Source organism: Pseudomonas sp. A014 (assembly GCF_052378495.1).
GTDB classification, from domain to species: domain Bacteria; phylum Pseudomonadota; class Gammaproteobacteria; order Pseudomonadales; family Pseudomonadaceae; genus Aquipseudomonas; species Aquipseudomonas machongensis.
The window spans coordinates 1-111206 of the sequence record NZ_CP199001.1 but is presented as its reverse complement, the minus strand read 5'-3'; the positions used below and the strand labels follow the sequence as shown (position 1 = coordinate 111206).

110 protein-coding genes (1 of these 110 running past the window's edge) are annotated in these 111206 nt (G+C 63.4%); 53 read left to right on the top strand and 57 right to left on the bottom strand.

Annotated features, from left to right (window positions below):
* The 3 genes in view from ACTYOL_RS00550 to ACTYOL_RS00540 are tightly spaced (at most 39 nt apart) and all read left to right on the top strand, a layout consistent with a single transcriptional unit that may run on beyond the window.
* On the top strand, positions 1-437 hold the 3' portion of the coding sequence (locus ACTYOL_RS00550; RefSeq protein ID WP_054926178.1) for a CsgG/HfaB family protein. Its footprint begins 244 nt before the window's first position; only the last 437 of its 681 coding nucleotides appear in the window; its start codon lies beyond the left edge, outside the window; it ends in the stop codon at positions 435-437.
* 39 nt (positions 438-476) lie between these two features.
* Positions 477-845 carry a DUF4810 domain-containing protein gene (locus ACTYOL_RS00545; protein ID WP_153772895.1) on the top strand — a complete coding sequence of 123 codons (369 nt, stop codon included), beginning with the start codon at positions 477-479 and terminating at the stop codon, positions 843-845.
* A 17-nt stretch (positions 846-862) separates the two neighbouring features.
* Positions 863-1501 (top strand): DUF799 domain-containing protein, encoded by a 639-nt coding sequence (locus ACTYOL_RS00540; protein WP_232233654.1) that lies wholly within the window; start codon positions 863-865, stop codon positions 1499-1501.
* A 123-nt stretch (positions 1502-1624) separates the two neighbouring features.
* On the opposite strand, the gene pyrE is transcribed toward ACTYOL_RS00540, so the two are convergent.
* Positions 1625-2266: an orotate phosphoribosyltransferase gene (gene pyrE, locus ACTYOL_RS00535; RefSeq protein WP_153772896.1), complete on the bottom strand. Its 642-nt coding sequence runs from the start codon at positions 2264-2266 to the stop codon at positions 1625-1627.
* A gap of 80 nt (positions 2267-2346) precedes the next feature.
* Between pyrE and ACTYOL_RS00530 the strand changes: the two genes are divergently transcribed.
* Positions 2347-3126, top strand: a complete 780-nt coding sequence (locus ACTYOL_RS00530; RefSeq protein WP_054893329.1) for an exodeoxyribonuclease III — start codon at positions 2347-2349, stop codon at positions 3124-3126.
* A gap of 38 nt (positions 3127-3164) precedes the next feature.
* On the opposite strand, the gene ACTYOL_RS00525 is transcribed toward ACTYOL_RS00530, so the two are convergent.
* Entirely contained in the window at positions 3165-3566 is a 402-nt protein-coding gene (locus ACTYOL_RS00525; RefSeq protein WP_153772897.1) for a GFA family protein, read from the bottom strand.
* A gap of 268 nt (positions 3567-3834) precedes the next feature.
* On the opposite strand from ACTYOL_RS00525, the gene ACTYOL_RS00520 reads away from it, so the two are divergent.
* The 9 genes from ACTYOL_RS00520 to ACTYOL_RS00480 all read left to right on the top strand — a co-directional run bounded on the left by ACTYOL_RS00520 (position 3835) and on the right by ACTYOL_RS00480 (position 14103).
* Positions 3835-5142 (top strand): CitMHS family transporter, encoded by a 1308-nt coding sequence (locus ACTYOL_RS00520; RefSeq protein ID WP_054893331.1) that lies wholly within the window; start codon positions 3835-3837, stop codon positions 5140-5142.
* Positions 5143-5215: 73 nt separating this feature from the next.
* A complete protein-coding gene (locus tag ACTYOL_RS00515) occupies positions 5216-5986 on the top strand; it encodes a TerC family protein (protein WP_054893332.1) in 771 nt (256 codons plus the stop codon).
* A 243-nt stretch (positions 5987-6229) separates the two neighbouring features.
* Positions 6230-7888: a Na/Pi cotransporter family protein gene (locus ACTYOL_RS00510; protein WP_054893333.1), complete on the top strand. Its 1659-nt coding sequence runs from the start codon at positions 6230-6232 to the stop codon at positions 7886-7888.
* Positions 7889-7925: 37 nt separating this feature from the next.
* Positions 7926-9332, top strand: coding sequence for a M16 family metallopeptidase (locus ACTYOL_RS00505; RefSeq protein ID WP_444757402.1), 1407 nt, complete (start codon positions 7926-7928; stop codon positions 9330-9332).
* A 159-nt stretch (positions 9333-9491) separates the two neighbouring features.
* Entirely contained in the window at positions 9492-10514 is a 1023-nt protein-coding gene (locus tag ACTYOL_RS00500; RefSeq protein WP_065864710.1) for a DUF5924 family protein, read from the top strand.
* 112 nt (positions 10515-10626) lie between these two features.
* Entirely contained in the window at positions 10627-11748 is a 1122-nt protein-coding gene (locus ACTYOL_RS00495) for an ABC transporter permease (protein ID WP_444757401.1), read from the top strand.
* The gene (locus ACTYOL_RS00490; RefSeq protein WP_197893393.1) at positions 11745-12539 is read left to right on the top strand and encodes an ABC transporter ATP-binding protein; all 795 of its coding nucleotides are present in this window, start codon (positions 11745-11747) and stop codon (positions 12537-12539) included. Before ACTYOL_RS00495 ends, ACTYOL_RS00490 begins: the two co-directional genes overlap by 4 nt.
* 2 nt (positions 12540-12541) lie before the next feature.
* Entirely contained in the window at positions 12542-13480 is a 939-nt protein-coding gene (locus ACTYOL_RS00485) for an MlaD family protein (protein WP_444757400.1), read from the top strand.
* A complete protein-coding gene (locus ACTYOL_RS00480; RefSeq protein ID WP_444757399.1) occupies positions 13477-14103 on the top strand; it encodes an ABC-type transport auxiliary lipoprotein family protein in 627 nt (208 codons plus the stop codon). The genes ACTYOL_RS00485 and ACTYOL_RS00480 overlap by 4 nt, the downstream gene beginning before the upstream one ends.
* Here the strand turns inward: ACTYOL_RS00480 and ACTYOL_RS00475 are convergent.
* The 6 genes from ACTYOL_RS00475 to ACTYOL_RS00450 all read right to left on the bottom strand — a co-directional run bounded on the left by ACTYOL_RS00475 (position 14085) and on the right by ACTYOL_RS00450 (position 19493).
* Entirely contained in the window at positions 14085-15314 is a 1230-nt protein-coding gene (locus ACTYOL_RS00475) for a nucleoside recognition domain-containing protein (RefSeq protein ID WP_054893339.1), read from the bottom strand. The two genes, ACTYOL_RS00480 and ACTYOL_RS00475, sit on opposite strands and share 19 nt — an antisense overlap.
* Before the next feature lie 145 nt (positions 15315-15459).
* Positions 15460-16797 carry a glutamate/aspartate:proton symporter GltP gene (gene gltP / locus ACTYOL_RS00470; protein ID WP_054893340.1) on the bottom strand — a complete coding sequence of 446 codons (1338 nt, stop codon included), beginning with the start codon at positions 16795-16797 and terminating at the stop codon, positions 15460-15462.
* 738 nt (positions 16798-17535) lie between these two features.
* Positions 17536-18006 (bottom strand): inhibitor of vertebrate lysozyme family protein, encoded by a 471-nt coding sequence (locus ACTYOL_RS00465; RefSeq protein ID WP_063542020.1) that lies wholly within the window; start codon positions 18004-18006, stop codon positions 17536-17538.
* Complete coding sequence (locus ACTYOL_RS00460) at positions 18003-18170, bottom strand: DUF1328 domain-containing protein (RefSeq protein WP_028695791.1); 168 nt, start codon at positions 18168-18170, stop codon at positions 18003-18005. The genes ACTYOL_RS00465 and ACTYOL_RS00460 overlap by 4 nt, the downstream gene beginning before the upstream one ends.
* Positions 18171-18210: 40 nt before the next feature.
* Positions 18211-18495 carry a hypothetical protein gene (locus ACTYOL_RS00455; RefSeq protein ID WP_063542018.1) on the bottom strand — a complete coding sequence of 95 codons (285 nt, stop codon included), beginning with the start codon at positions 18493-18495 and terminating at the stop codon, positions 18211-18213.
* Positions 18496-18671: 176 nt separating this feature from the next.
* Positions 18672-19493: a BON domain-containing protein gene (locus tag ACTYOL_RS00450; RefSeq protein WP_323453326.1), complete on the bottom strand. Its 822-nt coding sequence runs from the start codon at positions 19491-19493 to the stop codon at positions 18672-18674.
* 210 nt (positions 19494-19703) lie between these two features.
* On the opposite strand from ACTYOL_RS00450, the gene algB reads away from it, so the two are divergent.
* Both algB and ACTYOL_RS00440 read left to right on the top strand, forming a co-directional pair.
* Positions 19704-21050 carry a sigma-54-dependent response regulator transcription factor AlgB gene (gene algB / locus ACTYOL_RS00445; RefSeq protein ID WP_054893344.1) on the top strand — a complete coding sequence of 449 codons (1347 nt, stop codon included), beginning with the start codon at positions 19704-19706 and terminating at the stop codon, positions 21048-21050.
* 8 nt (positions 21051-21058) lie between these two features.
* Positions 21059-22825: a KinB sensor domain-containing domain gene (locus ACTYOL_RS00440; RefSeq protein ID WP_197893391.1), complete on the top strand. Its 1767-nt coding sequence runs from the start codon at positions 21059-21061 to the stop codon at positions 22823-22825.
* Between the two features lie 9 nt (positions 22826-22834).
* Here ACTYOL_RS00440 and ACTYOL_RS00435 read toward each other — a convergent pair whose 3' ends face one another.
* The 8 genes from ACTYOL_RS00435 to ACTYOL_RS00400 all read right to left on the bottom strand — a co-directional run bounded on the left by ACTYOL_RS00435 (position 22835) and on the right by ACTYOL_RS00400 (position 30628).
* Positions 22835-24454: an EAL domain-containing protein gene (locus tag ACTYOL_RS00435; protein WP_197893390.1), complete on the bottom strand. Its 1620-nt coding sequence runs from the start codon at positions 24452-24454 to the stop codon at positions 22835-22837.
* Between the two features lie 75 nt (positions 24455-24529).
* A complete protein-coding gene (locus tag ACTYOL_RS00430) occupies positions 24530-25306 on the bottom strand; it encodes an N-acetylmuramoyl-L-alanine amidase (RefSeq protein ID WP_444757398.1) in 777 nt (258 codons plus the stop codon).
* A gap of 83 nt (positions 25307-25389) precedes the next feature.
* The gene (locus ACTYOL_RS00425; RefSeq protein ID WP_444757397.1) at positions 25390-25755 is read right to left on the bottom strand and encodes a hypothetical protein; all 366 of its coding nucleotides are present in this window, start codon (positions 25753-25755) and stop codon (positions 25390-25392) included.
* A 119-nt stretch (positions 25756-25874) separates the two neighbouring features.
* Positions 25875-27932: a diguanylate cyclase gene (locus ACTYOL_RS00420; protein ID WP_444757396.1), complete on the bottom strand. Its 2058-nt coding sequence runs from the start codon at positions 27930-27932 to the stop codon at positions 25875-25877.
* Between the two features lie 79 nt (positions 27933-28011).
* The gene (locus ACTYOL_RS00415; protein ID WP_063542008.1) at positions 28012-28866 is read right to left on the bottom strand and encodes an endonuclease/exonuclease/phosphatase family protein; all 855 of its coding nucleotides are present in this window, start codon (positions 28864-28866) and stop codon (positions 28012-28014) included.
* Between the two features lie 11 nt (positions 28867-28877).
* The gene (gene dsbA, locus ACTYOL_RS00410; protein ID WP_054893350.1) at positions 28878-29510 is read right to left on the bottom strand and encodes a thiol:disulfide interchange protein DsbA; all 633 of its coding nucleotides are present in this window, start codon (positions 29508-29510) and stop codon (positions 28878-28880) included.
* A gap of 166 nt (positions 29511-29676) precedes the next feature.
* Entirely contained in the window at positions 29677-30294 is a 618-nt protein-coding gene (locus ACTYOL_RS00405; protein ID WP_054893351.1) for a c-type cytochrome, read from the bottom strand.
* Between the two features lie 31 nt (positions 30295-30325).
* Positions 30326-30628 (bottom strand): c-type cytochrome, encoded by a 303-nt coding sequence (locus ACTYOL_RS00400; protein ID WP_054893352.1) that lies wholly within the window; start codon positions 30626-30628, stop codon positions 30326-30328.
* Positions 30629-30809: 181 nt separating this feature from the next.
* On the opposite strand from ACTYOL_RS00400, the gene yihA reads away from it, so the two are divergent.
* Positions 30810-31442: a ribosome biogenesis GTP-binding protein YihA/YsxC gene (gene yihA / locus ACTYOL_RS00395; RefSeq protein WP_153775016.1), complete on the top strand. Its 633-nt coding sequence runs from the start codon at positions 30810-30812 to the stop codon at positions 31440-31442.
* Positions 31443-31801: 359 nt separating this feature from the next.
* Here the strand turns inward: yihA and polA are convergent, their stop codons facing one another.
* Entirely contained in the window at positions 31802-34549 is a 2748-nt protein-coding gene (gene polA / locus ACTYOL_RS00390; RefSeq protein ID WP_444757395.1) for a DNA polymerase I, read from the bottom strand.
* Positions 34550-34624: 75 nt separating this feature from the next.
* On the opposite strand from polA, the gene ACTYOL_RS00385 reads away from it, so the two are divergent.
* Positions 34625-34912 (top strand): DUF2782 domain-containing protein, encoded by a 288-nt coding sequence (locus ACTYOL_RS00385; RefSeq protein WP_063542000.1) that lies wholly within the window; start codon positions 34625-34627, stop codon positions 34910-34912.
* Between the two features lie 72 nt (positions 34913-34984).
* Positions 34985-35935, top strand: a complete 951-nt coding sequence (locus ACTYOL_RS00380; protein WP_153775018.1) for a homoserine kinase — start codon at positions 34985-34987, stop codon at positions 35933-35935.
* Between the two features lie 143 nt (positions 35936-36078).
* On the opposite strand, the gene ACTYOL_RS00375 is transcribed toward ACTYOL_RS00380, so the two are convergent.
* Positions 36079-37032 carry a zinc ABC transporter substrate-binding protein gene (locus ACTYOL_RS00375; protein WP_232233486.1) on the bottom strand — a complete coding sequence of 318 codons (954 nt, stop codon included), beginning with the start codon at positions 37030-37032 and terminating at the stop codon, positions 36079-36081.
* Between the two features lie 18 nt (positions 37033-37050).
* Between ACTYOL_RS00375 and zur the strand changes: the two genes are divergently transcribed.
* From zur to ACTYOL_RS00355, 4 genes are all read left to right on the top strand, one after another.
* On the top strand, positions 37051-37536 hold the full coding sequence (gene zur, locus ACTYOL_RS00370) for a zinc uptake transcriptional repressor Zur (protein ID WP_444757394.1): 486 nt from the start codon (positions 37051-37053) through the stop codon (positions 37534-37536).
* Positions 37533-38306, top strand: coding sequence for a zinc ABC transporter ATP-binding protein ZnuC (gene znuC, locus ACTYOL_RS00365; protein ID WP_054893359.1), 774 nt, complete (start codon positions 37533-37535; stop codon positions 38304-38306). Before zur ends, znuC begins: the two co-directional genes overlap by 4 nt.
* Entirely contained in the window at positions 38299-39081 is a 783-nt protein-coding gene (gene znuB / locus ACTYOL_RS00360; protein WP_063541998.1) for a zinc ABC transporter permease subunit ZnuB, read from the top strand. Before znuC ends, znuB begins: the two co-directional genes overlap by 8 nt.
* Before the next feature lie 128 nt (positions 39082-39209).
* A complete protein-coding gene (locus ACTYOL_RS00355; RefSeq protein ID WP_153774339.1) occupies positions 39210-39917 on the top strand; it encodes a PA5502 family lipoprotein in 708 nt (235 codons plus the stop codon).
* A 92-nt stretch (positions 39918-40009) separates the two neighbouring features.
* Here the strand turns inward: ACTYOL_RS00355 and katE are convergent, their stop codons facing one another.
* Positions 40010-42154: a catalase HPII gene (gene katE, locus ACTYOL_RS00350; RefSeq protein ID WP_444757393.1), complete on the bottom strand. Its 2145-nt coding sequence runs from the start codon at positions 42152-42154 to the stop codon at positions 40010-40012.
* A gap of 224 nt (positions 42155-42378) precedes the next feature.
* Between katE and ACTYOL_RS00345 the strand changes: the two genes are divergently transcribed.
* The 3 genes from ACTYOL_RS00345 (at position 42379) to ACTYOL_RS00335 (ending at position 44895) form a co-directional block, all read left to right on the top strand.
* A complete protein-coding gene (locus ACTYOL_RS00345) occupies positions 42379-43386 on the top strand; it encodes a methionine ABC transporter ATP-binding protein (protein WP_054893363.1) in 1008 nt (335 codons plus the stop codon).
* Positions 43386-44057 carry a methionine ABC transporter permease gene (locus ACTYOL_RS00340; RefSeq protein WP_054893364.1) on the top strand — a complete coding sequence of 224 codons (672 nt, stop codon included), beginning with the start codon at positions 43386-43388 and terminating at the stop codon, positions 44055-44057. Before ACTYOL_RS00345 ends, ACTYOL_RS00340 begins: the two co-directional genes overlap by 1 nt.
* Before the next feature lie 64 nt (positions 44058-44121).
* On the top strand, positions 44122-44895 hold the full coding sequence (locus ACTYOL_RS00335) for a MetQ/NlpA family ABC transporter substrate-binding protein (RefSeq protein ID WP_444757392.1): 774 nt from the start codon (positions 44122-44124) through the stop codon (positions 44893-44895).
* Positions 44896-44968: 73 nt separating this feature from the next.
* Here the strand turns inward: ACTYOL_RS00335 and ACTYOL_RS00330 are convergent, their stop codons facing one another.
* The 5 genes from ACTYOL_RS00330 to ACTYOL_RS00310 are packed head-to-tail and all read right to left on the bottom strand — an operon-like array spanning position 44969 to position 48858.
* Entirely contained in the window at positions 44969-45601 is a 633-nt protein-coding gene (locus ACTYOL_RS00330; RefSeq protein ID WP_197891801.1) for an SCO family protein, read from the bottom strand.
* Positions 45598-46497, bottom strand: a complete 900-nt coding sequence (cyoE, locus tag ACTYOL_RS00325; protein ID WP_200603477.1) for a heme o synthase — start codon at positions 46495-46497, stop codon at positions 45598-45600. Before cyoE ends, ACTYOL_RS00330 begins: the two co-directional genes overlap by 4 nt.
* Positions 46482-47555 carry a COX15/CtaA family protein gene (locus ACTYOL_RS00320; RefSeq protein ID WP_125931061.1) on the bottom strand — a complete coding sequence of 358 codons (1074 nt, stop codon included), beginning with the start codon at positions 47553-47555 and terminating at the stop codon, positions 46482-46484. The genes cyoE and ACTYOL_RS00320 overlap by 16 nt, the downstream gene beginning before the upstream one ends.
* A gap of 9 nt (positions 47556-47564) precedes the next feature.
* On the bottom strand, positions 47565-48149 hold the full coding sequence (locus tag ACTYOL_RS00315) for a hypothetical protein (protein ID WP_197891798.1): 585 nt from the start codon (positions 48147-48149) through the stop codon (positions 47565-47567).
* Positions 48115-48858: an SURF1 family protein gene (locus ACTYOL_RS00310; RefSeq protein ID WP_444758183.1), complete on the bottom strand. Its 744-nt coding sequence runs from the start codon at positions 48856-48858 to the stop codon at positions 48115-48117. Before ACTYOL_RS00310 ends, ACTYOL_RS00315 begins: the two co-directional genes overlap by 35 nt.
* Before the next feature lie 63 nt (positions 48859-48921).
* On the opposite strand from ACTYOL_RS00310, the gene ACTYOL_RS00305 reads away from it, so the two are divergent.
* Complete coding sequence (locus ACTYOL_RS00305; RefSeq protein ID WP_054893370.1) at positions 48922-49125, top strand: twin transmembrane helix small protein; 204 nt, start codon at positions 48922-48924, stop codon at positions 49123-49125.
* Positions 49126-49155: 30 nt separating this feature from the next.
* Here ACTYOL_RS00305 and ACTYOL_RS00300 read toward each other — a convergent pair whose 3' ends face one another.
* From ACTYOL_RS00300 to coxB, 4 genes are read right to left on the bottom strand one after another with little or no spacing between them, the layout of a single operon-like run.
* The gene (locus ACTYOL_RS00300; RefSeq protein ID WP_054893371.1) at positions 49156-50043 is read right to left on the bottom strand and encodes a cytochrome c oxidase subunit 3; all 888 of its coding nucleotides are present in this window, start codon (positions 50041-50043) and stop codon (positions 49156-49158) included.
* A gap of 16 nt (positions 50044-50059) precedes the next feature.
* A complete protein-coding gene (locus tag ACTYOL_RS00295; RefSeq protein ID WP_054893372.1) occupies positions 50060-50626 on the bottom strand; it encodes a cytochrome c oxidase assembly protein in 567 nt (188 codons plus the stop codon).
* A 12-nt stretch (positions 50627-50638) separates the two neighbouring features.
* Complete coding sequence (gene ctaD / locus ACTYOL_RS00290) at positions 50639-52222, bottom strand: cytochrome c oxidase subunit I (protein ID WP_065864686.1); 1584 nt, start codon at positions 52220-52222, stop codon at positions 50639-50641.
* A gap of 43 nt (positions 52223-52265) precedes the next feature.
* The gene (coxB, locus tag ACTYOL_RS00285) at positions 52266-53393 is read right to left on the bottom strand and encodes a cytochrome c oxidase subunit II (RefSeq protein WP_054893374.1); all 1128 of its coding nucleotides are present in this window, start codon (positions 53391-53393) and stop codon (positions 52266-52268) included.
* Positions 53394-53775: 382 nt separating this feature from the next.
* Here coxB and ACTYOL_RS00280 point away from each other — a divergent pair, with 382 nt between their 5' ends.
* From ACTYOL_RS00280 to ACTYOL_RS00265, 4 genes are all read left to right on the top strand, one after another.
* The gene (locus ACTYOL_RS00280) at positions 53776-54411 is read left to right on the top strand and encodes a hypothetical protein (protein ID WP_054893375.1); all 636 of its coding nucleotides are present in this window, start codon (positions 53776-53778) and stop codon (positions 54409-54411) included.
* A 111-nt stretch (positions 54412-54522) separates the two neighbouring features.
* A complete protein-coding gene (locus tag ACTYOL_RS00275; protein ID WP_200603476.1) occupies positions 54523-55863 on the top strand; it encodes a CHASE2 domain-containing protein in 1341 nt (446 codons plus the stop codon).
* Positions 55864-55896: 33 nt separating this feature from the next.
* The gene (locus ACTYOL_RS00270; protein WP_054893377.1) at positions 55897-56262 is read left to right on the top strand and encodes a hypothetical protein; all 366 of its coding nucleotides are present in this window, start codon (positions 55897-55899) and stop codon (positions 56260-56262) included.
* On the top strand, positions 56259-57836 hold the full coding sequence (locus ACTYOL_RS00265) for a M48 family metallopeptidase (RefSeq protein WP_153774347.1): 1578 nt from the start codon (positions 56259-56261) through the stop codon (positions 57834-57836). The genes ACTYOL_RS00270 and ACTYOL_RS00265 overlap by 4 nt, the downstream gene beginning before the upstream one ends.
* A gap of 19 nt (positions 57837-57855) precedes the next feature.
* Here ACTYOL_RS00265 and ACTYOL_RS00260 read toward each other — a convergent pair whose 3' ends face one another.
* The 5 genes from ACTYOL_RS00260 to prlC form a co-directional block, all read right to left on the bottom strand.
* The gene (locus ACTYOL_RS00260; protein ID WP_200603475.1) at positions 57856-59385 is read right to left on the bottom strand and encodes a SulP family inorganic anion transporter; all 1530 of its coding nucleotides are present in this window, start codon (positions 59383-59385) and stop codon (positions 57856-57858) included.
* Between the two features lie 187 nt (positions 59386-59572).
* Entirely contained in the window at positions 59573-60292 is a 720-nt protein-coding gene (locus tag ACTYOL_RS00255) for a carbonic anhydrase (RefSeq protein ID WP_054893379.1), read from the bottom strand.
* 337 nt (positions 60293-60629) lie between these two features.
* Entirely contained in the window at positions 60630-61685 is a 1056-nt protein-coding gene (locus ACTYOL_RS00250; protein ID WP_444757391.1) for a PA0069 family radical SAM protein, read from the bottom strand.
* 79 nt (positions 61686-61764) lie between these two features.
* Entirely contained in the window at positions 61765-62043 is a 279-nt protein-coding gene (locus tag ACTYOL_RS00245) for a YheV family putative zinc ribbon protein (RefSeq protein ID WP_112897047.1), read from the bottom strand.
* Positions 62040-64127, bottom strand: a complete 2088-nt coding sequence (gene prlC / locus ACTYOL_RS00240; RefSeq protein ID WP_054893382.1) for an oligopeptidase A — start codon at positions 64125-64127, stop codon at positions 62040-62042. Before prlC ends, ACTYOL_RS00245 begins: the two co-directional genes overlap by 4 nt.
* A 66-nt stretch (positions 64128-64193) precedes the next feature.
* Here prlC and ACTYOL_RS00235 point away from each other — a divergent pair, with 66 nt between their 5' ends.
* Positions 64194-64742, top strand: a complete 549-nt coding sequence (locus ACTYOL_RS00235) for a gamma carbonic anhydrase family protein (protein WP_444757390.1) — start codon at positions 64194-64196, stop codon at positions 64740-64742.
* A gap of 103 nt (positions 64743-64845) precedes the next feature.
* Positions 64846-65496, top strand: coding sequence for an HAD family hydrolase (locus ACTYOL_RS00230; RefSeq protein WP_444757389.1), 651 nt, complete (start codon positions 64846-64848; stop codon positions 65494-65496).
* Positions 65497-65527: 31 nt separating this feature from the next.
* On the opposite strand, the gene ACTYOL_RS00225 is transcribed toward ACTYOL_RS00230, so the two are convergent.
* A complete protein-coding gene (locus ACTYOL_RS00225; RefSeq protein ID WP_444757388.1) occupies positions 65528-66619 on the bottom strand; it encodes an aminopeptidase in 1092 nt (363 codons plus the stop codon).
* Positions 66620-66685: 66 nt separating this feature from the next.
* Here ACTYOL_RS00225 and ACTYOL_RS00220 point away from each other — a divergent pair, with 66 nt between their 5' ends.
* Both ACTYOL_RS00220 and ACTYOL_RS00215 read left to right on the top strand, forming a co-directional pair.
* Positions 66686-67099 carry a PA0061/PA0062 family lipoprotein gene (locus tag ACTYOL_RS00220; protein WP_063541966.1) on the top strand — a complete coding sequence of 138 codons (414 nt, stop codon included), beginning with the start codon at positions 66686-66688 and terminating at the stop codon, positions 67097-67099.
* 45 nt (positions 67100-67144) lie between these two features.
* A complete protein-coding gene (locus ACTYOL_RS00215) occupies positions 67145-67558 on the top strand; it encodes a PA0061/PA0062 family lipoprotein (RefSeq protein WP_054893387.1) in 414 nt (137 codons plus the stop codon).
* Positions 67559-67595: 37 nt separating this feature from the next.
* Here ACTYOL_RS00215 and ACTYOL_RS00210 read toward each other — a convergent pair whose 3' ends face one another.
* Both ACTYOL_RS00210 and ACTYOL_RS00205 read right to left on the bottom strand, forming a co-directional pair.
* Positions 67596-67829 carry a DUF1161 domain-containing protein gene (locus ACTYOL_RS00210; RefSeq protein WP_063541964.1) on the bottom strand — a complete coding sequence of 78 codons (234 nt, stop codon included), beginning with the start codon at positions 67827-67829 and terminating at the stop codon, positions 67596-67598.
* Positions 67830-67894: 65 nt separating this feature from the next.
* Positions 67895-68320 carry an OsmC family protein gene (locus ACTYOL_RS00205; RefSeq protein WP_054893389.1) on the bottom strand — a complete coding sequence of 142 codons (426 nt, stop codon included), beginning with the start codon at positions 68318-68320 and terminating at the stop codon, positions 67895-67897.
* Between the two features lie 157 nt (positions 68321-68477).
* Between ACTYOL_RS00205 and ACTYOL_RS00200 the strand changes: the two genes are divergently transcribed.
* On the top strand, positions 68478-69482 hold the full coding sequence (locus ACTYOL_RS00200; RefSeq protein WP_054893390.1) for an LLM class flavin-dependent oxidoreductase: 1005 nt from the start codon (positions 68478-68480) through the stop codon (positions 69480-69482).
* 124 nt (positions 69483-69606) lie between these two features.
* On the opposite strand, the gene ACTYOL_RS00195 is transcribed toward ACTYOL_RS00200, so the two are convergent.
* Both ACTYOL_RS00195 and ACTYOL_RS00190 read right to left on the bottom strand, forming a co-directional pair.
* On the bottom strand, positions 69607-69828 hold the full coding sequence (locus ACTYOL_RS00195; RefSeq protein ID WP_054893391.1) for a DUF1161 domain-containing protein: 222 nt from the start codon (positions 69826-69828) through the stop codon (positions 69607-69609).
* Positions 69829-69938: 110 nt separating this feature from the next.
* The gene (locus ACTYOL_RS00190; protein WP_153774353.1) at positions 69939-70154 is read right to left on the bottom strand and encodes a dodecin; all 216 of its coding nucleotides are present in this window, start codon (positions 70152-70154) and stop codon (positions 69939-69941) included.
* Positions 70155-70305: 151 nt separating this feature from the next.
* Between ACTYOL_RS00190 and ACTYOL_RS00185 the strand changes: the two genes are divergently transcribed.
* Positions 70306-70629, top strand: coding sequence for a DUF883 family protein (locus ACTYOL_RS00185; protein ID WP_054893393.1), 324 nt, complete (start codon positions 70306-70308; stop codon positions 70627-70629).
* Here the strand turns inward: ACTYOL_RS00185 and ACTYOL_RS00180 are convergent.
* Complete coding sequence (locus ACTYOL_RS00180) at positions 70626-71519, bottom strand: LysR family transcriptional regulator (protein WP_153774354.1); 894 nt, start codon at positions 71517-71519, stop codon at positions 70626-70628. The genes ACTYOL_RS00185 and ACTYOL_RS00180 overlap by 4 nt on opposite strands.
* Before the next feature lie 221 nt (positions 71520-71740).
* On the opposite strand from ACTYOL_RS00180, the gene trpB reads away from it, so the two are divergent.
* Both trpB and trpA read left to right on the top strand, forming a co-directional pair.
* On the top strand, positions 71741-72958 hold the full coding sequence (trpB, locus tag ACTYOL_RS00175) for a tryptophan synthase subunit beta (RefSeq protein WP_054893395.1): 1218 nt from the start codon (positions 71741-71743) through the stop codon (positions 72956-72958).
* On the top strand, positions 72955-73764 hold the full coding sequence (gene trpA, locus ACTYOL_RS00170) for a tryptophan synthase subunit alpha (RefSeq protein ID WP_200603472.1): 810 nt from the start codon (positions 72955-72957) through the stop codon (positions 73762-73764). The genes trpB and trpA overlap by 4 nt, the downstream gene beginning before the upstream one ends.
* A gap of 90 nt (positions 73765-73854) precedes the next feature.
* Here trpA and ACTYOL_RS00165 read toward each other — a convergent pair whose 3' ends face one another.
* Together ACTYOL_RS00165 and ACTYOL_RS00160 are read right to left on the bottom strand one after the other, a co-directional pair.
* A complete protein-coding gene (locus ACTYOL_RS00165; RefSeq protein WP_054893397.1) occupies positions 73855-74187 on the bottom strand; it encodes a DOPA 4,5-dioxygenase family protein in 333 nt (110 codons plus the stop codon).
* 79 nt (positions 74188-74266) lie between these two features.
* Positions 74267-75169: a choline sulfate utilization transcriptional regulator gene (locus ACTYOL_RS00160; protein WP_153774292.1), complete on the bottom strand. Its 903-nt coding sequence runs from the start codon at positions 75167-75169 to the stop codon at positions 74267-74269.
* A 111-nt stretch (positions 75170-75280) separates the two neighbouring features.
* On the opposite strand from ACTYOL_RS00160, the gene betC reads away from it, so the two are divergent.
* The 3 genes from betC (at position 75281) to ACTYOL_RS00145 (ending at position 79376) form a co-directional block, all read left to right on the top strand.
* On the top strand, positions 75281-76798 hold the full coding sequence (gene betC / locus ACTYOL_RS00155) for a choline-sulfatase (RefSeq protein ID WP_200603471.1): 1518 nt from the start codon (positions 75281-75283) through the stop codon (positions 76796-76798).
* 14 nt (positions 76799-76812) lie between these two features.
* Positions 76813-77742 (top strand): choline ABC transporter substrate-binding protein, encoded by a 930-nt coding sequence (choX, locus tag ACTYOL_RS00150; RefSeq protein WP_153774294.1) that lies wholly within the window; start codon positions 76813-76815, stop codon positions 77740-77742.
* A 68-nt stretch (positions 77743-77810) separates the two neighbouring features.
* A complete protein-coding gene (locus ACTYOL_RS00145; RefSeq protein WP_444757387.1) occupies positions 77811-79376 on the top strand; it encodes a SulP family inorganic anion transporter in 1566 nt (521 codons plus the stop codon).
* A gap of 3 nt (positions 79377-79379) precedes the next feature.
* Here ACTYOL_RS00145 and aroE read toward each other — a convergent pair whose 3' ends face one another.
* Positions 79380-80204: a shikimate dehydrogenase gene (gene aroE / locus ACTYOL_RS00140; protein ID WP_063541950.1), complete on the bottom strand. Its 825-nt coding sequence runs from the start codon at positions 80202-80204 to the stop codon at positions 79380-79382.
* Between the two features lie 25 nt (positions 80205-80229).
* Complete coding sequence (gene hemF / locus ACTYOL_RS00135; RefSeq protein ID WP_444757386.1) at positions 80230-81141, bottom strand: oxygen-dependent coproporphyrinogen oxidase; 912 nt, start codon at positions 81139-81141, stop codon at positions 80230-80232.
* Between the two features lie 133 nt (positions 81142-81274).
* Here hemF and ACTYOL_RS00130 point away from each other — a divergent pair, with 133 nt between their 5' ends.
* Entirely contained in the window at positions 81275-82252 is a 978-nt protein-coding gene (locus ACTYOL_RS00130) for an NADPH:quinone reductase (RefSeq protein ID WP_054893404.1), read from the top strand.
* 151 nt (positions 82253-82403) lie between these two features.
* Here the strand turns inward: ACTYOL_RS00130 and ACTYOL_RS00125 are convergent, their stop codons facing one another.
* The 3 genes from ACTYOL_RS00125 to dprA all read right to left on the bottom strand — a co-directional run bounded on the left by ACTYOL_RS00125 (position 82404) and on the right by dprA (position 84868).
* Entirely contained in the window at positions 82404-82703 is a 300-nt protein-coding gene (locus tag ACTYOL_RS00125; RefSeq protein ID WP_197891773.1) for a DUF6124 family protein, read from the bottom strand.
* 472 nt (positions 82704-83175) lie between these two features.
* Complete coding sequence (locus ACTYOL_RS00120) at positions 83176-83733, bottom strand: L-threonylcarbamoyladenylate synthase (RefSeq protein WP_197891771.1); 558 nt, start codon at positions 83731-83733, stop codon at positions 83176-83178.
* Positions 83734-83770: 37 nt separating this feature from the next.
* The gene (gene dprA / locus ACTYOL_RS00115) at positions 83771-84868 is read right to left on the bottom strand and encodes a DNA-processing protein DprA (protein ID WP_151925884.1); all 1098 of its coding nucleotides are present in this window, start codon (positions 84866-84868) and stop codon (positions 83771-83773) included.
* 208 nt (positions 84869-85076) lie between these two features.
* Here dprA and def point away from each other — a divergent pair, with 208 nt between their 5' ends.
* Genes def through ACTYOL_RS00090 form a run of 5 tightly spaced genes read left to right on the top strand, consistent with a single transcriptional unit; the run spans position 85077 to position 89600 of the window.
* Positions 85077-85583, top strand: a complete 507-nt coding sequence (gene def / locus ACTYOL_RS00110; RefSeq protein WP_054893037.1) for a peptide deformylase — start codon at positions 85077-85079, stop codon at positions 85581-85583.
* 60 nt (positions 85584-85643) lie between these two features.
* Complete coding sequence (fmt, locus tag ACTYOL_RS00105; RefSeq protein WP_063541940.1) at positions 85644-86576, top strand: methionyl-tRNA formyltransferase; 933 nt, start codon at positions 85644-85646, stop codon at positions 86574-86576.
* Positions 86573-87883, top strand: a complete 1311-nt coding sequence (gene rsmB, locus ACTYOL_RS00100) for a 16S rRNA (cytosine(967)-C(5))-methyltransferase RsmB (RefSeq protein WP_125931082.1) — start codon at positions 86573-86575, stop codon at positions 87881-87883. Before fmt ends, rsmB begins: the two co-directional genes overlap by 4 nt.
* Before the next feature lie 23 nt (positions 87884-87906).
* Complete coding sequence (gene trkA, locus ACTYOL_RS00095; RefSeq protein WP_444757385.1) at positions 87907-89280, top strand: Trk system potassium transporter TrkA; 1374 nt, start codon at positions 87907-87909, stop codon at positions 89278-89280.
* Between the two features lie 11 nt (positions 89281-89291).
* Positions 89292-89600, top strand: coding sequence for a tetratricopeptide repeat protein (locus ACTYOL_RS00090; RefSeq protein WP_153774303.1), 309 nt, complete (start codon positions 89292-89294; stop codon positions 89598-89600).
* A 177-nt stretch (positions 89601-89777) separates the two neighbouring features.
* Here the strand turns inward: ACTYOL_RS00090 and ACTYOL_RS00085 are convergent, their stop codons facing one another.
* Both ACTYOL_RS00085 and ACTYOL_RS00080 read right to left on the bottom strand, forming a co-directional pair.
* Positions 89778-90665, bottom strand: coding sequence for a lysophospholipid acyltransferase (locus ACTYOL_RS00085; protein ID WP_054893032.1), 888 nt, complete (start codon positions 90663-90665; stop codon positions 89778-89780).
* A 41-nt stretch (positions 90666-90706) separates the two neighbouring features.
* On the bottom strand, positions 90707-91258 hold the full coding sequence (locus ACTYOL_RS00080) for a DNA-3-methyladenine glycosylase I (RefSeq protein ID WP_054893031.1): 552 nt from the start codon (positions 91256-91258) through the stop codon (positions 90707-90709).
* Between the two features lie 84 nt (positions 91259-91342).
* On the opposite strand from ACTYOL_RS00080, the gene glyQ reads away from it, so the two are divergent.
* From glyQ to ACTYOL_RS00060, 4 genes are all read left to right on the top strand, one after another.
* Complete coding sequence (gene glyQ / locus ACTYOL_RS00075) at positions 91343-92290, top strand: glycine--tRNA ligase subunit alpha (protein WP_025337182.1); 948 nt, start codon at positions 91343-91345, stop codon at positions 92288-92290.
* Positions 92287-94341 (top strand): glycine--tRNA ligase subunit beta, encoded by a 2055-nt coding sequence (gene glyS / locus ACTYOL_RS00070; protein WP_416766160.1) that lies wholly within the window; start codon positions 92287-92289, stop codon positions 94339-94341. Before glyQ ends, glyS begins: the two co-directional genes overlap by 4 nt.
* A 3-nt stretch (positions 94342-94344) precedes the next feature.
* The gene (gene gmhB / locus ACTYOL_RS00065; protein ID WP_054893029.1) at positions 94345-94872 is read left to right on the top strand and encodes a D-glycero-beta-D-manno-heptose 1,7-bisphosphate 7-phosphatase; all 528 of its coding nucleotides are present in this window, start codon (positions 94345-94347) and stop codon (positions 94870-94872) included.
* Positions 94873-94933: 61 nt separating this feature from the next.
* Positions 94934-95704: a lysophospholipid acyltransferase family protein gene (locus tag ACTYOL_RS00060; RefSeq protein ID WP_197891766.1), complete on the top strand. Its 771-nt coding sequence runs from the start codon at positions 94934-94936 to the stop codon at positions 95702-95704.
* Between the two features lie 203 nt (positions 95705-95907).
* On the opposite strand, the gene ACTYOL_RS00055 is transcribed toward ACTYOL_RS00060, so the two are convergent.
* Positions 95908-97527, bottom strand: coding sequence for an MFS transporter (locus ACTYOL_RS00055; protein WP_063541928.1), 1620 nt, complete (start codon positions 97525-97527; stop codon positions 95908-95910).
* 96 nt (positions 97528-97623) lie between these two features.
* Positions 97624-99273 (bottom strand): GMC family oxidoreductase, encoded by a 1650-nt coding sequence (locus tag ACTYOL_RS00050; protein WP_444757384.1) that lies wholly within the window; start codon positions 99271-99273, stop codon positions 97624-97626.
* A gap of 182 nt (positions 99274-99455) precedes the next feature.
* Between ACTYOL_RS00050 and ACTYOL_RS00045 the strand changes: the two genes are divergently transcribed.
* Positions 99456-100343 carry a LysR family transcriptional regulator gene (locus tag ACTYOL_RS00045; protein WP_444757383.1) on the top strand — a complete coding sequence of 296 codons (888 nt, stop codon included), beginning with the start codon at positions 99456-99458 and terminating at the stop codon, positions 100341-100343.
* Here the strand turns inward: ACTYOL_RS00045 and ACTYOL_RS00040 are convergent.
* The 3 genes from ACTYOL_RS00040 to ACTYOL_RS00030 are packed head-to-tail and all read right to left on the bottom strand — an operon-like array spanning position 100332 to position 103350.
* Entirely contained in the window at positions 100332-101150 is an 819-nt protein-coding gene (locus ACTYOL_RS00040) for a sulfite exporter TauE/SafE family protein (protein ID WP_054893024.1), read from the bottom strand. The genes ACTYOL_RS00045 and ACTYOL_RS00040 overlap by 12 nt on opposite strands.
* Complete coding sequence (locus ACTYOL_RS00035) at positions 101147-102427, bottom strand: NAD(P)/FAD-dependent oxidoreductase (protein ID WP_444757382.1); 1281 nt, start codon at positions 102425-102427, stop codon at positions 101147-101149. Before ACTYOL_RS00035 ends, ACTYOL_RS00040 begins: the two co-directional genes overlap by 4 nt.
* Before the next feature lie 38 nt (positions 102428-102465).
* Positions 102466-103350 carry an MBL fold metallo-hydrolase gene (locus ACTYOL_RS00030; RefSeq protein WP_197891761.1) on the bottom strand — a complete coding sequence of 295 codons (885 nt, stop codon included), beginning with the start codon at positions 103348-103350 and terminating at the stop codon, positions 102466-102468.
* A gap of 226 nt (positions 103351-103576) precedes the next feature.
* Between ACTYOL_RS00030 and ACTYOL_RS00025 the strand changes: the two genes are divergently transcribed.
* Positions 103577-104881, top strand: coding sequence for a sigma-54 interaction domain-containing protein (locus ACTYOL_RS00025; RefSeq protein WP_444757381.1), 1305 nt, complete (start codon positions 103577-103579; stop codon positions 104879-104881).
* A gap of 104 nt (positions 104882-104985) precedes the next feature.
* On the opposite strand, the gene gyrB is transcribed toward ACTYOL_RS00025, so the two are convergent.
* Genes gyrB through dnaA form a run of 4 tightly spaced genes read right to left on the bottom strand, consistent with a single transcriptional unit; the run spans position 104986 to position 111206 of the window.
* Entirely contained in the window at positions 104986-107406 is a 2421-nt protein-coding gene (gene gyrB, locus ACTYOL_RS00020; RefSeq protein ID WP_444757380.1) for a DNA topoisomerase (ATP-hydrolyzing) subunit B, read from the bottom strand.
* A gap of 4 nt (positions 107407-107410) precedes the next feature.
* Positions 107411-108514, bottom strand: coding sequence for a DNA replication/repair protein RecF (recF, locus tag ACTYOL_RS00015; protein WP_054893019.1), 1104 nt, complete (start codon positions 108512-108514; stop codon positions 107411-107413).
* A 15-nt stretch (positions 108515-108529) separates the two neighbouring features.
* Positions 108530-109633: a DNA polymerase III subunit beta gene (gene dnaN / locus ACTYOL_RS00010; protein ID WP_054893018.1), complete on the bottom strand. Its 1104-nt coding sequence runs from the start codon at positions 109631-109633 to the stop codon at positions 108530-108532.
* Between the two features lie 40 nt (positions 109634-109673).
* A complete protein-coding gene (gene dnaA, locus ACTYOL_RS00005; RefSeq protein WP_444757379.1) occupies positions 109674-111206 on the bottom strand; it encodes a chromosomal replication initiator protein DnaA in 1533 nt (510 codons plus the stop codon).

The following is a 111206-nucleotide window of genomic DNA, read 5'->3' as shown; positions in this document are numbered from 1 at the left end:
CCCACCTGCAGCAGACCGGCCGTTTCAACGTGCTGGACCGCGACAACATGGGTGAGATCCAGCAGGAAGCCGCAATCAAAGGCCAGGTCCAGCGCCTGAAGGGCGCCGATTTCGTGGTGACGGGCGACGTTACCGAATTCGGCCGCAAGGAAGTCGGTGACCACCAGCTGTTCGGCATCCTCGGTCGCGGCAAGACCCAGATCGCCTACGCCAAGGTCGCGCTGAACATCGTCAACATCAGCACCTCCGAAGTGGTCTATTCGAGCCAGGGCGCCGGCGAATACGCCCTGTCCAACCGTGAAGTCATCGGCTTCGGCGGTACCGCCAGCTACGACTCGACCCTCAACGGCAAGGTTCTCGACCTGGCCATGCGCGAAGCGGTGAACAAGCTGGTCGGCGCTGTCGAAAGCGGCCAGTGGAAGCCGCAAGCACAGTAAGACCCTGCAGCAAGACGACAACGACAAGGAAGCACGTAGATGAGCATCACCCGCTCGGCCTGGCGCACTGGCGCCGGGCTCATGCTGGCCAGCGCCCTGCTGGTCGGTTGCAACTCGCAGAAGCCGCTGTACCAGTGGGAAAGCTACCAGCCGCAAGTGCGCGAATACTTCAACGACCAGTCCAAGGAAGAACAGGTCATCGCCCTGGAACGCGACCTGGAGAAGATCAAGGCCAAGAACGGCGCCGTCCCTCCTGGGTATCACGCGCAACTGGGCCTGCTCTACTCGAGCCTGGGCAAGGACGACCAGATGATCCAACAGTTCCGCACCGAGAAGGCGCTGTTCCCTGAGTCGGCGGCGTACATGGACTTCCTGATGAAGAACGCCACGCAAGGAGCGAAGCAGTGATCAAGCGCCTTACCCAACTGATCGTCGGCGCCTGCGTGCTGGCCCTGTTCGCCGGCTGTGCCGAGCGCAAGACCACCGACTACGCGGCCTTCAAGCAGAGCCGTCCGAAGTCGATCCTGATCGTGCCGCCGCTGAACAACTCACCGGACGTCAAGGCCAGCTACAGCATGCTCGCGCAGGTCACCTACCCCCTGGCCGAAGCCGGTTACTACGTGATGCCGGTGGCGCTGGTCGCCGAGACCTTCCGCCAGAACGGCATGACCACCCCGGCTGACATCCATGAGCTGCCGATGGCCAAGCTGCACGAGATCTTCGGCGCCGATGCGGCGCTGTACGTGACCGTCAGCGACTACGGCACCCGCTACATGGTGCTGAGCAGCGCAACCATCGTGACCGCCAGTGCCAAGCTGGTCGACCTGAAGTCCGGCACCACGCTGTGGACCGGTACTGCATCCGCCTCCAGCGAAGAAGGCCGGCAGAACCAGGGCGGCCTGATCGGCATGCTGATCACTGCGGCAGTGAACCAGGTCATCAGCAGCGTGCAGGAAGACGCCGGTTATCCGATCGCGGGTATCACCAGCGCGCGCCTGCTGTCGCCGAACCCGAACGGCGGGATCCTGTACGGGCCGCGTTCGCCGAAGTACGGCACGGACTAAGCGGCGACTGCTTCGCGGGCAAGCCCGCTCCCACTGGGGGCGGGCTTGCCCGCGAAAAACCCACCGCCGATCCAATGAAAAAGGCGACCCACATGGGTCGCCTTTTTCATTACCGATCCGAGATCAGATCCCGTACTGAGCCCGATAGGCTTCGACCGCCGGCAAGTGCTGCTTGAGCTGAGGGTCGTCAGCCAGGAACTCGAGCACCTGGGTCAGCGAAACGATACTGACCACCGGAATGCCGAAATCACGTTCCACTTCCTGGATCGCCGAGAGCTCGCCATTGCCGCGCTCTTCGCGGTTCAATGCGATCAGCACGCCTGCGGCGTTGGCCTGCTGGCCCTTGATGATCTGCATGACTTCACGGATGGCGGTACCGGCAGTGATCACGTCGTCGATGATCAGCACGTCACCGGCCAGCGGGGAGCCGACCAGGCTGCCGCCCTCGCCGTGGTCCTTGGCTTCCTTGCGGTTGAAGCACCATGGCACGTCGAGCTGATGCTGCTCGGCCAGGGACACCGCCGTGGCCGCTGCCAGCGGGATGCCCTTGTACGCGGGGCCGAACAGCACGTCGAAGGGGATCTTGCTGTCGACGATCGCGGCTGCATAGCAGCGCCCCAGCTGGGCCAGGGCCGATCCGCTGTTGAACAGCCCGGCGTTGAAGAAGTACGGGCTGGTACGCCCCGATTTCAGGGTGAATTCACCGAAGCGCAGAACGCCGCGATCGATGGCAAAACGAATGAAGTCGCGCTGATACGGCTGCATGAAAAGTCCCGGACACCACGGATTTAGCTAAATGAGTTGAGCTCGGGTATCATACACGCACGAGATTTTTGGGGCCATTTATGCGGATCATCAGTGTGAACGTGAATGGCATTCAGGCTGCGGCCGAGCGTGGACTGCTCAGCTGGCTGCAAGCCCAGAATGCCGACGTCATCTGCCTTCAGGATACCCGCGCCTCGGCCTTTGAACTCGACGACCCAGCTTTCCAGCTCGATGGCTATTTCCTTTATGCCTGCGAAGCGGAGGTGCCTGCCCAAGGTGGCGTGGCGCTCTACTCGCGGATGCAGCCCAAGGCAGTCATCACCGGCCTGGGCTTCGAGACGGCCGACCGTTACGGGCGCTACCTGCAAGCAGATTTCGACAAGGTAAGCATCGCCAGCCTGCTGCTGCCTTCGGGAATGAACGGCGACGAAGACTTGAACCAGAAATTCAAGTTGATGGACGACTTCGCCAAGTACCTGGACAAGCAGCGTCGCAAGCGTCGCGAATACATCTATTGCGGCTCGTTCTACGTGGCGCAGCAGAAGCTCGACATCAAGAACTGGCGCGACAGCCAGCAGTCGCCGGGCTTCCTGCCGCCCGAACGCGCCTGGATGGACGCGATCATCGGCGAGATGGGCTATGTCGACGCCCTGCGCGAAGTCAGCCGCGAAGGCGACCAGTACAGCTGGTGGCCGGACAACGAACAGGCCGAGATGCTCAACCTGGGCTATCGCTTCGACTATCAGATCCTCACCCAAGGTCTGCGCCGCTTCGTGCGCAGTGCTCGCCTGCCGCGCCAGCCACGCTTCTCGCAGCACGCGCCGCTGATCGTCGACTACGACTGGACGCTGACCATCTGAAGACCTGCGGGGGCCTTTGATCAGGCCCCCGCATTTCGTTACGGACTCTCCTCCACCTCGCCAGGCAGCTCCTCATCCAGGTGCAGCCAGGGTAGCCGGCTGCCCGTCCAGATATGCCGACTGGCCCTCACCTGTTCTGGCCGGTCCAGCGTCCCCACCGTCACATCGATGCTCAGCGGGCTATGCGTCGTCTCCAGCGCCACATGCGCGCCGCAGTCGCCGCAGAAGAACCGGGTACAACTGGCCGGCGCCACATAGCGCTTCGGCTCGCCCGCCATCCACTGGAAACCCTTGCGCGGCAGGGTAAGCCAGGTCACCACCAGCCCGCCGCTGGCCCGTCGACAGATCGAGCAGTGGCAGTGGGCGACATCCGTCAGATCACCCTCCAGCCGGTAGCGCAAGGCACCGCAATGGCACCCGCCTTCCTGTACGTCATTCATGAAACGACCTCCTGTCGCCTTCATCGAGGCGAAAGCTGGCTGAAAGCTTACCCACCTAGGATAGCGCCACCACCGGCGACAGACCGGCCAGCCAGGGTGTCGGCATTACGTACGAACCCGGCCCAATCAACAACAACAATGGTGATACCGATGTTTTCCTGTGCCCGCCTTCCTGCAGTACCCCTCCCGCTATTCCATGCACAGCGCCTGACGCGCTGATCCGCCCGAATCGTCCGTCCTTTCGCCGCGCCACGCCTGGAGTACCGCCATGCTGACCTTCCTTGGCTTTGCCATGGTCATCACCTTCATGTACCTGATCATGACCAAGCGCCTGTCGGCCTTGATCGCCCTGATCCTGGTACCGATCATTTTCGCCCTGTTCGGCGGCTTCTCCGCCAAGATCGGCCCCATGATGCTCGAAGGCATCAGCAAGCTCGCGCCCACCGGCGTGATGCTGATGTTCGCCATCCTCTACTTCGCCCTGATGATCGACTCCGGCCTGTTCGACCCGGCCGTGCGCAAGATCCTCAAGCTGGTCAAGGGCGACCCGCTGAAAGTCTCGGTCGGCACTGCCGTGCTGGCTTTGGTGGTCTCGCTCGACGGTGACGGCGCCACCACCTACATGATCTGCTGCGCCGCCATGCTGCCGCTGTACAGCCGCCTGGGCATGAGCCCGCGAATCATGGCCGGTTTGATCATCCTCGCCGGTGGCGTGATGAACATGACCCCCTGGGGTGGTCCGACCGCTCGCGCCGCCAGCGCGCTGCATGTAGACCCGTCGGACATCTTCGTGCCGATGATCCCGGCCATGGCCTTCGGTGTGCTGGCGATCCTCGCCATCGCCTACATGTATGGCAAGCGCGAGCGTGCCCGCCTGGGTGAGCTGCACCTGCCGACCGACGACATCGATCACAGCGAAATCAGCGTGTCGCAGTTCCCCGAAGCGCGCCGCCCCAAGCTGATCTGGTTCAACGGCGCCCTGACCGCTGCCCTGATGGTCGCGCTGATCTCCGGCGTGCTGCCGCTGCCGGTGCTGTTCATGATCGCCTTCAGTATCGCCATGATCGTCAACTACCCCTGCCTGCAGCAGCAGAAGGACCGCATCGCAGCCCACGCCGGTAGCGTGCTGGCCGTGACCGGGCTGATCTTCGCCGCCGGTATCTTCACCGGCATTCTGTCCGGCACCGGCATGGTCGAGGCCATGTCCAAGAGCTTGCTGGCGGTGATCCCGGATGCGCTCGGCCCGTACCTGGCGGCCATCACCGCGATCGTCAGCATGCCGTTCACCTTCTTCATGTCCAATGACGCCTTCTACTACGGCGTGCTGCCGGTACTGGCCGAAGCCGCCAGCCACTACGGCATCACCCCGGTGGAAATGGCCCGTGCGTCGATCGTCGGACAACCGGTACACCTGCTCAGCCCACTGGTACCCTCCACCTACCTGCTGGTAGCCCTGGCGGGGATCGAATTCGGCGATCACCAGCGCTTCACCCTCAAGTGGGCAGTTCTGGTGTGCCTGTGCATAATGCTCGCCGCCTTGCTCATGGGAGTTTTCCCACTGATCAGTAGTCTGTAAGACAAGAGCACCACCCCACCGCGACGCGCCCGCTCTCCCGGGCGCGTCGCCTTCATCGTTCGAAGGAATACACATGGAATGGCTGACCAGCCCGGAAATCTGGGTTGCCTTTTTCACCCTGACCGCACTCGAGATCGTGCTCGGGATCGACAACATCATCATGATCTCGATCCTGGTCAGCCGCATGCCCAAGCACATGCAGCCACGCACGCGGATCTTCGGCCTGGCGCTGGCGATGGTCACCCGGATCATGCTGCTGCTCTCGATCACCTGGGTAATGCGCCTGACCGACGACCTGTTCGTGGTGTTTGGCGAGGGCATTTCGGGCCGCGACCTGATCCTGTTCTTCGGTGGCCTGTTCCTGCTGTGGAAAAGCTCCCAGGAGATCTACCACGGCCTCGAGGGTGAGGAGGAAAGCAGCGACGAACCCAAAGGCGCTGGCGGCAAGTTCTTCTACACCATCATCCAGATCGCCATCATCGACATCGTGTTCTCGCTGGACTCGGTGATCACCGCGGTGGGCATGGTCTCGCACGTGCCGGTGATGATCGCCGCGATCATCGTCGCCGTGCTGGTGATGATGCTTTGCGCCGGCACCATCAGCGACTTCATCGACAAGCACCCGTCGCTGAAGATGCTCGCGCTGTCGTTCCTGATCGTGGTCGGTACCGTGCTGATTGCCGAGTCCTTCGACGTGCACGTGCCGAAGGGCTATGTGTACTTCGCCATGGCGTTCTCGCTGGCGGTGGAAGCGATCAACATCCGCATGCGTACTGCAATGGCGCGCAAGGAAGGCAAGGAGCATGATCCGGTGAAACTGCGCAAGGACATTCCGGGTCAGTAAGTACCGGACGTCACTGAAAAGGCCCTCCGGGGCCTTTTTCGTTTGTCTGTACTGGCATTGAAACACCCAACATGCTTGTGACAGAAATGTTTCAAATAAATGCACGCCATGCCAAGCTGGCGACAACCGCGCAAAACAACTAAAGCTTCAGTGAGCACTGAATACAACGCCCACCCCCGGGCCAGGCTCACGGCTTCACCCATTGGCCCCGCACTGGGGCGTCGGTAAAAGGGGGCCTCGAACATGCTCACCCTGCTCAACCTGCTTTCCGCCGTGGCGCTGCTCGTCTGGGGCACGCACATCGTGCGCACCGGCATTCTTCGGGTTTACGGCTCGAACCTGCGCCGCGTGCTCAGCCAGAACATGGACCGTCGCGCGCTGGCCTTCATTGCCGGCATCGTCGTCACCGCCGTGGTGCAGAGCAGCAACGCCACCGCCATGCTGGTCACTTCCTTCGTCGGCCAAGGCCTGATGGCCATGACCCCTGCCCTGGCGATCATGCTCGGTGCCGACGTGGGTACTGCGCTGATGGCGCGGGTGCTGACCTTCGACCTGTCGTGGCTGTCGCCGTTGCTGGTGTTCGTCGGGGTGATCTTCTTCCTGTCGCGCAAGCAGACGCGCCTCGGCCAGATGGGCCGGGTGGCCATTGGCTTGGGCCTGATCATCCTGGCACTTGAACTGATCGTGCAGGCTGCTGCGCCGATCACCCATGCACAGGGTGTGAAAGTGCTGTTCGCCTCGCTGACCGGCGATATCCTGCTCGACGCCCTGGTCGGCGCCCTGTTCGCCATGATCACCTACTCCAGCCTCGCTGCCGTGCTGCTCACCGCGACCCTGGCCGGTGCCGAGGTGATCAGCCTGCCGGTGGCCATCGGCCTGGTGGTCGGCGCCAACATCGGCAGTGGAATGCTGGCCTTCATCAGCGCCCGCATGCAGAACGCTGCCGGGCGTCGCGTGGCCCTGGGTAGCCTCCTGTACAAGCTGATCGGCCTGCTGCTGATCATTCCGGTGCTGCACCCGCTGGTGGACTGGATGGACTCGCTGAGTTTCAGCCCGCAAGAGCTGGTGATCGGCTTCCATTTGCTTTACAACACCCTGCGTTGCCTGGTCATGCTGCCCACGGTCAAACCGATGGGGCGCCTGTGCACCACCCTGCTACCCGAACGCGAAGTCGCCAACGGCCAGGTCAAGCCCCGGCACCTCGACGCCTCGGCGCTGGAAACCCCCAGCCTGGCATTGGCCAACGCAGCCCGCGAGACCCTGCGCCTGGGCGACATCGTCGACAGCCTGCTCGAGGCCATGCTCGGCGCCCTGCGCGGCAGCCAGACCGCGCTGCCACAACAGACCCGCGCCCTGGGCGAGGACGCCGAGGCCCTGTACAGCGCCATCAAGCTGTACCTGGCGCAGATGTCACGCGAGGACCTGAGCGAGCAGGACAACCGGCGCTGGGCCGAGATCATCGAACTGTCGATCAATCTCAAGCTGGCCAGCGACCTGATCGAGCGCATGCTGCGCAAGGTGCAGCAGCAGAAGACCTCACAACGCCGGGAGTTCTCCCAGGTCGGCCTGGAAGAACTGACGGGCCTTCAGGAGCAACTGCTGGCCAACCTGCGCCTTGGCCTGTCGGTGTTCCTCAGCGCCGATCCTGAGAGCGCACGTCTGCTGCTGCGCGAGAAACGCCGCTTCCGCGCCCAGGAACGGCGCCTGGCCCACGCCCATGTCAGCCGCCTGCAACGCAAGGTGGTGCAGAGTATCGAGACCAGTTCGCTACACTTGGAGCTGATCGCCGACATGAAGCGGTTGAACTCTTTGTTCTGCAGCAGTGCCTATGTGGTACTGGGCGGCGCGGACACCGGCGGGCTTTTGCTCGACAGCGTGCCGGACGACGCCCGCCTGTCCTGAACCCCGCACACCTGGAGACCGGCCCGGAAGCCCGCCCATGCGTTGCCTGACCTTCGTTTGCCTGATCCTCTGCAGCCTGCCCTCGTTCGCCCTCGACCGCTCGCGGGTCGAAGGCTATCTGTTGCCCAACGGCCTGCAGGTGATTCTCAAGTCGGGGTACGAACGCGACCATGTGTCGATCCGCCTGGTGGTCGGCGTGGGCCTCGACGACTTCGAGTGCAACCAGCGCGAATTGCCGCACCTGCTCGAACACCTGCTGTTCAGCGGCATCGACGAGACCGGCGAAGGCGGCCTGGAAGAGCGCCTGCAGGCGCTGGGCGGGGAGTGGAACGCCTTCACCAGCGCCGCCGATACCACCTTCGTCATCGAGGCGCCGGCACGCAACCAGCGCAAGGTGCTCGACCTGCTGCTGGCGGCGGTGCGGGACACGAAGATCGATGCCAAGGCCCTGGCCACCGCCAAGAAAATCATCGAGCGCGAGGACGGCGGCCATTACGGCCACCTGCAGCGCTGGCTGGACCGCCAGGACATCGGCCACCCGGCCAGCGACCAACTTGCCGTGGAGCTGGGGCTCAAATGCCCGGAGCGCTCGGATATCGACGGCATGACCCTCAAACAGGTGCAGGCCATGCGCGAGCATTGGTACGCCGCCAACAACATGAGCCTGATCGTCGTCGGTGGCCTCGACCGCCTGCTGCCGGCCTATCTGGAGCGTACCTACGGCGAGCTGCCAGCCACCGAGCCAGGCGAGCGGCGCAACCTCGACAGCATCAGCCAGCAGGCCGAGCAACGCCGCGACCTGACCCGTGGCTGGCTGGGCGACACTGCCAGGCTGCACTGGCTGTTCATCGAGCCGGTACTCGACAGCAATCACGACCAGACCCTCGAACTGCTCTCGCGCTACCTCGACTGGGCTGCGTACGATCAACTGCGATTGCGCCACGGCCTGGCCTACGGGCCCTCGGTGCGGCGTGAAAGTTTTGGCGACAGTGGCATGCTCAGCTTCAACGCCGATCTCGAGCGCCAAGACATCGACGAAGCGGTTAAGGTGCTGCAGGACTTGTTCGAGCACCTGCGCAAGCACGGCCTGGATGCAGACACCTTTGCCCGCCTCAAGGAGGCTGCGATTGCCCGCGAAAGCTGGACCACCCAGGGCAACAGCGCACTGGCCGACTATTACTGGGGCGCGCTGAACGACTACGATGACGGCCGTTTCACAGACCCGATCGGCAAACTGCGCAAGGTCAGCCTGAAGGAGGCCAACGAGGCGCTGCGGTCGTTGCTCAAGGAGCCTGGCTACCTGCGCATCGAGAAGCCACTGCTGGGCTATGACGAGCTGTACGGGTTGGTGGCGCTGGGGTTGGGGCTGATACTCGCCATCGGGCTGATCCGCAAAAGGCGCCAGCCGGCGGATCGCCCCAGCGGCGCTACACGCGACAGCTGATTCGGCGGTATCCTGTGTCGGCCTCTTCGCGGGCAAGTCGCAACGGCGAACCGCCGCTCCCACAGGCATCCCGCAGGCTTCAGCATCACCGGCTACTTGTGGGAGCGGGCTTGCCCGCGAAGAGGCCAGAACAGTCACCCCTTATCGCTGCCCATCCCCATGCCTCCCATACCCCACATCGTCCAACGCATCATCGAACTGCTCAAACGCTACCCCGGGGTCATCGCCCTTGGCGGCTTCCTGTCCGGCATTGGCAGTTTCATCCTGGTCGACCGCCAGGCCGGCCTCGCCAGTTGGATCGCCGTGCTGATGCTGATCAGCTGGGTCTGGCTGATGCTCGAGAACACCCTGACTGGACTGTTCGCACGCACGTTCAAGCGCGAAATCCCGCAGCCACTTTTGCGTTACGCCACACAGATGATCCACCAGGAAAGTCTGTTCTTCGTCCTGCCGTTCTTCTTCATCACCACCACCTGGAACAGCGGCCAGCTGGTGTTCACCGGCTTGCTCGGCGCAGCCGGGCTGATCTCCATCGTCGATCCGCTGTACTACAAATGGCTGGCGCCGCGGCGCTGGCTGTTCATGGCGCTGCACACCCTGACCCTGTTCGCCGCGTTGCTTACGGCGCTGCCGATCATCCTGCACCTGACCACCGCACAGAGCTTCAAGCTGGCGCTGATCGCGGCCATGGCGCTGTCATTCCCGAGCCTGGCCAGCAGTTTCCCGATCAACAACTGGCGCCGCGCCGTCGCGCTGGTACTGGTGACCCTGACCGTGGGCGGCGGCGGTTGGCTGCTGCGCTCATGGGTGCCCCCGGCGACCCTGTGGATGACCGAAGTGGCAGTGACCACCGAGCTGCAGGACCGCCAGCCCGGCGAGTCGCTGGACGAGATCGCCGCCAGCCGCATTCGCAGCGCAGGGCTGTACGCCTATACCGCAATCAACGCCCCGCGCGGGCTGAACGAGCGGATCTATCACGTGTGGCAGCAGGACGGTAAAGAGGTCGACCGCATCGCCCTGGACATCCACGGTGGGCGCAAGGAAGGCTACCGGGCCTGGACCCACAAGCAGAACTTCCCGCCCAACCCGGTGGGCAAGTGGCAGGTGCGGGTGCTGACCGAGGATGGCCAGGTGATCGGCGTGCTGCGCTTCAAGGTGGTCGAGGATGTACCGGCGGGGTGAAGCTTCATCATCGCGTCGCCTTCATCGCCGTTGCGACTTGCCCCGCGATTGAAGCCACCGCCGCTGCAACAGGCTATGATCTGACCCACCGCCGTCGTGCAGAGTCAGAAGCATGGAGCCCAGCGCCACCCTCGACACCCGCCAGCACCCCGCGCGCCTGCTGATCGCCGGCGACTGGACCCTGGCCCACTACACCAGCCTCAAGCGCGACAGCGAGCGCCTGCGCGACCAGTACGGTGCCGACACGATCGCCGACCTCAGCCAGCTTGGGCGCCTGGACACCGCCGGTGCCTCGCTGCTGGCCGAGTTACTGGGCGCCGAGCGCCTGTCGCACTGCACCGACGAGCTCCCCGAGGCCAGCCGAGCCTTGCTCAGGACGGTGTATGGCTCGGTGCAGGACTACTGCATCCCGATCAAGGAAGCCGAACAACCGGTCCTGCTGCAATTGCTCGCACGCATCGGCTGCGCCGTCGACACGCTCTGGCAGGACACCCGGCAACTACTCGGTTTCGTCGGCCTGATCCTCGCCACCCTCGCCACTCGGCTCCTGCAACCACACAAGTGGCGGGTCACCCCGGTGGTCGCGCACATCGAGCAGACAGGCCTGGACGCCGCGCCCATCGTCGCCTTGCTGACCTTCCTGGTCGGCGCCGTAGTGGCCTTTCTCGGGGCCACGGTGCTGGCCGATTTCGGTGCGACGGTCTTTACCGTCGACCTGGTGGCCTTCTCGTTCCTGCGCGAATTCGCCGTGCTGCTCACCGCGATCCTGATGGCCGGGCGCACAGCCAGCGCCTTCACCGCGCAGCTCGGCTCGATGAAGGCCAACGAGGAGATCGACGCCATCCGCACCCTGGGCCTGAACCCCATCGAACTGCTGGTGGTGCCGCGGGTCCTGGCGCTGCTGATCGCCTTGCCGCTGCTGACCTTCGTCGCCATGGTCTGCGGCATCGTCGGCGGCGCGGTGGTCTGTGCGCTGTCGCTGGACATCCCGCCGGCCATGTTCCTCTCGCTGCTGCAGAGCGACATCGGCGTGCAGCACTTCCTGGTCGGCCTGCTCAAGGCGCCGTTCTTCGCCTTCCTGATCGCCGCCATCGGCTGCCTGGAAGGTTTCAAGGTCAGTGGCAGCGCCGAGTCGGTCGGGACCCACACTACCTCGGCGGTGGTGCAGTCGATCTTCGTGGTCATCGTGCTGGATGCGGTAGCTGCGCTGTTCTTCATGGAGATGGGCTGGTGAGTGGCACACGTGAAGCGGTGATCGAAGCCCGTGGCCTGTGCAACCGTTTCGGTAGTCAGAGCGTGCACGAGCAGCTCGACCTGGACCTGTACCGCGGCGAGATCCTCGCCGTGGTCGGCGGTTCGGGGAGCGGCAAGTCGGTGCTGCTGCGCAGCATCGTGGGCCTGCGTCGGCCCAACGAGGGCAGGGTGAAGGTGTTCGGCCAGGACTTGGCCACGCTGAACGACGACCAACGCTCGCAGGTGGAACGGCGCTTCGGTGTGCTGTTCCAGAAGGGCGCGTTGTTCTCGTCACTGACCGTCACCGAGAACGTCGCGCTGCCGTTGATCGAGCATGCCGGGCTGTCACGCGCCGACGCCGAACACCTGGCCGGGGTCAAGCTGGCGCTGGCGGGGCTGCCGATCAGCGCCGCCGACAAGTACCCGGCCTCGCTGTCCGGCGGCATGATCAAGCGCGCGGCCCTGGCCCGCGCTCTGGCACTGGACCCGGACATCCTGTTCCTCGACGAACCCACCGCAGGCCTGGACCCGATCGGCGCAGCGGCATTCGACCAACTGATCCTGACCCTGCGCGACGCCCTCGGGCTTTCGGTGTTCCTCATCACCCACGACCTGGACACCCTCTACACCATCACCGACCGGGTGGCGGTGCTGTCGCAGAAGAGGGTACTGGTCGCAGGCCCGCTGGCCGAGGTCGAACGCACCGACGATCCCTGGATTCACGAATACTTTCACGGCCCGCGCGGACGTGCAGCCGAACAGGCAGCCGCAAGCGCGGGACAGGAGCACTGACGATGGAAACCCGAGCTCATCACGTCCTCATCGGACTGGTCACCGTGCTGGTCGTGGCCGGCGCCATGCTGTTCGGCCTGTGGCTGACCAAATCCAGCGTCGACGATGCCTTCAAAGATTATGAAGTGGTGTTCAACGAGGCCGTTTCGGGCCTGTCCCGGGGAAGCGCGGTGCAGTACAACGGCATCAAGGTCGGCGATGTCAGCACCTTGCGCCTCGACCCGCAGGACCCGCGCCGGGTACTGGCGCGCATCCGCCTGAGCGCCGACACACCGGTCAAGGAAGACACCCAGGCCAAGCTCACGCTCGCCGGGGTGACCGGCAACTCGTTCATCCAGCTCAGCGGCGGCACGCCGCAGAGCCCGTCGCTCAAGGGCAAGGACGGACAGTTGCCGGTGATCGTCGCCTCGCCGTCGCCCATCTCACGCCTGCTCAACGACAGCAGCGACCTGGTGACCAACATCAATCTGCTGCTGCACAACGCCAACCAGATGTTCTCGGAAAACAACATCGAGCGCCTGAGCAACACCCTGGCCAACCTCGAACAGACCACCGGTGCCTTCGCCAGCCAGAAGGGCGGCATCGCCCAGGCCATCGAGCAACTCGGTCAGGTCGGCAAACAGGCCAGCGCCACCCTGGCCGAGACACAGGCGCTGATGCGCAACGCCAATGGTCTGCTCGGCAGCGAGGGCAAGCAAGCCTTCGGCAGCGCGGAGCAGGCCATGCAGTCGCTGGCTCAGAGCACCGCGACCATCAATGACCTGCTCAAGAACAACCGCGAGGCGCTCGACGACGGCGCCCAAGGCCTGAATCAGCTGGCCCCGGCAATCCGCGAGCTGCGCGAAACCCTCAATGCCCTCAAGGGCATCTCCCGGCGCCTGGAGGCCGACCCCAGCGGCTACCTGCTGGGCCGCGACCCAAACAAGGAGCTCCAGCCATGAGGCCGTCCCTTCGCCTGCTCGCCGCAGGCAGCCTGCTGAGCCTGGCCAGCGCCTGCTCGATCCTGCCACAGGCCGAGCCCACCGATATCTATCGCCTGCCGGTGAACCAGCAGAGCCGCCCGGCGACACCCGTGGATTGGTCGCTGCGCCTGAACAAGCCGCTGGCCAGCGAGGTCCTGGCCGGGCCGCGCATCGCCGTGATTGCGCAGGGCGACGTGATCAGCAGCTACAAGGGCGCGCGCTGGAGCGATCCGGTGCCACTGCTGGTGCGCAATCGCCTGCTCGATGCCTTCCAGCGTGACGGCCGGGTGCAGCGCCTGAGCGCCGATGACAGCAACCTGCAGGCCGACTACGAGCTGGCGGGTGAGCTGCAAGCGTTCCAGAGCGAATACCGCGAAGACGGGGTACAGGTGCTGATCCGTTACGACGCGCGGCTGGTGCAGGGGCGCAGCCAGCGCATCCTTGCCAGCCAACGCTTCGAGGTGCTCCAGCCGCTGGCCGACAAGCAGGTGCCGGCAGTGGTCAGCGGCTTTGGCGCTGCCAGTGACCAGCTCGCGCGCCAGGTGGTGGACTGGACAGTCGCCCAGGCCTCACGGATGCAGGCTCAGGCGAAGAACCAGTAGCAGACGAAGATCGCCGCGATCACCCCGGAAAGCTCGGCCAGCAGCGCGCAGCCCACTGCGTGGCGCACGCGCTGGATGCCCACGGCGCCGAAGTACACCGCCAGCACGTAGAAGGTGGTTTCGGTACTGCCCTGAATGGTCGCGGCCACGAGCGCCGGGAAGCTGTCGACGCCGTGGGTCTGCATGGTCTCGATCAGCATCGCCCGCGCCGCGCTGCCAGAGAACGGCTTGACCAGTGCCGTGGGCAGGCCTTCCACGAAGCGGCTGTCCACGCCCATCCACTCGACCGCATGGCGGATGCCGCCCAGCGCCAGCTCCAGCGCCCCGGAGGCACGCAGCACACCCACTGCGACCAGCATCGCGACCAGATAGGGCAACAGGCTCTTGGCGACGTCGAAGCCTTCTTTGGCGCCCTCGACGAAGGCCTCGTAGACCTTCACCTTGCGCAGCGCACCGATCACCAGAAACAGCATGATCACGCCGAACAGCGTCAGGTTGCCAAGGATCGACGACAGGCTCGCCAACGCAGCCGCCGACAACGTGCCGAGAAACGCCATGAAGCCACCGAGCAGCAGGGCGCCGGGGATGAAGTAGGCCAGCACCACCGGATCCCACAGGCGCAGGCGCTGCATCACGGCAACCGACAGCAGGCCGACCAGGGTCGAGACGCTGGTCGCCAGCAGGATGGGCAGGAACACCAGCGTCGGGTCGGGGGCGCCTTGCTGGGCGCGGTACATGAAGATGGTGACCGGCAGCAGGGTCAGCGACGAGGCGTTGAGCACCAGGAACAGGATCTGCGCGTTGCTCGCCGTGGTGCTGCTGGGGTTGAGCTCCTGCAACGCACGCATGGCCTTCAGGCCGATGGGCGTGGCGGCGTTGTCCAGGCCCAGGCCGTTGGCAGCGAAGTTCATGGTGATCAGGCCCAGGGCAGGGTGGCCAGGCGGCACCTCCGGCATCAGACGCGCGAACAGCGGGCCGAGGACCTTGGCCAGCCACTCGACGATACCGGCCTTTTCGGCAATCTTGAGAAAGCCCAGCCACAGGGTGAGGGTGCCGAACAGCAGGACCATGACCTCGACCGACAGCTTGGCCATGGCGAAGATGCTCTCGACCATCGCGGCGAAGATTCCCGCGTTGCCACCGACCAGCCACTGGGCCAGGGCGGAGATGGCCGCTACCACGAAAAAGCCGAGCCAGAGGCCGTTGAGCATCTGCAATCCCCCTGAAAAATGCCCGAATGATAGCGCATAAGGCGCCCTGAATCCGATCCCTGCAAGAGCGGCCGACAGGGGTGGTGTCGGACGCCACAATGCAAAAAGCCCCGACGGGTCGGGGCTCTTGCTTGCAACCAGAGGCTTACTGGTTGACGGTCTTGCCCGCCACCACAGCTTCTTTTTTCTTGCCGTTGGCCTGGAACAGCGAGTTGTAGTACGCCTCGCCCTTGGCGCTGTCGTACATGCCTTGCCACTTGGCGATCACCACGGCGGCCAGGGCGTTGCCCACCACGTTCAGTGCGGTACGGGCCATGTCCATGATGCGGTCGACACCGGCGATGAAGGCCAGGCCTTCCAGCGGAATGCCCACGCTGCCCAGGGTCGCCAGCAGCACCACGAAGGAGACGCCCGGCACACCGGCAATACCCTTGGAGGTGACCATCAGGGTCAGCACCAGCAGCAGCTGTTGGCTGATCGACAGGTCGATGCCGTACAGCTGGGCGATGAAGATCGCCGCGATGCTCTGGTACAGGGTCGAACCGTCGAGGTTGAACGAGTAGCCGGTCGGTACCACGAAGGAGCAGATCGACTTCGGCGCACCGTACTTCTCCATCTTCTCGATCACGCGCGGCAGCACGGTCTCGGAGCTGGAGGTGGAGTAGGCGAGGATCAGCTCGTCCTTCATGATGCGCATGATCTTGATGATCGAGAAGCCGAACACGCGTGCCACCAGGCCCAGCACCATGAAGGCGAAGAAGGCGATGGCGAAGTACACCAGCAGCACCAGCTTGGCCAGCGGCAGCAGCGAGGCGAAGCCGAAGTTGGCGACGGTCGCGGCGATCAGGGCGAATACGCCGATCGGGGCGTAGTTCATGATCATGTGGGTGACCTTGAACATGGTCTCCGACACACCCTGGAAGGTACGCACCAGCGGCTCGCGCAGGTCGGCATTGAGGCTCGAGAGGCCCATGCCGAACATGACCGAGAAGAAGATGATCGGCAGCATCTCGCCACGCATCAGCGCTGCGAAGATATTCGATGGGATCAGGTTGAGCAGGGTCTCGATGAACGCATGCTCATGCTGTACCTCGGCCGCCGTGGCCTGGTACTTGGAGATGTCGACGGTGCCCAGGGTGCTCATGTCGATGCCGGCACCTGGGTGGAACACATTGGCCAGTACCAGACCGACGACGATGGCGATGGTGGTCACCACTTCGAAGTAGAGAATGGTCTTCAGGCCGATGCTGCCCAGTTTCTTCGCGTCGCCAACCCCGGCGATGCCCACGATCAGCGACGAAATCACGATCGGGACGACGATCATCTTGATCAGGCGAATGAAGATGTCGCCGGCGGGCTGGAGGACGTTGCTGATCCACCATGCCTTTTCTGCACTGAAATGATTCAGTAGCGCGCCGACTGCAACGCCCAGGACGAGACCGATCACGATCTGCCAGGCGAGGCTCAGTTTTGCCTTCTTCATGTCGTTACCTTTGTTGTAGTGGTCATGGCCAGCAGATCGGAAAAGCGCGTCCCAGAGCCTTTGGCAACGTCACGGGCAGCGATTGGCTTCCGTCTGGCGACCCTGTTCTCAGGTCAACGCCAGCGAGCGAACGAGCGCTCGGGCCAGCTAAAAAGGCGGCAACTATTGCGACGTGGACAGGGCCAGTCTAATGCCGGAAACGACTACCCCATGCCGAATCGGCATAGTAAAAGACAGCAAATCGGCCAATTCAGCGGCCAAAAAATCCAGGCGTTCGGTTTTCCGAACAAGACCAAACCGCCATTTTTAGGCAGAAACGACTGGATCGGTTCGAGGGTGGTGGAGGGTTGTTCGACAATCCGAATGGGAGAAAACACACCCTGCGCACAGCGCAATCGAGGGGAAAAAAATTCGATATACGGTTACGACAAAATGTGTCTTGAGAGAAAAATCGTACAAGTACGTTCTGGAAGGGAAATTTCTGTAAGGACGCTTCGGAAGCCAGGTCGAGTGTTAGTGCCTTTTCCGACACCACTGACCTGGATCTTCCGATGCTGTCTCTCCTGACCCGGCCCTCGTCGGAGGTACTCCCTGTACCCCTAGGCCACTCCGATCCTGACGCGATCAGAACAGCCCGGCCCCCTGGTCATGTGCTGCCTCTCCTCGAGGCGGCGCATCATGGACGACGCAACGGTAAATACGTTCAACGTCCATCCGATTACGGTGCGCGACCCTAGGTCAGTACCAGTTCGGATCGCGCTTGAGCTGCTCCTGCAGCAGCTTCTTCATGCCGTCATCCGGCTCGCCCAGCCAGCGATAATCCGCATGGCGGGTCGGCGACTTGTCTGAGGGCAGACCTTCGGGAACCTCCACGAGCATCCCGTAGGCTTCATCCTTGTCCCAGCTGAACGCAACGATCAGGCGCTTGTACGTGCAGTTGTCGTCCGACTCGCAGAGAGGGCCGACCAGATACTTGTCGCCGTCCTCGGTCACCGCAGACATCTGCTGCGCAGAGCTGCCGCTGAGGTTGATCACCCACTCGGGCAGGCGTTCTTCATTCTTTATGGTCTTCTGCCAGGTCTGGCGGTATTCCGGGTCCGACCCCAGCAACTGGTTAGCCCGCACCTGACCGTCATTGGCTGCCATCGCCGCCGAGCCACCGCCCACGAGCAGGGCGGTGACCAGGGCATTAAAGAGCATCCTGCTCATGGGCGTCCTCTACCGCGTCCGAAGAAGAAGGAAGCGACGAACAGGACCAGGAAGACAATGAACAGGATCTTCGCGATACCAGTTGCGGCGCCGGCGATACCACCGAAGCCCAGCACTGCGGCGACAATGGCGATGATCAGGAATGTGATAGCCCAGCTCAGCATGGTGTTTCTCCTTTCTTTTCGGGATCGGGTCGGTGTGGCACTAGAACACCCAGCGTTCCTGAGGAACGATGTTTTCCAGGGTGGCCGGCGAAGCATTGGCCGAAGGCAGCGGCTGTGCCGCCTTGACCAGGGTGGTGGCGTGATTCGTCTTCAATTGCGTCAACAACGCAGTCTGAGCAGCTACCTGGTCGGCCAGGCGAGCGGTCTGCCAGCTGTGATAGAACAGGCCGCCGGCAAGGGTCAGTACCAGTGCCATCGCCAGGTACAGAAACTGATGCACGGGCAGCGCTGCGTCCTGCGAACGGTTGACTGATTGGCGATTCATGCCGGCTCCTCCTGCTGTATTTGTTATCCAAACCTTGAGGAAGTTATTGCAGCCTGCATGCCAGCTTTTTCATCTCGAAAAAATCTTTATAAATCAGCTAGTTATGCACAAATAGAAAATACAGCAAGAACGTATCCTGCACGATGCCTTGTTGCAGGCCGTGCGTTTTGCACGATTCAACCTTCCACTTTGCTCGCCACCTTCAGCAGGTCGGCATCCACGCCCCGTACTCCGAGGATCTGCCCCGCAATCTGCACAGCGATGGTCTTCTGCTCCTGGCTGACCACCTCGCCAGACAGCCGCACCAGGCCTTCCTGGCTCGCGACCTTGATGTTCGGCCCGTCGAGATTACGGCTGTAGCGCAAGCTGCTTTGCACCTTGTCGATGATCCAGGCATCGCTGGGCTGCGGCCCTGCCGGAACAGTCGGCGGATTTTCACGGGCCTGGGCCATGGCTGCGGAATCCAGGCTGATCAGGTTGTTCACCAGGTACACGCCCTCGCTGGTACGGGCGATGACCCCGGCCAGCTCCTTGGCCTCGACGTTGTCGACGCGACCGCGCATGGTCACCACGCCCTCGCGGCTCTCGACCTCGATTGGCGCCTTTTCCGTCACCCGGCTCCAGAGCAGGCGCGCGCGGATGATCGCGGTCAAGGTGGCGTCCTCAAGGCGTTGGGCGTAGGCACGCCGCTCAAGCGGCTGCTCCGCCAGCTCGGCATTGACCTGCAGGCGGTTATCCACACGCTCGATACCGCGGGTGGCCAAGGCGACACGCTCGGCCAGGTCGCGCTCGACAGGATTTTCCACCTCACCGCTGAGGCGGGCCTGCTGCCCCTCCACCTGCACCTCTATGCGGAACGGATTGAGTACCTTGTTGAGAGAAACCGCAGTCTGCACGGCCCCCTCCAGCCGTGCATCCTGCAACGGGTCGGCGACAACGGGACCGACTGCCAGCAGCAGGCCGGCAGCCAGGGCGCAATGACGTGGGAATAAAGGCATGGCACTTCTCCTTTTCGTAACAAATCCAACCAACCTCGCAACCTGCATGCCAGCGTCACGAATGCTGGAAAATCTATTTATTTCAATCTGTTAGCCAATAAACAGAGCAACAGCTAGCATGCACAGGACGGAATCCTTCAGAATCGACCATGCAACTTGCCCGATTTTTCCGACACTAACTGAGATCAATCCCATAGGAGCGCAGGAAAAATGGAACCAGCCCAGGACAAGCAAGGCCGCATTCTGCTGGTGGACGACGAGTCCGCGATCCTGCGCACCTTCCGTTACTGCCTCGAAGACGAGGGCTACAGCGTCGCCACGGCCAACAGTGCCGTTCAGGCAGAGACCCTGTTGCAACGCCAGGTGTTCGATCTGTGCTTCCTCGACCTGCGCCTGGGAGAGGACAACGGCCTAGACGTGCTGGCCCAGATGCGCATCCAGGCGCCCTGGATGCGCGTGGTGATCGTCACTGCACACTCGGCGATCGATACCGCAGTGGATGCCATCCAGGCCGGCGCTGCCGACTATCTGGTCAAACCCTGCAGCCCCGACCAGTTGCGCCTGGCCACCGCCAAGCAACTGGAGGTGCGCCAACTGTCGGCGCGCCTGGAAGCGCTCGAAGGTGAAGTGCGCAAGCCCAAGGACGGTCTCGACTCCCACAGCCCGCAAATGATGGCGGTGCTGGAAACCGCGCGGCAGGTGGCGACCACCGATGCCAATATCCTCATCCTGGGCGAGTCCGGCACCGGCAAGGGCGAACTGGCACGCGCCATTCACGGCTGGAGCAAGCGCGCACGCAAGGCCTGCGTGACCATCAACTGCCCCTCGCTGAACGCCGAGCTGATGGAAAGCGAACTGTTTGGTCATACCCGCGGCGCCTTCACCGGCGCCAGCGAGAGCACGCTCGGGCGGGTCAGCCAGGCGGACGGCGGCACGCTGTTCCTCGACGAAATCGGTGATTTCCCACTGACCCTGCAGCCAAAACTGCTGCGTTTCATCCAGGACAAGGAATACGAAAGGGTCGGCGATCCGGTCACCCGTCGGGCCGACGTTCGCATCCTCGCCGCAACCAACCTCAACCTTGAGGAGATGGTGCGCGAGAGCCGCTTCCGTGAAGACCTGCTGTACCGCCTCAACGTCATCACCCTGCACCTGCCGCCACTGCGCGAGCGCAGCGAGGACATCCTCACGCTCGCCGATCGCTTCCTCGCCCGTTTCGTGAAGGAGTATTCGCGCCCGGCGCGGGGATTCAGCGACGAGGCCCGTGCGGCACTGCTCAACTACCGCTGGCCGGGCAACATCCGCGAACTGCGCAACGTGGTGGAGCGCGCCAGCATCATCTGCCCGCAGGAGCGCGTGGAAATCAGCCACCTGGGGATGGGCGAGCAGCCCACCGGCAACGCTCCGAAGGTTGGCGCAGCGTTGAGTCTCGATGAGCTGGAGCGCGCCCACATCGGTGCCGTGCTGGCAGCCAGCGATACCCTCGACCAGGCCGCCAAGACCCTCGGTATCGATGCCTCCACCCTGTACCGCAAGCGCAAGCAGTACAACCTGTGAAGTGGCCCATGAAGCTGCGTACGCGGCTGTTCCTGAGCATCTCGGCACTGGTGACGGTAGCGTTGCTGGGGTTGCTGCTGGGGCTGATCAGCGTGCTGCAGATGGCAGCGGTGCAGCAAAAGCTGGTGCGTGACACCACCCATACCCTGGAAGTCGGGCTCAAGCTGCGGCAGAACCTGGGCGAGCAGTTGAACCTGATACTCGATCCAGATACAGATCCGAAAAGCCTGGCAAGCCTGCAGGAAAACTTCCAGGCGCTATTGGTGGCAGGCCTCGAACAGGGCGGTGAACGCACCGGATTCAGCAAGGCCAGCAGCAACTACCAGACCTTCCTCCAGGCCTATCGCGACAGCACCTCACCGTCGCGCAGCATGGGCGTCGACGACCCTTTGGGCGCCGCGTTCAACCAGGTCCGTACCGACCTGATCGACTCGCACAAGCAGGCGCTGGAGCACATTTCCCGCAGCGAAGAGCATGCTCGCGACCATGCCCTGCTGGTCAGCGGTGCATTGGGCCTGATGGGTCTGGCGGTAGTGGTGCTGGGCTTCATCACCGCGCATAACATCGCGCGTCGCTTCGGCCAGCCGATCGAGGCCCTGGTCAAGGCAGCCGACCAGGTTGGCCAAGGCAACTTCGACGTTACCCTACCTGTGACCCAAGCCACCGAACTCAACCAATTGACCCGCCGTTTCGGCCTGATGGCCGACGCCCTGCGCAAGCACCAGGCCACCAATGTCGATGAGCTGCTGGCCGGCCAACAGCGCCTGCAGGCCGTGCTCGACAGCATCGACGATGGCCTGCTGATCATCGATCGCCAAGGTCGCCTGGAACACCTCAACCCCGTGGCCCAACGGCAGTTGGGCTGGGATGCCTCGCGGCTCGGCAGCAGTCTGGCCGAAGCCCTGAGCCGCCCGGAGCTCGAGCAACAGATGCGCCAGGTGCTACGCGGCGGCAGCCTGGACCGGCCACCGGATGACCTGAGCATCGAGGTGGACGAAGAGACCCGTCTGCTGACCTTCAGCCTGACACCCGTCAGCCACCCGCAAGGGCCGATTCTCGGCGCGGTGATGGTGTTGCATGACGTGACCGAACAGCGTGCATTCGAGCGCGTACGCAGCGAGTTCGTCCTGCGTGCCTCCCATGAGCTGCGCACCCCGGTCACCGGCATGCATATGGCTTTCGGCCTGCTGCGCGAACGGATCTCGTTCCCGCCCGAAGCGCGGGAAAACGATCTGCTCGACACCATCGGCGAAGAAATGCAGCGTCTGACCCAACTGATCAACGACCTGCTCAATTTCTCTCGCTACCAGAGCGGGCTGCAGAAACTGGAACTGGCGCCCTGCACACTCGATGACCTGCTGGAACGGGCCCGGGCACGCTTCGCCGAGTCGGCGGCGCACAAGCAGATCGAACTGGTCAGCGAGCTGGAGCCTCCCTTGCCGCACATCCAGGTCGACCTTGCGCAGATCGACCGGGTGCTGGACAACCTGCTGCACAACGCCATCCGCCACACCGCCAGTGGCGGGCACATTCGCCTGCACGCACGGCGGCATGCCGAGCGGGTGATCATCAGCGTCGAGGACGACGGCGAAGGCATTGCCTATGGCCAGCAGGGGCGAATCTTCGAGCCGTTCGTGCAGGTGGGGCGCAAGAAGGGTGGCGCGGGGCTGGGTCTGGCCCTGTGCAAGGAAATCGTGCAACTGCATGGCGGGCGCATGGGCGTGTTCTCTCGGCCGGGGCAGGGGACGCAGTTCTACATGGCCCTGCCGGTCTGAGGCGCCTGTTCAAGGCTCATCATCGATTCGCCGCCCGCCCATCCGCCGTCCGCGCGTGATCAGCTCGGCGAACTGTCGGGCGTTGAGCGGATGGGCGAACAGCCAACCCTGCCCATAGTTGACCCCTTCGCTGTTGAGCAACACGGCCTGGTCCTCGCACTCGATCCCCTCGGCGATCACCCGCAGGTGCAGGTCATGGGCCATGCGGATGATATGCGGGGCGACGCCGCTGCTGGCGGCGTCGTGGCCCAGGGCGTCGATGAACGCCTTGTCGATCTTCAGGCAATCGACCGGCAGGGTCTGCAGGTAGGCCAGGCTGCAGTAGCCAGTGCCGAAATCATCGATCAGTACCTGATGCCCGACCGATCGCAGCGCCTGCAGGTTGTCGCGGGCCACCACCACATCGATCAGGCCGCGCTCGGTCACTTCGAATGCGATCTGCGTTGCGGACACCCGATGCTGGGCCAGCAGCCGCGCTGCGACCCGGCCGATACGCGGCACCATCACATCGCACGCTGCCAGGTTCACCGAGATGTACAAGTGCCGATTGGCCCGCAACAACTGGCCCAGTTGCTCCAGTACCCGCTGCAGGACGAAGTCGGTGATCGGGCGGATCTGCCCGGTGTTCTCGGCAAGCGGGATGAACAGCTCCGGGCTGGTCAGGCTGCCATCCGGTCGACGCCAGCGCACCAGTGCTTCGGCGCCGACACAACGGCGGCTGTCCAGTTCGAAGATCGGTTGGTAGAGCACCTGCAGCTCGCCACGGCGCAGCGCCTGCTGCAACTCCGAGCTCATCGAGCGCCGCTGCAGGATCAGTTGCAGCACCAGCCAGCCGATGCAGCAGGCGAGCAGCAGGCTACCGGGGAACAACAACCAGAGCATGCCGTTGAGCTTCAGCGGCAGGCTTGCACGGGGGGCGATGAGGACGAGTTGGTAGTCCGGTGACTTGGTCGGCATCCGGTAGACGAGGCGGTCGCTGAGCTCGATCAGCGCCTTGCGTGACGGTGGCGGCCAGTCCGGCGCGGGTGGCCAGGCCTGGGGAGGGCCCAGCACCGGGATCGCCCGGCTGCCGCGGTCGAGCACTACCAACAGGCTGCCACCGGGCGGGAGATCGACCACGTCGGTCAGGTGGCCGCGTGAGGTGGACACCAGGAAATGGCCACGTCCCAGCATCAACGCCGCGAGATTTTCGTTCGGCTCGGTGGTGGTGTTCAGCCAGTAACTGTAGGTCGGCCCCTGGATGTCGGGTGCGCGCATGGGCCGCATGACCTGCTCCCCACCGCGGCTGGAGCAGGCGATGTCTCCGTCGACATAGACCGCCTCGTAGACAAAGCGGTAGCTCAGGCCCACCTGACGCAGTGCAGACAGCATCGCTGCATCACAGCCGCGCATCGGCAGCGTCTGCAGTTGGTCGACCCCCTCGCGCAACTGGCCGAACACTTGCTCGAGGCGCTCGAGAAAACGCTCGCCGCGGGCATTCATCTGCGCGCTTTCGCTCTGTTTCATCTGCTGCAGGGTGACACCGACACTGGCGGCCAGCAGCAGCGCAGCACTGGCCAACGCGACCAGAGAGGCCAACAGCCAGGGGCGGTAGAAAATTTGGCGCACAGAGGCGATCAGCGAAGACATGCGCGGCATCCAGTTGAATACCAAAGGTATAGCAACTGGATGAACAGTTGGCGCGGTGCGATAGGCGGTCCTGATTTACCGCATGCTGTTGAGCACCTGCAGTATTGCCGCGGTCTGCGCATCGGGCATGCCGTCGAAGCGCTGCGCGCGGAAATGCATCTGGAAAGCGGCGATCACATGGCGGGTCGAGACATCCAGCTCGCCAGTCTGCTCGATGGCATAGCCGAAGCGGGCCAATTGTTGCTGGTACCAGAGCGGGCTCGGTGGATTGACCTCGAAATACACCTGCTGGCGCGCCACGGAGGCAGCGTTCGGCCAGATCCCCAGGCCTGCGTCAGCCAGGCGCTTCCAGGGGAACAGCGGCCCCGGGTCGAGCTTGCGCAAAGGTGCGATGTCGCTATGGCCAATGATGTTGCGCGGCTGGATGTTGTAGCGCTGGACGATATCCTTGACCAAGGCGATCACTGCCTCGATCTGCGCTTCGCTGTAGGGGTGCCAGACACGTCCGCTGGGGGTATCGGTATAGCCGGGATTGACGATCTCGATACCGATCGAGCTCGAGTTGAGCCAGGTGCGGCCCTGCCACTGACTGTCGCCGGCATGCCAGGAGCGGCGGCTTTCATCCACCAGCTGGTATACCGTGGCATTGCCGTCGCCAACCAGGTAATGGCTGCTGACCTCGCCATGGGTCAGCAGCGCCAGCGAGCGCTCCAGCGACGCGTTGGTGTAGTGCAGGACGACGAACTGGATGCGACTATCCTGGTTCGCCGAAGTATGGCTGCGGTCGACACGCAGACCGCTGGAGCAACCGGCGAGCAGGATGAGGAGAAGGGCAGTAGCGAACGTTTTCATCGGATAGAGGCACGTCATGTGTCGGTATAAGCGCTACAGTATAACGTGCTATCGCTGATTACCCATTCCCCAACGATGCCCGCTCAGCGGACGCACATCACCTGGAATGCCAATGAGTTGTTACCGCTCGGCCCAGTCAGGTCCACCAGCTGTGTCATGACATTCACATGCTCGGCGACAGGTTTTCCGATGACCTTGGCCTGACCATGCAGCTGTCGGTCGAAGCTGCTTGCATCGATCACCGACACTGAACAGAAACCAGGGTCCCGCTGAATGATGCGTGGATTGAGCACCAGCTTGTACTGCACGTAATAATTATCCAACGCCGTTTTCTCGATCTCCAAGATCCATTCGGACGACTGGCGCAATACCTTGCCGTCAGCGCCGACATCGGCAGTATGCATCACATCCTTGGCCATGGCGCCTGCCTGCAAGGTCAGGCCCGCCACCAGCGCTACGCTCCATCTTGTCAATTCCATCGACTGCTCCTCATACGTCCGGATTTATGTGCACAGGCTAAGTGCCCGGCCAGTGTCGAACGCAACGGGAGGGGCGTAGCGGTACTTATCTATCCCTGCTCGACGCGATTGCGCCCCTGGTCCTTGGCGCGGTATAGCGCGTCGTCCGCACGCTTGAGCACCTGGTCGCCACGCTCGCCGGAGCGGAAGGCGCTGACGCCGATGGACGTGGTGATCACCACGCGCTCGCCCTTGAAGTGAAACGGGCAGGCCTCGATCGCCGCACGCAGCGCTTCGGCGACCTGCAGCGCTGCGGGAGGGGATGTCTGGGGCAGCAGCAGGACGAACTCCTCGCCACCAAAGCGGGCGATGAAGTCGCGCCCGCGCAAGCGCTTGCGCAACTGGTCGGCAACGATCTTCAGCACCTTGTCGCCGGCCAGGTGGCCATAGCCGTCGTTGATGCGTTTGAAATGATCGAGGTCGAGGATGGCCATGGCCAGGTGGCCGCCATTCTCCTGCCAGTCGGCAAGCTCGCGCTCGACCCGTTCGCTCCAGGCGGCGCGATTGGGCAGCCCGGTCAGCGGATCGACCAGTGCTTTCTGCCGCTGTTCTTCCAGGTGCTCACGGTAGCCAAGCGCCTCCTGCTCCATGCTCGCCACTCGCTCGGCCAGGCCTTGCAGGCGTCCGGCCAGTTCCTGCTCACGGCGATCGCGTTCGTGCTGGTGGTCATCCATGGTGACCAGCAGGCCCTCGAGCCGGTGGTCCAGCAGGTGCTTGAGGCTGTCGATGTCCACTGCGCCCTGGACGCTGGTTTGCAGGCCATCGACCTGTTCACGCAGCTGACTGTCCAACTCGCGAGCGGCAGTGCTGTTGTCGGCGTGCCCCTCGCTGGCCTCCTGCAGGTGGCTCTGGAAGGTCTCCAGGCGTTCGTTGATCTGCTGCAGATAGGCTTCGAACTCATGCTGGCCGCTGTCGTTGATTGCCAGCATCAGCACCGCCAGGTCGTCCAGTACCGGGATCAGCTCGTACCAGTTCAGCCCGCGCGCCACCCGCTCGCGCATTTCCAGGGCCTGGGCCTTGTGGCGCTCCGGCAGGCTCAGGTCGTCGAGCAGGCCGATCAGGGTTTCCTCGATGTGCGCGGCGACCTGGCTGTAGGGCGGCTCGACGGCATCAGGCAGGGCGTAAGGGCCGTCTTCACCGGCCGGTTGTTCTTCCGGGGGCTCGGTGGCGGGGGCTTCGTCCGCTGGCGTGCTGTCGGCGGCGGTCTCCGGCTCGACAGGCTCGGACTCGGCGGGGGGAGCGACTGGCTCGGGTTCGACAATGCTCGCCGGCTCGCGGGCTTCGGCAACTGGCCCCTCCGTCTCGGCAGCACCAGCCAATTGCGCAACCGGCGCTGGAGCCTCGGGGGCAGGCTCGACAGAGCGGGGCGCCGCAGGCAGAGGCTCCAGTTCATCAGCATCGATCGTGCTGTGTGCCGCAGAGGCTGGGCTCGGGGCTGGGGCTGGGGCTGGGGCTGGGGATCGTGGCTCAGGTTCGCGCGCAGGCAACGGTTCGCCCGTTGGCTCGACGGCCTGGCTCTGTGACGTTGCGCGCGAGGGTGCCGGTTCGTGCTCCGGCTCCGGCGCTTCGGCCTGAGCACCCTCTTCGCGACCGCCAAACAAGCGTTGCAGGAAGCCTGGCCGGGCCTCCTCGGTCGCCTTGCGCAGCGACGACAGCGCGCGCCCCTGCAGACCGCTGAGCTCGCCAAGCAGCGGCGGCAACTCACGCGACTGGCTGACACCGCCGTCGAGCTTCTTGGCCAACTTCTTGAGCGGACGGGCAACGTCGCCGGGCAGCTCAAGCCCCTGCAACTGGGAAACCAGCGAGGTCAGCGCATCGCTGACCTGGTTCATCCGCGTTTCGCGACGCTGCTCCGACTCGAGCACGGCCTTTTCAAGCCGTGGGATAAGCCCGGCGAGCCCCGCGTCCATGCTGTCACTGCGGATGACCTCGCGCATCTCCTTCATGCACTGGTCGACGACCTTGTCGCTACCCTCGGCGGCCAGCGTGCTGCGGACCAGGCCACGGCGCAGCAGGTCGAGGCGAGCTTCCCATCGACGCTCGAGCTTCTCCTGCCGTTCGATGCTTTTCAGATACTTTTCTTTCCAGCGCTCGGCTTCGTCGGTCATGCCTGGATCCGCAACGGTAATAGCATCAGAGGGTATGTGAATACTGGATTTCGGCGCGAAGCGCGAACTCTTGAGTGTGTCAGCGCACGACCGGCAGGGTATCCACAGTCAAGGCATCCGGCAATCGGATCTCGACCGCCACAGGCAGGTGGTCGGAAATCGGCTGCGACAGCACCTCGACCCGCTCAAGCGTCAGGCTCGGGCTGAGCAGGATGTGATCCAGGCAGCGTTGCGGGCGCCAGCTGGGGAAGGTCGCCTCGACCTGTGGGGCGATCAGTCCGAGGTCGCGCAGGGGCGAGCGCTCGAGCAGGTCGTTGGCGTGGGTGTTCATGTCGCCCATGAGGATCTGATGGCGATAGCCGCCGATCAGCTCACGGATATACCCCAGTTGCAGGGCGCGGGTCTTGGCGCCGAGCGCCAGGTGCATCATCACCACGATCAGCGCGTCCTCGCCCTCGCCGAAACGCACCAGGATCGCCCCACGACCGGCCGGACCGGGCAGGGGATGATCTTCAAGGTGCTGGGGCTTGAGCCGGCTGAGCACGCCGTTGCTGTGCTGGGCGAAACGCCCGAGATTGCGGTTGAGCTGCTGATACCAATAGGGGAAGGCACCGAGCTGGGCCAGGTGCTCGACCTGGTTGACGTAGCCCGAACGCAGGCTGCCGCCGTCGGCTTCCTGCAGGGCAACCAGGTCGAAATCAGCGAGCAGGTCGCCGATCTTCTGCAGGTTGCCGGCCCGCCCGGTATGGGGCAGCAGGTGCTGCCAGCTGCGGGTCAGGTAGTGGCGGTAGCGCTCGGTGCTGATACCGACCTGGATATTGAAGCTGAGCAGCCGCAGGCGACCATCCTCTGGCAGGCCTGGGGCCTGCAGATGATGTTCGTTGACCCGCGGCTGATGCAGGCCAACACTTCGCGTGGTACGCAAGCGGGCCATGGCTGCGCCGCTTACTTAGCGGCACGCTCCTTGGCGATCAGTTGGTCGGCAACGTTCAGGACGCCTTCCGGCCCGCCAGCGGTACCCAGGTCGAAGCGGTACTTGCCGTTGACCACCATGCTCGGCACGCCGGTGATTTCGTACTTCTTCGCCAGTTCCTTGGCCTGGTTGACCTGGCCCTTGATGGCGAACGAGTTGAAGGTAGCGAGGAACTTGTCCTTGTCCACGCCTTGGGTGGCGAGGAATTCAGCCATGTCGTTCGGGTCGGTCAGACGCTTGCGCTGGTTCTGGATGGCGTCGAAGACCGCGGCGTGAACCTTGTGCTCGACGCCCATGGCTTCGAGGGTGAGGAACATCTGGCCGTGGGCATCCCAAGGGCCGCCGAACATGGCCGGGACGCGCTTGAAGTTGACGTCGGCCGGCAGCTTGTCGATCCAGGGATTGATGGTGGGTTCGAAGTGGTAGCAGTGCGGGCAGCCGTACCAGAACAGCTCGACGACTTCGATCTTGCCTGGCTGCGAGACCGGGACCGGGTTGCTCAGCTCGATATATTCCTTGCCCGCCACAGGCTCGGCGGCCTGCACCGCGGCCATACCGAATACGCTGGCGGCGACCAGCGCAGCGCTGAGAATCAGTTTACGCATGCTTTACTCCTGAGCAATCAATGGTCGCCTCGACACGACCTATGCTGTGACAGGCCATGAAGGGCTCGAGTTCTGTAGTGTAACGGCTGGGACCATAAAAAAGGGCGGCCTACGCCACCCTTTTCATGTTTAGCGATGTTGCATTAACCGAGTGTTAACGCTCGCCTCAATGCAGCCCCTGGATATAGCTGGCCAACGCCTCGATATCCTTGTTGCTCAGCTTGCCGGCGATGGTGCGCATGGTCATGGCATCGCCATCGTTGGTGCGATTACCTTCACGGAAGTCGGTGAGCTGCTTGCTGACATACTGCGAGTGCTGGCCGCTCAGGTGAGGGAAGCCGGCAAGGGCGATGCCTGCGCCGTTAGGGGAGTGGCAACCGGTGCAGGCGGGCATGCCTTTCTCCAGGTCACCGCCGTTGAACAGCGCACGTCCACGCTCGACCAGCTTGGGATCTGCCGCGCCGACACTGCCTTTCTGGCTGGCGAAGTAAGCGGCGATATCGGCCAGGTCCTGGTCATTGAAGGCGGCCAGCATGCCGGTCATTTCCAGCACCGTGCGCTTGCCCGACTTGATGTCGTGCAATTGCTTCTCAAGGTAGCGCTGGCCTTGGCCGGCCAGTTTCGGGAAGTTCGGCGCCAGGCTGTTGCCGTCAGGGTTATGGCAGGCACCACAGACCGCAGTCTTCGCCTGGCCGGCAGCGGCATCGCCTTTGATGGGGTCGGCAGCAGTGGCCGCACCTGCGACACCCATGGTCAACAGCAGACTCACGAATAGTTTGTTCATCAGCTAATCCAACACGGCTAAGGGTGAAATGTTATGTATCGGGACTGCCACTCATCCAAAGGATGACCAATCGGTAGTCCTCGGCACTGCAGTCCATGCACAATCCACGCGGCGGCATAGCCTTGAAACCCTGGGTAACATGCGCCACCAGTACATCCACACCTCGCGCCAGCCTCGGTTCCCAGGCCGCCGCATCGCCCTTCCTGGGGGCCTGTGGCAGCTGACCGGCGTGACAGGCCGCACATGTGCGGTTGTACAACGCCTCGGGATCCTGTGTAGCCTGTGCGCTGAAAAACGGCTGGAACATACCGACCGCCAGCAGCCATTTCGCCATGCGGAACGACCTGACAGGGTTGGGGGCCGCGCTGCGTTCTGATGCGCGAGCTAGTGATCGACACCCCATGCTCGTCCTCCTTCGCTGGGAGAATGAGCACACAAAAACTGGGGCATTATATACTTCCGCCCTCCAAACGGAAACGCGGCCTGGATCAGGCAACACCCACATCGGATATCCCATGCAAGTCAAGAACCCCATCCTCGGCCTCTGCCAGAAAGCCAAATTCGCCCTCAGCGCTGCCAAGGTCGAACAATGCCCGGAAGACCAGGGCTACGAGGTGGCTTTCGCCGGCCGCTCCAACGCCGGTAAGTCCAGCGCCCTCAATACCCTGACCCATGCCAGCCTGGCGCGTACCTCCAAGACCCCGGGGCGCACCCAGCTGTTGAATTTCTTCAGTCTGGACGATGAACGGCGTTTGGTCGACCTGCCAGGTTACGGTTATGCGAAAGTGCCGATTCCGCTCAAGCAGCACTGGCAGAAACACCTGGAGGCCTACCTGGGCGGGCGCGAGTGCCTGCGCGGCGTGATCCTGCTGATGGACGTGCGCCACCCCATGACCGACTTCGACAAGATGATGCTCGACTGGGCCAAGGCCAGCGGCATGCCCATGCACATCCTGCTGACCAAGGCCGACAAGCTCACTCACGGCGCGGGCAAGAACACCCTGCTCAAGGTGCAGTCGGAAATTCGCAAGGGCTGGGGCGACGCGGCGTCCATCCAGCTGTTTTCGGCACCCAAGCGCCAGGGGCTGGAAGAGGCCTATCGGGTCTTGGCGCACTGGATGGAGCTGGAAGACAAGCCGGTGGCTTGAAGATCCACCTGCACGCTGTGGCGGCGGGCTGATCCGCTGCCGCAGGCTTCTCCAGCAGCCATGAGGCAAATTCCGGGCAAAAAAAACCCCGGACTTCATATGGGGAGGGGGAAGTTCGGGGTCCAAGTCCGGACCGCTAGGGCGGGGTCCAGATATCTGCCAACACTTAACACAACATAGGAGCATCGAAAGGCTTCACCAGCCATTCAGTTACTTTGAGTTCCGGTTCACCGGTTTAGTTCCGAAGCCTTGAAAACTATTTGCGATAGTTTCATGAAACTTCAGAATCGGGGGCGAGGAGCCCACCCTGCGGATCCGCGACACTACGCCACAGATCCTACTCCTCTTCGCCACGCCGTTTAGTGAGCTTCGTCCCAATTCGAACCAACGCCGACCTCGACCAACAGCGGCACATCGAGCTGCGCGGCGTTGCTCATGTAGGGGCGAATTTCGGCCTTCACCTGTTCGACCAGGTCTTCACGCACCTCCAGCACCAGTTCGTCGTGCACCTGCAGGATCACCCGTGCATCCAGGCCACTGTCGTTCAGCCAGTTGTCTACCGCGACCATGGCGCGCTTGACGATATCGGCCGCGGTGCCCTGCATCGGCGCGTTGATCGCGGTGCGTTCGGCGCCTTTGCGCAGGGCCGGGTTCTTCGCATTGATGTCCGGCAGATACAGGCGCCGCCCGAACAGCGTCTCGACGAAGCCTTGCTCGGCGGCCTGGGTGCGGGTGCGCTCCATGTAGGCCAGCACGCCGGGATAGCGGGCGAAGTAACGGTCGATGTAGTCCTGCGACTGCTTGCGGTCGACGCCGATCTGCTTCGCCAGACCGAAGGCGCTCATGCCGTAGATCAAGCCGAAGTTGATGGCCTTGGCGCTGCGGCGCTGGTCGTTGGTAACCGCCTCCAGCGCCACACCGAATACCTCCGCGGCCGTTGCGCGGTGCACATCGAGGTCATTGCGGAAGGCATGCAGCAGGCCTTCATCCTTGGCCAGGTGGGCCATGATGCGCAGTTCGATCTGCGAGTAGTCCGCGGCCAGCAGCTTGTAGCCGGGGCTGGCGACGAAGGCCTGGCGGATGCGTCGGCCTTCGGGAGTGCGTACCGGAATGTTCTGCAGGTTCGGGTCGCTGGACGACAAGCGCCCGGTGGCGGCCACCGCCTGCTGGTAGGAGGTGTGGATACGACCGGTACGCGGGTTGATCTGCTCCGGCAGCTTGTCGGTGTAGGTACTCTTGAGCTTGCTCAGCGAGCGGTATTCCATCAGCACCGTTGGCAGCGGATAGCCTTCGGCGGCCAGGTCCGCGAGCACGGCTTCGGCCGTGGAGGCCTGGCCCTTGGCGGTCTTGCTCAGTACCGGCATGCCCAGCTTGTCATAGAGGATCACCCCCAGCTGCTTGGGTGAGCCCAGATTGAACTCCTCGCCCGCCAGCTCGAACGCCCGACGTTCGAGCTCGGCCATCTTCACGCCCAGCTCACCGCTCTGCACCTTGAGCAGCGCAGCGTCGACCAGCGCGCCCTGGCGCTCGATCCTGGCCAGCACCGGCACCAGCGGCATCTCGATATCCATCAGCACCGGCTGCACGCTGGGGGTTTTCGCCAGGCGTGCCTGCAGTGCGTGGTGCAGGCGCAGGGTGATGTCGGCATCTTCCGCGGCGTACGGGCCAGCCTTGTCCAGATGGATCTGGTTGAAGGTCAACTGCTTGGCGCCCTTGCCAGCAATATCCTCGAACGCAATGGTGCTGTGGTCGAGGTATTTCTGCGCAAGGCTGTCCATGTCGTGACGCGTAGCAGTAGAGTCGAGCACATAGGACTCGAGCATGGTGTCATAGGCCACGCCGCGCATCTGGATCGGCAGCGAAGCGTTGGCCAGGATATTGATGTCGTACTTGGCGTTCTGCCCGACCTTGGCCTTGGCCGGGTCTTCCAGCAGCGGCTTGAGCGCCGTTAGCACCGCGTCGCGGTCCAGCTGCGTAGGAGCACCTTCGTAGTCGTGGGCCAGCGGCACATAGGCCGCTTCATGGGGCTCGACCGCGAACGACAGGCCGACCAGCTCCGCACGCTGGGCATCCAGGCCGGTGGTCTCGGTGTCGAAGGCGAACAGCGGCGCCTGGCGCAGCTTCTCGAGCCAGACATCGAAGCGCGCCTGGTCGAGGATGGTTTCGTATTTCGCCTCGACCTGGGCAGCAGGCTCCTCGACCGGAGCAATGGTGTCACCCTCCCGGGCGGCGTCGCGCTGTACCTCGGCGATCCAGCTCTTGAACTCCATTTCGGTGTACAGCGCCAGCAATGCTTCGCGGTCCGGCTCGCCGCATATCAGGGCATCGACTTGGACATCCAGCTCGACATCGACCTTGATGGTCGCCAGCTCATACGACAGGAACGCCGCGTCGCGGTGCTCCTCGAGCTTGGCCGGCAGGGTCTTGGCGCCGCGAATGGCCAGGCCCGGAACCTTGTCGAGGTTCTCGTACAGGTCACGCAGACCGCCACCGATACCGGTCAACAGGCCCACTGCGGTCTTCTCGCCGACCCCCGGAACACCGGGGATGTTGTCGACCTTGTCACCCATCAGGGCCAGGAAGTCGATGATGTGCTCAGGGCCAACACCAAACTTCTCGTGCACGCCTGCCACGTCGAGCACCGTGCCGGTCATGGTGTTGACCAGGGTGATGTGGCCGTCTACCAGTTGCGCCATGTCCTTGTCGCCGGTCGAGATGATGACCGGACGCCCGGCTGCCGCACTGCTACGGGCCAGGGTACCGATCACGTCGTCGGCCTCGACACCCTCGACGCACAGCAATGGGTAGCCCAGGGCCCTGACGCTGGCGTGCAACGGTTCGACCTGCACACGCAGATCGTCGGGCATGCTCGGGCGGTTGGCCTTGTACTCGGCGAACATGGCGTCGCGGAAAGTGCCGCCCTTGGCGTCGAAGACCACCGCGAACAGGCTGTCCGGGTACTGCTTGCGCAAGCTCTTGAGCATGTTCAACACGCCCTTGACCGCGCCGGTGGGCATGCCTTTGGAGGTGGTCAGCGGCGGCAGGGCGTGAAAGGCGCGGTAGAGGTAGGACGAACCGTCCACCAGGACGAGAGGCGCTTGGCTCATGAGGAGAATCAACCTTTTCGACGGGTCCGGAGCTAGAATAGCCGGATCAGTGACGACAAAAGGACTTAGGTTATCATGCGTACACCCATTCGCCTGTTACTGCTCAGCCTGCTGGCCACCATGCCGGTCGTTACGCTGGCGGCGGACGACGCCCCATCGGCAGATCCCGATGTGACCATTCGCACGGAAGGCGACAGAACCATCCAGGAGTACCGTCAGAACGGTTTCCTGTATGCGATCAAGATCACGCCGAAAAACGGCAAGCCTTATTTCCTGGTACGCGCCGATGGCTCCGATGGCAATTTCATTCGATCCGACCAGCCGGACATGCTGATTCCGTCCTGGAAAATCTTCGAATGGTAAGCTAGTAACGCGTATCGTTCTTATCAACCAGGCACCTCCTCCAGGAGGTGCCCGTATGGGCAACTTTTCAACATGTCAGTCTTCACCCCTGTGTCCCGGCCTGAGCTGGAAACCTTTCTGGCGCCGTACGAGCTGGGCCGTCTGCTCGACTTCCAGGGCATTGCCGCCGGAACCGAAAACAGCAATTTCTTCGTAAGCCTGGAAAAAGGGGAATTCGTCCTGACGCTGATCGAGCGGGGGCCGGCCGAAGACATGCCGTTCTTCATCGAACTGCTCGACGTCCTGCATGACGCCGACATGCCCGTTCCCTACGCTGTGCGCGATCGCGACGGCAAGGGCCTGCGCGAACTGTGCGGCAAGCCGGCACTGCTGCAGCCACGGCTGTCGGGCAAGCACGTCAAGGCACCGAACAACCAGCACTGCGCCCAGGTTGGCGAGCTGTTGGCGCATATCCACCTGGCGACCCGCGAGCGCATCATCGAGCGCCGAACCGATCGGGGCCTGGACTGGATGCTGGCCTCAGGCGCCGACCTGCTGCCGGGCCTGAGCACCGAACAGGCGCAGCTGCTGCAACCCGCACTGGACGAAATCGCCGCGCACAAGGCGCAGATCCTGGCACTGCCCAGGGCCAACCTGCACGCCGACCTGTTCCGCGACAACGTGATGTTCGAAGGCACCCACCTGACCGGGCTGATCGATTTCTACAACGCCTGCTCCGGGCCGATGCTGTATGACATCGCCATCACCATCAACGACTGGTGCCTGGACGCCGACGGCGGCATCGATCTGCCGCGCGCCCAGGCGCTGCTGGGGGCGTACGCGGCGCTGCGGCCGTTCACTGCGGCCGAGGCAGCGCTGTGGCAGGTGATGCTGCGCGTGGGTTGCGTACGCTTCTGGCTGTCGCGCCTGATCGCGGCGCGGGACTTCGCCGGCATGGACGTGACGATCCATGATCCGAGCGAGTTCGAGGTGCGTTTGGTGCAGCGTCAGCAGGTGGCTTTGAAGTTGCCGTTTGCGCTGTAAGCGCCGCGGCCCTATCGCGGGACAAGTCGCAGCGGCGAACCGCCGCTCCCACAGGCACGGCACTGAACCCAGAATCAGCGCCGTACCTGTGGGAGCGACGGTTCGCCGCTGCGACTTGCCCCGCGATAGGGCCGGGTCAGCCGCTAGAGATGCTCCAGGCAACCCACCAGGTCGTTGCCCAGCTTCTCCAGCAAACGCTCGTAGCCCTTGCCATCCACCGGATCGTTCCCACCCAGTGCATCCAGCTCCGCCAAGGTCACCGGCAGCCCGGCCACCAGTGTTTCGGCCAGGCGCGGGCGGATCGGCGGCTCGCTGAACACGCAGGTCGGGCCAACTTCCTGCAGACGCTTGCGCATGGCCGCGACATGCTGGGCACCCGGCTGCACTTCGGCGGCGACGCTGAACACGCCGGTATGACGCAGCCCGTACTCGGCTTCGAAATAGTCGAACGCTTCGTGGAACACGAAGTAAGGCTTGCCGGCAATGCCAGCCACACGGGCCTTGATCCGCTGGTCGAGCGCGTCCAGGCGCTCGACGAAGGCCTTCTGGTTGGCCTGATAGCGCGCCGCATTGGCCGGATCCGCCGCCGCCAGGTCGCCGGCCATTTTCGCCGAAATCACCCGGGCATTGACCGATGACAGCCACAGGTGCGCATCGAGCGATCCCGGCTGGTGGTCATGGTCGTGATCGTCGTGGTCTTCTTCATGCGAGTGGCTGTCCTCGCCAAAACGACGCAGCTTCATGTCCGCCAACGTCTGCACGGCGATGGTCGGCTTGCTGCGGTTTTTCAGCACGCGCGGCAGGAAGCTCTCCATGTCCGGGCCAATCCAGTACAGCAGGTCGGCATCGCCCACCTTCCGTACGTCGGACGGGCGCAAGGCGTAGTTGTGCGGCGAGGCGCCGGGCGGCAGCAGCACTTCGGGGCTGCCAACACCGTCCTGAACCGCGGCAGCGATCTGCTGCAGGGGCTTGATGCTGGTCAGCACACGCACGTCGGCCTGGGCCGAGAAGGTGATGAAAGCGACAAAGAGAGCAAGGAATCGGGACACAGTGGATACTCGGCTCGTCAGAAACAGGTAACATAATAACGTCTCCATCGATAACCGTCGCCGCCCATGTCAATCACGCCGCTGGCTCACCGTCCCCACGATCATTCCCATTGCGTCCACAGCGCCTTGGCCGAAGCCGACGCCCTGTGCGTCCGCCAGGGTCTGCGCCTGACCGCGCTGCGCCGCCGTGTGCTGGAGCTGGTGTGGCAAAGCCACAAACCGCTGGGCGCCTACGACATCCTCGCCGTGCTCAGCGAACAGGACGGCCGCCGCGCCGCACCACCGACCGTGTACCGCGCCCTGGACTTCCTGCTCGAAAACGGCCTGGTGCACCGCATCGCCTCGCTCAACGCCTTCATCGGCTGCAGCCACCCTGAACACAAGCACCAAGGCCAGTTCCTGATCTGCCGCGAATGCCACGTGGCCATCGAACTGGAGCAGGAGAGCATCAGCGGCGCCATCGTCGCCAGTGCCAAGGCCGTGGGCTTTGCCGTCGACACCCAGACCGTCGAAGTGGTCGGCCTTTGCAGTAACTGCCGGAGCGCCGCATGAGCGACGCGCTGATCCGCCTGGAGCAGGTCGGCGTCACCTTTGGCGGCGAAGCGGTGCTCGACAGCATCGACCTGTCGGTCGCACCACGCCAGATCGTCACCCTGATCGGCCCCAACGGTGCTGGCAAGACCACACTTGTGCGCGCCGTGCTCGGTCTGCTCAAGCCGAACAGTGGCAAGGTCTGGCGCAAGCCGCGCCTGCGCATCGGCTACATGCCGCAGAAGATCCAGGTAGACGCCACCCTGCCGCTGTCGGTACTGCGTTTCCTGCGCCTGGTACCGGGCGTGGATCGCGCCGCGGCGTTGTCGGCATTGCAGGAGGTGGGCGCCGAACACGTCATCGACAGCCCGATCCAGACGGTCTCCGGGGGCGAGATGCAACGGGTATTGCTGGCGCGGGCGCTGCTGCGCGAGCCTGAACTGCTGGTGCTCGACGAACCGGTACAGGGCGTCGACGTGGTTGGCCAGACCGAGCTGTACAACCTCATCACCCGCCTGCGCGACCGCCATGGCTGCGGTGTGCTGATGGTCTCCCACGACCTGCACCTGGTGATGAGCGCCACCGACCAAGTGGTCTGCCTGAACCGCCATGTGTGCTGCTCCGGGCACCCGGAGCAGGTCAGCAACGACCCGGCCTTCGTCGAGCTGTTCGGCCAGAATGCTCCAAGCCTTGCGGTCTACCACCACCATCATGATCACAGCCACGATCTGCACGGCGCGGTGATCGCCCCTGGCGCCCATGTTCACGGAGAGCACTGCAAGCATGGCTGATTTTCTTCTGTACGCCTTGCTTGCCGGTCTTTCCCTGGCGCTGGTGGCCGGCCCACTGGGCTCCTTCGTGGTCTGGCGGCGCATGGCCTATTTCGGCGACACCTTGTCCCATGCCGCGCTGCTGGGCGTGGCGCTGGGCTTCGTGCTGGACGTCAGTCCCACGCTCGCGGTAACGGTCGGCTGCCTGCTGCTGGCGATCCTGCTAGTGACCCTGCAACAGCGTCAGCCGCTGGCCTCCGACACCCTGCTCGGCATCCTCGCACCCAGCACCCTGTCGCTTGGACTGGTGGTGCTGAGCTTCATGCACGATGTGCGCATCGACCTGATGGCCTACCTGTTCGGTGATCTGCTGGCGATCAGTACCACCGACCTTTCATGGATTCTCGGCGGCAGTGTGTTGGTGCTGGGCTTGCTCGCGGTGCTCTGGCGCCCGCTGCTGGCAATCACCGTGCACGAGGAGCTGGCGATGGTCGAGGGCCTGCCAGTGGCGGCCCTGCGCATGGCGCTGATGCTGCTGATCGCGGTGGTGATCGCAGTGGCGATGAAGATCGTCGGCGTGCTGCTGATCACCTCGCTGCTGATCATCCCGGCCGCTGCGGCACAGCGTCACGCGCGCTCGCCCGAGCAGATGGCCCTGGGCGCCAGCTTGCTGGGCGTGGCAGCGGTTTGCGGGGGGCTGGCGATGTCCTGGTTCAAGGATACGCCTGCTGGTCCATCGATCGTGGTCTGTGCCGCAGTGCTATTCTTGCTGAGCCTGGCATTGCCCAAGCGCTGAAATTTCAGGGTGCGCATTGACGCACCCTGCAACCTTTGCGCCCGTAAAGGGTCTGTAAGACTTGTTTTCGAGCGTGCGCACCTGGGTGTAGACTTGCTCGCTTTTTGCGCAAATAGAGAGTCGCAGGAATGAAGCCGTTCGCCTCCCGTTATCTGCTTGTTGCCGCGTTTTCCCTGTTCCTGGCCGCCTGTTCCAGTGCCCCGGTCGAGCAGCCGGTCGCGCCTGCGCAGCCGGACGCCTGGCAGCAGTTGCAACAGAACATCGCCAGCAACGAGCTGGCCACTGCCGAAGACCAGCTCGCCAGCCTGCAGGCACAGTCGCCGAACGATGCGCGTATCGAGCAATACCAGCGCCAGATCGCCGAAGCCTACCTGCAACGCAGCCAGATCGTCCTGCAGAAAGGCGACGTCAATGCGGCCGCCACTGCGCTGGCCCGCGCCCGTGCACTGATGCCCCAGGCACCAGCGCTGACCGGCGGTGATGCCGTCGCCCATGCTCGCCAGGCCGAGCTGGACAAGGCTGAAGCCGCGCTGAAGGCTGCAGAATCCAAGCCACAGGCACGGGTCATCGACCCGGCGGCACCGAGCACGGTGATTGCACTGAAAACCACGGATATTGCAGCCATGCGCAAGCAACTGGATAACATCGCCGCCGATGTGGTGAATTACCAGTGCGAAGTGGTGTTCCAGGTGCCACGCACTCAGGATGCGCCGTGGCTCAAGACCCTGCTGCAGAAGCGGGTGACGCGGATCGATGCGGACTTTGCGCTGAAGCAGAAGCACGAGATCCAGCGGGCATTGCCAGCACAGGTGGTGCTGGTGCCGCATCAGCGCTGAAACAGCGTCGACATCTTCGCGGGTAAACCCGCTCCCACAGATGCGTACATAACCTGTGGGAGCGGGTTTACCCGCGAACAGATGCTACGGCATCAAGCCGGAATCGCTTCTGCAGCCGCCTCCCGTTCCCATACCCGGTGCCCTTCGACCGCCTTCACAAAGGCTTCCACGGTCTTCTGGTCATCCCCAAGCAGCAACCCCTTGTCCTCCTTGAGCCCCAGCGCCCCCAGGAGCGCCTTGCCATCATTGGCCAGAGCGATCGCCTTGAGGTGCTTGTAGCCCTCGAGCAGGAAGTGCTTGGCCACACCGCTGCCCGCCAGTGCATCCAGCGAGGCCTTGCCAGCGGGCACCAGGATCCCGTCGAACATGACCGAAGGCATGCCCTCCATCGACGCATCCACCGCCAGCGCCTTGCCGCCAGAGGTCTTCACCGGCGCCGAGGTTGGCCCCAGCAGCATGGGACGTGCGCTGTGGGCCTCCAGCGCCTTGACCAACCTGTCGACGCTTTCGTCATCCACGCCATTGGCCACCAGCAACGCGATCTTGCGCCCCTTGATGCCCACATCGCCGGGATGATTCATCTGGCTCAGGGCCGGCGACGCCTTGAGTTTCGACTCCTTACCCTTGACCGTCCCGCTCTTGGGCGCCGGCAAACCAAGATTCTGCGCGACCGCCGCCGCAAGCTTCAGGTCGATATTGGCCAGAATCTCATTAACCTCTCGCGCACGAATATGCTCGCGCTCGACCTTGCCCAGTTCGAAGCTGTAGGCCTTGATGATGTGCTGTTGTTCGGTGTCGCTCATGCTGTGGAAGAACAGCCGGGCTTGCGAGAAGTGATCGCCGAACGACTCGCTGCGCTGGCGGATCTTGTGCGCGTCGACGCGCTCCTGGTAGCTCTCGAAGCCACCGTCCTGCGGCGCTGCTGGGGTTTCTATCGGCCAGCCAGCATCGATCGAGTTGGGCTCGTAGGCGGCGCGGCCCTTGTGAATGGTGTGACGGTGCATGGCATCGCGCTGATTGTTGTCATTGCGCGCCACCGGCCGGTTGATCGGGATCTCGTGGAAGTTCGGCCCACCCAGGCGGCTGATCTGCGTGTCGGTGTAAGAGAACAGCCGGCCTTGCAGCAGCGGGTCATTGGTGAAGTCGATGCCCGGCACGATATGCCCCGGGCAAAAGGCGATCTGTTCGATTTCGGCGAAGAAGTTGTCCGGATTGCGGTTGAGCACCATCTTGCCCAGCGGCGTCACCGGCACCAGTTCTTCGGGGATTATCTTGGTCGGATCGAGCAAATCGAAGTCGAACTTGTGCTCGTCTTCCTCCGGCACGATCTGCACGCCCAGTTCCCACTCGGGATAGTCACCGGTCTCGATGGCCTCCCACAGATCGCGGCGATGGTAGTCGGTGTCCTTGCCCGCCAGCTTCTGCGCTTCGTCCCACAATACCGAGTGCACGCCCTGGCGCGGCTTCCAGTGGAACTTGACGAAATTGGCTACGCCCTCGGCGTTGATCAGCCGGAAGGTATGCACACCGAAGCCTTCCATCATCCGCAGGCTACGCGGAATGGCGCGGTCGGACATGGCCCACATCACCATGTGCGCCGACTCGGGCACCAGCGAAACGAAGTCCCAGAACGTATCGTGGGCCGAGCCGCCGGTAGGTATTTCGTTGTGCGGCTCAGGCTTCACCGCGTGGACGAAATCGGGAAACTTGATCGCATCCTGGATGAAGAACACCGGCATATTGTTGCCAACCAGATCGAAATTGCCTTCATCGGTATAGAACTTGACGGCAAATCCACGTACATCACGCACGGTATCACCTGAGCCACGCGGCCCCTGCACCGTGGAGAAACGTACGAACACCGGGGTGATCTTCTCGGCATCCTGCAGGAAGCCGGCCTTGGTCAGGGCGCTGTGATCGCCATAACTCTGGAAATAACCATGGGCACCGGTACCTCGGGCGTGCACGATGCGCTCCGGGATGCGCTCGTGGTCGAAGTGGGTGATCTTCTCGCGCATGATGAAGTCTTCGAGCAGCGAAGGCCCGCGCGCGCCCGCCTTGAGGGTGTTCTGATTGTCGGCGATACGTACGCCCTGGTTGGTACGCAACGCCTGGCCGGTGGCGTCGTTACGGTCCTGTTCGAGGCTTTGCAGCTTGGCATTGGTGTTGGCGCGGTCGGGCGTCTGGGTACCGGCCAGTTCGCTCTGCTTGGGCGCATCCGTCCTGTTGCTCGACATCTTGGCTCTCCTCATCAGTCTTCAGGCTGCCCGTTCGGGCTTGTTGAAGTAATGACTGGACCGTTTCGCCAAGCGTTCCATCGGGATTACCGGTTGTCGCGTTATGCCGGATCGATTGGTCGATTACGAAATAAATGCTAAGAACAACTATGGGAAAAGGCTAAAATGCGCCACCGCAGCTCACCGCTGCCCCCAATTTCCATGCGCCCCACAAGGTTCGCTACGTGATCGAGTTCCAACGTGTGCACAAGACCTACCGCGTCGCCGGTAGGGACATCCCCGCCCTGAATCCGACCAGCCTGACCATCGAAAATGGCCAGGTGTTCGGCCTGATCGGCCACTCCGGCGCTGGCAAGAGCACCATGCTGCGCCTGATCAACCGCCTCGAAGCGCCGTCCGGCGGCAAGATCATCGTCGACGGCGAAGACGTCACCGCCTTCGACGCCAACCAGCTGCGCCGCTTCCGCCAGCAGGTCGGCATGATCTTCCAGCACTTCAACCTGCTCGCCTCGAAAACCGTCGCAGACAACGTCGCCCTGCCACTGGTGCTGGCCGGCGAGCTGTCGCGCGCAGAGATCGACAAGCGCGTCAGCCAGTTGCTGGCCCGCGTCGGATTGTCGGACCACGCGAAAAAATACCCGGCACAACTGTCGGGCGGCCAGAAACAACGCGTGGGCATCGCCCGGGCGCTGTCGACCAACCCGAAGATCCTGCTGTGTGACGAAGCCACCAGCGCTCTCGACCCGCAGACCACCGCCTCGGTGCTGCAACTGTTGGCCGAGATCAACCGCGAGCTGAAGCTCACCATCGTGCTGATCACCCACGAGATGGATGTGATCCGCCGAGTCTGCGACCGCGTGGCGGTGATGGACGCCGGGGTGATCGTCGAGCAGGGGCCGGTGGCGGACGTGTTCCTGCACCCGCAACACCCGACCACCAAGCGCTTCGTCCAGGAAGACGAGCAGGTCGACGAAGGCGAGCAGCGCGACGACTTCGCCCACGTGCCGGGCCGCATCGTGCGCCTGACGTTCCAGGGCGACGCCACCTACGCGCCGCTGCTGGGTACCGTGGCCCGAGAGACCGGGGTGGACTACAGCATCCTGGCCGGCCGTATCGACCGCATCAAGGATGTCCCCTACGGGCAACTGACCCTCGCCGTCACCGGCGGCAACATCGACGCAGCGTTTGACCGCTTCAAGGCGGCTGACGTACACATGGAGGTCCTGCGCTGATGGACGCCCTGAATTTCTTCGCCAACGTCGACTGGGCCGAGATTTCCCTCGCCACCGGCGACACCCTGATCATGTTGTTCGGCTCGCTGCTGTTCACGGTGCTGCTCGGCCTGCCACTGGGCGTGCTGCTGTTCCTCTGCGGGCCCCGGCAGATGTTCGAGCAGAAGGGCGTCTACGCGCTGCTGTCGCTGATCGTCAACATCCTGCGGTCGCTGCCGTTCATCATCCTGTTGATCGTGATGATTCCGATCACCGTGCTGATCACCGGTACCTCGCTGGGCGTGGCCGGTGCCATTCCGCCACTGGTCGTGGGCGCCACGCCATTCTTCGCGCGCCTGGTCGAGACCGCACTGCGCGAGGTGGACCGCGGCATCATCGAAGCCACCCAGTCGATGGGCGCCACCACCCGCCAGATCATCACCAATGCCTTGCTGCCGGAGGCCCGTCCGGGCATCTTCGCGGCCATCACCGTCACCGCCATCACCCTGGTGTCCTACACCGCGATGGCCGGTGTGGTCGGCGCGGGCGGCCTCGGCGACCTGGCCATCCGCTTCGGCTACCAGCGTTTCCAGACCGACGTGATGATCGTCACGGTGGTACTGCTGTTGGTACTGGTGCAGATTCTGCAGAGCGTCGGCGACAAGCTGGTCGTACATTTTTCCCGTAAGTAAGCCTAACAGGGTCGGCCCGGCCGTCCCGTTCGGGGGCCGTCGCGGCCCTCACAAGGAGTGATCGATGAAAAAGCTGTTCGCTGTCGTCGCCGCCGTCGCGGCCTTCTCGGCCAATGCCGCCGAACCCCTGACCGTCGCCGCCACCCCGGTGCCGCACGCCGAGATCCTCAACTTCGTCAAACCACAGCTGGCGAAGGAAGGCGTGGAGCTGAAGGTCAAGGAGTTCACCGACTACATTCAACCGAACGTGCAGGTCGCGGAAAAACGCCTGGACGCCAACTTCTTCCAGCACCAGCCGTACCTGGATGAATTCAACAAGGCCAAGGGCACCAAGCTGGTCAGCGTTGCCGGCGTACACATCGAGCCGCTGGGCGTCTACTCGGCCAAGATCAAGAAGCTCGACGAACTGCCATCCGGCGCCACCGTGGTCATCCCCAATGACGCCACCAACGGCGGCCGCGCTCTGCTGCTGCTGGACAAGGCTGGCGTGATCAAGCTCAAGGACAACACCAACATCCTGTCCACCGTGAAGGATGTGGCTGAAAATCCGAAGGGCGTGAAGTTCCGCGAACTGGAAGCGGCCACCATCCCGCGCGTGCTGACCCAGGTCGATGCGGCGCTGATCAACACCAACTACGCCCTGGAAGCCAAGCTCAACCCTGAGAAGGACGCCCTGGCCATCGAAGGCAGCGACTCGCCGTACGTGAACATCCTGGTGACCCGTGAGGACAACAAGGACGCGGACGCGGTGAAGAAACTGGTGCAGGCGCTGCACTCGCCTGAGGTGAAGCAGTTCATCAACGAGAAGTACAAAGGCGCTGTGGTGCCGGCGTTCTAAGCCGAACTACACCGCTGGATTCTTCGCGGGCAAGTCGGAACGCCGACTTGCCCGCGAAGCTTTTGGGGGTTCATCAATCGCGCTTGACCAGCCCCGGCAACTGCGCCAGCAGCTTCTGGTTGTTGAACGGCGCACGAATGAACCCGCGCTGACGCCCGTCCGGCCCGACCACCGCCAGGTTGCCACTGTGATCGACGGTGTACCCCGGCTTGCTGGTGTCAGCCGGGATGAACGGAATGCTCAGGGCATTGGCCAGCTTCTGGGTATCCTCGATGGAACCTGCCAGCCCCACGAAATCCTTGTCGAAATAGCCCAGGTACTGCTTGAGCTGCTGCGCCGTGTCGCGGTTCGGGTCGACGCTCACCAGCACCACCTGCAAGCGGTCGATCGTCTCCTTGGGCAACTCGCTCTTCACCTGCCGCAACTGCGCCAACGTGGTTGGGCAGATGTCCGGGCAGTAGGTGTAGCCGAAGAACAGCAACGACCACTTGCCCTTCAACTGATCCAGCGCCACCGGCTGGCCGTTCTGGTCGTTCATGGTCACATCCGGCACGCTGCGGCTCTGCGGCAGGAGGATGATGCCGGCATCGATCAGTTCGGCCGGATTGGCCTCGCTACGGCCATTGAGCACCTTGTTGACGGTCAAGCCCATGATCAGCGCGACCAGGGCAACGAGGATGAAGACGGTTTTCTGGGTTCGGGTCATAGGTTCAGCAACAGGTAGTGGTCAACGAGCAGGGCGATGAACAGCAGGAACAGGTACGCGATAGAGTACTTGAAGGTGCCGATCGCCGCGTGCGGCCGGGTGCCACGGTACAACACCCAGGCCCACTGGACAAAGCGCAGCCCCAGCAACAGGGCGCAGCCCAGGTAGAGCGGGCCGCTCATGTGGATGGCGTAGGGCAGCAGGCTCACCGCCAGCAGTACCAGGCTGTAGAGCAGTATGTGCAGCTTGGTGTAGTGCTCGCCGTGGGTCACCGGCAGCATCGGTATCTCGGCCTTGGCGTATTCCTCCTTGCGGTGGATGGCCAGGGCCCAGAAGTGCGGTGGCGTCCAGGTAAAGATGATCAGCACCAGCAACAGCGGCTCCGCGCTCAGGTGGCCGCTGACCGCGACCCAACCCAGCAACGGCGGGGCGGCGCCCGCCAGGCCGCCGATCACGATGTTCTGCGGCGTGGCGCGCTTGAGAAAGCCGGTGTAGACGACCGCATAGCCCAACAGGGAGGCGAGCGTGAGCCAGGCTGTGAGCGGATTGGTGAAGGCCAGCAGCAACGCCATCCCGGCGATTGCCAAGGCCAGAGCGAACGCCAGCGCCGGCAGGGGCGCAACCCGTCCCTTGGCCACCGGCCGCTTGCAGGTGCGGGCCATCAAGGCATCGATGCGCCGGTCTAGTACATGGTTGACTACCGCCGCGCCGCCGGCGCACAGGGCGATGCCCAGATTGCCGAACAGCAGCACCGTCCACGGCACACCCGCGCGGGTGGCGAGGAACATGCCTACCAGCGAGGTAATCAGCATCAGCACCACCACCTTGGGCTTGGTCAGCTCCAGGTAGTCGCGCCAGCCAGCGCGCTGCCGCCCTTGGCTCAGAACCGTCGCCACGTGTCGTTCCTCAGATGATGGGAAACGCCGCCAGGCGTGACCGGCCGCAGGCGCCAGCCCAGGCCGACACGCACCTTGTCGACCACCCGAATTCGGTAGTTCACCAGCACCATGGTCAGCAGCAGCAGGGCGCCCCCGGCGTTGTGCGCCACAGCCACCCCCAGCGGCAGGTGCAGCAGCACGTTGCTGATCCCCAACCCCACCTGCAGCGCCAGGGCAGCAAGCACCAGCCGGGCCAGGCCGGACAGGCCATTGCGGTGCAGCTTCCAGCTCAGCATCAACAGCACTGCCACGACCATCAATGCACCCAGGCGATGGCTGATATGGATGGCCGTACGCGCATCACTGTCGAGCTGCCCGCCCAGGTAGTTGGGGCCGACGTGCTGGGTGAGATGGAAACCGTTGCTGAAATCCGCCGCAGGCCACCATTGACCATGGCAGGTCGGCAAGTCGATGCAGGCGACTGCCGCGTAGTTGGCACTCACCCACCCGCCCAGGGCGATCTGCCCAATCACCACCAGCAGTGCCAGCGCAGCTACCCGACGCAGACTCAACGGCAGCTTGGGCGGTGGCGCAAAGGCCCGGGATAGACGCAGGGATAACAGGAACAGCAAGCTCAGGGTGGTGAAGCCTCCGAGTAGGTGCGCCGTGACCACCTGCGGCCAGAGTTTGAGGGTCACCGTCCACATGCCGAACGCTGCCTGTGCCAGCACCACGGCCAGCAGCAGCACCGGCAACCGGTAGGGCCCACCGTCGCGGCCATGACGACGTACCGCACCTATCGCCAGCCAAGCGATGACCAGCGCCAGGGTACCGGCAAAATAACGATGCACCATTTCCGCCCAGCCCTTGGCTTCTTCCACTGGATGCTCGGGGAAGTGCAACTCGGCATGGGCCAGTTGCGCATCGGTCTTGGGCACGCCGATGAAGCCATAGCAGCCGGGCCAGTCGGGGCAGCCAAGCCCGGCGTGAGTCAGTCGCGTGTAGGCGCCGAGCAGCACGACGACCAGTGCCAGCAGGGTGGCGAACACAGCGAGTCGGTAACCGGGTCTGGCCATGCTGGCCTCCTAGCCGATGTTGGACAGCTTGAGCAGGTGGCGCAGGTCGTCGAGCACATGCTTGCCCTTGACCTTGGCGTCGTAGCGCAGCACCAGGTTGCCGTGGGGATCGACGATCCACAGTTGCGCGCCGGGCTCGACGACCTTTGTGCGATAGCGGTCGGCATCCAGCGGATAGCGCTGCAGTTGCGGATACTCGCGCTCGAGCAGTGCCTGGTAGTCGCCACTCAAGGGCGTCGCGATTGCCAGCGCATGGCTGGCGCGGCTGGCATCGCGGCCAAGGCCGACCTGGATCTGTCGGGCGAGGTAGACCAGTTGCTGGCAGTCCTCGGTGCAGGCATCGGGCGTGCTGACCAGCAGTTGCCAGCGCTCGTCCTGAGCCTGGATGCCGATATCGGCGCGGCTTTGGCCATTGCCGATCATCACGCCATGGTAGCTGCGCCCCTCCGGCACCCAGAACTTGAGCTTGTACATGCTGGTGGCGAGGATCATCGGACCGAGGGTCACCAGCAGGATCAGGATCAGTTGCAAGCGCCCGCGGGTGCGGGACTTGCGCCCTTCAGGCACGTCCAGTGGACTCGTGGCGGCGGCCATGGCGTTTCTCCTTGTTGTCGTTGTGCCAGCCGAAATACAGGTACAGCAGCACCAGCGCCGTGCTCAGGGCGAACCACTGCACGGCATAGCCGAGGTGTTTTTCCGGGCCCATGGCAACGACCGGCCAATCCAGCCGATAGCTGGCAGGGCCTGGTTCCAGGCGCAGTTCATGGGCGAAGCCTTCGCGCGCCAGTTGCTGCCAGAGCTGCGCGGGATCGACAGCGGTCAGCAGATGCGGCCACTGGCCGCCGGGCGGGTCGGGGTGCAGCTGAAAGGTGCTGCCTGGCGGCACATAGACCGTGGCCTGCAGCACCAGGGGCTGGTCCGGGGTGTCGAAGTGCACCGGTATGCGGCGGTCCGGCCACGGCAGCCAGCCACGATTGACCAGCACCCATTGGCCGCTGGCCTGGTCATGGAAGGGTTGCAGCAGCTCGACACCGGCCTGGCCGTCGCGCAGGCGGTTGTCCAGCAGCAGGCTGTGCTCGGGGTCGAACTGACCGAACAGGCGCACGCGGTAGAAGACCGGGTCAGGCAGTTGCACAAGCTGCGCCACGGCCACCGGCGCCTCGATGCGCCGCTCGGCGTAGCTGTCGAGCAGTTGGCGCTTTTCTTCGGCCCGACGCAGTTGCCAGCAGCCAAGCGCGATCAGCCCCGGCAGCAGTGCGAACACCACCAGGGTCGGGACCAGCCCTGGGCGAAATGGCCTCACCGCGGCCTCGCCCTGTCGATCGCTATACTTGTCCACATCACTGCATCCCCCCGGAGTTTCGCCATGCTCAAGGCCGCGATTGTCCTGATGCTGTTGGCCACCATCGCCAGCCTGTTCAGTGGCCTGGTGTTCTTGGTCAAGGACGATGACCACTCGACCCGCTTGCTCAAGGCCCTGACCGTGCGCGTCATCCTGGCCGCCCTGACCGTCGGCCTGGTGGCCTGGGGCTTCATCAGTGGGCAGCTGGTTTCGCACGCGCCGTTCTGAATCACCCCACCCACAGGGTCCACCTTGCGGCTAAAGCACATACACAAAGATGAACAACCCCACCCACACCACATCCACGAAGTGCCAGTACCAGCTGGCCGCCTCGAACCCGAAATGCTTGTCCGGGTTGAAATGCCCGCGCAGCACGCGCACGAACATCACGATCAGGATCAAGGTGCCGAGCGTGACGTGCGCACCATGAAAACCGGTGAGCATGAAGAAGGTCGCACCGTAGATTCCCGAGCCCAGGGTCAGGCCAAGGTGCACGTAGGCCTCGTAGTATTCGTAGGCCTGCAGAGCCAGGAACGATAGCCCCAGCAGGATGGTCAGCCCCAGCCACAGTTTCAGCGCACCGCGATGGCCCTTGCGCAGGGCATGGTGGGCGATGGTGATGGTGACGCTGGAGCTGACCAGCAGGAGGGTGTTGATCAGCGGCAGGTGCCAGGGGTTGATGATGTCCTTGGGCGGCGGGAACAGCTTCGGATCGGGCGTGTGCAGCAACGGCCAGACGAACTCGAAGCTGGGCCAGAGCATATGCGTCACGCCCTTGGCACCTTCGCCGCCGATCCAGGGTCCGGCCAGCACCCGCACATAGAACAGCGCCCCGAAGAAGGCCATGAAGAACATCACCTCCGAGAAGATGAACCAGCTCATGCCCCAGCGGAACGAGCGGTCCATCTGCGCGCTGTACAGCCCGGCGTGGCTCTCCTTGACCACCGCACCGAACCAGCCGAACAACATGTAGGCCAGAAACAGCGCACCGACGAAGAAGATCAGCGGCCCGTGGGATTCCGGGTGTCCGGCCTTGAGGTCGTTGAACCAGGTACCCAGGCCGAACACCGTGATGAACAGCCCGATAGTGGCGATGATCGGCCACTTGCTCTGCGCCGGAACGTAGTAGTGCTCATGACTTGCCATTGCTGTTCTCCTTCCCTCAGCGGGCGCCCTGAACGTCCTGTACCGCGGCATGGGCGACCGGCGGGTGACGCGCAGTGATGTCGAACAAGGTGTAGGCCAGGGTCAGGTGCTTCACATTGCCCGGCAGGTCGCGGTCGACGATGAAGCGCACCGGCATCTCGATGCGCTCGCCGGGCTGCAGCACCTGCTGGGTGAAACAGAAGCACTCGGTCTTGTGGAAATACGCGGCCGCTTCAGCCGGGGTGATGCTAGGAACGGCCTGCGCACTCATCGGCCGGTCGGTCGGGTTGTGCGCGACGAACACCATCTGGTTCACCGCACCCGGATTCACTTCGAGCTGGTCAGCGGTGGAGTAGAAGTCCCAGACCATGTCGCTCGCGTTGGTCGACATGAACTGCACCCGCACCGTGCGCGAGGGGTCGCTGACCTGGCTGCCCTCGTACTGCCCGCCCGTCTTGCCGTTGATACCAAAGGCCTTGCACATCACGTCGTAGATCGGCACCAGGGCAAAGCCGAAGGCGAACATCACCACCGTCAGCATCAACAGGCGCAGCACCAGGCGTTGGAGCGACAGGCCGGTCATCGCGTCAGCCTCCTATTTCACTTCCGGCGGGGTCTGGAAGGTGTGGTAGGGCGCAGGCGAGGGCACCGACCACTCCAGCCCGTCGGCGCCATCCCACGGCTTGGCCGGAGCCGGCTCGCCGCCGCGGATGCACTTGATGACGATGAACAGGAAGAAGATCTGCGTGGCGCCGAACATGAACGCACCGATGGAGGAGATCATGTTGAAGTCGGCGAACTGCAGGTTGTAGTCCGGAATCCGTCGCGGCATCCCGGCCAGCCCGACGAAATGCATGGGGAAGAAGGCCAGGTTCATGCCCACGAACGACAGCCAGAAATGCAGCTTGGCCAGGGTTTCGTCGTACATGTGCCCGGTCCATTTCGGCAGCCAGTAGTAGGCCGAGGCAAAGATGCCGAAGATCGCGCCCGGCACCAGCACGTAATGGAAGTGGGCGACCACGAAATAGGTGTCGTGGTACTGGAAGTCCGCCGGGGCGATGGCCAGCATCAAGCCCGAGAAGCCGCCGATGGTGAACAGGATGACGAAGGCGATGGCGAACAGCATCGGCGCCTCGAAGGTCATCGCGCCCTGCCACATGGTGCTGACCCAGTTGAACACCTTCACCCCGGTGGGCACGGCGATCAGCATGGTGGCGTACATGAAGAACAGCTCGCCCACCACCGGGATGCCGACCACGAACATGTGGTGAGCCCAGACGATGAACGACAGGAAGGCGATCGCACCGGTGGCATAGACCATCGAGGTGTAGCCGAACAGCGGCTTGCGCGAGAACGCCGGGATGATCGAGCTGACCGCGCCGAAGGCCGGCAGGATCATGATGTACACCTCGGGGTGGCCGAAGAACCAGAACACGTGCTGGAACAGCACCGGGTCGCCGCCACCCGCCGCGCTGAAGAAGCTGGTGCCGAAGTGGATGTCCATCAGCATCATCGTGACCACGCCGGCCAGCACCGGCATCACCGCGATCAGCAGGAAGGCGGTGATCAACCAGGTCCAGACGAACAGCGGCATCTTCATCAGCGTCATGCCCGGGGCGCGCAGGTTGAGGATGGTGGCGATGACGTTGATCGCGCCCATGATCGAACTGATACCCATCAGGTGGATGGCGAAGATGAAGAAGGTGACGCTGGCCGGCGCATAGGTGGTCGACAGCGGCGCATAGAAGGTCCAGCCGAAGTTCGGCCCGCCGCCGGGGCTGAACAGGGTCGAGACCAGCAGCAGGAAGGCCGCCGGCAGCAGCCAGAAGCTGAAGTTGTTCATCCGTGGCAGGGCCATGTCCGGAGCGCCGATCATCAGCGGAATCATCCAGTTGGCCAGGCCGACGAACGCCGGCATCACCGCGCCGAACACCATGATCAGCCCGTGCATGGTGGTCATCTGGTTGAAGAACGCCGGCTCCACGATCTGCAGGCCCGGCTGGAACAGCTCGGCGCGGATCACCATGGCGAACGAGCCGCCAAGCAGGAACATGGCGAAGCTGAACCACAGGTACATCGTGCCGATGTCCTTGTGGTTGGTGGTCAGTACCCAGCGCATCAGGCCCTTGGCCGGACCATGCGCATGGTCATGGCCGTGGTCGTCGATCACTGCACTCATGTCCTGTCTCCTGCAATCCGCTGATTGCCACGGCTAACCCGGTTCATTGCGCGTCCGCCTGCTTGAGCGCCAGCACGTCCTTCGGCGTGACCATGTCGCCCTTGTTGTTGCCCCAGGCGTTGCGTTCGTAGGTGACCACCGCGGCGATATCGACCTCCGACAGTTGCTTGCCAAACGCCGCCATGGCGGTGCCGGGCTTGCCATGGAAGACGATGCCCAGGTGGGCTTCCTTGGGCCCGGTGGCGATCTTCGAGCCCTTGAGCGCCGGGAACATCGGCGGCAAGCCCTGGCCTTCGGCCTGGTGACAGGCCACGCAGGTGGTGTGGTAGACCTTGTCGCCGCGCTCGACCAGCTCTTCGAGCGTCCACTCCTTGCTGGTCAGCTCCTTGAGCTTGGCCGCTTCGGCCTTGCGCTCGCCGAGCCAGGTGTCGTAGTCGGCCTTGGACTTCACCTCGACCACCACGGGCATGAAGCCGTGGTCCTTGCCGCACAGCTCGGTGCACTGGCCGCGGTAGATGCCCGGCTTCTCGATGCGCGTCCAGGCTTCGTTGACGAAACCGGGAATGGCATCACGCTTGACCGCAAAGGCCGGCACCCACCAGGAATGGATCACGTCGGCGGCGGTCACCAGGAAACGCACCTTGGCCCCGACCGGCAACACCAGCGGCTGATCGACCTCGAGCAGGTAATGCTCGTCCTTGGGCGCCTGGTTGCGGATCTGCTCGGAAGGGGTGGCGAGGTTGCTGAAGAATTCGACGTCCTGGCCCAGGTACTTGTAGTGCCATTTCCACTGGTAGCCGGTGACCTGAATATCGATGTCCGACTCGCTGGCGTCGTAGATGTCGATCAGGGTCTTGGTGGCCGGGATGGCCATGGCGACGAGGATGAGGAACGGGACGACCGTCCACATGATCTCGACCCAGGTGTGCTCGTGGAAATGCGCAGGCTGCTGGCCGGTGGAGCGGCGATGGATGACCATCGACCAGAACATCGCGCCGAACACCACGACGCCGATGACCACGCAGATCCAGAAGATGGTCATGTGCAGGTCGAACACGGCGTGGGAGACTTCCGTCGCCCCCGGAGACATGTTCACGGTCCAGGCCGCGTGTGCCTGGCCGAACACCGTCCACAACAGGAGGCCCATCCAGACATGTGGATGTCGCATCATTGCGGGTTCCCCTTATCGTTCTTGTAGTCCCGGAGGCGTGGACGACGTTTTCTACGACATAAGGGGGGGAACGGGGGTCAAGACTGCCTGGCTTCGACGACCGAGCCCCCTGCAAACGGCAGTCGGGCCTCATCAACGAATCACGTTCAAGCGGAGTATAGACAGCGGCCAATGGCACGCAACGCGTGATGTGAAAACAACTTCACGCACCTGCTGAAACTGCTGAAAGGATTATTCCAGAGCGTTCGGGGCACAATAGTGGCACATTGATATAACCCAGCGGAACAAGTGCCTTGTTGTTATAACAAATGCGTCTTAGCAATCTACGCAGCCGAGCTAACTTAGTGTCTTCCGTTTGTAACGCCTTGTCCCTGGAGTTGTCATGAACATCGCAGCTGTACGCGAGCAGATCGAACACGCCCATCAACATGAGAGCCGCACAGGCCAACTGAAGCAACGCCTCGAACAACAACTGCCTCACCTGCATCCTTCGATCCAACTGCCCCCGCAGGACGCCCAGGGTACCTTGACGCGCTTCGTCCGGGCCTACATCGACCAGGTTCCGGAATTGCTCGAAGCGGCCAACGCCGTCGCCCGCGAGGCCGGCATCGAGTCGCAGATCAAGCCGGTGCTGAAAATCGCCGAAGCCTATTTCCTGCAGCCCCCGGAGGTGATGCAGGGACACGTGGGCCTGGATTGCCTCCTCGATGAAGCCTATCTGGCCCATCGTCTGGTCGAGGAGGTCAACGACCTGTATATCCGCCACTTCCAGCAGCCGCTGATTCCGGTGGACACCACCGTGGCCAACCTCATCGCCCACCAGTTGATCGGCGAGGACTTCGCCAACCAGCTGGATGAAGTGGTGCATCACTCGGTCGAAGAAATGCTCGATGACGAAAGCTTTGCCGTGGAGTCGGTCGAAGCCTATCGCAACACCCTCAGCAGCCCCGAGACCGGCGCAGCATGGAAGCGCTGGCCGTGCCTGTCACGCCAATTGAGCGTGGAGCTGGCGCTGTAACACGACGATTCGATCATTGACGGGGCGCAATGCGCCCCTCGATGGTTGCGGGCGCTTTCGGATCGATCGCCAATAGTGGCAAAATGCCTCAACCCCTTGTTTGAGGCATGGATGCTGAAGCTCTCCCTTTTTTCCCTGCGCCAGGCGCTGTTCGGCCTGTCAGTCGTACTGATCGCGTTGCTCGACCCCTTTGGTATCGCCAGCTCGACCGACGATGCCTCGTCGCGCTGGCTCAACCGCCTGTTGGCAGCTACCTACGCCGACAAGGGCCAGCAACAGGTCGTGGTGGTCTTGATCGACGATGACTACCTGCTGCGCAACGACACCTACTGGCCGCTGCCGTACAACGAGCAGAGCAAGCTGTTCAAACGCCTGCTGGCCTATGAGCCGGCGGCAGTGTTCGTCGACCTGCTCTACAGCCACGACCACTCGCGTGAAATCCCCGGGCAGCCCCCACGCATGGAAAGCCAGCTGCTGGCCAATGTGTTCGAACGCTATCGCCAGCAGGATATCCCGCTGTACCTGGCCGATACCGGCCTGCCGCGGGCAAGCGAAGGCGCGGTCAACACCCTGCCGCGCCTGGCCGAGGTCAGCACACCAGCGCTGGTGAGCTGGAGCGACTTCGGCAACCAGTACCCGCTCGCTGTGAAGACGCCCTTGGGCACGCTGGAAACTCCGGCCCTGCGCCTCTACCGCGACTATTGCCGCCACCAGGCATGCACAGACCTGCCCGCAGACCCCGCCAGGGCTGCCGAGCTTGCTCCGATGACCGTGCAATGGGGCGTGTACCGCTCGCCCGAGCAGGAAAAGGTCGCCGATGTCAGCACCTGCGATATTCCGGGATTGTTCGAGCAACTGAAGCAGGCGGTGTTCTGGAAGCTGGGCAAACAGGCACGGGCGACCTGCGCGTACACCCTGACGCTGTCGCCTACCGACCTTGAGGTCACCGACCCGGACGACCGCAAGCTGCTCGAATCACTGCTGCGCGGGAAGCTGGTCCTGGTCGGCGCGCAGATCGCTGGCACCGGCGACCTCACCCAATCTGCGCTGCACGGCAAGATTCCCGGCGTCTACTGGCATGCCATGGCCCTGGACAACCTGATCAACTGGGGCATGAACTACTACCGGGCCACGCCCAGCCTCGCCGACCTCGGCATTCCGGCAGGCTCCGTCGATGTGCTGGATATCCTCGAACTGCTACTGCTCGGCGGCATCACCCTGCTCAAGGGCAGCCTGGACGCCCCGCTGTTCACCCGCGCGCTGTTCATCCAACGGCGTCGCCCAAGGCTGCGGCCACTGGCTGCCTGGGCCTTGGTACTCGCCGCCATCGTCCTGCTCAGTTGCGGGCTTTGGCACTACAACTACACGCCCGCCAACGTGCTCGGCCTGTTGCTGTTGTCGCTCACGTTGTTCAGCGCAAGGATCCAGGCCCTGTTCGCCAACAGGGCCTGACACCCGGAATTTCTCTATCAAAGGACCCCAGAGATGATCAAGAGCTCCCTATTGCTGCTGTCGCTGCTGGTCAGCCAGAGTGTGATGGCCACCCCCGAGCCGGTAGTCGAAGCCTGGCTGCGCAAGTCGGTGGCAGTGCTGGACGACCAGGGCAAATCGCTGCGCCAGGTCGACAGCAGCAGCCTGCCAAAAGCGCCCAAGGTGCTGCAGTACAACAAGGAGCTGGACATCATCCAGGTAGGCCTGCCCGAGGGTAACGTCTGGATGGACACCATGGCGGTACGGGTGAACCCGCCGTTGAACATCGTCAAGTTCCCCTGCCAGACCCTGCAAAGCGGCTATTCCGACGACCACCAGAACAACTCGACCATCGGCTACGGCGCCGGGTGCAAGAAATGAGTGCGGGCAAGCTCAAGGGCGTCGCTGCCGCCCTGTCGCTGGCAATGCTTGGCGGCTGCAACACGCTCAATGGGGCCAACGACGCCTTGCAGAACCTGGTCGGCCCCTCGACCCAGTCGCGGCTGGACGGGCGTTATGTCGATCATCAGGACGTGCGTTCGTATTATCGGCTCGACCCACAGAAAACCCAGCAACTGCGCTTGAGCTTCGACGGCCGGGCGATTCCCGCCGACGAGATCCGCCAGCAGAACCTGGTGCGCATCCCGGCCCTGGAGAGCTATCTGCAAGGTATCGTCAACCGCCTGGCCAAAGGCTGGCCGGGGCAGGCACCGAACCTGCAGGTACGCATCGTCGACAGCTACGCCTTCGGCCCCTCGGCCGACCCCTACGGCAACCTGTTCGTGCCGCTGGGCATGCTCGACAACGTCGAGAGCGAGGATGAAATCGCGGCCATGCTCGGCCACGAGATGAGCCACGTGCTGCTGCGCCATCATGATCGCCGGGCAGCGTTCCAGGAGCAGAAACAGTTGCTCACCAACATCACCACCACGGTGGTGATCGCAACCGTGGCAAAGAATACCGGACGCAACAAGCAGACCGGCGCGCTGTTCAGCAAGGACCCGGTGGGTACGCAGAAGGCCATCGGCAATACCGTGCTCTACACCTCGCTGGCCAACAGCTTCTCGGACAATGTCTGGAGCACCGCCTGGGGCCGCACCCAGGAAGACCAGGCTGACCTGCTCGGCGCCGACCTGATGATCCGCGCCGGCTACGCGCCGCGGGCTTCGAGCGTCAGCCTGCAACGCCTGGAAGACTTCCAGGGCAAGCAGAAGCCTTTGCTCGCAAGCTTCCTGCAAGAGCGCCAGACGGCGATGACCGACTCGCTGAAAAAGCTCGACCTCAACCGCACCACCCAGGAACTTCAGACCCTGCTCAACCAGGGCTTGGGCACGGCATTGAACGCCACCGGCCAGTACCTGACCCGCTCGCACATGTCGCCGATCCAGCGAGACGAAGAACTGCGCCAGTATCTGGACCGCGAATACCAGCAACAGACCCAGGCGCGGGTAAACCGTCGCACCTGGCCGCAGGTGCGCGATTCGGCGACGGTGCAGCGTTCGCTGCAGGCTTACCGTGACGCCTACGCAGCCACCGCCGCACTGGAGCAGAAGAAGACCCGCGAAGCCGAGGCCTTCGTCAGCCGTGCGCTGGCGTCTCCTGTCGGTAACCAGCCAGGCATCCGGCGTGCGGCTTTCGCCGTGCATTCGGCGCAGGGCAACGGCCGCGCGGCCCTCGCCGACCTGCAGGGCATCCAGGACTGGTCGCTGGCAAGCCCGATGGTCTATGACTTGATCATCGGTCATCACCTGCGCAACCGCGATCCCCAGGCAGCGCTGGGGATGATCGACAAGGCCGAACAGAACCTGGGCTCAGAGGAGTTGTTCATCACCGAGAAGCTGCTGGCCAGTCGTCAACTCAAGGCCGATGACCAGGTAAAGCAGGTACTGCGCAAATGCGAGCAGTACCCCAGCCGTAAAGAAGGCTGTCGCAAGCTGGTGCCCAAGTCGGCCTGAGACTTGGGCACACGACGCCTCAGACCTGCGCGCTGCGTCGCAAGCGGCCCTCGATGCGCCGCTTGAGCCCGCGCTGCTCGATGGACAGACGTGAGCCGGCGGCGCGGCTCGCGCGCCCCCAGTCCTCGAGCAGCTCCAGCACCGAGTGGTCGATGTAGCTCAGGTTCGCCAGCGGTACATGCAGATGCGTCCCGGCAGGCACGCTTTCCAGCACCTGGGTCAGGGCAGGCACCTTGAGGAAGGTGGCCGCACCGCTCAGGCGCAGCTCCATGTGCCCATGGCGCGGCAGCTCGACCAGGTTGATCTTGAGGCGCGCCGCCTTGAACGCCAGCTTGAGCAAGGTCAGGGCAAAGCCCAGCAGCACCCCGGTCAGCAGGTCGGTGAAGATGATCGCCAGCGCCGTGGCGGCGTAGGTGAACATCGGCATCCGGCCATAGCGCCCGAGGCCGCGGAAGGCCTTGAAATCGACCAGCTTGATACCGGTGTACACCAGCACGCCCGCCAGGCTTGCCACCGGAATCTGCTGCAGCACGCTGCTCAGCACCACCACGAACGCCAGCAACCACAGGCCATGCAGGATCGCCGAGGCGCGAGTCTTTGCCCCGGCCTGAACGTTGGCCGAACTGCGCACGATCACGCCGGTCATCGGCAATGCCCCCAGCACACCGCACAGCATGTTGCCGATACCTTGCGCCGACAGCTCCCGGTCGAAATCCGAACGCTGGCCGTTGTGCATGCGATCCACCGCCGCAGCCGACAGCAGCGTCTCGGCGCTGGCGATGAAGGCCAGGGCGAAGGCGGCCACCAGCAAGGTTGGATCGGCCAGTTTGAGCAGGTCGTCCGGACGGATCCAGTCGATCGCCTCCGACAGGTCTGCAGGCACCTGCACACGGTTGACCGGCAGCGCCAGCCAGATGCTGATCGCGGTCATCGTCGCCACGCCCAGCAAGGCACCGGGGATGAAGCGCAGGCGCTGCGGGCGCCAGCGTTCCCAGCCCCACATCATCGCGATGGTGCCCAGACCCAGAGCGCCGGCCTGCCAGCCATTGCCGGCGGCTTCAAACGGTAATGCCGAGGCCAGGGTCGCGGGGAAGCCCAGCAGGTTCTCGACCCCCGAGGGCTGTGGCGCGCTGTCGAACATGACATGCACCTGCGACAGCACGATCAGCACGCCGATACCGGCCAGCATGCCGTACACCACCGCCGGTGCAGTGACGCGAAACCAGCAGCCCAGGCGCAGCCGCCCGGCCAGCAACTGCAACAGGCCTGCCAGCAGCAGGATCGGCCCGAGCATGGCCACGCCATGCTGGCGCACCAGCTCGAACACCAACACCGCCAGGCCTGCGGCCGGGCCGCTCACCTGCAGGGGCGAGCCGGCCAGGAAGCCCACGACGATGCCACCGATGATCCCGGTGATCAGCCCCTTGGCGGGCGGCATGCCCGAGGCGATCGCGATGCCCATGCACAGCGGCAGGGCCACCAGGAACACCACGACCGAAGCCAGCAACTCTCGCGGCAAGGCCGCTTTTATCTGTGTCATGTTCACCATAACGCTCCTTTTCTGATTCACGGCCATTCCACTGGCCGACGGCACGGGGATCCCTGAATCGCGCGCAGGCGCGGGCCGCCAGCAGGATTGCCGGCAAGTAGGTCAGGGAAATTCAAGGCAGCAGAAAGCCCTGCCGCGCCTGGTGGGCGCAGCCGGCTATCAAGGTTTCTTCAGGTGTTGGGGTCGCTTAGTAGCGGCCTCTCGGAGTTGCGCACGGCACTGGCTCGCCAGCAGCCAGGGGCAGGAAGCTGTCGCTCGCGGCGTCGTAGGCTTCGATGCGGCTGGTTTCGATATCGTAGATCCAGCCGTGAATGTAGAGCTGTCCGGCCGCCAGGCGCGAGGCGACCGAAGGGTGGGTACGCAGGTGATGCAACTGAGCGATGACGTTTTCCTTGGTCAGCACCTGCATGCTCTCGTGTTCCGTTTCGCACGAGCAGTTGCTCTCGACCACAGTACGCGCCACTTCGGCGTGGCGCAGCCAGGCGGAAACGGTCGGCATCTTGGTCAGCGACTGCGGGTTGAGCACCGCGCGCATCGCACCGCAGTCGGAGTGGCCGCAGACGATGATGTGGTGAACGCCCAAGGCCAACACGGCGTATTCGATGGCGCTGGAAACACCGCCGTTCATCTGCCCGTAGGGCGGTACCACGTTGCCGACGTTACGGGTCACGAACAGATCGCCCGGCGAGCTCTGGGTGATCAGTTCAGGCACGATGCGCGAGTCAGCGCAGGTGATGAACATCGCGCGCGGCTTCTGCGCGGTGGCGAGCTTCTTGAACAACTCCTGCTGCTCGGGGAAAACGTCATGGTGAAACTTCAGGAAGCCGTCGACGATGTGCTTCAGGGCGGCATCGGCGCTCTCGGCGGGAGCGGCCGGAACGGGCTTGGATGGGTCCTTGACGGGCATGATTCATCCTCTTGACGGTTTGTAGGTAAGTTCCATTTTACCGGGGAAAGATTCTGGCTATGCGGAGAATTAGATGACGCGCACAGGTAATAAATCACAGTCGCTGTGGACTGACTTCCTACGCTAGCGGAGAAAACTTAACTGAAACTGAATTCGGAGGCTCTAGAACGGGCGTTCCAGGTTTTCGAGGGGAGGCTTTGATAATAGCAAAAAAGCATCAGCCGCCAATACCCTCCAATGAAATTATTGGTAGGTATGAGTCAGGTTACAGGGTAGTGGAACTGTACGGTGATGGCCTCTTCGTGGGTGAACCCGCTCCTGCAAGACCTTCAGCGTCTCAAAACAATGCCATCTGCCCGCCTGGTGGGCAGAAGGCACTGCAATCGAGCGACACATGCTCCCGCCCTTCAAACCCCAACTGCCGCGAAGCCTTGCGAAAACGCTGCGCCAGCAGCTCGGCAAAGACTCCTTCACCCCGCATCCGCGCGCCAAAGCGGCTGTCATACAGCTCACCACCCCGGCTCTGACGAATCAGGCTGAGCACGTGGGCCGCACGCTGCGGATAATGGTCCTGCAACCACTGTTCGAACAACGGCGCCACCTCCAGCGGCAGGCGCAGCATCATGTAGGCGGCGCTCTGCGCGCCAGCTTCCTTGGCGGCCTGAAGCAGGTGCTCCAGTTCGCTGTCGTTGATCATCGGGATCATCGGCGAACACAGCACCCCCACCGGCACACCCGCCTCGCGCAACACGCGGATCGCCCGCAGGCGCGCCTTGGGTGCCGCCGCGCGGGGCTCGAGGGTGCGTTTGAGTTCGTCGTCGAGGGTGGTCAGGCTGATCATCACCCGCGCCAGGCGCTGGCTGGCCAGTTCGCTCAAGAGGTCCAGGTCTCGTAGCACCAGCGAGCCCTTGGTGACGATGGTCACCGGATGGCGGTAGCGCAGCAGCACCTCGAGCAGGCGACGGGTCAACTGATGCTCGCGCTCTATGGGCTGGTAGGGGTCGGTGTTGGCGCCGAGGTTGATCGGGGCGCAGACATAGCCCGGCTTGCTCAACTGCTGTTCGAGCACCTCGGCGGCATTGGTCTTGGCGATGAGCTTGGTCTCGAAGTCGAGGCCGGGGGAGAGGTCCCAATAGGCGTGGCTGGGCCGGGCGTAGCAATAGATGCAGCCGTGTTCACAACCGCGGTAGGGGTTGATCGAACGGTCGAAGGGCAGGTCGGGCGAGGTATTGCGGGCGATGATGGTCTTGGCGGTTTCGATCCGCACCTCGGTGCCCTGGGTGAGAGGGACTTCCTGGTGCCAGCCGTCGTCCTCGACCACCGAATGGCTGGGGGCGAAGCGGTTGTGCGGGTTGGTGGCAGTACCGCGACCGCGGACTGGGGTTGGTTTCATGGTGGAAAACCCGAATTGCTGTATATGCATACAGTAATCCGGGTTTGCACAGAAGACCAGTGCCGTCAGGCGGACGGGGTCAATCCGGCTTCTTGAGCTTCGGATTCGGGAAGAACTGAACCGTCTGCACCTTTACCGGCTCGGCCTTGACCGCTTGCTGGTTTACCCGGGTACCGAGCTCCTTGGGCACCGACAAGCCCTGCTCGTTGAGGGTGTCGGTGAAGCCGCAGGCCACACACTCGCGGTGTGGCACGCCGTCTTCGTTCCACATCATCAGCTTGTCGGGCTCGCTGCACGCCGGGCATACCGCCCCGGCGATAAAGCGCTTCTTGGTCTTGATCACGCCGCCCTCACTCATGCCGCCGCATCCTCGGTCAGGCCACTATGACGCAGCAGCGCATCGATGGAAGGCTCACGACCACGGAAATCGACGAACAGCACCATTGGCTCGCGCGAACCGCCCCGAGCCAGGATCGCCTCGCGGAACGCGCGGCCAGTCTCGGCATTGAGCACGCCTTCTTCCTCGAAGCGCGAGAAGGCGTCGGCCGACAGCACTTCGGCCCACTTGTAGCTGTAGTAGCCCGCCGCATAGCCGCCGGCGAAGATGTGCGCAAAGCTGTTGGGGAAGCGGTTGTAGGCCGGCGGACGCATCACCGTGACCTCATCGCGCACGCCCTCGAGCACCTGCAGCACACTGCGGCCGTCGCCATGGGTGGCGTGCAGCTCGAAGTCGAACAGCGAGAACTCCAGCTGGCGCACCATCATCATCCCGGACTGGAAGTTCTTCGCCGCCAGCATCTTGTCCAGCAGGTCCTGGGGCAGCGGCTCGCCGGTCTCGTAGTGACCGGAGATCAGTGCAAGACCTTCAGGCTCCCAGCACCAGTTCTCCATGAACTGGCTCGGCAGCTCGACCGCGTCCCAGGCCACACCGTTGATGCCCGACACGCCGGCATGCTCAATGCGGGTGAGCAGGTGGTGCAGGCCGTGGCCGAACTCGTGGAACAGCGTGGTGACTTCGTCGTGGGTGAGCAGCGCCGGCTTGCCCGGTGCAGCCGGGGTGAAGTTGCACACCAGGTTGGCCACCGGGCTCTGCAAGGCGCCTGCCGCGGTGCGGCGACGGTCGCGGGCACCGTCCATCCAGGCGCCGCCGCGCTTGTTGGCTCGGGCGTAAAGGTCGAAGAAGAAGCGCCCGACGTGCTGGCCGTTCTCCTTGATCTCGAACAGGCGCACGTCCGGGTGCCAGGCGTCGAAGCCCTTGAGTTCGGCGATTTCGATGCCGTACAGGCGCTGGACGATGCTGAACAGGCCGCTCAGCACCTTGTCGATCGGGAAGTAGGCACGCAGGGTTTCCTGCGACACGCTGTAGCGCTGCTCACGCAGCTTCTCGCCGTAATAGCCGGCGTCCCAACTGGCCAGCTCCGGGGTGCCCTGCTCGGCGGCGTAGGCCTTGAGCTGCTCCAGGTCCTGGGCCGCGAACGGCTTGGAGCGCTTGGCCAGGTCACGCAGGAAGCTCAGCACCTGGTCGCTGGATTCGGCCATCTTGGTGGCCAGGCTCAGCTCGGCGTAGTTGGCGTAGCCCAGCAGCGCGGCCAGTTCCTGACGCAGGTCGAGGATCTCGGCCATCACCGGGCCGTTGTCGAACTGCCCGGCGTTCGGGCCCTGGTCGGACGCGCGGGTGCAGTAGGCGGCGTACAGTTCTTCGCGCAGGGCGCGGTCGCTGGCGTAGGTCATCACCGCGTAGTAGCTGGGGAATTCCAGCGTGATCAGCCAGCCGTCGAGGCCTTTGGCCTGGGCAGCGGCGGCCATCTGCGCCTTGGCCGATTCGGTCAGGCCGTCCAGCGCGGCTTCGTCGGTGACGTGCTTGGTCCAGGCCTGGGTGGCGTCGAGCAACTGGTTGGAGAAGCGGCTGCCCAGTTCGCTGAGCTTGCTCTGCACTTCGGCGTAGCGCTGCTGCTTGTCGGCCGGCAGGTCGATGCCCGACAGACGGAAGTCACGCAGGGCGTGCTCGAGAATAGTCTTCTGCGCCACGTCGAAACTGGCGGCCTCGGCGCTGTTGGCCAGCGCCTGGTAGGCATCGAACAGGGCGCGGTTCTGCCCCATCTCGGTGGAATAGGCGCTCAGCGCCGGCAGGCACGACTCGTAGGCCTCGCGCAGTTCCTTGCTGTTGCACACCGCATTGAGGTGGCTGACCGGGCTCCAGGCCGCGCCCAGGCGGTCGTTGAGTTCGTCCATCGCCAGCACCAGGCCGGCCCAGGAGGGATTCTTGCCCTGCTGCGCGAGGATATCGGCGATGGCCTTGCGGTTGTCGGCCAGGATCTGCTCGATCGCCGGCAGCACGTGTTCGGCGCGGATTGCGGAGAAGGGTGGCAGGTCGTGGGACTGCAGAAGCGGGTTGTTCGCACTCACGGTTTGGATACCTTGGCAGGAGAAACACGGGACCATCTTAATTACAATCGACGCCGACCGCAGCAGGCAGCCTGCCTATCGGCATTGCAGAGGGACACTATCATGGCCATCCGGACCTTCCGGGAACACACGCCGAAAGTCGGCCCACGCGCCTTCGTCGACCGTTCGGCGGTGGTGATCGGCGACGTGCAGATCGGTGAAGACAGCTCGGTCTGGCCGCTGACCGTGGTGCGCGGCGACATGCACCGCATCCGCATCGGCGCGCGCACCAGCGTGCAGGATGGCAGCGTGCTGCACATCACCCACGCCGGCCCCTTCAACCCGGACGGCTTCCCGCTGATCATCGGCGACGAAGTGACCATCGGTCACAAGGTGATGCTGCACGGCTGCACACTGGGCAACCGGATCCTGGTCGGCATGGGCAGCACTATCATGGATGGCGCCATCGTCGAGGACGAGGTGATCATCGGCGCCGGCAGCCTGGTACCGCCCGGCAAGCGCCTGGAGAGCGGCTACCTGTATGTCGGCAGCCCGGTAAGGCAGGCCCGGCCGCTGAACGAAAAAGAACGCGCGTTCTTCCCCTACAGCGCCAGCAACTACGTGAAGCTCAAGGACCAGCACCTGGCCGAAAGCTACGATCAACCGGAATGACGCATTCGCGGGCAAGCCCGCTTCCCCAGGCTCTTTGATTATCCTGTGGGAGCGGGGCTTGCCCGCGAAGCAGTCGACGCAAGACTTGAGTGGAACCGCATACATGCACCAGCAAAACATTCTCTTCGACCTTGACGGCACCCTTACCGACCCACGCCTGGGCATCACCCGCTCGATCCAGTACGCCCTGGCCAAGCTGGGTATCGACGAGCCCGACCTGACCCGCCTCGAGCACTTCATCGGCCCACCCTTGCTGCAGGCCTTCATGCAGTTCTACGGCTTCGACGAGGGCAAGGCCTGGGAGGCGGTCAACTTCTACCGCGAGCGTTTCCGGGTCACCGGTCTGTACGAGAACCTGGTGTTCGACGGTGTGCCGGAACTGCTGCAAGCGCTCAATGGCCAGGGCCGCACCCTGTACGTCGCAACCTCCAAGCCTTGGGAGTTCGCTCGCGAGATCGCCCGCCACTTCGCCTTCGACCGGCATTTCAAGGTGATCTACGGCAGTGAGCTGGATGGCACCCGCACCAACAAGGTCGAGCTGATCCGCCACCTGCTGGACGAAGAACGCCTGGACCCGGCGCAGACCCTGATGATCGGCGACCGCAAGCACGACCTGATCGGCGCCCGCAGCAATGGCCTGCAGGCTGTAGCGGTGGGCTACGGGTTCGGCAGCCGCGAAGAGCTGGTGGCCGAGGCGCCGGAGTTTCATTTCGACACAGTGGCAGATTTGCACCGGGCGTTCATCAAGGCTTGATGGCCACGGGGCCGCGCGCGGCCCCGGCATATCACGGCTGTGCCATCAACCGCTGCAAGGCCGCTTTTCGCTGATCGATCGGCTGCTGCCCCAAGTGCTCGACCCGCTGATAGAACAGCGTCCAGTCCCCGCCTGCCTCACGAAACAACGCCGCAAACGCCGGCACCCACTGGTCATACAGGCCGAACGGCAGCAGCTTGGCGTTGCTCATCGGCCCATACACCCAGGCGTCATAACGGCGATCACCGGCCCAGTCCCGATCGCGCAGCTCGCGGTATTCACGTCGCAATCGCGCGAACTCGGCCTGCTTGGCCACCCGCTTGTCGGCATCAGCAAGCGTCCCGGCATAGAGCGCCTGCAGGCGCTCGCGACTCGCCAGCACCAGGCGGATGAACTGTTCACGCTGCCGCGCCCCATCCTCGTGAGCCGCCGCAAGCCCGCGCGCCATGCGCCATTGCCGCGTGCCCTCCTGTTCGACGAAGGTGGCGAAGGACTCGTTGAATTCGGTGTCGTCCTTCACGTAGAAGCGCTGGTGCGCCAGCTCGTGAAAGATCAGCGTGGCCAGGCGCTCCTCGCCCCAGCCCACCATCGACGAGAGGATCGGATCGTCGAACCAGCCCAGGGTCGAGTAAGCCTCGACACCCCCGACGTACACATCCAGCCCCTCCTCGCGCATCAGCGCTGCCGCGCCGCGCGCCGCACCCTGGCGGTAGTAGCCGCGGTAGGCGACGCAACCGGCGATGGGGAAGCAGTGTGTGACCGGCTGCAGCGACAACTCCGGCGTGGCGAACACATTCCACACCACATAAGGCCGGCCAAGATCGGCGTACACCCGGTAGCTACGGTTGTCCGGCAGCTTCAGGTGCTCGCTGGCGAAGGTGCGGGCCTGTTCGGCATGCAGCAGACGCTGGCGCAGCCGTTCGTCAGTCGCAGGATCGGCCAGCATGCGCTCTACCGGCTGGCGTGCACGCAGCAGTTGCCATTGCCCTTCGGCCAGTTGGCCGTAGTAGCCGAGGCTGCCGCAACCGCTCAGCAGGAGCGCGGCCAGCAGCGGAACAAAAGGGCTGAAAACGCGGTCGAGAGCCCGGTGGCCTGAGCGCTGTAGCAGAAAAAGTCGAAACATCAGGGCTGTTCATCCCGCTCAAGGCCTGTGCGTTCCAAGACTATCTCGCCAGGGGACCCTTTCGCCATGCGTACACTGTTTGCCGTCGGCACCTTCGGGCTGCTGAGCGCCTGCTCCACCTTGCCCGACCCCGATCCCAACCAGGCCTGGATCGACCTCGCCCGCGACGACGACACCTCGCTGCACGCCGTGCAGGTGGACGAGCGCGACTGGGCCGACAACCGCTATTTCGAAGTGCCGCCGGGTAGCCATGAACTGACGGTGCGTTACCAGTTTCCAGTCTCCCCGAGCAATATCGGCCCGGTCGACGAGCCACTGTGGCGCGACTGCCAACTGAACCTGACCTTCAAGGACTTCAGCGCCGGTCAGCGCTACAGCCTGCAAGCCGGCAGCATTGGCTTGCGCCCTTGGGTGAAACTCTATGACGGACAGCAGAAACTGATCGGCCAAGGCCTGCCAGCGGGCTGTCAGCGCACCTGATCAGCGCTATGCTTGTAACCTGTGACCCGCAAGCGGAGTGTCCTCATGCGCCAGCCCATGATGCTGATCGCCCTCAGTGCACTGGGGGCTTGCGCCAGCCCCTTGCCACCCAAAGACCCGGCCCAGGCCTGGGTTGATCTCTACACCGTCACCCCCGGCCGCACCATCATGGCCGACAAGCTCGATGGCAAACGCCTCGACGACGGCCGCTACTTCCAAATCACGCCGGGCCGCCACGAACTGGTGGTGCGCTTCGACTACGAGCTGACTGCCGGGCTTTTCACCACCAGCCCGACCGAGCGCACCTGCTACCTGACCGTGCGCTTCGACAACTTCAAGGCCGGCGAACGCTATCGCCTCGAAGCCCGGGCCCCGGCGATGCAGCCGCAGGTATACCTGTACGACGCCAATCGCCAGGTGCTGGTAGACGAGCCAAGCAACATCTTCTGCATTCCATGAACAACGGGGTCGCACTGCGACCCCGCTGCAACGACCGCTATTGGTCGTTCTTCTGGTAGATGATCTTCTTGGTCCCGCCATCGCAGCTGCCAACGACCATGTTCTGATCACTGACTTCGCTGTTCGGTACGATTTCCAGGGTGTAGGAAGGCACCCCAGCCGCCTGGATCTTCGCCTCGATCTCGGTCTTGAGCTCCTCGCACGGCTTGACTGCCGCCAGCGCGGAGGTGGCCAGCAACGAAGCCAGCACGGCGAATGCTACGCGGATCATGGAACGGCTCCTCAAAGGGCAGGCATGCTGCCGACCCTTCCAGACTACAGCAAGCAACGCCTCACCTACGAGAGCAGCGTCGCATCCAGGCTGATCGTCGCGTTGAGTACCTTGGACACCGGGCATCCCGCCTTGGCCTTGTTGGCGATCTCCTGGAACTGCGCCTCACTGGCACCGGGCACCTTGGCCTTGAGGGTGAGGTGCACGGCGGTGATGGCAAAGCCATCGGCCTGCTTGTCGAGGCTGACTTCAGCGATGGTGTCGATGCGTTCAGGCGTCAGCCCGGCCTCACCCAGCATCATCGATAGCGCCATCGAGAAGCAGCCCGCATGGGCCGCGCCGATCAGCTCCTCGGGGTTGGTCCCAGGCGATCCCTCGAAGCGGGTATTGAAGCCATAGGGGTTCTGCTTGAGGGCGCCACTCTCGGTGGACAGCAGGCCCTTGCCATCCTTGAGCCCTCCCTGCCAGATCGCCGATGCTGTCTTTTTCATGATGCCTCCTGGATGTTCAGTGGGTGTCACTACGGATTCTGAGGACACTGCCTACAGCAAGTTCAGATCAATCCATAGCCAACCATTGAATCCATCGCCGGGTGCCCATACAGAGTCACAAAGGCCCTTGGCCAATCACTTTCCTGCGGAGGCTCCGATGACGCAGCTGCGCGACCTGAAGATATCCACCCTCGACCTGGTGCCCGTGCGCGCCGATGCCGGCCCAGCCCAGTCGCTACGCAACTCGCTGGACCTGGCGCAGCATGTGGAGCGTTTGGGCTACAACCGATTCTGGGTGGCCGAGCACCACAACATGGACGGCATCGCCAGCTCGGCGACCTCGGTGCTGATGGGCTATCTCGCCGGCGGGACCTCGCGCATCCGCATCGGCTCGGGCGGGGTGATGCTGCCCAACCATGCGCCGCTGGTGATCGCCGAGCAGTTCGGCACCCTGGCCAGCCTCTATCCCGGTCGCATCGACCTGGGCCTGGGCCGCGCGCCCGGCTCCGACCAGATGACCGCCCGCGCCCTGCGCCGCGAGCGCTCTGGCAGCGCCGACGACTTCCCCGATGATGTCGAGGAACTGTCGCGCTACCTCGGCCCGCGCACCGACGATCAGAAAGTCATCGCCGTGCCCGGCCACGACACCGAAGTACCGATGTGGCTGCTGGGTTCGAGCCTGTTCAGCGCGCAACTGGCCGGCATGCGCGGCATGCCCTACGCCTTCGCCTCGCATTTTGCGCCGCGCTACATGCATGAGGCGATCCGCATCTATCGCGACCATTTCAAGCCATCGACGACGCTGGACAAACCCTACGTGATGCTGGGCATCCCGATGGTGGTGGCGGACAGCGACGAGAAGGCCGAATACCTGGCGACCTCGGTCTACCAGCGCATCCTCGCGCTGATCCGCGGCCAGAGCCTGATGCAGCGCCCACCCGTGCAAAGCATGGACGGGCTATGGCTACCCCATGAGCGTGATGCAGTGGGGAGCTTCCTCGGGCTGGCGATGATCGGTAGCCCGCAGAAGGTACGGGCGAAGGTGGAGGTGCTGCTGGAGCAGACCGGCGCGGATGAGCTGATCTTTACCTGCGACCTGTATGAACATGCGGACCGGCTACGCTCGTACGAGCTGCTGGCGCAGGCGTTGAAGGGCGAGTAAATGCCACCTGTGGGAGGGCGTGCGCCGCGAAAAAAACGTGTGGCCTGTACACAGCAACGCGGTGTCTTTTTCGCGGGTAAACCCGCTCCCACACTTACAGCGTTCGGTTGAGGTCAGCGTCGCCTCAACCCCGGCGATAGACGATTTCCTTGGTCCCGGCCTCGCAACTGCCAATCACCTTGCCGGCCGGCGTGCCCTTGTCGACGATCTCCAGCGTATATCCCTGGACTCCCTTGGCATCGAGCTTGGCTGCAATTTCGCTCTTGAGCTCCTCGCACGGCTTGCCCGCCGCCATGGCACCACCGGCCAGCATCATCAGGCCCACTGCCAGAAACACTTTCTTCATCGTTACCGTTCCTTATGCGGATCAAAAAAGCAGAATAGGGCGCCGGCATGTACCGGTGCCCCATGGAAGTCATACGCCATAAAGCAGGAACAGGCTATCCCCGCACTGTTTCAACTGTTGGCGATGCGGAACCCGACCTTGAGCGTGACCTGGAAATGCGCGGCCTTGTTGTCACGGATGTGACCACGTGTTTCGACCACCTCGAACCACTCCAGGTGCTTGATGCTCTTGCCGGCTTCGGCGAGGGCATTGTTGATCGCATCTTCGATACTCGAGGGCGAGGAACCGACGAGTTCAATCTTCTTGTAGGTGTGATGATCGGACATGAGCGCTCTCCTTGAATGATGTGCTGGATTGAGCCTAGCAGCGCAGGCCCGGTTTACCTGCGAGCCATCGCCTCGGGTGAAAGTTCGATCGCACTTTCGCCACATCGCGCAGTCGCACTCTTTACACCCTACTCAGCGAAGGAGAGTCCACATGGCCCGTAACGCACTGCGCAAGACCTCACTGGAAAGCATGGAAGCTGAGATCGAAAGCCTGCTCAAGACGCTGGAAGACCTCAAAGGCGATGCTTCGGAAGAAACGCAGAAAACCATGAAGGCGCTGCGCGGCAACGCCCAGAACGCTCTCAAGCATTCGCGCAGCCTGCTGACCGACGCCTACGAAGAAGTGAAGACCCGCACCCGGGAAACCGGCATCGCAACCCGTGACTACGCCCAGGAACACCCCTGGACCACGGCTGGCGTGGCCGTTGGCGCATTGGGTCTGCTCGCCGCCTACCTGCTGTGCCGTCGCAACTAACCCTGCGCCTGCAACTCCCGGCGCAACCACTGCGCCAACTGCTCGGCGCGCCCATCTGCGGCGCGCCGCGGCACCCATAGCGCCAACGCCGCCGGCGTCGGCGAAAACCCCCACGGCGCCGCCAGGCGTCCCGCTCGCAGGTCGTCCGCCACCAGCGGTTGCGGCGCGATCGCCACCCCCAAACCGGCCACCGCTGCCTCCAGCAGGTAGTACAGGTGCTCGAATGCCTGGCCGAAGGTCAGCGCACTGGCATCCAGCCCTTGCTGCGCAGCCCAGGTCGGCCACGCCTGAGGGCGCGAGGTGGTGTGCAGCAGGGCCTCGCCCAACAGGGCACGCGCAGGGGCCTGGTGCAGACGCTCGAAGCCGGGAAAGTGCGGGCTGAGCACCGGCCCGATACGTTCCTCGGCCAGCACATGCACCTGCATGTCCGCGGGCCACGGCGGCTCGGCATACACCAGCAATGCATCCAACCCTGGGCGGCGCGGATCGAGATCCCCCTCTCCGGCCGACAAGTGCAGGCGCAGCTCAGGCAGATCGGCCTTCAAACGCCCGAGGCGAGGAATGAACCACCGCGCCAACAGGCTGCCGGAGCACCCCAGTACGAAGGGCGCATCGCTGACATCGCGGCTTAGTTCGGCGCACACACTGCGCAGGCGATCGAAGGCATCGAAGCTGGCATCACGCAGGCGAGTCCCGGCATCTGTGAGTTTGACGCCACGCCCATCCTTGACGAACAGGGCAACGCCCAAATGCTCCTCGAGCACCTTGATCTGCCGGCTCACCGCGCCGTGCGTCACGTGAAGCTGTTCGGCGGCCTGGCTGACGCTGTTCAGTCGGGCTGTGGCCTCGAAGGCGCGCAGGGCATTGAGGGGAGGGAGGTCCTGGGGCATTTGACTTGTGAGTTTTCCTGACGAGTTGTCGCAATCTTATCGGTTTTCAGCGGACGTTGCGCTGGGTAGAGTAGGCCCATCGATCAGTGGTGGCCTCTTCGCGGGCAAGCCCGCTCCCACAAGTGCAGTGCTGTATTGAGCATCACACCGTTTCTGTGGGAGCGGGCTTGCCCGCGAAGAAGGCAACACGATATCCAATCCAGACCCCTATGGAGCGCCCCATGTCCCAGTCCCAATACCGCCCCGGCCCTGACGCCAATGGCCTGTTCGGCTCGTTCGGCGGCCGCTACGTAGCCGAAACCCTGATGCCCCTGGTCCTGGACCTGGCCCGCGAATATGAAGCGGCCAAGGCCGACCCCGAGTTCCTCGAGCAACTCGCCTACTTCCAGCGCGACTACATCGGCCGCCCCAACCCGCTGTACTTCGCCGAGCGCCTGACCGAGCACTGCGGCGGCGCAAAGATCTTCTTCAAGCGTGAAGAACTCAACCACACCGGCGCGCACAAGGTGAACAACTGCATCGGCCAAGTGTTGCTGGCCAAGCGCATGGGCAAGAAGCGCCTGATCGCCGAGACCGGCGCCGGCATGCACGGCGTGGCCACCGCCACCGTCGCTGCGCGCTTCGGCCTGCCTTGCGTGATCTACATGGGCGCAACCGACATCGAGCGCCAGCAGGCCAACGTGTTCCGCATGAAGCTGCTGGGCGCCGAGATCGTTCCGGTCACCGCCGGCACCGGTACCCTGAAAGACGCCATGAACGAGGCCCTGCGCGACTGGGTCACCAACGTCGAAGACACCTTCTACCTGATCGGCACCGTGGCCGGCCCGCACCCTTACCCGGCGATGGTTCGCGACTTCCAGTCGATCATCGGCAAGGAAACCCGCGCCCAGTTGCACGAGAAGGAAGGCCGCCTGCCGGACAGCCTGGTCGCCTGCGTCGGCGGCGGCTCCAACGCCATGGGCCTGTTCCACAACTTCCTCGAAGACGAAAGCGTGCAGATCATCGGCGTCGAAGCCGGTGGCCATGGTGTGCACACCGACAAGCATGCCGCCAGCCTCAATGGTGGAGTCCCTGGCGTACTGCACGGCAACCGCACCTACCTGCTGCAGGACGACGATGGCCAGATCACCGATGCCCACTCGATTTCCGCAGGCCTGGACTACCCCGGCATCGGCCCCGAGCACGCCTACCTGCACGAAGTGAAGCGGGTCGAATACGTCAGCATCACCGACGACGAGGCCCTGGATGCCTTCCACGCCACCTGCCGCCTCGAAGGCATCATCCCGGCGCTGGAGAGCTCCCACGCCCTGGCCGAGGCGATCAAGCGCGCCCCGAGCCTGCCCAAGGATCACCTGATGGTCGTGTGCCTGTCCGGCCGCGGCGACAAAGACATGCAAACCGTGATGAACCACATGGCTGCCCAGGAGAAACAGGCATGAGCCGTCTTGAACAACGTTTCGCCGACCTGAAGGCCGAAGGCCGCTCGGCGCTGGTCACCTTCATCACCGCAGGCGACCCTGGCTACCAGGCCTCGCTGGAAATCCTCAAGGGCCTGCCCGACGCCGGCGCCGACGTGATCGAGCTGGGCATGCCCTTCACCGACCCGATGGCCGACGGCGTGGCGATCCAGCTCGCCACCCTGCGCGCCCTGGAAGCCGGCCAGACCCTGGCGAAAACCCTGGAGATGGTCCGCGAATTCCGCGTCGGCAACCAGACCACGCCGATCGTGCTGATGGGCTACTACAACCCGATCCATCGCTTTGGCGTGGAACAGTTCGTCGCCGAGGCGAAGGCCGTTGGCGTCGATGGCCTGATCATCGTCGACCTGCCGCCAGAGCACGACGCCGAGCTGGCAACCCCGGCCCAGGCCGCGGGCATCGACTTCATCCGCCTGACCACCCCGACTACCGACGACGTGCGTCTGCCACGCGTGCTCGAGCGCAGCTCGGGCTTCGTCTACTACGTGTCGGTGGCGGGTGTAACCGGTGCAGGCTCGGCGACCACCGAGCACGTCAAGGAGGCCATCGCCCGCCTGCGTCGCCATACCGACCTGCCGATCAGCGTCGGTTTCGGCATCCGCACGCCGGAGCAGGCTGCAGCGATCGCCAAGCTGTCCGATGGCGTGGTGGTGGGCTCGGCACTGGTCGACAAGATCGCCCAGGCCAAGTCACCCGAGCAGGCTGTGAGCGATGTACTGAGCCTGTGCTCGGCGCTGGCTGAAGGGGTGCGCGGCGCTCGGGGCTGACCCGGTAGCGCTTTCTTCACGGGTGAACCCGCTCCCACAGGAATGACACCGAACCCTGTGGGAGCGGGTTCACCGGCGAATCGATCACCGCTATTGCTTGAAGATCGACAGGTCCAATGGCCTGATCGCCCCCATCCAGATCGCATGATCGCGATGGTCCGCCAGCTCATCGCCGGTCAGTGGATGCAAAAACACCACCAAGCCCCTGCGATACAGCGCCAGCCACGGCAACACCACACCCACCACCTCCGGCCCGAAGGCCAGTTGGCAACTCCAGTCCGGGTGCGGGCCGACCGGTTTCTGGTGCATGCGGCCCATGGTCACGGGGAACAGCCGAGCCGCCTCTTCGCACAGTTGCCGGGCTTGTTCCTGGGTCGAGGCGTCGTAGTACACGTGAGCATGGTAGCCCTTGATCCTTTGCACGATAGCTCCTGAAATGCGGGGGGTTGCGGGTAGGACTATACGCCGGAGGGCCTCGTCGCGGGCCTGCTCCGTGACGGCATCACTGAGTCCCTCGCTCGCACTCCAGCCACTCCACGAACCGTTCGATCAACGCCCCACGCCGCTTGCGCGGGGGCAACACCACGTAATACCCACGCGACGAACGCAAACTCCCTTCCACCGGCCGGCACAGCAATCCCTGCTCGACCAACCCATCGACCAGATGCCCCCAACCAATCCCGACCCCTTGCCCGGCAATCGCGGCCTGGATCAGCAAGGTGTAGTTATCGAAGCGCAACTGCCCTGGTGGTGGCGGGCTGACCACGCCGAAACCGCGAAACACCCCCGCCCAGTCGAACCAGCCACTGGCCTGTTCACCGCGTAGATGCAACAAGGGCAATCGTTGCAAAGCCACGGCTGACAGGGGTTTGCCATCAGTCAGCCGAGGGCTGCAAACCGGAAAGACCTCTTCATCGAACAACCAGCGGCTTTCGCCCTGATGAAAGCGCCCGTCGCCAAACAGCACGGCCACATCGATATCGGGCCGCAGCATCCCCTGGCTGCGCTCGCCGGTCACCAGGCTCACGTCCACCTGTGGATAAGCCTCGTGAAAACGCTGCAGCCGGGGCATCAGCCAGAAGGCGGCAAAGGCGAAGTCGGTGGCCACCTGCAACACCTCGCGCTGCCCGCGACCGCTGGCCTCGGCAATGCCTTCATCCATCGCCTGCAAACCCTGGTGGACCTGCTCGAACAGCGACTGGCCCGCATCCGTCAGCGCGATACCCCGGTAGATCCGGTCGAACAGGCGCGTGCCCAACTGCGCCTCGAGCCGCTTGACCTGCTGGCTCACAGCCGGCTGAGTGGTGCCCAGCTCCAGTGCCGCCGCCGTAAAACCGCGCAGACGCGCCGCCGCCTCGAACACACGCAAGCTTTCCAGTGACATGCCCGCAAGGTGCTCAAACATAAGCTCAGCTAATCCCAGTCATTGCCCGCCATGGGCTTTACCCATGTTATCCACAGTCGCATCCTCGATCGCAAGCAATTCACATAACGTTCGACGATGGAAGGGCACCCCATGAAGCAACCCAATATCCTGTTCATCATGGCCGACCAGATGGCCGCGCCCATGCTGCCGATCTACAACCCCTCGCCGATCAGGATGCCCAACCTCGCCCGCCTCGCCGAACAGGCAGTGGTCTTCGATTCGGCCTACTGCAACAGCCCGCTGTGCGCGCCGTCGCGCTTCACACTGGTCAGCGGCCAGTTGCCCAGCCGTATCGGCGCCTATGACAACGCCGCCGACTTTCCCGCCGACATCCCCACGTACGCCCACTACCTGCGCCGCCTCGGCTACCGCACCGCGCTGTCGGGCAAGATGCACTTCTGCGGCCCTGACCAGTTGCACGGCTATGAAGAGCGCCTGACCAGCGACATCTATCCCGCCGATTTCGGCTGGGCGGTGAACTGGGACGCCCCCGAGGTGCGCCCGAGCTGGTACCACAACATGTCCTCGGTGCTGCAGGCCGGGCCGTGCGTGCGCACCAACCAGCTGGATTTCGACGAGGAAGTAGTGTTCAAGGCGCAGCAGTACCTGTACGACCACGTTCGCGAGGATGACGGTCGCCCGTTCTGCCTGACCGTCTCGATGACCCACCCGCACGACCCCTACACCATCCCCCGGCGCTACTGGGATCTCTACGAGTCTGTGGATATCCCCCTGCCACGCGACGAAATCGCCCAGGACCAGCAAGACCCTCACTCGCAGCGCCTGCTAAAGGTCTATGACCTGTGGAACAAGCCGCTGCCTGTGGACAAGATCCGCGACGCGCGCCGCGCCTACTTCGGCGCCTGCAGCTACATCGACGACAACATCGGCAAGCTGCTGCAGACCCTCGAGGATTGCGGCCTGGCCGACGACACGCTGATCGTGTTCTCCGGCGACCATGGCGACATGCTTGGCGAGCGCGGGCTCTGGTACAAGATGCACTGGTTCGAGATGTCGGCGCGGGTGCCGCTGCTGGTCCATGCGCCCAAGCGTTTCGCCGCGGCGCGGGTCAGTGCCAGCGTGTCCACCTGTGACCTGCTGCCGACCCTGGTCGAGCTGGCAGGCGGGGCTGTGGATAACAGCCTGCACCTGGACGGCCGCTCGCTGCTCGGCCACTTGCAAGGGCAGGGCGGGCACGATGAGGTGATTGGCGAATACATGGCCGAGGGTACGGTCGGGCCGCTGATGATGATTCGGCGTGGCGCGTACAAGTTCGTGTACAGCGAAGACGACCCGTGCCTACTCTACGACCTGAGCCGCGACCCGCACGAGCGGGAGAACCTCACCGGCAGCCCGGACCACCAGGGCTTGCTGCAGGCATTTGTCGATGAAGCCAGGCAACGCTGGGACGTTTCCAGCCTGCGCCAGCAGGTGCTGGCCAGCCAACGCCGCCGCCGTCTGGTGGCCGAGGCCCTGGCCATCGGCAAGCTGAAAAGCTGGGATCACCAACCCTTGGTCGACGCCAGCCAACAGTACATGCGCAACCATATCGATCTCGATGACCTCGAGCGCAAGGCACGTTATCCACAGCCCGCACCCATGGATTGAGAAGAGAGGCCGCCATGCAGAAGTTCTCCACCGCCGTGATCGCCCTGGCCCTGGGCCTGAGCGCCCTGACCGCCCAAGCGGCCGACAGCGACACGCAATGCAGCACCGTCAAACTGGCTGACCCCGGTTGGAGCGATATCGCTTCCACCAACGCCATCACCCGCCTGCTGTTCGAAAGCCTGGGCTACCAGGTGAAGATCGACAGCCTTGCTGTACCGATCATCTATGGCGGCCTGAAAGACGGCCGCGTGGATGCCTTCCTCGGCAACTGGATGCCCGCGCAGCAGGGCTTTCATGACAAATTCATCGCCACCGGCGACGTGAAACAATTGTCGCGCAACCTCGAAGGCACCGAGTTCACCCTGGCAGTGCCCGACTACGTGTGGAATGCCGGCATCAAGGACTTCGCCGACCTGCAGAAACACGCCGAGCAGTTCGACAAGAAACTCTACGGCATCGGCTCCGGCGCGCCGGCCAACCTGTCGCTCAAGGAAATCATCGACAAGAATGAGTTCAACCTCGGGCAGTGGAAGCTGATCGAGTCCAGCGAGCAGGCGATGCTGGCGCAGGTCGACCGCGCCGTGAAGAAGAACCAGTTCATCACCTTCCTCGGCTGGACACCGCACCCGATGAACGTGAAGCTGAAGATGCACTACCTCACCGGTGGCGAGAAATGGTTCGGCAGCAAGGGCGAGGTGTTCACCCTGGTGCGCAACGGTTATCCACAGGCCTGCCCGAATGCCGCGAAACTGCTGGGCAACCTGGCATTTACCCTGGATATGGAGAACGCCATCATGGCCGAGGTCGTGGACAAGAAGGTCAGTTTCGACCAGGCAGCCAAGGCGTGGGTGAAGGCGCATCCACAAGTCCTGGAGGCGTGGCTCGCCGGCGTGAGCAGCAAGGCTGGCGGTGATGCACTGGAGGCCGTCAAGGCCAAACTCTGATTGCCCGCTGCCGCGGTGGGTATGAATCCGCTCCAGGAAGGGGCAAAACTCAGGACTGTGAATAACCCATGCCCCGCCTGACCCAGTTGCTGCCCTTCCTGACCTGGCTTCCCCGGCAATCGCGCCGCAGCCTGCGCCAGGACCTGCTGGTGGGTCTGAGCGGCGCGATCCTCGCCCTGCCGCAGTCCATCGCCTATGCGTTGATTGCCGGCCTGCCCGCCGAATACGGCCTGTATGCGGCCATCGTGCCGGTACTGATCGCCTGCCTGTGGGGGTCGTCGTGGCACCTGATCTGCGGCCCCACCGCAGCCATCTCCATCGTCCTCTACGCCAGTATCAGCCCGCTGGCCGTGGCCGGCAGCAGCGACTACGTGACCCTCGTCCTGCTGCTGACCTTTCTTGGCGGGGTGTTCCAGCTGCTGCTCGGGCTGCTGCGCTTCGGCACGCTGGTCAACTTCGTCTCCCATTCAGTGGTGCTCGGCTTCACCCTGGGCGCCGCCATCGTCATTGCCCTTGGCCAGTTGCCGAACCTGATGGGCATCGACTTGCCCAGCCAGGCCACAGCACTCAAGACGGCCCAGGACCTGTTCGCCCATGCCCGAGAAGTGGACCTACCCTCGCTGGGGCTGGGCCTGGCCACCTTGCTGATCGGCATCGCCATCAAGCTCCTGCGCCCGCGCTGGCCGGCGCTGTTGATCAGCCTTGTGCTGGTGAGCCTGGTGGCGTGGCTGCTGCCCGGATACTTCGCTCACGTGCCCCGCGTTCCCGCATTCAGCGGCCATCTGCCGCCCCTGAGCCCGCTGCCGTTGCTCGATCTGGACCTGATCCTGCGCCTGCTGCCCAGCGCCGTGGCGGTGGGCATGCTCGGGCTGGTCACCAGCCTGTCGATCGCCCGCTCGTTGTCAGCCCGTTCCGAACAACTGATCGACGCCGACCAGGAGATTCGCGCCCAGGGTGTTTCCAACATGGTCGGGGCGTTTTTCTCGGGTTATCTGTCGTCTGGTTCGTTCACCCGCTCCGGGCTGAGCTTCGAGGCGGGCGCCCGCTCCCCTATGGCCGGGGTGTTCTCGGCGCTGTGGGTGGCGCTGTTCGCCGTGGCCGGTGCCGGGCTCATCGCTCACCTGCCGATCCCGGCGATGGCCGGCAGCATCCTGCTGATTTGTTGGGGACTGGTGGATCACAAGGCGATTCGCGCGCTGTTCCGCGTCAGCCGTTCGGAGTTCCTGGTGATGGCGCTGACCGCGGCGGCGACTCTATTGCTGGAGCTGCAGACGGCGATCTATGCGGGAGTGCTGGCGTCGCTGTTCTTCTACCTCAAGCGCACCTCGCGGCCACGGGTGCAGCAGAGCCGTGAAGGGGAGGCGGACGTGCTGCGGGTCGGTGGCTCGATCTTCTTCGGTGCCGCGCATTACCTGCAGGTGCGCCTGCAGCGCTGCCAAGGGCCGCATGTGGTAATCGACGCGCGGCAGATCAACTTCATCGACTATTCGGGTGTGGATATGTTGCATCGCGAGGCGCGCCGGCTGGCGCGCAATGGCGGCAGCCTGACCCTGCATCGGGCCAGGCCCCAGGTGGTGGAGGAGTTGCAGAAGCTGGAGGGGATCGACGGGTGTCCGATCAGGTTCGAGGAGTAATCCCTACCCCCGCGCCAACTGCCTCCGCAATTCATCCAGCACCGGCCCGGTGTCAGGCCGAATCCCGCGCCAGACGTAAAACGCCTCGGCCGCCTGCTCGGCGAGCATTCCCAGCCCATCCAGCACTTTCGCCGCCCCAAGCTTCGTCGCCCACTGGCAGAACGGCGTCGGCTCCTTGCCATACATCATGTCGTAGCACACGGTGCGACCGGCCTCGACCAGACTCTCGGCGATCGGCGGCAACTCCCCCGAAAGGCTCGCCGAGGTGGCGTTGATGATCACGTCCACCGGCTCCTGCAGCCAGGCAAAACCGCTGGCGACCACAGGCCCGAGTTCATCGAACTCACGCGCCAGCTGCTCGGCCTTTTCCACCGTACGATTGGCGATCACCAGCGATTGCGGCTTATGCGCCAGGATCGGCTCCAGCACGCCACGCACCGCACCACCTGCGCCGAGAATCAGGATGCGCTTGCCCGCCAGCGTGACCCCGGCATTCACCGTCAGGTCGCGCACCAGGCCTGCGCCATCGGTGTTGTCGCCCTGCAGCGTGCCATCGGCCAACAAGGTCAGCGTGTTGACCGCGCCCGCGCGTTGCGCCCGTGGCGTGAGGCTGTCGCACAGGCGGTACGCCTCTTCCTTGAACGGCACGGTCACGTTGGCGCCGCTGCCCTGCTTGAAGAAGCCGCGGGCGCAGTCGCTGAACTCGTCCAGCGGCGCCAGCAGGGTGCTGTATTCCAGATCCTGGCCGGTCTGCTCGGCGAACAGGCGGTGGATCAGCGGCGACTTGCTGTGGCCGATGGGGTTACCGAAAACGACGTACTGGTCCATGAGAAATCCTCGGTTATCCACAGATTTACTGGCCGAGCCAGTCGCGGTCCTGCAGGAAGTACTCGGTCAGGCGCGCTTCCTCGCTGCCAGGGGTGGCCTTCCAGTCGTAGCCCCAACGAACCTGCGGCGGCAACGACATGAGGATCGACTCGGTACGCCCGCCGGATTGCAGGCCGAACAGCGTGCCGCGGTCGTAGACCAGGTTGAACTCGACATAGCGCCCACGGCGATATTCCTGGAATTCGCGCTGCTGCGCGGTGTAGGGGGTCTTCTTGCGCCGCTGCACGATCGGCAGGTAGGCCTCGATGTAGGCATCGCCGATGGCGCGGATGAAGGCGAAGCAGGTGTCGAAATCCCACTCGTTCAGGTCATCGAAGAACAGCCCGCCAATGCCACGGGGTTCGCCGCGGTGCTTGAGGTGGAAGTAGCGGTCGCACCAGGCCTTGTAGCGCGGGTACACGTCGGCGCCGAAGGGGGCACAGGCCTGTTCGGCGACGCGGTGCCAGTGGATGCAGTCTTCCTCGTTGCCGTAGTACGGGGTCAGGTCGAAGCCGCCGCCGAACCACCACACCGCCTCTTCGCCCTCTTTCTCGGCGATGAAGAACCGCACGTTGGCGTGGGACGTCGGCACATGCGGGTTGTACGGATGGATCACCAGCGACACGCCCAGCGCCTCGAAGCCACGCCCGGCCAGCTCCGGACGGTGCGCGCTGGCCGACGGCGGCAAGCCTGCGCCGAACACGTGGGAGAAGTTGACCCCGCCTTTCTCGATCAGCTTGCCCTCGCCGATCACCCGGGTGCGACCACCGCCGCCAGCATCGCGAATCCAGGCGTCCTCGACGAAGCGGGCGCCGCCGTCCTCGGTTTCGAGGGCGGCGCAGATGCGGTCTTGCAGGTCGAGCAGATAGGCCTTCACGGCCTCGGTGCGGCTGGTCATCGGGTCACCTGGGAAGGGCAGGGAGGAATTCGCCGCGTAGCATACCACCGGCCAGCGCCGCGCCGCAGTTGACGGCAGTCAAGCAAAGGCGTCCGATAGAGGGCCTTTGCGATGACGACAACAGGAGTGTGTGATGGCCAAGCGTATTCAGTTCAGCCAGCATGGCGGCCCGGAAGTCCTCCAACTCGTGGACTTCGAACCGACACCGCCCGGCCCGCAGCAGGTGCGCGTGCGCAACCATGCGATCGGCCTGAACTTCATCGATACCTATTTCCGTGGTGGGCTCTACGCACCGCCATCACTGCCTTCAGGCCTGGGCACCGAAGGTGCGGGTGTGGTCGATGCGGTGGGCGAGGGCGTCACCCGCTTGAAGGTCGGCGACCGCGTCGGCTACGGCGGCGGGCCGCTGGGCGCCTATGGCGAATACCACACCCTGCCGGAAGCGAACCTGGTGAAGCTGCCTGACAGCATCAGCTTCGAGCAGGCTGCGGCCGTGATGCTCAAGGGCCTGACCACCCAGTACCTGCTCAAGCAGACCTACGCGGTGCAGCCCGGCGACTTCATTCTGTTCCACGCCGCTGCAGGTGGCGTCGGCTCGCTAGCCTGCCAATGGGCCAAAGCCTTGGGCGCCAAGTTGATCGGTACCGTCAGCTCGGCAGAAAAAGCCGAACGCGCCAAGGCGCTGGGGGCCTGGGCGACCATCGACTACAGCCATGAAGACGTGGCCAAGCGTGTACTGGAGCTGACCGAAGGCAAGAAGTGCGCGGTGGTGTACGACGGCGTGGGTGCCGACACCTGGCTGACCTCGCTCGACTGCCTGCGCCCGCGTGGCTTGATGGTGAGCTTCGGCAATGCCTCCGGCGCGGTGAGTGGCGTGAACCTGGGAATTCTGTCGCAGAAGGGCTCGCTGTACGTGACCCGGCCGACCCTGGCCAGCTACGCCAATAACGCCGAGAACACCCAGGCCATGGCCGATGACCTGTTCGCGATGATTGCCAGCGGCAAGCTGGTGGTGGATATCCAGCAGCGCTATCCGCTGAGCGAGGCGGCGAAGGCGCAGGAAGCGTTGTCGGCGCGCCAGACGGTGGGGTCGACGGTGCTGTTGCCCTGAGGGCCCCATCGCGGGACAAGCCCGCTCCTACAGGTTCAGCGCCGTTCATGCGTGCCGCGCGGTTCCTGTAGGAGCGGGCTTGCCCGCGAAAAGCACACCGCGGTTCGTCGCCCCGACAAGCCCGCTCCCACCGAGGGCTCTGCTCAAGTCATCAGGCTTGGGGGCTACCCGCAGACTCGATTCCATCCAGCATCGCTTCGACCAGGCCCTCTGCCAGCTCGATGGCATGCAGGCTCGACCAGAACATGCCCCGACCGCCGTCGCTCAGGTGGTCAACGGCTTTGATGCCAGTGTCGTAGGCACAGCGCAGGTAGAGCGCGACGTGGACCAAGGCGTCGTGGGGTTCGATGTCGGGGTTGACGGTGAAGAGCGGGGGATGGCCGGCGTCGCAGCGGCCGAAGGGGTGGGTGGTGGTTTTGGGGAGGGGTGGATCGGGGACTAGCTTCTTCATAATTGCTCCAGTGATGGAGCTGACACCCTTTCGTTACCACACGGTTGGGTGGCAGCTGTACGCGGAGTGGTAAACCGGACTGGAGGCATTTCCGGCAGGCAAAAGCCTCCCGCGCACAGCCGCCATAAGCGGCATTGCCCCAGAAACACCGGGTTACCACACCCGATCGCCAAGTTGTTCGGCGACGGTCTGGAGCCTAGAGGTAGACGTTCCCACTGAGAAGGTAATGGCGGCCGACAGGCTGCGTAGGATATTTCCCTAAGTCAGAAATGTGCAGTCTTGAGGATCAGAATCAGAAAACCCTGATGAGCGGTGCCTCTCTCCCTTGTAGGAGCAACTGTCTTGCTCAAAATCTAAAGGTCAGCCCAATCCCCTGTGGGAGCGGGCTTGTCCCGCGAACACCGGCAGAGCCGGTGCCATGCACCGCGGTGGCCTTTTCGCGGGCAAGCCCGCTCCTACAAGTGTCGAACAATCACCCCGGCCGCACGACTTCGCCCGTGACCAGATCGCGAATCACACTCGGATTCCTGCGTCCGCCCAACGCCCCACCGAGCACCAGGTCCAGTTCGTTGTGGAAATACTGTTCCACCCGCAACCGGCTCTTGGCCGCCGGCCGCCCGGCAGGGTTGGCGGAGGTGGAGATCAGCGGCCCCACCAGCGCGCACAGCTCGCGCACCTGCGGATGATCGCTGACCCGCAGCGCCACCGTATCGTGCTGGCCGGTCACCCATTCGGGCAACAGGTCCTGGTGCGGCACCAGCCAGGTGTTCGGGCCCGGCCAGGTGCTGCCCATGCGATCGATCCAGTCCTGGGGGAAATCCTCGAACAGGAAGTCGAACTGACGGATGTTGTCGGCGACCAGGATCAGGCCTTTATCCACAGGGCGTGACTTGAGCGCCAACAGGCGGTACACCGCATCTTCGTTCCACGGGTCGCAGCCCAGGCCCCAGACCGCTTCCGTTGGATAGGCGATCACCGCACCCGCCTTCACCTCACGCGCGGCTTGTTGCACACGCCAACTGCTCACCATTGCTGTCTCTCCGCTTTAAGCCTGATGCGCAGTGTACTTAGGCGGAACGGGCAAACCAACGTCCGGCTTCGCTGCTGACCCGTCCTTCGAGTTCGAGCTCGGTCAGACTGGCCAGTACCTGGGCCAATGGCAGCCCGCTGCTGTGGGCCAGGCCCTCGCTGGTCTGCGGAGCGGCATGCAGCAGCGCCAGCAGTGGATGGCCCGGTTTCTCCACAGACGCGGGAGGCAGGTTCTGCCAACCGCGCAGGCTGTCGAGGATCTGCCCGACACTCTCCACCAGCAGCGCACCATCGCGAATCAGTTGATGGCAGCCCTTGGCGCCCGGGTGGTGAATGGAGCCGGGAATCGCGTACACCTCCCGTCCCTGTTCGGCTGCCAGCCGGGCCGTGATCAACGAGCCGCTGGCGAGGCTGGCCTCCACGACCAGCACGCCGAGCGACAGGCCGCTGATGATCCGGTTGCGCCGCGGGAAGTTACCGGCCAGTGGTCCGGCGTCCAGCGGGTACTCCGAAACCAGCGCGCTGCCGCTGTCGATCATGGCCCGTGCCAAGTCGCGATGGCGCTGTGGATAAAGTTTTTGCAACCCTGTGCCGAGCACCCCGATCGTGTGGCCGCCAGCGTTCAACGCAGCCCGATGAGCGGCGCCGTCGATACCCAGTGCCAAGCCGCTGGTGATGGTGAACCCGGCCTGAGCCAGGCAACGGGAAAACGCACCGGCCGTATCCAGCGCCGGGGGTGAAGCACGCCTGCTGCCCACGATCGCCAACTGCGGCCGTTCGAGCAGGGCAGGGTCGCCGGCCACGAAAAGCAAAGGCGGCGGATCGTCTATCTCGGCCAGCAATGCCGGGTATCCAGGGCCGTCCCACATCAATAAACACTGGCCCGGACGCTCTAGCCAGGCCATTGCAGCCAATGCGCCATCGCGTACTTGCGCACTGCGCCGGGCGTCTATACTGGAAGCCTTCAGGCCTAGAGCACGCCACGCGCTGGCCGGGGCGCTGAGTGCCGAAGAGGCGCTGCCGAATGCTTCGATGAGGGTATGGAAACGACGCAAGCCAATATCGGGAAGGCGATGCAGACGCAGCCGCGCCTCCAGTTCCGCCGGAGTGCAAGGCGACGAGCGGGATGGGTTCATGGTGGATCGTCCTTGATCGGCAGGAGGCCAATGAAGCGGCACATCCTGTGGATAACTTTGTGAGTAACACTTTGAAAAGCTGTCGATCAAAACGGCAGCTATCAAGCCCATAGAGACCCTAGCCAAGCTTCACAGGTGCCGAATGCTCCATTTCCCTTTATTATGTGTGCTCAGTTTTCAACCAAACGCACAGTGACTGCCTGACCCTATGGCCATCTTGAACATCCTCGAATTCCCCGACCCGCGCCTGCGCACCCTCGCCAAACCGGTAACGGAGTTCGACGACGCCCTGCAGCAGCTGATCGACGACATGTTTGAAACCATGTACGAAGCGCCCGGCATCGGCCTGGCCGCGACCCAGGTCAACGTGCACAAGCAGGTCGTGGTGATGGATCTTTCCGAAGATCGCAGCGAACCGCGAGTGTTCATCAACCCCAGCGTCGAAGAGCTGACCCACGACATGGGGCAGTACCAGGAAGGCTGCCTGTCGGTGCCAGGCTTCTACGAGAACGTCGACCGCCCGCTGCGCGTGCGGGTCAAGGCCCAGGATCGCGACGGCAAGCCCTACGAGCTCGAGGCCGAGGGCCTGCTGGCGGTGTGCGTGCAGCACGAGTTCGATCACCTCAACGGCAAGCTGTTCGTCGACTACCTGTCTCAGCTCAAACGCGACCGGATCAAGAAGAAGCTGGAAAAGCAGCACCGCCAGCAAGCCTGATCCCCACCTTCCAGAAGGCTTGCTCCGGCAAGCCTTTTTCTTTTTTGAAGCGAGAACTCCATGCGCATCGTCTTCGCAGGCACCCCAGAGTTTGCCGCCGAACACCTCAAGGCCCTGCTCGACAGCCCTTACGAAATCGTGGCTGTCTACACCCAGCCCGACCGTCCCGCCGGCCGGGGCCAGAAGCTCATGCCGAGCGCGGTCAAAGCCCTCGCATTGGCCCATGACATACCGGTGTACCAGCCACAGACCCTGCGCAATGCCGACGCGCAGGCTGAACTCGCCGCACTGAAACCGGACCTGATGGTGGTGGTCGCCTACGGCCTGATCCTGCCGCAGGCGGTGCTGGATATCCCGCGCCTTGGCTGCATCAACAGCCACGCCTCGCTGCTGCCACGGTGGCGCGGTGCGGCGCCGATCCAGCGCGCCGTCGAGGCCGGTGATGCCGAGAGCGGCGTAACCGTGATGCGCATGGAAGCGGGCCTGGACACCGGCCCCATGCTGCTCAAGGTCACCACACCGATCAGCGCCGACGACACCGGCGGCAGCCTGCACGACCGCCTCGCCCAACTGGGCCCTGGCGCTGTGGTGCAAGCCATCGCCGGCCTTGCCGACGGCAGCCTGCAGGGCGAGGTGCAGGACGACGCCCTGGCCACCTATGCACACAAGCTGAACAAGGATGAGGCACGTCTGGACTGGAGCCGCCCGGCCGTGGAGCTGGAACGCCTGATCCGCGCCTTCAACCCCTGGCCGGTGTGCCACAGCACCCTCGACGGCGAAACCGTGAAGGTGCTGGGCGCGAACTTGTCCACAGGCAAAGGTGAGCCAGGCGAGATCCTCAGTGCCAGCAAGGACGGCCTGGTGGTCGCCTGCGCTGACGGCGCCCTGAGCCTGACCCGCCTGCAACTGCCAGGTGGCAAGGCCCTGGCCTTCAGCGACCTGTTCAACAGCCGCCGCGAGAAGTTCGCAAGCGGCAAGGTGCTCGGCCAATGAACCCACGCCTGGCTGCCGCCCGCGCCCTGGCTGCCGTGCTCAGCGGCAAGGCCTCGCTCAACAGCTCGCTGCCCGCGCAACTGGACAAGGTCGAGGAGCGCGACCGCGGCCTGACTCAGGACCTGGCCTTTGGCACCGCCCGCTGGCAGCCGCGCCTGGACCTGCTTGCCGCACAACTGCTGCAAAAGCCGTTCAAGGCCGCCGACGCCGATGTACAGGCGCTGCTGCTGGTCGGCCTGTACCAGCTGTTCTACACACGTATTCCGGCCCACGCCGCCATCGGCGAAACCGTCGGCTGCGCCGACAAGCTCAAGAAGCCCTGGGCCAAGGGCCTGCTCAACGCCGTGCTGCGCCGCGCCCAACGCGAGGGCGAGGAACTGCTCGCCGGCATGGAGCGCGACCCCGTGGTCCGCACCGCCCACCCGCGCTGGCTGCAGAAGTCGCTCAAGGCGTTCTGGCCGGAGCAATGGGAAGCCATCTGCGCCGCCAATAACGCCCACCCGCCGATGATCCTGCGGGTCAACCGCCGTCATCACAGCCGTGATGCGTATCTGGCGCTGCTGGCCGAGGCTGGCATCGGCGCCAGCGCCTGCCCGTTCAGCCGTGACGGCATCGTGCTGGCCGAGGCCTGCGACGTGCGCGGCCTGCCGGGCTTCGCCGACGGCTGGATCAGCGTGCAGGACGAAGCCGCACAACTGTCGGCCGACCTGCTGGAACTGGCCCCCGGCCAACGCGTGCTCGATGCCTGCTGCGCCCCTGGCGGCAAGACCTGCCACCTGCTCGAAGCCGAGCCGGGCCTGGCGCAGATGGTCGCCATCGACCTGGAGGCCAAGCGCCTGGCGCGGGTACGCGAGAACCTCGACCGGCTGAAGCTCGATGCCGAGCTGATCGCCTGTGATGCTCGCGATACCGCCAGTTGGTGGGACGGCAAGCCGTTTCAGCGCATCCTGCTCGACGCCCCATGCTCGGCGACCGGCGTGATCCGCCGCCACCCGGACATCAAGCTGACCCGTCAGGCCGAGGACATCCCGGCCCTGGCCGCACTGCAGGGTGAGCTGCTCGATGCGCTGTGGCCGACACTCGAAGTCGGCGGCATGCTGCTCTACGCCACCTGCTCGAGCCTGCCGACCGAGAACACCGAAGTGATCGACGCCTTCCTCGCCCGCACCCCCGGTGCCCGTGAGCTCGACCTGGCAACCGAGGCCGGTCTGCGCCAGCCCCACGGCCGCCAGCTACTGGCCCAGGAAGGCGGCCACGACGGCTTCTACTATGCCAAGCTGATCAAGATCGCCGCCTCGCGCGGATAAGAACGAAAGGTAGGGAGTAGCGGATGAAGATCATCATCCTCGGCGCAGGCCAGGTAGGCGGTACGCTGGCAGAACACCTGGCGAGCGAAGCCAACGACATCACGGTGGTCGACACCGATGGCGAGCGCTTACGTGACCTGGGCGACCGCCTCGACATCCGCACCGTGCAGGGCCGCGCCTCGCTGCCCACGGTACTGCGCCAGGCCGGCGCCGATGACGCCGACATGCTGGTGGCGGTGACCAACAGCGACGAGACCAACATGGTCGCCTGCCAGGTGGCCTATTCGCTGTTCCACACCCCGACCAAGATCGCCCGGGTGCGCGAATCGTCCTACCTCAGCCGCGAGGAGCTGTTCGACAACGACCACATTCCGGTGGACGTGCTGATCAGCCCCGAGCAGGTGGTGACCAACTACATCAAGCGCCTGATCGAACACCCCGGCGCCCTGCAGGTGATCGACTTCGCCGAGGGCAAAGCCCAATTGGTGGCAGTCAAGGCCTACTACGGCGGCCCGCTGGTGGGTCAGCAACTGCGCCAGATCCGCGCGCACATGCCCAATGTCGATACCCGCGTGGCCGCGATCTTCCGCCGCGACCGGCCGATCAAGCCCCATGGCGACACGGTGATCGAGGCTGACGACGAAGTGTTCTTCATCGCCGCGAAGAAAGACATCCGTGCTGTGATGGGCGAGCTGCGGCGTATCGACGAGACCAACAAGCGGGTGGTCATCGCCGGCGGCGGGCAGATCGGCGAGCGCCTGGCCGAAGCCATCGAAAGCCGCTACCAGGTGAAGATCATCGAGATGAGCCCGGCACGCTGCCGGCATCTTTCGGATAACCTCGAAAGCACCGTGGTGCTGCAGGGCAGCGCATCGGACAAAGACCTGATGCTCGAAGAAAACATCACCGAAGCCGATATCTTCCTGGCCCTGACCAACGACGACGAGGCCAACATCATGTCGTCGCTGCTGGCCAAGCGCCTGGGTGCACGCAAGGTGATGACACTGATCAACAACCCGGCCTACGTCGACCTGGTGCAGGGCGGCGATATCGACATCGCCATCAGCCCGCAGTTGGCGACCATCGGCACGCTGCTGGCCCATGTACGCCGTGGCGATATCGTCAGCGTGCACTCGCTGCGGCGCGGTGCAGCGGAAGCCATCGAGGCAGTCGCCCATGGCGATTCGAAATCGAGCAAGGTGATCGGCAAGGCCATCGAAGACATCGCCTTGCCACCTGGCACCACCATCGGCGCGATCATACGCGACGAGGGGGTGCTGATCGCCCACGACGACACGGTGATCGAGGCGGGTGACCATGTGATCCTGTTCGTTGTGGATAAAAAGCACATTCGCGATGTGGAGAAGCTGTTCCACGTCGGCTTGAGTTTCTTCTAGGAGAAGAAGGCATGCGCGAATCGCTGGAAAAGATGCTGGCCAAGGGTGTGGATAACCCGCTGCTGAGGTTTGGCCTGGGCAAGGCCTGGCTGGATGAAGGCAAGGGCGCCGAAGCCGCGGTGCACCTGGCCAGTTGTGTGCAGCAGGATCCGAAATACTCGGCTGCGTGGAAGCTGCTGGGCAAGGCGTATCAGCTTGAAGGCGATATCGCTGCGGCGCGTAAGGCCTGGGAAGAGGGGATCGTCGCGGCGCAGACACATGGCGACAAGCAGGCCGAGAAAGAAATGACCGTGTTCCTGAAAAAGCTGAACAAAGCCTGACAGACGCCGCGGTCCTTGTAGGAGCGGCGGTTCGCCGCTGCGACTTGTCCCGCGATCGGGCGCGAAGCGGCCGCAACCTCGGCAACCGAGATTTTCCTGATAGATCTCGGCGTCTGGTTTTACGGCCGCTTCGCGCCCGATCGCGGGACAAGCCCGCTCCTACAGAGTGTGGATAACTCAGTACCAGCGCGGCTCGCCGGCCGGGCGCTTCTTGAAGCGCTTCATGCTCCACATGTACTGGCTCGGATACTCGCGCACATAGCGCTCGACCACACGGCTCATGGCTGCTGCAGCCACAGCCACATCCGCGCTGTACATCTCTTCGGGCGCCGCCTCAAGGAACACCTTGAAGCCGGAGCCATCCGGCAGACGCAGGGCATGCAGGAACACACCCACCGCCTTGCCGCCAGCGAGCATGTTGGGCACGAACTTGCTGGTCAGCGCCTGGGTGCCGAGGAAGGGCACGAACACTCCCGCCGACTCGGCCGGCTCAGGGTCGGCAGGAATGCCCACCTGCCCGCCGCGACGCACTTCCTTGATCACGCTGAGAATGCCTTCCTTGGTCGAAGGCGCCACGCGGTTGCCCATCTGCACGCGCTGCTCGCGCAGCAGGTCATCCACCGCCTTCAGCTTGGGCGGACGGTAGAAGATGATCGGCTTGCACTGGTTGCAATAGAAGTGGTTGAGCACCTCCCAGTTGCCCAGGTGGCTGGTGATGCCGACCACCCCTTTGCCAGTGGCCAGGGCTTGCTCGAGCACTTCCAGGCCGTGCACTTCCTTGACCAGCTCCAGCGACTGCTGAGGCGGGCGAATCCAGGCCCAGGCGCTTTCGACGAAAGACTTGCCGATATCCTTCAACGCACGCCCCACCAACTGCTCACGCTCGGCAGGGTTCATCTCGGGGAAGCACTTGGCGAGGTTGATCCGCACCACGTTGCGCGACCCGTTGGGGATTTTCCACATCAGCCAGCCGATACCGGCACCGACGCGCTGCACCGCGCCCCAGGGCAGTTTGGCGAACAGGCGCAGCACCCCGACCATCAGGGCGCCCTTGAACTTTTCCACAGGCCAATTCCTTATTTCTGCAAGGCGCGCATTGTAACGCCTCAGCGCACCAGCGCGGCGTAGCGATCGCAATCGGTGGTGTGGTCCATGACCATGCCGGTGGCCTGCATGAAGGCGTAGCAAATGGTCGGACCGACGAAGGTGAAGCCTTTTTTCTGCAGGGCCTTGCTCATCGCCTTGGCTTCGTCGGTGATCGCCGGGATATCGGCGCGCCCCTGGTAATGGTTGATCTTCGGCTCGCCGCCGACGAACGACCACAGCCACTCGCCGGGGTTTTCCAGCGCCAGCCAGGCGCGCGCGTTGCGGCGCACGGCATTGAGCTTGAGGCGGTTGCGGATGATGCCGGGATCGAGCATCAGCTCTTCTATGCGCTCGTCGCTCATCTCGGCCAGTTGCACCGGGTCGAAGCCTTGCAGCACCTGGCGATAGCGCTCGCGTTTCTTCAGCACGGTGATCCACGAAAGACCCGCCTGGAACCCTTCGAGCAAAAGCATCTCGAAGAGCAACGCCGGGTCGCGCTGCGGGGTTCCCCATTCCTGGTCATGGTAGGCCTGATACAAGGGATCGTCGGTACACCAAAAGCAGCGTGGCATAAGGCTCCAATTACGTAGAGGGCGAGGCGAATCGGGTTATACTCCCGCTCTTTACATCCGCATCCCCAGATACAGGTGAATTTCGTGAGCCAGCCTACGCCAGCCGTGCGTACCTTCCAAGACCTGATCCTCGCCCTGCAGAACTACTGGGCCGAGCAAGGTTGTGTGGTACTTCAGCCCTACGATATGGAAGTAGGCGCCGGCACTTTCCACACCGCCACCTTCCTGCGCGCCGTCGGCCCGGAGACCTGGAACGCTGCCTACGTGCAGCCTAGCCGTCGCCCTGCCGACGGACGGTATGGCGAAAACCCCAACCGCCTGCAGCACTACTATCAGTTCCAGGTGGTACTCAAGCCGAACCCGGCCAACTTCCAGGAGCTGTACCTGGGTTCGCTGAAAGCCATCGGCCTGGACCCGCTGGTCCATGACATCCGCTTCGTCGAAGACAACTGGGAATCGCCGACCCTGGGTGCCTGGGGCCTGGGTTGGGAAATCTGGCTGAACGGGATGGAAGTGACCCAGTTCACCTACTTCCAGCAGGTTGGCGGTATCGAGTGCTACCCGGTCACCGGCGAGATCACCTATGGCCTGGAGCGTCTGGCCATGTATATCCAGGGTGTCGATTCGGTGTACGACCTGGTCTGGGCCGACGGCCCGTTCGGCAAGGTCACCTATGGCGATGTGTTCCACCAGAACGAAGTGGAGCAGTCGACCTACAACTTCGAGCACGCCAACGTCGAGAAACTGTTCGAGCTGTTCGACTTCTACGAAAGCGAAGCCAACCGCCTGATCAAGCTGGACCTGCCGCTGCCGACCTACGAAATGGTCCTGAAGGCTTCGCACACCTTCAACCTGCTCGACGCCCGCCGCGCCATCTCGGTGACCGAGCGCCAGCGCTACATCCTGCGCGTGCGCACCCTGGCCCGCGACGTGGCGCAAAGCTATCTGCAAGCCCGCGCACGCCTGGGCTTCCCGATGGCCACCCCCGAACTGCGTGATGAAGTACTGGCCAAGCTGGAGGCTGCACAATGAGTGCGCAAGATTTCCTGGTTGAACTGGGCACCGAAGAGCTGCCCCCCAAAGCCCTGGCCTCGCTGGGCGATGCATTCCTGGCCGGCATCGAGAAAGGCCTGCAGGCCGCTGGCCTGAACTACACCGGCAAGTCGGTCTATGCCGCGCCGCGTCGCCTGGCCGTGCTGATCCGCCAACTGGACGTGCAACAGCCTGATCGCAGCATCAACATCGACGGCCCGCCCCGCCAGGCTGCCTTCGACGCCGATGGCAACCCGACCCAGGCTGCACTGGGCTTCGCCAAGAAGTGTGGCGTGGAGCTGTCGGACATCGACCAGAGCGGCGCCAAGCTGCGTTTCTCCCAGCACATTCCGGGCAAGGCCACCATCAGCCTGCTGCCAACCATCGTCGAAGACTCGCTCAACGACCTGCCGATCCCCAAGCGCATGCGCTGGGCCGCCAGCCGTGAAGAGTTCGTGCGTCCCACCCAGTGGCTGGTGATGTTGCTGGGCGACCAGGTCGTCGACTGCACCATCCTCTCGCAGAAAGCCGGCCGCGAATCGCGCGGCCACCGCTTCCACCACCCGGAAAACGTGCTGATCACCGCCCCGGCCAACTACGTCGAAGACCTGCGCAAGGCCCATGTACTGGCCGACTTCGCCGAACGCCGCGAGCTGATCGCCAAGCGCACCGCAGAGCTGGCCCTGCAGCAGGAAGGCAGCGCCATCGTGCCGCCGGCGCTGCTGGACGAAGTGACCGCGCTGGTCGAGTGGCCGGTGCCGCTGGTGTGCTCGTTCGAGGAGCGCTTCCTGGAAGTGCCGCAGGAAGCCCTGATCACCACCATGCAGGACAACCAGAAGTACTTCTGCCTGCTCGACAGCGAAGGCAAGTTGCTGCCGCGCTTCATCACCGTGGCCAACGTCGAGAGCCTCGATCCGAAGCAGATCGTCGAGGGTAACGAGAAGGTCGTGCGTCCGCGCCTGACCGACGCCGAGTTCTTCTTCAAGCAAGACAAGAAGCAGCCTCTGGAAACCTTCAACGAACGCCTGAAGAACGTGGTGTTCCAGGCCCAACTGGGTACGGTGTTCGACAAGGCCGAGCGTGTCTCCAGGCTGGCCGCCTACATTGCCCCGTTCATCGGCGGCAGTGCAGCCAACGCCGGCCGCGCCGGCCTGCTGTCCAAATGCGACCTGGCCACCGAAATGGTCGGCGAATTCCCTGAAATGCAGGGCATCGCTGGCTACTACTACGCCGTCAACGATGGCGAGCCACAAGACGTCGCCCTGGCACTGAACGAGCAGTACATGCCGCGCGGTGCTGGCGCTGAGTTGCCGGAAACCCTCACCGGCGCCGCCGTGGCCATCGCCGACAAGCTCGACACCCTGGTCGGCATCTTCGGCATCGGCATGCTGCCGACCGGTAGCAAGGACCCCTACGCACTGCGCCGCGCCGCCCTCGGCGTGCTGCGCATCCTGATCGAGAAGCAACTGGACCTGGACCTGACCGCTGCGGTCGAGTTCGCGGTCAAGCAGTACGGCGCCAAGGTCAAGGCTGCTGGCCTGGCTGACCAGGTGCTGGAGTTCATCTTCGATCGCCTGCGTGCACGCTATGAAGACGAAGGCGTCGATGTGGCCACCTATCTGTCGGTACGTGCCCTGAAGCCGGCTTCGGCCCTGGACTTCGATCAGCGCGTGCAGGCCGTGCAGGCCTTCCGCAAGCTGCCGGAAGCCGAGGCCCTGGCGGCGGTGAACAAGCGGGTTTCGAACCTGCTGAGCAAGGCCGAAGGCGCCATCGCCGACCAGGTCGAGCCGAAGTACTTCGACAATGCCAACGAGTTCTCCCTGTACTCGGCGATCCAGCAGGCCGACCAGGCCGTGCAGCCAATGGCTGCCGCACGCCAGTACAGCGAATCGCTGGCACGCCTGGCAGCCCTGCGCGATCCGGTCGACGCCTTCTTCGAGGCAGTCATGGTGAACGCCGAAGACGCCAAGGTACGCGCCAACCGTTATGCCCTGCTCAGCCGCCTGCGCGGTCTGTTCCTGGGCGTGGCCGACATCTCGCTGCTGGGGTAAGTCTTGAAACTGCTGATTCTCGATCGAGACGGAGTGATCAATCACGACTCCGACGCCTACATCAAGTCGCTGGAAGAGTGGATCCCCATTCCCGGCTCGATCGAGGCCATTGCGCAGTTGAGCAAGGCGGGCTGGACGGTGGCCGTGGCCACCAACCAGTCCGGCATTGCCCGCGGCTACTACCCGCTGTCCACGCTCGAAGCCATGCACGCGCGTCTACGCGAGCTGGTCGCCGAGCAGGGTGGCGAGGTCGGGCATATCGTCTATTGCCCGCATGGGCCGGACGAAGGCTGCGAGTGCCGGAAGCCCAAGCCCGGCATGCTGCGGGCAATCGCCGAGTATTACCAAGTCGACCTGCGCGGTGTATGGTTCGTCGGCGACAGCACAGGTGACCTGGAGGCCGCCCTGGCCGTCGGAGCACAACCCGTGCTGGTGAAAACCGGCAAAGGGGAGAAGACCCTGAAAAAGGGCATTCCTGAAAAAACCTTGATTTTCGACGATCTGGCAGCCATCGCCAGAGAACTTATTTAAAGAGTGCGCCTGTTCGGCGCACTTCCTCAGGCGGGCGCGCCCCGCAACGGTACATGCCACTATGTCGATCCTGCAGGCGATCAGAATCTTTCTTTTTTACCTGCTGTTGGGCACCAGTTCGCTGCTGTGGTGCTCACTGAGCTTCTTTGTCGCGCCTTTCCTGCCATTTCCCAAGCGCTACAAATTCATCAACGTGTACTGGTGCCGCTGCGCGGTGTTCCTGAGCCGCACCATCCTGGGCATCGACTACAAGATCACCGGTGCCGAGAACGTACCCAAAGAGCCCTGCGTGATCCTGTCCAACCACCAGAGCACCTGGGAGACCTTCTTCCTCTCGGCGTACTTCTCGCCACTGAGCCAGGTGCTCAAGCGTGAGCTGTTGTACGTGCCGTTCTTCGGCTGGGCAATGGCGATGCTGCGGCCGATTGCCATCGACCGCAACAACCCCAAGGAAGCCCTGCGCCACGTGGCGAGCAAGGGCGACGAACTGCTCAAGCAGGGCGTCTGGGTGCTGATTTTTCCCGAGGGTACCCGCGTGCCCTATGGTCAGGTCGGCAAGTTCTCCCGCGGCGGTACCGCCCTGGCGGTGAACGCCGGCCTGCCGGTGCTGCCGATCGCCCACAACGCTGGCAAGTTCTGGCCAAAGGCTGGCTGGGGCAAGCGTTCGGGCACCATTGAGGTGGTGATTGGCGAGGCAATGTATGCCAACGGCACCGGGCCACGTGCCATCGCCGAACTCAACGATCGCGCTCAGGCGTGGAACGAAGCGACGCAGCGGACCATGGGGTCGTTGCCACCATCAGAAGAAAACGTCACCGAGCCAATCGCCTGACGATCTGTGGATAACGTGTTAGCAATTTTTGGATTAATGCTTTCGGATCGTAGATAAGCTATTGAATTAGCTATTTATTTCTCTGTATGACGTTTTTTCGAAAATCGTGCATAAGTTTTTTCGAGGCATAAAAAAACCGGCTTTTACGCCGGTTTTTTCATGCCTGGGCAACGGAGGTGTCTGCGTCGCGGGTCAACCCGCTGCTACACCTTGTCGATGTCCACATCCTTGGTCTCTTTAAGGCAGAAGATCCCCACCACCAGGCTGATGCCGGTGATCAATACCGGGTACCACAGCCCATAGAAGATATCTCCGGTGTACACCACCAGCGCGAACGACACCGTCGGCAGGAAGCCACCGAACCAGCCGTTGCCGATGTGATAGGGCAGCGACATCGAGGTGTAGCGGATGCGTGTGGGGAACAGCTCGACCATTACCGCTGCCAGTGGTCCGTAGGTCATGGTCGCGATCAGGATCATCGCCACGATCAGCACCACCACCATCACCTGGTTCACATGGGCAGGGTCGGCCTTGGCTGGATAGCCCGCCTGCTCGATAGCCGTGCGCATCGCGACTTCATCGAAACCGTTGATGGTCTTGTCGCCAATGCTCACCGAAACATCGCTGCCCGTTGCGGCAACCGAGCTGTAGGGCAGGCCCTGCTTGACCAGGAACGTCTTGACCTTGTCGCAGGGGCTGTCGAAGCGTGCCTTGCCCACCGGGTCGAACTGGAAGGTGCAGCCTTGCGGGTCGGCACTGACCACTATCGGCGACTGCCGGCTGGCGGCGTCGATCTGCGGATTGGCATAGTGGCTGAGCGCCTTGAACATCGGGAAGTAGCACACGGTCGCCAGCAGCAGGCCGATCATCAGGATCGGCTTGCGTCCCACACGGTCCGACAGCCAACCAAAGAACACGAAGAACGGCGCACCGATCACCACGCTGATGATCAGCAGGGTATTGGCCTGGGCCGGGTCCATCTTGAGCATCTGGGTCATGAAGAACAGCACGTAGAACTGTGCGGTGTAGAAGGTCACGGCCTGGCCGGCGTTGATGCTGAACAGCGCGGTGAGCACCACCTTGAGGTTGGGCCAGGAGGTGAACGACTCGCGGATCGGCGACTTGCTGATCTTGCCCTGGGCCTTCATTTTCACGAAGGCTGGCGACTCGTGCATGCTCATGCGAATCCAGGTGGAGATACCCAGCAGCACGATCGACAGCAGGAACGGCAGGCGCCAGCCCCAGGTCTCGAACTGGTCGCCACTGATGTAACGGCTGCCCAGCACAACAATCAGTGACAGCAGCAAGCCGAGGGTGGCAGTGGACTGAATGAAGCCGGTGTGGAACCCGCGCTTGCCAGGCGGGGCATGCTCGGCCACGTAAGTGGCCGCACCGCCGTATTCGCCGCCCAGGGCCAGGCCCTGGAGCATGCGCAGGATCACCAGGATGATCGGTGCGGCGATGCCGATGCTGGCGTAGGTAGGCAACAGGCCGACCGCGAAGGTCGACAGGCCCATCAGCACGATGGTCACCAGGAAGGTGTACTTGCGCCCGATCATGTCGCCCAGGCGCCCGAACACCAAGGCACCGAAAGGCCGCACGAGGAAGCCTGCGGCAAAGGCCATCAAGGCAAAGATGAAAGCGGTGGTGTCGTTGACCCCGGCAAAGAACTGCTTGCTGATCACCGCCGCCAGCGCGCCATAGAGAAAGAAGTCATACCACTCGAACACCGTCCCGAGGGATGACGCGAAAATGATCTTGCGTTCCTCACGCCGGCTGCCGCTGGTAGCTGCCGCGCCCTGCTCTTGAATGTAATCCGACATCGTTGCTGTCCTCGGCCCGCAGGCCACAGTGATTATTTTTCTTGTTCCACTGTCGGCAGCCATCGACCGCAAGCTGCCGGTGTTGCACGCACCCGGTCAGGGCGTCGGTATCGCGCTGGTGTCGCTGAGGTTGCTGTGGCTTGGGGCCCCCTTGAGAATCAGTTGTGCCGCCTTCTCGGCGATCATCAATGTGGGTGAACAGGTATTGCCGGAGACGATCTGCGGCATGATCGAGGCATCGGCGATGCGCAGGCCAGGTATGCCATGGACGCGCAGCTGGTTATCCACAACGTCCAGCGGCCCATTGCCCATGCGGCAGGTGCCGACCGGATGGAAGATGGTGGTGCCGATCTTGCCGGCGGCCTCGTGCAGTTGTTGCTCGGTCTGCAGCGAAGGGCCCGGCAGGTACTCCATGGGATCGAACGCGGCCAGGGCAGGGGCCTGGACGATGCGCCGGGTGATGCGAATCGCATCGGCGGCGACCTGCAGGTCCTGTGGGTCGCTGAGGTAGTTGGGGTCGATCAGCGGCGCTGCATTCATGTCTGCCGAGCGGATGTCGATACGCCCGCGGCTGGCTGGGCGCAGGTTGCACACCGAAGCCGTGAAGGCAGGGAAGCGGTGCAACGGCTCGCCGAAACGCTCGAGCGACAACGGCTGCACGTGATACTGCAGGTTGGCGGTGGCCTGCTCCGGGCTCGAGCGCACGAATGCGCCCAACTGGCTCGGCGCCATGGCCAGCGGTCCGCTGCGGTCGTAGAGATAGCGCAGACCCATGCCCAGCTTGCCCCACAGACTGTTGGCCATCTGGTTGAGCGTGCGGGTGTTCTGGATCTGGTAAATCAAGCGCAATTGCAGGTGGTCCTGCAAGTTTCCGCCCACGCCTGGCAATTCGTGACGCACCGTTATCCCCAGGTCTTCGAGCAGCTTGCGCGGGCCGATGCCCGAACGCTGCAGAATGCCAGGCGAACCGACGGCGCCTGCGCACAGGACGATCTCGCGCCGGGCACGAAACTCATGCCAGGCCCCTTGCCAGCGCGCCTTCACAGCAGTGGCGCGGGCGTTGTCGAGCACGACCTGGTCAACCTGAACATCGGTGAGCACAGTGAGGTTCGGGCGAGACTGGACGGGCCGCAAGAAAGCCTTCGAGGCATTCCAGCGCACACCACTGCGCTGGTTGACCTGAAAGTATCCACAGCCTTGGTTGTCGCCGGTATTGAAGTCACCGACCTTGCCGATACCGCTCTGTTCGGCAGCATCGCGGAAGGCGTCGAGGATCGGCCAGCTGTAGCGCTGCTGCTCGACCCGCCATTCGCCGTCGGCGCCATGGCTCTCGCTGGCGCCAGCGAAGTGGCTTTCACTGGCCTTGAACAACGGCAGTACATCATTCCAGCTCCAGCCGTCGTTGCCTTGCTCGGCCCAGCGGTCATAGTCCGCAGCCTGGCCACGCATGTAGATCATGCCGTTGATGGAGGAACAACCGCCCAGCACCTTCCCTCGCGGATAGCCGAGGCTACGACCGTCCAGCCCAGGCTGGGCTTCGGTCTTGAAGCACCAGTCGGTGCGGGGATTGCCGATGCAGTAGAGGTAACCGACGGGTACGTGAATCCACGGGTAGTTGTCGCGCCCGCCCGCCTCGAGCAGCAGGACGCGGCAGGCAGGGTCTGCGGACAATCGATTGGCCAGCAGGCATCCGGCGGGACCGGCCCCTACGACCACGTAGTCGAAGACAGAATCGGCAGATGGCATGTGCAACCTCGCGCCTGATTATTATTCTTGTCCCTACCCATCTTATTGATTAATTTCGCGGTGGAAACACGAGATTTTGCGCAGCCGTTGTGCGTTTTTTCACAACGGTAAGTCTTTATCCGCCGCCTGTGGGAGCGGGCTTGCCCGCGAACAGGCCGCCAAGAACAACCGAAAGGATCAGCATGTTCGACTGGAACGATCTGCGGTTTTTCCTCGAGTTGCAGCGCAGCGGCCGCCTGCTCACAGCGGCCAAGCGCCTCAATACCACCCACAGCACCGTTGCCCGCCATATCGAGAACATCGAGAAAAACCTGGGCACCGCGCTGTTCGTCCAGCATGCCCAAGGGTACGAGCTCACACCCTCGGGCCAGGCACTGCTCAAGCATGCCGAGGCCATGGAAAACGTCGCCCTGCTGGCGCAGGAGGAAATCACCCAGGCCATCACGCCACTGGGCAAGATACGCCTGGGCGTTACCGAAGGCATCGGCATCATGTTCTTCACCCCGCGCCTGGGGGCCCTGTTCGAGCGCTATCCGGGGCTTGAAGTCGAACTGGTGGCGGTGCCGCGCTTCGTCAGCATTCTCAACCGCGAAGCCGAAATCAGCATTCACCTGGAACGCCCCAATGCCGACCTGCTGATCACCCGCAAGCTCACCGACTACCGCCTGGCCCTCTACGCCAGCCAGGACTATCTCGACCATGCACCGCCGCTGCGCAACCGCGATGACCTGGCCCGGCACAATTGGATCGGTTACGTGGACGACCTGATCTTCAGCCAGGAACTGTTGTTCCTCAACAGCTTCTGCCGCGCGCCGAACGTGATATTCCGCAGCACCAGCGTGATCGCCCAGCAGCAGGCCGCGCGCGCCGGCCTGGGCATCGCCGTGTTGCCCAACTATATGGGTCGCCACGACCCAGGCCTGGTGCGCGTGCTGCCCAGCGAGACCATTCAGCGCAGCTACTGGATCTGCACACGTCGCGAGTTGCACAAGTCGGTACGCCTGCGGGTGGTCTGGGACTACCTGCTCAAGCTCTGTGCCGAACAGCAGCACGAGTTGCTAGCCGAGTAGCGCCTTGGCCGCCAGCGAGAGCGCGGCCCCGATCCCCACCACCACGAACAGTTGCTGCAGACGCGGCCCTGCCAGCTTGCCGGCCAGCGGGCGAGTTGCCAGCAACCCGAGCACCGCGCCGAAGGCGAACGGCGCACCAACCTGCCAGTGCATCACCCCGCCCAGGCTCGCACTCACCACACTGCCGGTGGACACCAACGCGATCACCGCCAGCGAAGTGGCAACGATGCTTTTCATGTCCAGGTTGGTATAGCGGTTCAAGGCCGGGATGATGACGAATCCGCCACCGACGCCCAGTAGGCCGGACAGCAGCCCGGACAACATGCCGGTGAACGCCAGGGCGCGGGCACAGGGGAGGGTCCAGCGCAGGCGCCCCTGCAAGGGGTTGAGCACGCAAGGCATGATCTGTCGCTCACCGCATGGCGATTCGCCGCGCAGCTCACGCGCCGCCTTGCGCCAGATGCGCAGGCAGGCATACACCAGCACGCAGGCGAAGACCAACGCCAGCGGTGTATTCGGTAAACGGTGCGCCAGCATCAGGCCGAAAGGCGCACAGACGATACCGATTGCCGCAATGAACAACGCTGCGCGATAACGCACCAGCCCTTGCCGCAGGCCCAACCCGGCGCCCACGGCAGCCGCCAGGCCGACCGCCAGCAAACCGATCGGCGCCGCCTCGACCATCGACAGCCCCAGGCCGAATACCAGAAGCGGCACCGCCAGGATCCCACCTCCAGCCCCGGTCAGCGCCAGCACCGCACCAATGATCGCGCCCAACCCGGCGCCGAGAAACTGATGCTCGATCACTTCGACGTCTCAGCGGCTAACGGCTGAGGCCGGGCCAACCATTCCCGGCCCTTGAGCATCGCCTGCCAGTAAAGCGGCGGCAGCACCCGTGCCTTGAGCAGCCAGGCCAAGCGTGTAGGCTTGCGTCCATCGAGCAACCAACGTGGAAAACTCGGTGCCAGCTTGCCGCCATAGGTGAACTCGGCCAGCACGATCTTGCCGCGTTCCACGGTCAACGGGCAGGAGCCATAGCCGTCGTAGGCGACCGGTGTCGGCAAGCGCCCAAGCGCCACCAGCACATTATTGGCCACCACCGGTGCCTGCTTGCGTGCGGCCGCTGCGGTCTTTGCATTGCTGGTGTTGATCACGTCACCCAGGGCATGAATGTTGGCGAACTGGCGGTGACGCAAGCTGTGCGGATCGACATCCACCCATCCGGAAGCATCAGCCAATGGGCTTTGCCGGATGAAATCCGGAGCGACCTGAGGCGGCACCACGTGCAGCATGTCGAACGCTTCGGTACACGTTTCGCTGCCGCCGTCGGCGAGGGTTCGCACGAAGGTCGCCTGTTGATTCGGGCCATCGACCGCCACCAGGCGCTGGCCGTAGTTGAGGTCGACACCGTACTTGTCGATGTAGCTCATCAGTGCTGGCACGTAGTCGGCAACACCAAACAGCACAGCCCCGGCGTTGAAGAACGCGGGCTTGATGGCGCCCAGCCGGCCCGCGCGCAGCCAGTGATCACAGGACAGGTACAAGGCCTTCTGTGGGGCACCGGCACACTTGATCGGCATCGGCGGTTGGCTGAACAGCGCGCGGCCCTGCTTGAGCGTCTGCACCAGCTCCCAGGTGTAGGGGGCCAGGTCGTAGCGGTAGTTGGAGGTCACACCGTTGCGCCCGAGGGTCTCCTCCAGGCCGTCGATGGCCGCCCAGTCGAGTTTGAGGCCAGGGCAGACCACCAATTGTTCGTAACTGACGGCTCGCCCATCCTCCAGCATGACCGTTTGCGCCTGTGGATCGAAGCCCACCACGCGTGCCTTTATCCACTGCACACCCCGTGGCAGGGTTGCCGCCGTGGTTCGAGCGGTGGACGACGCAGCGAACACACCGGCCCCCACCATGGTCCAGCCAGGCTGGTAGTAATGAACCTCTGATGGATCGATCAGGACGATGTCCAGCGACGGATCGCGTTTGATCAGGCTCGACGCTGTTGCGATACCGGCGGCTCCGGCGCCCACGATCAACACCTTGTGGTGTTCGGTACCGGGCGCAACGGCAGGGGACAGCAAGGCAGACATGGTATTTCCTTTGAATATTGGTCAGAGAGCCGAATGGCTCAGAACAGGTTCAGCGGGATCTTCAGGTAGCGCACGCCGTTGTCTTCCGGCTCAGGCAACTGGCCGCTGCGCATGTTGACCTGCACCGACGGCAGGATCAGCACCGGCATGTCGAGGGTCTTGTCTCGGGCTTCGCGCATCTCGACAAAGCTGTCTTCACTGATGCCCTGGTGAATGTGGATGTTGCTGGCGCGCTGCTCGGCAACCGTGGTCACGTAACGCAGTTCGCGGCCACCGGGGAGGTAGTCATGGCACATGAACAAATGGGTCTGGTCAGGGAAGGCCAGCAAGCGACGGATCGAGCGATACAGTGTGCGGGCGCTGGCGCCGGGAAAATCGCAACGGGCAGTGCCGTAGTCAGGCATGAACAGCGTGTCGCCGACAAACACGGCAGTCTCGCCCGCATCCTCGATCATGTAGCTTATGCACGCGGGGGTGTGCCCCGGCGTGTGCAGGGCTCGGGCATGCAGGTTGCCGATGCGAAACCCTTCCTCATCCTCGAACAACACGTCGAACTGGCTACCGTCGCGGGCAAAACCAGGCTCGGCGTTGAACAGCGAACCGAAGGTTTTCTGTACCTGGGTGATGTGGGCGCCAATGGCAATCTGGCCGCCCAGCCGTTGCTTGAGGTAGGCCGCTGCCGAAAGGTGGTCCGCATGCACGTGGGTTTCAAGAATCCACTGCACCTTGGCGCCCAACGCCTCGACCTGCGAGATCAACCTATCGGCAGATGCGTGGCTGGTACGTCCTGACTTCGGATCGTAATCCAGCACGCTGTCGATCAATGCGCAGTGCCGTGTTTCACGGTCCATGAGCAGGTAGCTGATGGTCGAAGTCGCCGGGTCGAACAGGGCTTCCACATGAAGGTTGTTGCCAATGATCATCACAGTCTCCAAAACGCTGCCGCAGCTTGAACAGAGGCATCGGCAGGAACAGACGCTTTATCAAGATGCATGCCAGGTCATTTCTGGCGGATAAGTCCCGCATTTGCTGGCGTTGTACCAACACAATAGTTAAAGACTGCCAGGAAGATTGGCAGTCATCTGACAGCTGCTGGCAGTGATTGGCAGTCCTTGTTAACCTCGCCGGGTAGTTTTTGCCGGTGCCCCCATGTCCGAGCTTCCCGCTGCAAACCATCCTGCCATCCTCGCGCTGGTGTCCTACCTCGAACACGATGTGCTGCCCGCCATCGTGCTCGATACCGACTACAACATTCTTGCCGCCAACGCGGCGTATCGACGCCAGTTCGCCACACAGGATCGCGCCCCCCTGGGGGAGAAGTGCCACAGGGTTTCGCACCATTACGCCGTGCCCTGCGATCAGGCGGGGGAGCATTGTCCGCTGCGCAAGGCATGGGACAGCAAGGTTCCGGAGCGCGTGCTGCATATTCATCACACCCCGCGCGGGCCGGAGCATGTGGACGTCGAACTGCGCCCGATCCTCGACGAGCAGGGCAGGGTGGTGGCATTCGTCGAACGGCTGACCAGCATCACCCTGGCCTCCGCACAACCTCAGCAGCAGGGGCTGGTCGGGCAGTCTCCGGCTTTCAAGTCAGCACTCGCCAGCCTTCGACGGGCTGCTCCGGCTCAAATTCCGGTGCTGCTCCAAGGTGAGTCAGGAACAGGCAAGGAGCTGTTCGCCCGCGCCCTGCACCTGGGTAGCCCACGCGCCAACGGCCCGCTGGTGGTCGTCGATTGCACCGGTCTCACCGAGTCGCTGTTCGAGAGTGAGCTGTTTGGTTACGAGAAAGGCGCGTTCACCGGCGCGACCCAACGCAAGGTCGGTCTGGCCGAGGCGGCGCATAGCGGCACCCTGTTCCTGGACGAGATCGGTGAAGTGCCGCTGGCCATGCAGGTCAAACTGCTGCGCTTGATCGAGACCGGTAGTTTTCGCCCGGTGGGCAGCCTGCGCACCGTACACTCGGATTTCCGCCTGGTGTCGGCGACACACAAGCCGCTCAAGGCAATGGTCGCGCAGGGCGCCTTCCGTGAAGACCTGTATTACCGCATCAGCGGATTTCCGATTCGTCTGCCGGCACTGCGTGAGCGTGTCGAAGACTTGCCGCTGCTGATTGAGAGTCTGTTGCAGCGCATCGCGGGCAACGGCGCACCTCGAATCAGCCATGACGCACTCGAGCGCCTCAACCTGCATCCGTTTCCGGGAAATATTCGTGAGCTGCGTAACATGCTGGAGCGGGCCTGGTTGTTCGCCGATGATGGTTTGATTCGCAGTGAGCATCTGCTCGAAGACACTGGGGCTCATTCACCGGCGAGACAGCAGTCACGCGAGTTGCATGAATTGAGGGCGCTGGCGCAAGCGCTGGACAGCTTTCAGGGGTCGCGACGCGAGCTGGCCAAACAGCTGGGGATGAGTGAACGCACCTTGTACCGAAGGCTCAAGGACCTTGAAGCCTGACGCCATTCGAACAGTGTTTCACGTGGAACATTTGTGTTTCGCGTCTCAGAAAACGAAAAAGCCAAGGCGACAGGCCTTGGCTTTTTCGTAGCTGAAGCGCGTAATCAGAAGTCCAGATTGGACACCGACAACGCGTTGCTTTCGATGAAGTCACGACGAGGTTCCACCGCGTCACCCATCAAGGTGTTGAACAGCTGGTCGGCCGCAATCGCATCCTCGATGGTGACCTTGAGCATGCGGCGCACGGTCGGGTCCATGGTGGTTTCCCACAGCTGATCCGGGTTCATCTCACCCAGCCCTTTGTATCGCTGGATGGTGTGGCGCTTGGTGGTTTCGTTCATCAGCCAATCGAGGGCCTCTTTGAACTCGGTGACTGCCTTGCGACGCTCACCACGCTGAACATAGGCACCCTCGCCAAGCAAGGTCGCCAACTTGGCGCCCAGCACGACTACCGAACCATAGTCGTTGCTGCCGAAGAACTCGCGGTTGAAGGTCACGTAGCTGGCCAGGCCGTGGGAAGTAACTTCGACTTCCGGCAGCCAGATGTTGCGTTCCTTGTCTTCGCGCAGGCTGGCCTGGTAGGTCAGACCGGACTTCTGGCTGTTGTTCAGGCGCTCCTGGAATTTGCCCAACCACGCTTGCATGGTCGCGTGATCGGCCAACTGCGCCTGAGTGACTTCCGGCAGGTAGATGAAGTGCTCGGTCAGCTCCTCCGGGTACAGGCGTGACAGACGCTTGAGCGTCTTCATCACTCCGCGGAACTCGTTGACCAGTGACTCGAGTTGAACACCCGAAACGGCTGGCGCCGATTCGTCGAGGTGCAGGCTGGCATCTTCCAGGGCCGACTGGGTCATGTACTCTTCCATGGCCTCGTCGTCCTTGATGTACTGCTCCTGCTTACCCTTTTTCACCTTGTACAGGGGCGGCTGGGCAATGTAGATGTAACCGCGCTCGACCAGCTCCGGCAACTGACGGAAGAAGAAGGTCAACAGCAGGGTACGGATGTGCGAACCGTCAACGTCAGCATCGGTCATGATGATGATGTTGTGATAGCGCAGCTTGTCGATGTTGTACTCTTCACGGCCGATGCCGCAGCCCAAGGCGGTAATCAGCGTGCCGACTTCCTGGGACGAGATCATCTTGTCGAAGCGGGCCTTCTCGACGTTGAGGATCTTGCCCTTCAACGGCAGGATTGCCTGGGTGCGGCGGTTACGACCTTGCTTGGCCGAACCACCTGCGGAGTCACCCTCCACCAGGTACAGTTCGGACAGGGCAGGGTCTTTTTCCTGGCAGTCGGCAAGCTTGCCTGGCAGACCAGCGATATCCAGCGCACCTTTGCGGCGGGTCATTTCCCGCGCCTTGCGCGCTGCTTCACGGGCACGCGCCGCGTCGATCATCTTGCCAACGACCGCCTTGGCTTCGTTGGGGTTTTCCAACAGGAAGTCGGCGAAGTACTTGTTCATCTCCTGCTCCACGGCGGTCTTCACCTCCGAGGAAACCAGCTTGTCCTTGGTCTGCGAGCTGAACTTCGGATCCGGCACCTTCACCGAGATGATCGCGGTCAGGCCTTCACGGGCATCGTCACCCGTGGTCGCCACCTTGTTCTTCTTGGCCAGGCCTTCCTGCTCGATGTAGCTGTTCAGGCTGCGGGTCAGCGAGGAGCGGAAGCCTACCAGGTGAGTACCACCATCACGCTGCGGAATGTTGTTGGTGAAGCACAGCAGGTTTTCGTTGAAGCTGTCGTTCCACTGCAGGGCGACTTCGACACCCACACCATCGTCACGCTGGACGTTGAAGTGGAAGACCTGGGAGTTCACCGGAGTCTTGTTGGTGTTCAGGTATTCGACGAATGCGCGCAGACCACCTTCGTACTTGAAGAACTCTTCCTTGCCGGAGCGCTCGTCCTTCAGCAGGATACCGACGCCCGAGTTGAGGAACGACAGCTCACGAATTCGCTTGGCCAGGATGTCCCAGCTGAAGTGAATATTCTTGAAGGTCTCCGCCGAAGGCTTGAAGTGGATGTGGGTACCGGTGGTTTCGCTTTCGCCGACTACTGCCATCGGAGCTTGCGGCACACCGTGGACGTAGGTCTGTTCCCAGATCTTTCCACTACGGCGAACGGTCAGGACCAGCTTCTCGGAGAGGGCGTTCACCACCGAAACACCTACACCGTGCAGACCGCCGGAAACCTTGTAGGAGTTGTCATCGAACTTACCGCCGGCGTGCAGTACGGTCATGATGACCTCGGCGGCGGAAACGCCTTCCTCTTTATGCACGTCGACGGGAATGCCACGACCGTTGTCGCGAACACTGATGGATTCGTCCGGATGGATGATGACCGTAATGTCATCGCAATGACCGGCGAGCGCTTCGTCGATCGAGTTGTCGACCACTTCGAAGACCATGTGGTGCAGGCCGCTACCATCATCGGTGTCGCCAATGTACATGCCGGGACGCTTGCGCACGGCATCCAGCCCTTTCAGCACCTTGATGCTGGAGGAGTCGTACGTTTGATTTTCGCTCATGCCTTCACTCCCGATGGTCGTGGGTCTGGGTGATACGGCCTTGTTCCACGTGGAACAAAGCAACTGGCGTATCCGTCTGCCAGCCTTCCCTCAGTAATTCGTGATCTACACAGGTGATAAAAACCTGGCAGTGTAATTCTTCAAGCAAGCGACACAGCGCGCGGCGATGCTGATCGTCCAATTCGGACGGCAAGTCATCCACCAGATAAATACACTGACCGCGACGAACTTGGCTGACGAGGTGCCCTTGGGCAATCCGCAGGGCACAAACGACCAGCTTTTGCTGACCACGAGACAGGATATCGGCCGCGTTGTTAGCGCCCAATCTCAGGCGTAGGTCAGCACGCTGCGGACCGGCCTGGGTATGGCCCATCTGCTGATCGCGAAGGAGAGAGGTTGCGAGGACTTCACTGAGGTCCCGATCCTTGTCCCAGCCCCGATAGTAGCTAAGGGTCAATCCGTCCAGCTCGACCAGTTCGCTCAGGGTCCGCTCGAAGACAGGCTTCAAGGCCTTGATATAGTTGCGACGGTATTCATCTATTTCCGCGCTGGCGAGACACAGTTCCCGGTCCCAGGCGGCTTGCGAAGCAGCGTCAAGTGTACCATGTCGCAGCCATGAGTTCCGCTGCCGCAGGGCCTTCTGCAAGCGCTGCCAGGTCGCCATGAATCGAGGTTCCACGTGGAACACTCCCCAATCCAGGAACTGACGGCGCACCTTGGGAGCGCCTTCGAGCAGGCGGAAGCTGTCCGGGTTAATCAACTGCAGCGGCAGCATTTCAGCCAGTTGTGCTGCACTGCGCGCATTCTGGCCGTCGATGCGAATAGTGAAGTCCCCTTGTCGCTCGCGCGAAACGCCAAGATTGCTCGTCGCACCATCGGTGATTTCAACCTGGCCGAACACAGTACAGGTCGGCTGTTCGTACTGGATGACAGGGTTCAATCGGGTACTACGAAATGAGCGTGCCAGCCCCAAAAGGTGCACGGCCTCGAGCACACTGGTCTTGCCGCTGCCATTGGCGCCGTAGAGGATGTTGATGCGAGGAGAGGGGGAGAGGGTCACCGGGTGCAGATTGCGCACCGCGGTGACCGAAAGACGTCGAAGGGACATTTGGCCTGCTACAGGTTACAGACGCATCGGCATGACAACGTAGGACGAGTCGTCATTACCGGCTTCCTGCAGAAGGGCGCTGCTGTTGGAGTCGGCGAGAATCAGACGAACCTGCTCAGTGGTCATGACTCCCAGGACGTCCAGCAGATAGCTGACGTTGAAGCCGATCTCCAGCGAACCGCCTTCGTAGTCGACGCTGATCTCTTCTTCAGCTTCTTCCTGCTCGGGGTTGTTGGCCTGAATCTTCAGCTGGCCGGAGGCCAGTTGCAGGCGGATGCCGCGGTACTTCTCGTTGGACAGGATCGCAGTACGGCTGAAGGCTTCACGCAGCGCCTGGCGATCACCGATCACCAGCTTGTCACCGCCCTTGGGCAGTACACGCTCGTAATCCGGGAACTTGCCGTCCACCAGTTTCGAGGTAAAGGTGAACTCACCGGTGGTCGCACGAATGTGGTGCTGGCCCAGGACAATACTGACCATGCCCTCCGGATCGGTCAGCAGACGCGCCAGCTCCAGAATACCTTTGCGCGGCACGATGACCTGGTGACGCTCTGCCTGGCCGATGGGTGCCTGCATGGCGCACAGTGCCAGACGGTGACCGTCAGTGGCGACAGCGCGCAGGGTGTCGGTGGAAACTTCCAGCAGCATGCCGTTGAGGTAGTAGCGAACGTCCTGCTGGGCCATGGCGAAGCTGGTGCGCTCGATCAGGCGACGCAGTTTGCTCTGCTCCAGGTTGCAGGTGAGCGAACCCGGGCCTTCTTCCACGGTGGGGAAGTCGTTGGCCGGCAGGGTCGACAGGGTGAAACGGCTGCGGCCAGCCTTGACCAGCAGCTTCTGCTCATCGACCTTGATATCGATCAGCGCATCGCTGGGCAGGCTCTTGCAGATATCCATCAGCTTACGCGCCGGGACGGTGATCTCGCCGGGCTCAGCCGGCTCTTCCAGCTGCACGCGGCCAACCAGTTCGACTTCCAGGTCGGTACCGGTCAACGACAACTGCTGGCCTTGCACGACCAGCAGCACGTTGGACAGGACCGGCAAGGTCTGGCGGCGCTCGACGACGCCTGCGACCAGTTGCAGGGGTTTCAACAGGGCTTCGCGTTGAATGGTGAAATGCATGGTCTAGTCCCTTGCCTTCAAAGAGCTGCGCCGACACCCATCAGGTGGTCAGCGTGCGCAGCAGGTTCTTGTAGTCCTCGCGGATGTCCGCGTCGGATTCCTTCAATTCGTTGATCTTGCGGCATGCGTGCAGCACGGTGGTGTGGTCCCGACCGCCGAACATATCGCCGATCTCCGGCAGACTGTGGTTGGTCAGCTCCTTGGACAACGCCATGGCCACCTGCCGCGGGCGCGCGACAGAGCGCGAGCGGCGCTTGGACAACAGATCGGAGATCTTGATCTTGTAGTACTCGGCGACCGTGCGCTGGATGTTATCCACACTGACCAGCTTGTCTTGCAGTGCCAGCAGATCCTTGAGCGATTCGCGAATCAACTCGATGGTGATGTCTCGCCCCATGAAGTGCGAGTGAGCGATCACCCGCTTCAATGCGCCTTCCAGTTCGCGCACGTTGGAGCGGATGCGCTGGGCGATGAAGAACGCAGCATCGTGCGGCAGTTCGACCTTGGCCTGGTCGGCCTTCTTCATCAGGATCGCTACACGGGTTTCCAGTTCCGGTGGCTCGACAGCCACGGTCAGGCCCCAACCAAAGCGCGACTTCAGGCGCTCTTCCAGGCCTTCGATCTCTTTAGGGTAGCGGTCACTGGTGAGAATGACCTGCTGTCCACCCTCGAGCAGGGCATTGAAGGTGTGGAAGAACTCTTCCTGGGAACGCTCCTTGCGGGCGAAGAACTGGATATCGTCGATCAACAGCGCGTCCACCGAACGGTAGAAGCGCTTGAATTCGTTGATGGCGTTCAGCTGCAACGCCTTGACCATGTCGGCGACGAAACGCTCCGAATGCAAGTAGACGACCTTGGCATTCGGGTTCTTCTTCAGCAGGTGGTTACCCACAGCATGCATCAAGTGCGTCTTACCCAAGCCCACGCCTCCATAAAGGAAGAGTGGGTTGTAGCCGTGCTTGGGGTTGTCGGCAACCTGCCACGCCGCAGCGCGTGCCAGCTGGTTGGACTTACCCTCCACGAAGGTCTCGAAGGTGAAGGTTCGGTTCAGGTAGCTGGTGTGCTTGAGCGCCCCTTCGACCTGGACGGTCCGTTGCTCGGTACGCGCGGTCGCTGCAGGCGCAGGCGTCGAATCGCCCATCCCGTCGAAACCATCCTGGGAGGCTGCAGATTCCTCCACCTCACTGACCAACGCAGGTTCGGGCGCCGTGACCGGTGCGCTGGCAACCGCCGGCGGCTGGGCGGCCGGCTTGGCCTGGCTCTGGGCCAGCGATGCAGCGACCGCAGCACTGACCGGCGCGTTAGGTGCCGCCCGTGGTGCGGAGCTACGGCGACTGCCTATTAATAAGGAGAGGGCAGGTGCAAGGCCGTTGCCTTGTTCACCCAGCAGTTCGAGCAGGCGGCCGAGGTACTTTTCATTGACCCAATCGAGAACGAAACGGTTAGGCGCATAGACGCGCAACTCGTCGCCTTCGGCTTCGACCTGTAGCGGACGGATCCAGGTGTTGAATTGCTGGGCAGGCAGTTCGTCGCGCAGAAGCTCCACGCACTGCTGCCAAAGTTCCACTGACAC

What these genes read in the sequence shown, in the direction of transcription:
- ACTYOL_RS00440 (WP_197893391.1), top strand. Translation starts at nt 21,059, where the DNA reads ATGAAGCTGCGTACGCGGCTGTTCCTGAGCATCTCGGCACTGGTGACG.
- ACTYOL_RS00500 (WP_065864710.1), top strand. Translation starts at nt 9,492, where the DNA reads ATGCCTCCCATACCCCACATCGTCCAACGCATCATCGAACTGCTCAAA.
- def (WP_054893037.1), top strand. Translation starts at nt 85,077, where the DNA reads ATGGCCATCTTGAACATCCTCGAATTCCCCGACCCGCGCCTGCGCACC.
- coxB (WP_054893374.1), bottom strand. Translation starts at nt 53,393, where the DNA reads ATGATGCGACATCCACATGTCTGGATGGGCCTCCTGTTGTGGACGGTG.
- ACTYOL_RS00480 (WP_444757399.1), top strand. Translation starts at nt 13,477, where the DNA reads ATGAGGCCGTCCCTTCGCCTGCTCGCCGCAGGCAGCCTGCTGAGCCTG.
- ACTYOL_RS00235 (WP_444757390.1), top strand. Translation starts at nt 64,194, where the DNA reads ATGGCCATCCGGACCTTCCGGGAACACACGCCGAAAGTCGGCCCACGC.
- trpA (WP_200603472.1), top strand. Translation starts at nt 72,955, where the DNA reads ATGAGCCGTCTTGAACAACGTTTCGCCGACCTGAAGGCCGAAGGCCGC.
- ACTYOL_RS00080 (WP_054893031.1), bottom strand. Translation starts at nt 91,258, where the DNA reads ATGCCACGCTGCTTTTGGTGTACCGACGATCCCTTGTATCAGGCCTAC.
- ACTYOL_RS00385 (WP_063542000.1), top strand. Translation starts at nt 34,625, where the DNA reads ATGCGTACACCCATTCGCCTGTTACTGCTCAGCCTGCTGGCCACCATG.
- ACTYOL_RS00090 (WP_153774303.1), top strand. Translation starts at nt 89,292, where the DNA reads ATGCGCGAATCGCTGGAAAAGATGCTGGCCAAGGGTGTGGATAACCCG.
- ACTYOL_RS00265 (WP_153774347.1), top strand. Translation starts at nt 56,259, where the DNA reads ATGAGTGCGGGCAAGCTCAAGGGCGTCGCTGCCGCCCTGTCGCTGGCA.
- trkA (WP_444757385.1), top strand. Translation starts at nt 87,907, where the DNA reads ATGAAGATCATCATCCTCGGCGCAGGCCAGGTAGGCGGTACGCTGGCA.
- ACTYOL_RS00485 (WP_444757400.1), top strand. Translation starts at nt 12,542, where the DNA reads ATGGAAACCCGAGCTCATCACGTCCTCATCGGACTGGTCACCGTGCTG.
- ACTYOL_RS00260 (WP_200603475.1), bottom strand. Translation starts at nt 59,385, where the DNA reads ATGGTGAACATGACACAGATAAAAGCGGCCTTGCCGCGAGAGTTGCTG.
- ACTYOL_RS00430 (WP_444757398.1), bottom strand. Translation starts at nt 25,306, where the DNA reads ATGAAAACGTTCGCTACTGCCCTTCTCCTCATCCTGCTCGCCGGTTGC.
- ACTYOL_RS00225 (WP_444757388.1), bottom strand. Translation starts at nt 66,619, where the DNA reads ATGTTTCGACTTTTTCTGCTACAGCGCTCAGGCCACCGGGCTCTCGAC.
- dprA (WP_151925884.1), bottom strand. Translation starts at nt 84,868, where the DNA reads ATGAACCCATCCCGCTCGTCGCCTTGCACTCCGGCGGAACTGGAGGCG.
- ACTYOL_RS00495 (WP_444757401.1), top strand. Translation starts at nt 10,627, where the DNA reads ATGGAGCCCAGCGCCACCCTCGACACCCGCCAGCACCCCGCGCGCCTG.
- ACTYOL_RS00295 (WP_054893372.1), bottom strand. Translation starts at nt 50,626, where the DNA reads ATGACCGGCCTGTCGCTCCAACGCCTGGTGCTGCGCCTGTTGATGCTG.
- ACTYOL_RS00465 (WP_063542020.1), bottom strand. Translation starts at nt 18,006, where the DNA reads ATGAGCAGGATGCTCTTTAATGCCCTGGTCACCGCCCTGCTCGTGGGC.
- ACTYOL_RS00320 (WP_125931061.1), bottom strand. Translation starts at nt 47,555, where the DNA reads ATGGCCAGACCCGGTTACCGACTCGCTGTGTTCGCCACCCTGCTGGCA.
- fmt (WP_063541940.1), top strand. Translation starts at nt 85,644, where the DNA reads ATGCGCATCGTCTTCGCAGGCACCCCAGAGTTTGCCGCCGAACACCTC.
- ACTYOL_RS00275 (WP_200603476.1), top strand. Translation starts at nt 54,523, where the DNA reads ATGCTGAAGCTCTCCCTTTTTTCCCTGCGCCAGGCGCTGTTCGGCCTG.
- gyrB (WP_444757380.1), bottom strand. Translation starts at nt 107,406, where the DNA reads ATGAGCGAAAATCAAACGTACGACTCCTCCAGCATCAAGGTGCTGAAA.
- ACTYOL_RS00525 (WP_153772897.1), bottom strand. Translation starts at nt 3,566, where the DNA reads ATGAATGACGTACAGGAAGGCGGGTGCCATTGCGGTGCCTTGCGCTAC.
- znuB (WP_063541998.1), top strand. Translation starts at nt 38,299, where the DNA reads ATGGCTGATTTTCTTCTGTACGCCTTGCTTGCCGGTCTTTCCCTGGCG.
- ACTYOL_RS00060 (WP_197891766.1), top strand. Translation starts at nt 94,934, where the DNA reads ATGTCGATCCTGCAGGCGATCAGAATCTTTCTTTTTTACCTGCTGTTG.
- ACTYOL_RS00220 (WP_063541966.1), top strand. Translation starts at nt 66,686, where the DNA reads ATGCGTACACTGTTTGCCGTCGGCACCTTCGGGCTGCTGAGCGCCTGC.
- ACTYOL_RS00380 (WP_153775018.1), top strand. Translation starts at nt 34,985, where the DNA reads ATGTCAGTCTTCACCCCTGTGTCCCGGCCTGAGCTGGAAACCTTTCTG.
- katE (WP_444757393.1), bottom strand. Translation starts at nt 42,154, where the DNA reads ATGTCGAGCAACAGGACGGATGCGCCCAAGCAGAGCGAACTGGCCGGT.
- trpB (WP_054893395.1), top strand. Translation starts at nt 71,741, where the DNA reads ATGTCCCAGTCCCAATACCGCCCCGGCCCTGACGCCAATGGCCTGTTC.
- ACTYOL_RS00315 (WP_197891798.1), bottom strand. Translation starts at nt 48,149, where the DNA reads ATGGCCGCCGCCACGAGTCCACTGGACGTGCCTGAAGGGCGCAAGTCC.
- ACTYOL_RS00195 (WP_054893391.1), bottom strand. Translation starts at nt 69,828, where the DNA reads ATGAAGAAAGTGTTTCTGGCAGTGGGCCTGATGATGCTGGCCGGTGGT.
- choX (WP_153774294.1), top strand. Translation starts at nt 76,813, where the DNA reads ATGCAGAAGTTCTCCACCGCCGTGATCGCCCTGGCCCTGGGCCTGAGC.
- pyrE (WP_153772896.1), bottom strand. Translation starts at nt 2,266, where the DNA reads ATGCAGCCGTATCAGCGCGACTTCATTCGTTTTGCCATCGATCGCGGC.
- ACTYOL_RS00355 (WP_153774339.1), top strand. Translation starts at nt 39,210, where the DNA reads ATGAAGCCGTTCGCCTCCCGTTATCTGCTTGTTGCCGCGTTTTCCCTG.
- ACTYOL_RS00505 (WP_444757402.1), top strand. Translation starts at nt 7,926, where the DNA reads ATGCGTTGCCTGACCTTCGTTTGCCTGATCCTCTGCAGCCTGCCCTCG.
- ACTYOL_RS00415 (WP_063542008.1), bottom strand. Translation starts at nt 28,866, where the DNA reads ATGGCCCGCTTGCGTACCACGCGAAGTGTTGGCCTGCATCAGCCGCGG.
- ACTYOL_RS00330 (WP_197891801.1), bottom strand. Translation starts at nt 45,601, where the DNA reads ATGACCCGAACCCAGAAAACCGTCTTCATCCTCGTTGCCCTGGTCGCG.
- ACTYOL_RS00230 (WP_444757389.1), top strand. Translation starts at nt 64,846, where the DNA reads ATGCACCAGCAAAACATTCTCTTCGACCTTGACGGCACCCTTACCGAC.
- ACTYOL_RS00305 (WP_054893370.1), top strand. Translation starts at nt 48,922, where the DNA reads ATGCTCAAGGCCGCGATTGTCCTGATGCTGTTGGCCACCATCGCCAGC.
- ACTYOL_RS00245 (WP_112897047.1), bottom strand. Translation starts at nt 62,043, where the DNA reads ATGAGTGAGGGCGGCGTGATCAAGACCAAGAAGCGCTTTATCGCCGGG.
- ACTYOL_RS00125 (WP_197891773.1), bottom strand. Translation starts at nt 82,703, where the DNA reads ATGAAGAAGCTAGTCCCCGATCCACCCCTCCCCAAAACCACCACCCAC.
- ACTYOL_RS00460 (WP_028695791.1), bottom strand. Translation starts at nt 18,170, where the DNA reads ATGCTGAGCTGGGCTATCACATTCCTGATCATCGCCATTGTCGCCGCA.
- ACTYOL_RS00045 (WP_444757383.1), top strand. Translation starts at nt 99,456, where the DNA reads ATGTTCGACTGGAACGATCTGCGGTTTTTCCTCGAGTTGCAGCGCAGC.
- ACTYOL_RS00520 (WP_054893331.1), top strand. Translation starts at nt 3,835, where the DNA reads ATGCTGACCTTCCTTGGCTTTGCCATGGTCATCACCTTCATGTACCTG.
- ACTYOL_RS00435 (WP_197893390.1), bottom strand. Translation starts at nt 24,454, where the DNA reads ATGTCTTCGCTGATCGCCTCTGTGCGCCAAATTTTCTACCGCCCCTGG.
- ACTYOL_RS00300 (WP_054893371.1), bottom strand. Translation starts at nt 50,043, where the DNA reads ATGGCAAGTCATGAGCACTACTACGTTCCGGCGCAGAGCAAGTGGCCG.
- ACTYOL_RS00405 (WP_054893351.1), bottom strand. Translation starts at nt 30,294, where the DNA reads ATGAACAAACTATTCGTGAGTCTGCTGTTGACCATGGGTGTCGCAGGT.
- ACTYOL_RS00475 (WP_054893339.1), bottom strand. Translation starts at nt 15,314, where the DNA reads ATGCTCAACGGCCTCTGGCTCGGCTTTTTCGTGGTAGCGGCCATCTCC.
- znuC (WP_054893359.1), top strand. Translation starts at nt 37,533, where the DNA reads ATGAGCGACGCGCTGATCCGCCTGGAGCAGGTCGGCGTCACCTTTGGC.
- ACTYOL_RS00420 (WP_444757396.1), bottom strand. Translation starts at nt 27,932, where the DNA reads ATGACCGACGAAGCCGAGCGCTGGAAAGAAAAGTATCTGAAAAGCATC.
- ACTYOL_RS00145 (WP_444757387.1), top strand. Translation starts at nt 77,811, where the DNA reads ATGCCCCGCCTGACCCAGTTGCTGCCCTTCCTGACCTGGCTTCCCCGG.
- aroE (WP_063541950.1), bottom strand. Translation starts at nt 80,204, where the DNA reads ATGGACCAGTACGTCGTTTTCGGTAACCCCATCGGCCACAGCAAGTCG.
- zur (WP_444757394.1), top strand. Translation starts at nt 37,051, where the DNA reads ATGTCAATCACGCCGCTGGCTCACCGTCCCCACGATCATTCCCATTGC.
- rsmB (WP_125931082.1), top strand. Translation starts at nt 86,573, where the DNA reads ATGAACCCACGCCTGGCTGCCGCCCGCGCCCTGGCTGCCGTGCTCAGC.
- ACTYOL_RS00340 (WP_054893364.1), top strand. Translation starts at nt 43,386, where the DNA reads ATGGACGCCCTGAATTTCTTCGCCAACGTCGACTGGGCCGAGATTTCC.
- ACTYOL_RS00270 (WP_054893377.1), top strand. Translation starts at nt 55,897, where the DNA reads ATGATCAAGAGCTCCCTATTGCTGCTGTCGCTGCTGGTCAGCCAGAGT.
- ACTYOL_RS00255 (WP_054893379.1), bottom strand. Translation starts at nt 60,292, where the DNA reads ATGCCCGTCAAGGACCCATCCAAGCCCGTTCCGGCCGCTCCCGCCGAG.
- ACTYOL_RS00215 (WP_054893387.1), top strand. Translation starts at nt 67,145, where the DNA reads ATGCGCCAGCCCATGATGCTGATCGCCCTCAGTGCACTGGGGGCTTGC.
- prlC (WP_054893382.1), bottom strand. Translation starts at nt 64,127, where the DNA reads ATGGTCCCGTGTTTCTCCTGCCAAGGTATCCAAACCGTGAGTGCGAAC.
- polA (WP_444757395.1), bottom strand. Translation starts at nt 34,549, where the DNA reads ATGAGCCAAGCGCCTCTCGTCCTGGTGGACGGTTCGTCCTACCTCTAC.
- ACTYOL_RS00130 (WP_054893404.1), top strand. Translation starts at nt 81,275, where the DNA reads ATGGCCAAGCGTATTCAGTTCAGCCAGCATGGCGGCCCGGAAGTCCTC.
- ACTYOL_RS00050 (WP_444757384.1), bottom strand. Translation starts at nt 99,273, where the DNA reads ATGCCATCTGCCGATTCTGTCTTCGACTACGTGGTCGTAGGGGCCGGT.
- dsbA (WP_054893350.1), bottom strand. Translation starts at nt 29,510, where the DNA reads ATGCGTAAACTGATTCTCAGCGCTGCGCTGGTCGCCGCCAGCGTATTC.
- algB (WP_054893344.1), top strand. Translation starts at nt 19,704, where the DNA reads ATGGAACCAGCCCAGGACAAGCAAGGCCGCATTCTGCTGGTGGACGAC.
- ACTYOL_RS00120 (WP_197891771.1), bottom strand. Translation starts at nt 83,733, where the DNA reads ATGGTGAGCAGTTGGCGTGTGCAACAAGCCGCGCGTGAGGTGAAGGCG.
- hemF (WP_444757386.1), bottom strand. Translation starts at nt 81,141, where the DNA reads ATGACCAGCCGCACCGAGGCCGTGAAGGCCTATCTGCTCGACCTGCAA.
- ACTYOL_RS00400 (WP_054893352.1), bottom strand. Translation starts at nt 30,628, where the DNA reads ATGGCGAAATGGCTGCTGGCGGTCGGTATGTTCCAGCCGTTTTTCAGC.
- ACTYOL_RS00450 (WP_323453326.1), bottom strand. Translation starts at nt 19,493, where the DNA reads ATGCCTTTATTCCCACGTCATTGCGCCCTGGCTGCCGGCCTGCTGCTG.
- ACTYOL_RS00185 (WP_054893393.1), top strand. Translation starts at nt 70,306, where the DNA reads ATGGCCCGTAACGCACTGCGCAAGACCTCACTGGAAAGCATGGAAGCT.
- ctaD (WP_065864686.1), bottom strand. Translation starts at nt 52,222, where the DNA reads ATGAGTGCAGTGATCGACGACCACGGCCATGACCATGCGCATGGTCCG.
- ACTYOL_RS00335 (WP_444757392.1), top strand. Translation starts at nt 44,122, where the DNA reads ATGAAAAAGCTGTTCGCTGTCGTCGCCGCCGTCGCGGCCTTCTCGGCC.
- betC (WP_200603471.1), top strand. Translation starts at nt 75,281, where the DNA reads ATGAAGCAACCCAATATCCTGTTCATCATGGCCGACCAGATGGCCGCG.
- ACTYOL_RS00510 (WP_054893333.1), top strand. Translation starts at nt 6,230, where the DNA reads ATGCTCACCCTGCTCAACCTGCTTTCCGCCGTGGCGCTGCTCGTCTGG.
- dnaN (WP_054893018.1), bottom strand. Translation starts at nt 109,633, where the DNA reads ATGCATTTCACCATTCAACGCGAAGCCCTGTTGAAACCCCTGCAACTG.
- ACTYOL_RS00055 (WP_063541928.1), bottom strand. Translation starts at nt 97,527, where the DNA reads ATGTCGGATTACATTCAAGAGCAGGGCGCGGCAGCTACCAGCGGCAGC.
- ACTYOL_RS00025 (WP_444757381.1), top strand. Translation starts at nt 103,577, where the DNA reads ATGTCCGAGCTTCCCGCTGCAAACCATCCTGCCATCCTCGCGCTGGTG.
- ACTYOL_RS00530 (WP_054893329.1), top strand. Translation starts at nt 2,347, where the DNA reads ATGCGGATCATCAGTGTGAACGTGAATGGCATTCAGGCTGCGGCCGAG.
- ACTYOL_RS00190 (WP_153774353.1), bottom strand. Translation starts at nt 70,154, where the DNA reads ATGTCCGATCATCACACCTACAAGAAGATTGAACTCGTCGGTTCCTCG.
- ACTYOL_RS00180 (WP_153774354.1), bottom strand. Translation starts at nt 71,519, where the DNA reads ATGCCCCAGGACCTCCCTCCCCTCAATGCCCTGCGCGCCTTCGAGGCC.
- glyS (WP_416766160.1), top strand. Translation starts at nt 92,287, where the DNA reads ATGAGTGCGCAAGATTTCCTGGTTGAACTGGGCACCGAAGAGCTGCCC.
- ACTYOL_RS00280 (WP_054893375.1), top strand. Translation starts at nt 53,776, where the DNA reads ATGAACATCGCAGCTGTACGCGAGCAGATCGAACACGCCCATCAACAT.
- ACTYOL_RS00515 (WP_054893332.1), top strand. Translation starts at nt 5,216, where the DNA reads ATGGAATGGCTGACCAGCCCGGAAATCTGGGTTGCCTTTTTCACCCTG.
- ACTYOL_RS00210 (WP_063541964.1), bottom strand. Translation starts at nt 67,829, where the DNA reads ATGATCCGCGTAGCATTCGCCGTGCTGGCTTCGTTGCTGGCCACCTCC.
- ACTYOL_RS00205 (WP_054893389.1), bottom strand. Translation starts at nt 68,320, where the DNA reads ATGAAAAAGACAGCATCGGCGATCTGGCAGGGAGGGCTCAAGGATGGC.
- ACTYOL_RS00200 (WP_054893390.1), top strand. Translation starts at nt 68,478, where the DNA reads ATGACGCAGCTGCGCGACCTGAAGATATCCACCCTCGACCTGGTGCCC.
- ACTYOL_RS00035 (WP_444757382.1), bottom strand. Translation starts at nt 102,427, where the DNA reads ATGTCTGCCTTGCTGTCCCCTGCCGTTGCGCCCGGTACCGAACACCAC.
- ACTYOL_RS00545 (WP_153772895.1), top strand. Translation starts at nt 477, where the DNA reads ATGAGCATCACCCGCTCGGCCTGGCGCACTGGCGCCGGGCTCATGCTG.
- ACTYOL_RS00160 (WP_153774292.1), bottom strand. Translation starts at nt 75,169, where the DNA reads ATGTTTGAGCACCTTGCGGGCATGTCACTGGAAAGCTTGCGTGTGTTC.
- ACTYOL_RS00455 (WP_063542018.1), bottom strand. Translation starts at nt 18,495, where the DNA reads ATGAATCGCCAATCAGTCAACCGTTCGCAGGACGCAGCGCTGCCCGTG.
- ACTYOL_RS00375 (WP_232233486.1), bottom strand. Translation starts at nt 37,032, where the DNA reads ATGGAGACGTTATTATGTTACCTGTTTCTGACGAGCCGAGTATCCACT.
- ACTYOL_RS00250 (WP_444757391.1), bottom strand. Translation starts at nt 61,685, where the DNA reads ATGAAACCAACCCCAGTCCGCGGTCGCGGTACTGCCACCAACCCGCAC.
- ACTYOL_RS00030 (WP_197891761.1), bottom strand. Translation starts at nt 103,350, where the DNA reads ATGATCATTGGCAACAACCTTCATGTGGAAGCCCTGTTCGACCCGGCG.
- yihA (WP_153775016.1), top strand. Translation starts at nt 30,810, where the DNA reads ATGCAAGTCAAGAACCCCATCCTCGGCCTCTGCCAGAAAGCCAAATTC.
- gltP (WP_054893340.1), bottom strand. Translation starts at nt 16,797, where the DNA reads ATGAAGAAGGCAAAACTGAGCCTCGCCTGGCAGATCGTGATCGGTCTC.
- recF (WP_054893019.1), bottom strand. Translation starts at nt 108,514, where the DNA reads ATGTCCCTTCGACGTCTTTCGGTCACCGCGGTGCGCAATCTGCACCCG.